Below are 112678 nucleotides of genomic sequence, written 5' to 3' on the forward strand. Positions count from 1 at the left end.
GTGCCGCGAGTGTCGAGGTTGTTGCCGATACGCAACTCTCCCTGCAGGTTGCCGGTCACACCGAACCCCTCGAAAGAGACTTTGTCCTCGCCTTCCGCCTGGCCCACTACGACGGTCACGTCCATGGCCAGCGCCTCCACCGCCGGCGACGCCTTTTCTTCGCCAACGATCACTTCATCATCCGAGACCGACACCGCCGAAGCCGGCAGTTCGCGTACCTCGATGTCGCCCTTGGGAACGGCGACACGCCCGCTCACACTGACTTTGTTGTCCTTGAGCGCCAACCGCAGATCCGGCGATAGCTCCAGTGTGGCGTAAGGTTCATAGACCAGCGACAGGCGGTCGCCGGAGAGACTGAGGTCGACGTCTGGCTGAGCTCCACTCCAGTCCACCTGGCCTTCCAGACGACCTTCACCACGCTCACCACTGAGCCATCGACCGTTCAGGGTGGCGCGATTGCCCTGGAAGGCCAGCTCGAGATTGACATCCCGGAAGGGCATGGGCACCAGCGGATCAAGCAACTCCCCCTGGGAAAGCGTCAGGTTGCCGTTAACCTGCGGGTCTGTCAGCGGTCCGGACAGCCGTCCATCGCCACTGATGTCACCGTTCAGGGACTCCAGGCCGGCGAACGGTTCCACCACCGCCAACTGCAGCCCGGACAGTGAATAGGTGCCGTCCATAGGCCGGTCTTCCTGGGTCGGATCAATCTGCAGGTCCACGTCGAGCTGGCCCAGTTGATCACCGCTGAAGTCCAGGGCCAGCGTCACGTCATCCGGTTGCAACGCCACATCAGCCTTGAGCGTGTCGTATTGAATGGACTGCCAGTCCTCGTGCTGCAGGATCTCAAACGCCCCCGGGCCAAGATCGAGATTGATGGTGCCTCGCGGCCCCTGGTCATCCAGGGTCAGGTCCACGTTGCCGTTTAGCGAGGCCTTCCAACGGAACCCGTCCGGCCATAAGGCCGCCAGGCTCTGCATGGGGAAATCGGTCAGGGCGTAACGGATTCGCTGCGTCGGCAACAGCTGTTGGTCCTCGGCGCACAGACTCGATGACTGCCAGCGCCAGCAGTGCGATCCCAGGGTCAGCCGGCCCGCATCGGTGTATTCAATGGCGGCCGGTTGCTCCAGGTTCCAGACCTGGCCGGCGCTCTCGACACGCCCTTCGCTCAGGGCCCCGGACCAGATGTTGCCGAGCCCGCCGGCAAACACGGTTCGCACGTTTGCGTCGGGGTTATCCAGCTGCAGCGTCAAGCGATGCTGCGCCATGCTGCCATTTAGCGTCGCGGACAAATCACCGATCAGTTGGTCGTCGTTGCGGACACCGCTCAGGTCCAGGTTTGACTGCAGTTGCTCGCCGTCGCTCACCTGCGCCCGCAAGGCCAGGGCGCTTACCTGCAGCGTCTGGAACGCCAGTTTGCGAGCGTCAAGCTGCGCCTGACCGGATGGTTTCTCGAGGGTACCTCCCAACGAGACCTGACCACTCAGCTGACCCGACAGGTCCGGCCAGAACTGGGACAGACGCTGGGCGTCCAGCGACAGGGAGGCCTCGATACGGTCCGCCAGACGCCCTTGCCCCTGCACGGTGTTGTCGCCCACATCAAGCTCGAAGGATTCCAGGCGCCAGTCGCCTTCGCGCCCATCGAGGAGGCCCTGGCTGTCCAGGTCATTGTCGCGCCACTGCCCGTCCAGCACCCAGTCGACCTGAGCCTGCAGGCCGCTTGACGGCACACCGCCCTCAGAGGTGATTTCACCGTTAAGTGCCCCTTTCAGCTCGGGCACCCAGTAGCCGGGGTTAAAGGCATCCAGCTGCACCCGCGCTTTCCAGCTCAGGTCGCCGGCAAACGCCACATCCGCCTGGGCATCCAGTCCACCGGCACCGGTATCCAGTCGCACGTTCTCGACCGCCACCCGCTCGCTGTCGCCCTTAGCCCGAGCGCTGAATCGCGAGGGGCCGGCTGGGCCACCCGCTTCACCTTTGACCTCGACGCTGTAACGTTCGTCGCGATAGTCAAACGCCACATTGGCCGTCTCCAGGCGCACCGGCGGTTCCGCCATACCCGGCAGCAGCGTGTACCAGGGAAAACGGTCGAACTGCAAGGAGCCGCTGGCCGCCAATTCATCGAGCCATTGGACCCGACCGCGCACGATGGCCCGCCCCGACTCTCCCTCCGGTACCGGTGCGCCATCCAGTTGCACCACCAGATCCTCGACCCGGTCGGTCAGCACCTGGCCGCTGACCGCAAGCGCCACCGGACCGGCACTGCCCGGCAGGCTGGCGTCGGTCTGCAGGGCGTAGCCCCGGTCCATGTCGCCATCCAGGGTCAGGGTCCAGTTTTCCAGCACCAGGGTATCGGGCAGGTCGGGAGACGGCCGGAAACGCTTGCTTTCCAACTCGACGCGAGCCGGGATACCCGGCTCGAACGGGGCCGCACGGGCGCTTAGCCGCGCCTCCAGGTAACCCTGGCTGCGCCCGGTCAGGCGCAGGTCCCGGGCGCTGCCGGCCGCGTTGAGATCAAGATGCCACTCGCTGTCAGGCTGTGGCGACGGCAGGGCGACCTTGACGTCCAGGTCCAGCGGCCAGTCATCGCGGGTATTGAGGCGGCCACCGGCACTGACTTCCACGGCATCGGTCACCAGCTGAAAGTCGTTCAGGTTCCAGGCGGTACCGGATGCCTCCACCGCCAGGGTGAAGGAGCGCCAGATCCGGCCGCCATCCACTGACAGCGGCCCCAGGCGCACATCGCCGACGGAGACGCCCAGCGGCAGCTCGATGCTGGGCAGCGTGAAGGGCTCAGGCGACGGCTCCGGCTCGGAAGGCGCGAGTTTCAGGTCGATACGTTCAGCCAGCAGGCGATCGACACAGAGCACGCCGGTGAACAGGCAGCCGGGCGACCACTCCAGGAATACCTGGTCGACGTCGGCCGTGACGCCGAAGCCCTGCCAGCGCACATGCTGTGCCTGCCAGCGCCCCAACACGGAGCCCCGGCCGCCCTCAACGGTGAGCCCCGGAACCTGCTCCAGCAACCAGGCGGTGCCCGCCTCCGAGCGCAGCACCAGGAACACGGTCAGCAGAATCAGCAACAGCAGGGCCAGAAGACTGCCCAGGCTCCACAGGATCACACGCTTCACAGTTCCGGCCCCATCGAGAAGTGCAGACGCCAGCCGCCGCCGAGATCCTCATCCAGGCCCCGGGCAATATCCAGCCGCAGCGGGCCCACGGGGCTGACCCAGCGGATGCCGAGACCGACACCGGTCGCCAGCGGGTCGGTCAGATTGTCGATGGCATTGCCCTTGTCGACGAAGGCCGCCAGACGCCATTGATTGGTCAGGGGGTACTGGTACTCGACACTGCCCACCAACAGGTAGCGCCCACCCACGCTGTCACCGTCGCTGTCCTCCGGCGAGAGGGTCTCGTATCCATAACCACGAACGCTCTGGTCGCCGCCGGCGAAGAAACGCAGCGACGGCGGCACGTCGTCGAAATCGTTGGTGGCCACGGCCCCCGCCTGCAGCCGGCCCAGAAAGCGATGGCCGTTGCCGACGGTGATCAGGCCCTTGGCAATGCCCAGCACGTGGGCGATATCGGCATCGGACAGCACGCTTCGGTGGGCGCCGGACACGTCCAGTTGCAGACGATACCCTCGCGCCGGGTCCAGGGGCGAGTCGGCCACCAGTTTGGAAAAGCTGATCCCCGGCAGCAGCAGTTCCACATCGCCCGGCTTGTCACCGATGGTGTAGCGTTCCTTTTCCCAGTTCAGCGACAGCACCCGCATCCAGCCGTTGTCCAGCTCGTGGCGCCATTGCTCGCCGAACGTCAGGCGCTCGGAGTTCACGTCTTCGATATCTTCTTTCTGGTAACCGGTGGTAAAGCGGATGGCATCGGTCATGGGTGGGTCCAGCGGCAACTCATAGTAGGCGCTGACGTTCTGGCGCGGTGCCGACAGCTCCATCTCGGCACCCCGGCGATGACCCATGGGATTGATCCAGTGTTCGGTCCAGGTGCCCCGCAGTCGCGGCCCCACGTCCGTGGAGAAACCGACACCGGCCGCAACGGAACGGGGATCGCGGGTGGTCAGACGCACCTGGACCGGCACGCGACGATCCTCGGCTTCTTCACTCTGGGCGCTGACAATCACGCTGGCGAAATAGCCACTGTTGGACAGATCGCTGTCCAGCTCGGCGATCCGGTCGGCGTCGTAGGGCTCACCCGGCCGGATCTGGACGAACCGGTTCAACAGGGGGCGCTCGAAGGTACCGTCGTCCTCGAACGTTACTTCCCCAAAGGCGTAGCGGGGCCCACTGGCGAACACCAGCTCGATGTCCGCCTCGCCGGCGTCGGGATCGACTTTCAGGGAGCGGGCAGTGAACTTCCCATCGAAATAGCCGAGTTTGCGTGCGCGGTTGAGGATGCGCTGGCGCACGGCGTCGTAGTCACCGTGATTGAGAATACTGCCCGGAGCAATCGCGGAGAGGTTGCCGATCTCGAAGGCCGGATCCGCGGACGCTTCGCCTTCAACCCGAACGTCACGGTTGGCAATGCGAACAGGGTCGCCGGGCACCACGTCAAGAATCAGTCGCGGAGGCTCATCACCCTCGACCCGCCAGCGGATACGAGGCTCATAGTAACCCAGCGCCCGCAGCGCCTCGCGCACCTGGGACTCGGCGTGGTTGGCGTAGCGACGCAGGTTCTCCGCCGTCCGGTCCTCCACCGTGCCGATGAAGTTGGTGGCGTTCTCCTGCAGGGCGGGGTAATCGCCTTCGACGCGCACCTCGACCTGCCCTTCGGCAAGGGAGGACGCCGACCAGACCATGCACGACATTAGAAGCCCTGCAACCCGTGCCGGACCTGTTGCTCTGACCGTCAAAAACTTCTCCGTCCCCAGGCGTCTTCGATCAGCCGTATGCTACCGAAATTCGGGCATCCCTGCCCGACCTCGCAGATTAATATTTGCCACTGCCGATCAGCGTTGGCCGACCCGTGTCCGCTTTGGACCGGGTCCGGTTAACAACGTTTCCTCTTTATAGAGGGTGTCTCCGATTAGAGAGTGCCCTGTAATACACCATAGTAGATGGCAAAGAAATGGCAGGCTCCGCCGCCGACGACAAACAGGTGCCAGATGGCGTGATTGTAGGGGATCCGCTTGATCAGGTAGAACACCACGCCCAGCGTATAGGTGATGCCCCCGGCCACCACCAGCCAGAGCCCGAGCTCGTTGACGCTGCTGGCCAGTTCCGACGAAGCAAACACAATCAGCCAGCCCATCAGCAGGTAGATGATGATCTGCAAGGGCTTGAAGCGATGGCCGAACACCAGCTTGAGCGTGATGCCGGCGGCGGCCAACCCCCAGATCACGGCGAACATCAGCCAGCCGGCCCCATCACGCATGTTCACCAGCAGGAAAGGAGTATAGGTGCCGGCGATCAGCAGGAAGATGGCGCAGTGGTCGAGCATCTTGAACAGCTGGCGCCGATCCGGGCATCGGGCGCGGTGGTAGAGTGTCGACGCCAGGAATAGCAGGATCATGCTGGCCCCGTAGATGCTGAAACTGACGATTTTCCAGGGGTCCGCTTCCAGGCTGGCCAGGACGATGAGCACCACCATGCCGGCCAGACTGAACAGGGCCGCCAGTCCGTGGGTCGTCCAGTTCAGCCACTCCTCGATCGGCGGGTAGTCCTGCACGCTGCCGTCAGCGTTGATGTGGGGTTCGGTCGACAAGAAGGCCTCCAAGGTGTCCGTGGTCCCGAATTTCAGCTTACAACTGTAAGCTTAATCAATCCGATTTCAAGAGGTGTGAAACAATCGTGGTTAAACACATAGCCTATGTCCGCCGCGGCAGAACCATGGTGCCACGTCCGGGATTTGGCTACAGTAGAATGAACGCAAGCGGCTGATTTCAGGCGTATGCCTGCCCGGCCAACCTTCGGCAGAAACGACGTCGCCGCTGGCCCGGCCGGTCGCGGACGTCCGGTTTCTCCCGCAGCGCCGGCCGATGGTAGGCTTTGCAGGCCCCGCGCTGTGGCGGGGTCCCGATTCACCGGCCAGGCGAGGCGCATGTTTACGATCAACCGAGAGAATCTCCGCAACAGCCACCAGCTGTTCTGGTTCGTTGTGGATTTTGTGATGCTGGGACTGCTGTTCCTCAACATCACCTGGATCATCTTCGATGCGCTCTATGCCGTGGACGCGGTGCGCGACCTGCTTTTCGAGTACGTCACGCCGTTCGCCGAGTTCTATCGGCCGATCCACCGCAACTTCATCTTCTATGACCTGATCTTTGTCTGGATCTTCCTGACCGAGTTTGTCATTCGCTGGCTCTACGCCATCCGTACGAAACTCTACGACCGCTGGTACTTCTATCCGTTCCTGCACTGGTACGACCTGCTGGGCTGCATCCCGGTCGGCTCTTACCGCTTCCTGCGGGTGCTGCGGGTCATCTCGATCATCTACCGCCTGCACAAGTACCAGATCATCGACTTCACCAAGACCCGGGTCTACCAATTCCTCAAGTTCTACTACGAGGCGTTCATGGAGGAGCTGTCGGACCGGATCGTGATCAAGGTTCTATCCGGCGCCCAGGCGGAGATGACCCACGGTTCGCCGCTGATCCACCGGATCCAGAACGAGATCCTGCTGCCCCGCCGCGATCTGCTGAGCCAGTGGCTGTCGGAGAAAGTGGCCGAGGCGGCCACCACCGGGTACATCCCCAACCGCGGCGCCCTGCGCCAGTACCTGGAATCCTGCGTGGACCAGGCCCTGAGCCAGAACCACGAGCTGTCCCGGCTGCGCCAGGTGCCCATGCTGGGCCCACAGATCACCGAAACACTGGAAGAAGCGGTGGGTGATATCGTCGCCCAGGTGATCCACCAGATCCTCGATGACCTGGCCTCGGCCCGCAACCATGACTTCATCGACGACATCGTCGGCACCTTCCTGCAGGAAACCGATGTCCGGGACGGCAAGGTGACCGAAAGCGAGCGCCAGATTATCCAGGTGGTCAACGAGATCATCGAAGCCCTCAAGAAACAGCTGGCCGTCAAGCGCTGGCGCGAGGAGCTGTAAGCCGGGCCCGCGATCGGGGCCCGATCAGCCTGACCGCCTTTAAAGCAGACGCTTTACTCTGGGCAGGCTCTTGTCTTTAATGAAGCATCTTCATGACTCTTTCATAACGCTTTTATAACTCTGGACAGGCTGGTGCCGAAACCGTGCCAGCGGCGGAAGAACCCGTACGAAAGGAGGCAATGCCGGGCATGACCGACCTTCACTATCGCAGTGCGCGTGACCTGATCGGGGAACTGCGTTCCGGCACCGTGAGCAGCGTGGTGCTAACGCGGGCATTGATCGACCGCATCCAGGCCCGCAACCCCGACGTCAACGCGGTGGTGACCCTTGATCCCGAAGCCGCGCTGGCCCGGGCCGCCGAAGCCGATGCCCGCCAGGCCCGTGGCGAATCGCTCGGCCCCCTGCACGGCCTGCCCATGACCCTCAAAGACACCTGGGAAGTGGCGGGCCTGACCTGCGTGGCGGGCTCGCCCACCCTGAAGGATTATGTCCCGCAACGGCATGCCGACCTGGTTCAGCGTCTGACCGACGCCGGCGCCATCATTCTGGGCAAGACCAACGTGCCGCTGTTCGGGATGGACATCCAGAGCTACAACAAGGTATTCGGCACCACCTACAATCCCTACAACCCCCTGCATACGCCGGGCGGTTCCTCCGGCGGCGCGGCGGCCTCACTGGCGGCCGGATTCACCCCACTGGAAGTGGGCAGCGACCTGGCCGGCTCGATCCGCACCCCGTGCCACTTCTGCGGCGTATTCGGCCACAAGCCCAGCCGCGACCTGGTCTCCATGCGCGGCCATATTCCGGGCCCGCCCGGCACCATGAGCCAACCGGACCTGGTGGAAGGCGGCCCCATGGCCCGCCATGCCGGAGATCTGCAGCTGTTGCTGGAGGTCATTGCCGGGCCCCGTGAACCGGATGCCCGCAGCTGGTCCCTGGCGATGAGCCCCGGCGCCCTTGAGAGCCTGCCGCAGGCGCGGGTCGGACTCTGGCTGGAGGACCCGGTGTGCCCGGTGGACAACGAGCTGACCCAGGCGTATCGGCAATTGGGAAGCGCACTGGCAGACCAGGGATGCCTGGTGAGTGACGCCAGGCACGAATTGCTGGACCTGCATCACCTCCTGCCGGTCTACTTCAACCTGCTCGGCAGCCTGGTCAGCGCCGCCCAGACCCAACGCCAGCGGCGCCAGCTCACCTGGATCGGACGCCTGGAAAAATGGCTGCGGCTGTTCATGCCCATGACCGAGCATGTCGGCGAGTTCAGCCGGGGCGTCGTCCAGCCCTATCACCAGTGGCTGCACTGGAACGAAACACGCGAGAAGATGCGGACGCGGATCGAGTCGCTGTTCGCCGACTACGACGTGCTGCTGACCCCGATCACCCCCACCACCGCCATCGCGCACGACCAGCAGGGTCAGAGCTATGGCCGTCGCATCCAGGTCAACGGCCAGCCCCGCCCCTACCTGGACCAGTTCTGCTGGATCGCCCTGGCCACCACCCTCGGCTTGCCGGCGACGTCGGTACCGGTCGGGCGCAGCCGCGATGGCCTGCCGTTCAACGTGCAGGTGATCGGCGCGCCGGGCATGGACCTGACCACCATCGGCTTCGCCGAGCTGATGGAACAGGCCGGGCTGGCCGGCTTCCGGCCGCCCGACACCTTCTGAACGCCGATCCTCAGCGCTCGAGAATCGCCGTCACCCCCTGACCGCCGGCGGCACAGATGGAAATCAGGCCGCGACCGCTTCCCTTCTCCGCCAGTTGCTTGGCCAGCGTGGCGATGATCCGTGCGCCGGTGGCGGCGAACGGATGCCCGGTCGCCAGACTGCTGCCCTTGGGGTTGAGCCGACCGCGATCGATCGAGCCCAGCGGCTGCGCCAGCCCCAGGCGGTCCTTGCAGAAGGCCGGATCCTCCCACGCCTTGAGCGTGGACAGCACCTGGGCGGCGAACGCCTCGTGGATTTCGTAGATGTCGAAGTCCTGCAGGGTGACGCCGGCCCGTTCCAGCAGCCTGGGCACGGCGTAGGCCGGGGCCATCAGCAGGCCCTCTTTCTTGTCGACGAAATCCACCGCCGCCACTTCGGAGAACGTCAGATAGGCCTGCACCTCCAGGTTATGGGACCTGGCCCATTCCTCACTGGCCAGCAACACGCTGGAGGCGCCGTCGGTCAGGGCCGTGCTGTTGGCGGCGGTCATGGTGCCATTCTCACGGTCAAAGCACGGCTTGAGACTCGCCAATTTCTCCAGCGACGTGTCCGGACGCAGGATGTTGTCCTGCTCGAGTCCCGCCAGCGGCGTCATCAGGCCGTCGAAAAAACCTTCCTGATAGGCAGCCGCCAGCTTCTGGTGACTCTCGTAGGCCAGCTGGTCCTGCTCGTCGCGGGGAATCTGCCACTCGTGGGCAGTGACCTGGCAGTGATCCCCCATCGACATACCGGTACGGGGTTCGCCATTTTCCGGTATTTCCGGAATCAGGTGGCCGGGCCGGAAACGACCCAGGATCTTCAGCCGCTCACCGTTGGTCCTGGCACGGTTAAGGTCGAGCAGGATCTTGCGCAGCCCTTCGCCGACACCAATGGGCGCGTCCGAGGTGGTGTCCGTACCGCCGGCGATACCGCACTCGATCTGCCCCAATGCGATCTTGTTGGCCACCAGGATGGCCGCTTCCAGCCCCGTACCGCAGGCCTGCTGCACATCGTAGGCCGGGGTTTCGGGGGCCAGACCGGAACTGAGCACCGATTCCCGCGTCAGGTTGAAGTCCCGGGAATGCTTGATCACCGCCCCGGCCGCCACTTCGCCCAGGCGCATGCCGTCCAGGCCGAAGCGATCCACCAGCCCCCGCAGCGTGGCGGTCAGCATGTCCTGGTTGCTGAGTTTGCTGTAAGCGGTGTTGGAGCGGGCAAACGGAATGCGATTGCCGCCAATGACCGCCACTCGCCGGACGCCCGGAGACGACGCCCTGGAACGCTTTTTCGTGGTCGCTGCGTTACTTGCCTGTGCCATGGGACTATCCTGTCTGTCGGTGTGTTGTGTGGCAGTCTAGCGGGACCGGCTCACCGCTCATTGGCAGGCCTGACAAGGGCCGGACCGCATTGAGTCAATCCATGGACCGCCAATTCCCCTACCATGATTTCCATCCGGGACGCGTCAGGACCATCGTACCCGGTCATGGCGCGACACCGCACCCGACACTCACAGACGATCAGACGTAAAAGAAAAAGGGAAATCGCTATGTCCGACCTCTACCTCAAATTCGTGAACACATCGGTGGGCAAATCCACCGTCTCGACGCTGGGATTACCCTCACCCGTGGTTCTCAAGCGCTGGCAGCGGACCGACCAGCCGTTCATCGAGGGCGACGTGCTGGTGGGCGCCGCGGCCAATCCTCGTGCAGCCGGGGTCGTTGGCAGCGTGCTGGCCACCAGCCCCGCCAATGTCTATCACGCCAGCGGCAACGACCGACTGGCCGATTCCGCCAAGGCTGGCAGCAAGGCCCGACCACTGGCGATCGATGGCAGCATCGACCAACGTTTCTCCGCGCTGGTGTTCGACGCCAGCGGTATCAAGGATACCGCCGACCTGCGGGCGCTGTACGACTTTTTTCATCCGGTAATTCGCAAGCTGGCCGGCAACGGCCGGGTGCTGGTCATCGGACAGGATCCGGATACGTGCCGCAAGCCGGCCCAGGCGGCCTCGCAACGGGCGCTGGAAGGTTTCGTGCGCAGCGTGGGCAAAGAAGTCGGCCGCAAGGGCGCCACCGCCAACCTGATCTGGATCGCCCCCAACGCCGAGGAGCGCATCGACTCCAGCCTGCGCTTCTTCCTGTCGCCGCGATCGGCCTACGTGGACGGCCAGGTGGTTAAAATCGGCAAGTCGGATATCGACACCAAGGCTCCGAAGAGCAGCGCGCCCCTCGCCGGCAAGACCGCCCTGGTGACCGGCGCGGCACGCGGGATTGGCGCCGCCATCGCCGAGACCCTGGCCCGGGATGGCGCCAACGTGGTTGTGCTGGATATCCCGGCCGCCGCAGACGACCTGAACGCCGTTGCCCAGCGCATCGGCGGCAAGCCGCTGACCTGCGACATCACCGACGCCGCCGCACCGGCCCAGATCGCGAACTTCATGGAAAAACAGGAAAACGGCATCGACATGGTGGTGCACAACGCGGGCATTACCCGGGACAAGACCCTGGGCAACATGCCGGAGCATTTCTGGGACATGGCCATCGCCGTCAACCTCACCGCCGAGGAGCTGATCGACGAGGAACTGCTCAAGCGCAAGCTGATTCGCGACAACGGCCGGATCGTCTGCGTCTCCTCCATCAGCGGTATCGCGGGGAATTTCGGCCAGACCAATTACGCGACCTCGAAGTCCGGCGTGATCGGCTATGTGGAGTCCATGGCCCGGAGCCTGAAGAACGGCATCACCATCAACGCCGTGGCACCCGGTTTTATTGAGACGCAAATGACGGCGGCCATGCCCTTCACCATGCGCGAGGCGGGCCGGCGCATGAACAGCCTGTCCCAGGGCGGGCACCCAGTGGATGTGGCCGAGACCATCGGCTGGTACTGCCACCCTCAGTCGTCCGGCGTGACCGGCAATGTGGTGCGGGTGTGCGGCCAGTCGCTGATCGGCAAATAGGACCGAATAATCCCTGGCTGCGGCCGGGGATTTTCCGACAGACACGAAAAACCGCCCAACAGGCGTTTTCACACGCTGTAGGCAGAGCTCGTACGAACAGGAAAATGGTGGGTGGTGCAGGGATCGAACCTGCGACCCTCGCCTTGTAAGGGCGATGCTCTCCCAGCTGAGCTAACCACCCGGGGAAAGAAAATGGCGGAGCGGACGGGACTCGAACCCGCGACCCCCGGCGTGACAGGCCGGTATTCTAACCAGCTGAACTACCGCTCCGCGTATCATCCATCAATCGGTGGGGTGCCGATCAAGCGCTGAATTGGTGGGTGGTGCAGGGATCGAACCTGCGACCCTCGCCTTGTAAGGGCGATGCTCTCCCAGCTGAGCTAACCACCCAGTCCAGCGTGGATGGAACAGCGTTTGCCTTGCGGCGTGTGCTGTGTCATCCAGATGAGACGCGCATTTTAAGCATTTCAGAGGGACTGTCAAATACTTTTTCGGGATTTTTTTGAATCAAACTCAACTGGTTAAATTGCGCTCAAGGGCGTCGAAAAAAAGCCCGTTGTCAGGAGGACTCGGCATCGTCCCCTGTCTGGCGGGTCTTGCCCGAAGAGCGCTTCCGTCCGGCGGAGGCCTTGCCGGCGACCCGCCGCCCCGCGCCAACCATCTGGCTGGCCCGCCGCGCCGCCGAGGCAGCCTTGCGCTCCAGGGCCAGCCGGCCCACGCTGCTCTTGCGCTCTTCCGGCACGGCCTCTTCGGCGAGACGCCGGTTCAAATCATCGAGTCGGGTTTGCAGGGACTGGACCTGCTCCCCCACCCGCTCCCTGAGAGACGGGGCCAATCGTTCGAGGCGACGTCGTGCCCACTCCACACGCGCGCCGAGTGCGTCCTTTAGTGCCATCGTTCCACCGTTGTTATTGTCAGCCGTGACCACCTGAAACCACTACGCCTTACCTCCCAGTCTAGACAGGCCGGAAAAGCGCGCCAAGGGTGTTTAAACGCTGTCATAGATTAGCGGCGGACAAAGACGCGTCATTGGCATGAATAAAACGCTCCGGCGTCAACACCGCGAGTCGATCGCCGTGCCGTTCTAGAACGGCCACCAGCTTCCGCCGTCGGCCTCCTCACGCTGCTCACGCTCCTCAAGGATGGCGGCGTAGTGGCTTTCGAGCGCCTCCAACTGACGGTCGCTCTCCAGCGGCCGGGTGGGACCGCCGCCGAATGGCCAGTACCAGGGCGCCTCATCGTAGGCGCCAGCGGCCTTCAGGCTTTCGATCTCTGCCTCCCGGGCGGCCTCCAGGGCCTCGCGGCGACGCTCGTAATCGATATCCTGGTTGGCTTCGACGATCGATACCGCGGCGTGGTTGGGTGCCAGCAGATCGCTCTCCAGGAACTGGGTGGTCATCAGCTCCTGCTCGCTCATGGCGAAATCCCGCGACACGCGCTGGAGCTGGCCGGACGCCAATGGATGATCCGCCTCCAGATCGGGAAACGACCGGTCGGGCGGTTCCAGCTCGTTGTAGCGCAGGTAGTAGACGCGCCCGGCCACAACATCCAGCTGCGCGTCGGCAATACGGCTCAGATCAAAGTCGTTGATGCCTTCCAGCCCCAGCAGCGGGCGCCGGATAATAATATGGCGCGTGCCCGGCGCCACCTCCAGCCAGGTGTAGCTGTCGTTGCGGATATTGAAGTAATGCTCGCCGTCCACATAGACACTGGGAGCCTCGATCTCATCCGCGGCCCATTGGGAATGGGTGCGGTAGAAATAGATCAGCGCGTGGTGCTGGCGATCCCAGTGATCATTGGCGATATGGACGAAATCGGGGCCAGAAACCGGATGCAGGAACGCCCCGGTACTCTTGCCGATGGACTGGTGAATGGAGCACCCGCCGAGCCCAATGGCGAGCAGTAACGCAAAGATGGCGGGTGCCGGTACGGCGTGGCGCATGATGAGTCATCCCCCTGAGACCCGGTAACGCCCGGATCGTAGCACCTGCCAGGCCCGGCAAACCGAGACCTGGCGCAAGGGATGACTACAAAAAGTTACATTGGACCAATAACGCCCTGCCGCATCAGCCGCCCTGGCGACGCAGACTGGTGACCGCCTCATCCAAGCGGATCAGACGCGAGTTGAGTTGCGCCCTGGCCGCGTCGATCGCATCGATGGCGTTCTCGATCTCGGACAGGCGCTGTTGGGTGGCCGACAACTGATTCTCCAGCGAGTCCATATTGCCGCTGCCGTTCTCCAGGCTATCGACGCGGGCCACCAACTCCTGCCGGGCCAGGTCCTGCTCGCGGCCGAAGCGTTCCAGGCGCCGGGTCACCGTGTCGCTCATGCCTTCGGCGGTTTTCTCAACCTCGGTCAGGCGCGGTTGCAGGTCATCCAGCCGGGATTGCAGGCCGGCCACCGTTTCGGCGCGCGCCTCGGCGGTGGACGCCAGTTCGTCGACGTTCCCCTGCATCGACTTCACCTGCTCACCCAGGTCATTTTTCAGATTGCTGGTGGTTTCCTCCAGATAGGCCAGCGCCGCCTTGTTGGCGTTGATCGCTTCCTTGTTACGCTCGTTGGCCACCGCCCACAGTTTGCGGATCTCGCTGTTGGCGGTTTTCACCTCCTTGCGCAGATCGTCCAGCGTGGAGTCCTTCTGCTCCAGATTCTCGCCGGTCTCACTGAGCTGCCCTTCGAAGCGCGCCAGCGCCAGCTTGCTCTGCCGCGCCCAATAATCGGCCTCCTGCAGGCGTTCGGAAAGCTGGTCGATCTGCTGTTTCTGGCTGTACCAGCCCCAACCACCGGCGGCGATCGCCAGGATCAGAAGAATCAGCAGCAGCGGCGCCATGCCGCCTTTGCCATTAGCGCGCGTAACGGCTATCTCGGGCGTCGAATTCGACGAGGGCGTCTTCTTTTCCTTTCGCTCCTGCTTCTGCGGCTTGCCCGCCCGTACTTCATCCCGTTCAGGACGTATTGGTTCCATACGTGTCCCCAATTGACTGTCTTGTAAACAGATTCTTGTCACTGGCTAACCAGGCTGCCAGGCATCCGTTAACCATCTTGCAATCTGGTCGTGATCTTATCGATTCAGCGCGCCGAGCGCCAAAGTTCCGGGCCCTGCGTCGATTTGCAAGGCCTGTAGGCAGTGCATACAATGCATCGCTTCTTTTTAACACACCGGGACCTTGCTTATGCAGCCGCAAGTTGGTCTTATCATGGGCTCCAAGTCGGACTGGCCGACCATGGAGCATGCCGCCAACATGCTTGAGAAGCTTGGCGTCACCTACGAAGCAAAGGTGGTTTCCGCCCACCGCACTCCGGACCTGCTGTTCGACTACGCCCGCACCGCCGCTGAACGCGGCATTCAGGTAATCATTGCCGGCGCTGGTGGCGCCGCGCACCTGCCGGGCATGGTCGCCTCCCAGACGCCATTACCGGTACTGGGCGTCCCCGTCCAGTCCAAGGCGCTCAACGGTCTGGATTCCCTGCTGTCCATCGCGCAGATGCCCGGCGGCGTGGCTGTCGGCACCCTGGCCATCGGCAAGGCGGGCGCGACCAATGCCGGCCTGCTTGCCGCCCAGATCCTGGGGCTCAATAATGCGGATATCCGCGATGCAGTGGAACAATTCCGGAGCACCCAGACCCAGGCTGTACTGGACAACCCGGACCCCCGGGCCGAGTAATACGGCCCGGCGCAGCGATTCAACCCGAAGCCGGGACGGCCTGCCCGTCCCGGCTCGACCATTACCGGAGTAACACATGCGTATTGGTGTACTTGGCGCCGGACAACTCGGGCGCATGCTCGCCCTTTCCGGTTACCCCCTGGCCAAAGAGTTTGTCTTCTACGACCTGTCCGGCAGTCCCAGTGCCGGTCTTGGCGAGGTCATCATCGACCGCAATCATGAATACCTCAAGGACTTCCTGTCCCGCGTCGACCGGGTAACGTACGAGTTCGAGCATCTGCCGGTGGAGGTCGCCGAAAGCATCGCCCGGGAGAAGCCGGTATACCCGTCACCGCGCGCCCTTCAGGTGTGCCAGAACCGGGAAGCGGAAAAGACCCTGTTCGGCAGCCTGGGCATCCCGACTCCGGAATGGCGCATCGCCGACAGCGCCGGGACCCTGAAGAAAGCGGCCGAGGAACTGGGCTGCCCGGTGGTCGCCAAGTCCAACACCGAAGGTTATGACGGCAAGGGCCAGGCGGTCCTGCGCAGCCCGGACGAGGCCGCCGCAGCCTGGGAAAGCATCGGCCACGAACGGCTGATCGTCGAGAAGTTCGTCGATTTCCAGCGTGAGGTGTCCATCATTGCCGCACGCGGCATCGACGGTGAACTGGCGTTCTACCCCATGGCGGAAAACGTCCATAGCGAGGGCATTCTCCGCTATTCCATCGCCCCGGCACCGCGCCTGAACCCCGACATCCGGGAAGACGCCGAACGCTACATCCGCACGCTGCTCAACGAGCTGGACTACGTCGGCGTGCTGGCCCTGGAACTGTTCGAAACCGCCGATGGCCTGGTGGCCAACGAGATGGCGCCACGCGTCCACAACTCCGGCCACTGGACCATGGAAGGCGCCTTCACCAGCCAGTTCGAGAACCATATCCGCGCCGTTTCCGGACTGCCCCTCGGCGACACCAGCCCCCGCGGTGTCAGCTGCATGGTCAACATCATCGGCGAGCACGGTTCGATCGCCGATATCCTCAAGCTGCCCTACACTCACCTGCACCTGTATAACAAGCAGGAACGCCCCGGCCGCAAACTGGGCCACGTCAACGTGTTGGCCGACAGCTACGAGGAACTGGTCTGGCGCGCCCGCAACTGCGCCACTTTCCTGCCCGGCACGCCAGAGCTGGACTGTTCACTGACCCGCTCCTGAGACATCCGATCACCCGGCCGGGGCGCATCCGCAACCCGGCCGGCGTGACCTTCGCCACCACCACCTTGCTCCCGATCATCCCCCCCTGCCCCGGGCATGCACATCGCCCCCTTGAAAAAAGTCGCGTGACCCCAATATGTTAGGACGTGGATTCGCCCCATCCAGGGTGTTAAGCTCTGCAAACCACGAAACGACCGGAACGCCAACGCCGCAGGCTGTATCGCGCGTTGCGTTCGAAATAAATCGTGAAATAACTGTTGAGAGAAACGAGGGAGACCTATTCATGGCATTTGAACTTCCGGCACTGCCGTATGAAAAGAACGCACTTGAGCCGCACATCTCTCAGGAAACCCTGGAATACCATTACGGTAAGCACCACCAGACCTACGTCACCAAGCTGAACGGGATGGTTGAAGGCACCGAGAACGCGGACAAGTCTCTGGAAGAGATCATCAAGAGCGCCGGTCCGGGTGGCCTGTTCAACAACGCCGCCCAGGTCTGGAACCACACGTTTTACTGGAACTGCCTGAGCCCGAACGGCGGTGGTGAGCCGACAGGCGCCGCAGCCGAAGCCATCAGCAAGGCTTTCGGTTCCTTCGACGCGTTCAAGAAGGAATTCAACGAAAAAGCCGCCGGCAACTTCGGCTCCGGCTGGACCTGGCTGGTCAAGAAGGCTGACGGCAGCGTTGCTATCGTCAACACCGACGACGCCGACACTCCGGTGGCCGGTGACGACAAGCCGGTGCTGACGGTCGACGTCTGGGAGCACGCGTACTACATCGACTACCGCAACTCCCGCCCGAACTACCTGGAAGCGTTCTGGAACCTGGTCAACTGGGATTTCGTCAACGAAAACCTGGCCGGCTAACCGGACCCTGTCTCAAGCCGGTCCTGCGGGACCGGCCTGTTGACACACAAGAACGCCCGCTCCCCTGGAGCGGGCGTTTTTTGTTGCAAACCTTTACCGGCCAACACTGGACTTTGGCCGCTTATACAGCTATTTAACAGGTTACAGATTGGTAATCGCCGGGAATGGAGCGTCGATCCAGCCCTTTCAATAACGGGGACCCAAGCCTGCCCCGAGCGTTGCAGGGAATGGCTGTTTCCGCCACGGATCCGCCCGCCCCAAACAGTCGGACGCGCCTGGCGCCATCGGCGTTGCGATGGCCATACGGCGCTTGTCGCTTCCTGCATAAAGAGCGTCCAACGGTGGGCATTGACGTAGGGACCGCAAGGAACAGCCCGATACACCATTAAGCGCTGGATAATGACCAAAAAGTTTCAGATAGAACACCGCCTCGGCTATCGCATTCTCCGCTGGGTTCTGCTGGTCGCGCTGCTCAGCGGCATCGTCCTGAGCACCGCGCAGATCATTGTCGACGCCAACCGTGTGTCCGATGACCTGGACCGGCAGGCCAACCAGACCCTGTCACTGATCCGCGATGCCGCCAGTCAGGCGGTTTACAGCATCGATGAGGACCTGGCCCAGCAGGTGGTCGACGGTCTCTTCGAACAGCCCGCCATCCGTTCCGCCAGCATCACACACCCCGACGGCGAAATCCTGGCCCAGAACAGCCGCATCCTCCTGCCGGCCGACTATCGATCGCTTACCGATCCCATCTTCGGACCGGAACGGCACTACCGCGTCGAGCTGACCCGGGGCACCGAATCACCGGTGGTGTACGGTTATCTGGAAGTCAGCGTGGATACCGTCTACAGCGCCGCCTCCTGGCTTGAGCGGGCCACCCTCACCTTCCTTTCCGGCATTGCCCGGGCCATCGTGCTGGGTCTGGTGCTGTTCTTCGTCTTCCACATCCTGCTGACCCGCCCCCTGTTCCGGATCATCAACTCCATTTCACGGGTGGACCCGGAGCATCCCGGAGACACCCTGCTGGAGATGCCCCACGGTCACCGCAACGACGAACTGGGGCTGTGGGTGAACGCCACCAACAACCTGCTGGTGACCATCACCGAGAACCAGGAGAAGCAGGCCGAGGCGGAAGCCCGGGTAAACCGGCTGTCCCGCTACGACAAACTGACCGGCCTCCCTAACCGGGAGCTGCTACTGGCCATGCTGGGCACTGCCCTGGAAGAGCACCGACGCAGCGGCGATACCCTGGCCACGTTCTGCTTCGGCGTCGACGACTTCAAGAGCATCAACGAGCAGAACGGCTACCACATGGGCGACCAACTGCTGCAGACGATAGCTGACCGGCTCAGCGGCGACGGCCCCAATGGCCCGCTGGTCGCGGCACGCCTGGGGGGCGACCAGTTCGTCGTGGTCGAGCAGCACCTCAAGGATGGCTACCAGTGCGCCGCCACCTCGGAGTGGCTGCAGCGTCAGGTGGCCCGCCCGGTGCGCCTTGCCGGTCGGGACATCGCGGTGACCGCTACTATCGGCATCGCCCTGTACCCCGACGACGCCGACCACAGCGAGCAGTTGCTGCAACGGGCCGAGCAAACCATGACCCTGGCCAAAACCAACGGCAGCAACCAGTTCCAGTTCTACGTCGCCAGCGTCGACCAGAAGATCCGCGACCGCAAGCAGTTGGAACGGGACCTGTATCGCGCCCTGGCCGAGGGTGAGTTCCACCTCGTCTACCAGCCCCAGATCAATCTCGACAGCCGGCGCATCATCGGCGCCGAGGCGTTGCTGCGCTGGGACCATCCCGAGCACGGCCCGATTCCACCCGACCAGTTCATTCCCCTGGCGGAACTGAGCGGCTCCATCGTCGACATCGGCCAGTGGGTGCTGGACGAAGCCTGTGCCCAGGCCGCCCGCTGGGCCAGCCAGGGGATGCCGATCCGCATCGCGGTCAACCTGTCGGCGGTACAGCTGCGCCAGGACGACCTGGTGGACTCGGTGCTCACCACCCTGCGCCGGCACGCCATCCCGCCGGGCCGGCTGGAGCTGGAAGTGACCGAAACCGGCTTCATGGAGGACCTGGACAGCGCCATCGAAAAACTGGTGCGCCTGCGCAACGAGGGCATCAACATTGCCGTGGACGACTTCGGCACCGGTTACTCGTCACTGACCTACCTCAAGCGCCTGCCGGTCCAGCATCTCAAGATCGACAAGCAATTCGTCTGCGACTTGCTGGTCAACGAAGAAGACACCCGGATCGCCAATACCATCATCGACCTCGGCAAGAGCCTCAACCTGGACGTCATCGCCGAAGGCGTGGAAACCGAGGAACAGGAGTTCTACCTGCACAACCGCGGCTGCCACCTCGCCCAGGGCTACTATTTCAGCAAACCTCTGAAACCCGACGACTTCGCCAGTTTCATCACCTCGTTTCACCGTAAAATCACAGCCAACTCAACCGAAAACTGACAGCAAGGAATTTCCATGACGACGACGCTCATCGGCTTGGCGGTCATTGCCGCCGTAGTCATCTTTGTTATCGCCATCTACAACCGGCTGGTGTCCCTGCGCAACCGCTTCAAGAACGGCTTCTCGCAGATCGACGTCCAGCTCCAGCGCCGCCACGACCTGATTCCCAACCTGGTGGAATCCACCAAGGCGTATATGGCTCATGAGCGCAACACCCTCACCGAAGTCATGGAAGCCCGCAACCAGGCGGTGTCGGCCCAGAAAGACGCCGCCGGCGACCCGGCCGACGGCCAGCGCATCCAGAAACTGTCGTCCGCCGAGAACATGCTGTCCCGTGCCCTGGCCAACTTCTACGCCGTGGCCGAGAACTATCCTGAGCTGAAGGCTAACGAGACGGTCCAGCAGATGATGGAAGAGCTCTCCAGCACCGAGAACCGCGTCGCCTTCGCCCGTCAGGCCTATAACGACGAGGTCATGGCGTACAACACCTACCGCGAGAAATTCCCCAACAACGTGATCGCGGGCTTTTTTGCCTTCAAGCCCAGCGAGCAGCTGCAACTGGAGAATCCGGAAGCCCGTCAGGCGCCGAAAGTCAGCTTCTGACCAAAGGTCTGATCGAGCATGCAGAAACTGGGATTCTTTGAACGGCAGGAGCGCGCCCGCCGTAACACGTCGCTGCTGGTCCTCCTGTTCACCGTTGCCGTGGTCCTGATCACCCTGGTGGTGGACCTGATTGGTTATCTGGCAACCCGCGATATCGAACCGGTGCCGCATTTCGGCGCCTGGCTGATTTCCAAGCAGGGCATCTATACGTCCATCGCCGTGGTGGCCGTCGTCGGCTTCGGCTCGCTGTTCCGCTGGATCGACCTCGCCGGCGGCGGCGATCGCGTGGCCCGCATGGTGGGGGCGCGCCAACTGGACCCGTCCAGCCAGGATCCGGACGAGCGGCGTTTGCGCAACGTGGTGGAAGAAATGGCCATCGCCAGTGGCGTGCCCGTGCCGGACCTGTACGTGATGGACAACGAAACCGCCATCAACGCCTTTGTCGCCGGTTACAGCGCCAGCGAGGCCGTCATGGTGGTAACCCACGGCACCCTCACCCAACTCTCGCGAGACGAGCTCCAGGGTGTCGTCGCCCACGAGTTTAGCCATATCCTCAACTCGGACATGCGCATCAACGTGCGGCTGATCGCGCTGCTCGCCGGCATCCTGATGATCGGGCAAATTGGCCAGTTCCTGCTGGGCAGTGCCGGCCGGCGCAGCTACACCAGTTCCCGGGACGACAAGGGACGTGGTGCCATGATCGCCATCGGCCTAGCGCTGATACTGGTGGGGTACATCGGCCTGTTTTTCGGGCGCCTGATCCAGTCGGCCATCTCGCGCCAGCGGGAAATGCTGGCCGACGCCTCTTCGGTGCAGTTCACCCGCAACCCGGAAGGCATCGCCAGCGCGCTGTACCGCATCGGCCAGACCAGCGGCTATTTCCAGACCACCAGCCACGCCAGCGACGTGAACCACATGTGCTTCAGCGAAACCGTGCGCATGCGCTTCGCAGGCTGGCTGGCGTCCCACCCGCCGCTGGAGGAACGCATCAACGCCATCGATCCGGCACTGCTGGCACGCTTTCGCAACCGCCGCCGCGACGACATCAAACCCACGCAGCCATCGCCGGGCGTATCCTCGACGGCAACAGGCGGAGCCAGTCTCCAGGCGGGTCTGAGCGCCCTGACCGAGCCAGTGATCGGCGCCCGCACCTCACCTCTCGCCTCCGGCACGCGCCTGTCGGAAAGCGCTGGCGCGGTGACTCCGGCCAACGAAGCCTACGCCCAGCGTCTGCTGACACAGCTGCCAGACAACGTCCGCACCCTGCTCTACACCCGCACCGGGGCGATCCAGTACTGCTACAGCCTGATCTTCCACGACATGTCGGACGCCGAGCGGACCGCTGCGCTGCAACACTCACCGGAGCAGGCGGCCCTGGCGCTCGACCAGGATATGATGGCCCGTTTCTATCCCACCCTGGAGGCACTGGGCGACGCCATCCGACTGCCTGCCCTGGAGCTGGCAATGCCGGCTCTGCGCAAGCTCGATCCGCAGGAACGGGAAACGCTGGAAGCGGTGATGGGACGTCTGGCCCGGGCCGATGGCCGGGTGACCTTGTTCGAGTTTGCGCTACTCAGCTTTATCCGGCGTCACCTGACCCCCGCCGGCCGCCGCCCGGACCGGGTGCGCTACCGCCGCTTCGCGGATGTATCAGCGAGTCTGGGCACACTGCTGAGCCTGGCAGCCCGCTCAGCCACCGAGACTGCGGAGGAGGCAGAAGCCTGCTACCAGGAGGCTATCGCCGGCTTCGAGAGTCACTCGGTGAGTCTGGGGCCGCTGCGACAGAAGGTCAGCTCGCGGGAACTGCTGGAGGCGCTGAATCAACTGCGGGGCCTGTCGCCGATGCTCAAACCGGCGATCATCGATGCCTGCGGGCACTGCATCCTGCGGGATGGTCAGGTGGTGGTTCGGGAGTATGAAATCCTGCGACTGGTCGCCGATCAGCTCGACTGCCCCATGCCACCGCTGCCGGTCAGCCAGGCAGGCTGATACCGGCTCAGCGGCGGGTCGCCCCTCAGTCCTGCTCGGGCGGACGCAGCCGGTTACGTTCAAACAGGCCGTCGATGGGCGGCCGTTCACGAGGGCCGATGTCTTCGGCGGTCCCTTTCTCGCGCATCCCCAGGTGCAGGTTCCACAGTCCCTGGTACTTGTCGTCGGTCACAGCCACAGTGTCGGCCTTTTCCAGCAGGATCTTGGGCCGCAGGAACACCAGCAGGTTGCGCTTGATCTTGGTTTCCGACTCGGACGAGAACAGGGCGCCCAGGTAGGGAATATCGCCCAGCAGCGGAACCTTGCTGCGTGAGACGCTGTAGTCTTCCCGGATCAACCCACCCAGGACGATGGTCTCGCCATCGTCCGCCAGCACGGTGGTCTTGATCTGGCGTTTGTTGGTCACCAGGTCGGAGGCGGACTCCACGCTGTCCGCAATGTTTTCGGTAGTCTGCTCGACAATCAGCTTGACCGAATCGTCCTCGCTGATGGTCGGCGTCACCTTCAGGGTCAGGCCGACGTCGCGCCGCTCAATGGTCTGGTACGGGTTCGACACCCCGTCGCTGGTGGTGGTGGTCGACCCGGTGACGAACGGTACGTTCTGGCCCACCACGATTTCCGATTCCTGGTTGTCCAGGGTGATGATGCTCGGTGTCGACAGCAGGTTGGCGGCCGTGGAGTTGGACAGCGCCTGGATCAGCACGCCCCAGGTGAAGCCGCCGTCGCTCTGGTCGCCAAACCCGATCGACGCGCCTCCGGTTGAGGGTGCCACGAACTCGTCCGATACCACGGAGCTGATGACCTCTCCCAGGCTCAGGCCGACATTGCCGAAGTTGGTGCCCAGCACCCCGGTATCCTCACTGCCGGCACCAAACTGAACCCCAACGTCCTTGCCTACCTCGTCGCTGATTTCGACGATGGCCGCTTCGATCATGACCTGGGCCCGGCGTACGTCGAGCGCGTCCACCACGGCATCCACTTCCTGCATGATCGACGGCTCACCGCGCACCACGATGGCGTTCAGACCCTCGTCAGCGAAGATGGCAAAGCCGGAGGTGTTACCCGAACCACCGCCGCTGGACGACTGGCCCTGCTGAGTTTCCTTGGCAACCTCTCCCATGACGCCCTTGAGCAGCTCGGCCAGGGACTCGGCGTCCGCATGCTTGAGACGGATCACCTTGGTGGTGCCGCCCGAGGCCGAAGGCTGATCCAGCTTGCGGATCAGCTCGCGCATTTTCTCACGGAAGTTCTCATCACCGCGCAGGATCAGCCGGTTGCTGCGCTCGTCGGCGGTGACGCTGTACTTGTTGGCGGATTCGTTGGCATTCTGGCCCAGCTCAGACGGTGCCAGTTCCTGCAGCAGGCGCACCATGTCGCCCACCCAGGCTTCCTCCAGCTGGATCACTTCCACTTCGTACTTGGATGGACTGTCCAACTCCTTGACGATGCCTTCAATGCGATCAACGTTGGCGCTGTGATCACTGACGATCAGGGCGTTGGCCGCCGCAACACCGGCCAGGTGACCGTACTTGGCTACCAGCGGGCGCAGAATCGGCACCAGTTCGAGAGCGTTGGCATTGTTGACCTGGATAACCTTGGTGATCAGCTGCTCGGAGGGTAGGGATTCGAAGCGTTTGAGGGATTCGGCCGACTGCTTGGCGTCCACCTGCTGGACGATCTTGATGACCTCCTCACCCGGGATGGCGGTGAACCCGTGGACCTGGAGCACCGCCAGGAACAGGTCGTAGATCTCGGCCTTGTTCATCGGCGCGGAGGACAACACCGTCACCTTGCCCTTGACCCGGGGGTCCACCACGAAGCTGTAACCGGTGATGTCCGCGATCTGGGTCACGAAAGCGCGGATATCGGCGTCCTTGAGGTTAAGCTTCCAGGTGCCTTCCTGGCTGTGTACCGCCGCGCTGAGCGGCAGCAGCAGGACCAGAACCAGAACCCGGATCAGTGGCGTCTTCAGATGTGTCATGCGGTGCTGTTTTCCTGTAACTGAGAATCTGTGGCGAGCGTCATGTTCGCCCTTTCTTATAATCGTTTTATACCGGCGCCGGATGTCATTATTGCGGCAGCGCATAATTCACGGTGAAGCTCGTGCCGTCGCGCATGACCTCCACCTGGATCTGCTCCTGCTCACGCCAGCCGCCGTCCAGCAGGGCCCGGTCCTGCTCAATGTCGCCTAACGGCTGGCCATTGATCGCCGTGATCACGTCGCCGGACTGCAGGTTCAGGGCCGACAACATGGGATTGGAGCCGTCGTACACGTACCCTTGGGCGGCACCGGACGTCACTGGCTGCAGACCGTAACGCGCCAGCGCCTGATCGCCGTCACGGGCCAGCTGCTCCCGCGCATCGTCAACGAACGCTTCCGGCGACTCGTAGTCGGCTTCGGTGGACTGCGACACCATACCGCCTGTCCCGTCCTCTTCAAAGGCCAGCGACTCGACCTGCCCGTTACGACGGATCAGGATCCTGTGGGATTCCACCTCCACCAGCTCGATGTCGCCGGGCATGATGTCACCGACGTGATAGTACGCCGTTGTACCGTCAGTTCCTGCAACTATAGCACCGGAGTCGGCGCCACGCGTTGCTACCACGACGCCTTCCAGCGTCATTCGCAGGTTCGTCTCCGGAGCGCTGCGCTTGACCACCGCAGCAACCGGGGTGCCGGTCTCCGGCCGCCCGAAAAGATCATAGGCGGCCAGCGGCGTACGCGAGCCGGGCGCGGCACTGGCCATCGCGGACGCCGTCGCACGAAGCCCCGGCGCCAGCGGATCGGACCAGACCGCCAGCCAGGTCAGACGGCCGGCAAACCACGCGGCGTAGACGACCAGGCCGATCAACAGCAGATTGGCCAGCCAGCGCGGCAGCCCATTGAACGATGCAATACCCTGAATGGATGCCATGAATCAGCCCTACCCTGCCGGCAGCACGCGCTGACGGACACTGAACACCACGTCCCCGGGCGACGCGCTGCCCGACCAGGGCTGGTTCACCATATCCAGCATGCGCTTGAACAGCTCAATGCGCATCATGCCGTCGGGCTGGAGCGTGGCGGCGATCACCGGGTCCGGACTGCTTGCGCTGGAAATCAGCAGATCCACCTGCCCCGCCCCCGGGTCCCGAACCAGCCGGGCCTGCATCGGCGGCAGCGTTGCCGACTGACGACCACCGCCTTGCGGCCATGACACCTCACCGCCGGGCCAGGTCGCCAGACCGGCGAGCTCGGTCAGTCGCCCATCTTTCAGGGCCGCGTTCAGACGATCGACGGAGATGTCACCGTCGATCATGGCCCCGCCGCTGCGCCGGATTTCCCGGCTGAATTCCGCCACATTGATACGGCCTCGCGCCGACACTTTCCCCGACTTCCGGCCGGTCACCAGAAGCGCCCCTTCCAGACGGGAGGCCGGCGTCTGTAGTTGCCAGGACAGGGGCAGGAAGCCACCGTCGGCAAACAGACCTTCGAGCTGCCAACCGGCCTGGACCGAATGCCCCATGACCTGCCCCTGGATCGCCCCGTTCCAGAGCTGGCCGGAGACCCGCTCCACCTGGACGCCCGGCGGCAGTTCAATCGCGCCCCGCCCCATATGCCAGGCCCAGCCGGCCGGCACCCACACCACCAGGGCCACGGCGTAGACCAGCAACGCCAGCACAAGCAGGGCAATCACCTTGCCGGGGCGGAGAAATCGGGATTCGGGATGTGCGGCCATAGGGTTCGTACAATCAGTCAACGCGTCCTCACGCAAGTGCTCTGGAGTCTATCAGACCCCTGATATAAGTGCATGACGCACGCAATAACCCCGTCCATGAGTCAGGACGACGATGCAATTCCGGCAATCGACGCCAGCAGGCCGGACCGGCGGTCAGCAAAGCGCCTGAAACATCGCCAATACTTTGTTATCAAAGCATATTGTCATGACCCTGAGATGAAACAAAACGGCAAAAAAAAGCCCCGCGTCGAAACGCGGGGCTTTGCGACCTTAAGCGGTCAGGCGTCAGGTGACGGCCGGCTTACATCATGCCGCCCATACCACCCATTCCGCCCATGCCACCCATGTCCGGCATGGCGCCGCCCGCTTTCTCGTCTTCCGGCTCGTCAGTCACCATCGCTTCGGTGGTGATCATCAGACCGGCAACGGAAGCGGCTGCCTGCAGCGCGGAGCGGGTCACCTTGGCCGGGTCGAGGATGCCCATCTCGAGCATGTCGCCGTAGCCTTCGGTTGCCGCGTTGTAGCCGTAGCTGCCTTCGCCCTGACGGACCTTGTCGACAACCACAGAGGCTTCACCGCCGGCATTGGTGACGATCTGGCGCAGAGGCGCTTCCATCGCACGACGCAGGATGTTGATGCCGGCTTTCTGCTCTTCGTTTTCAGCCGCAACACTGTCCAGAGCCGCCAGGGCACGGATCAGCGTCACGCCACCACCGGCCACGATGCCTTCTTCAACGGCGGCGCGGGTGGAGTGCAGCGCGTCTTCAACGCGAGCCTTCTTCTCTTTCATTTCCACTTCGGAACCGGCGCCAACCTTGATGACGGCAACACCGCCGGCCAGCTTGGCAACGCGCTCCTGCAGCTTTTCCTTGTCGTAGTCGGAAGAGCTGTCTTCGATCTGCTTGCGGATCTGCTCAACGCGCGCTTCGATATCCGCCTCGGCACCCGCGCCATCGATGATGGTGGTGTTTTCCTTGGAGATGTTGACGCGCTTGGCAGTACCCAGATCGTCCAGCGAAGCGTTTTCCAGGGTCAGACCCACTTCCTCGGAGATGACGGTACCGCCGGACAGGATGGCGATATCCTGCAGCATTTCCTTGCGACGATCACCGAAGCCTGGCGCCTTCACAGCAGCCACCTTGACGATACCGCGCATGTTGTTGACGACCAGGGTCGCCAGCGCTTCGCCTTCGATGTCTTCGGCGATGATCATCAGCGGCTTGCCTGCCTTCGCGACGCTTTCCAGCACCGGCAGCAGTTCGCGGATGTTGGAGATCTTCTTGTCCACCAGCAGGATGTACGGATCGTCCAGCTCGGCGGTCATGCTGTCCTGGTTGTTGACGAAGTACGGAGACAGGTAGCCGCGATCGAATTGCATGCCTTCAACCACGTCCAGCTCGTCTTCCAGGCCACGGCCTTCCTCGACGGTGATAACGCCTTCCTTGCCAACACGCTCCATGGCGTCAGCAATGATCTTGCCGATGGTCTCGTCGCCGTTGGCGGAGATGGTGCCGACCTGGGCGATGTTGCGGCTGTCGTCACAGGGCTTGGCCATGTCACGGATGGACTTGACCGCAACGGTGGTGGCCTTGTCGATGCCACGCTTGAGGTCCATCGGGTTCATGCCCGCGGCAACCGCTTTCAGACCTTCGTTAACGATGGACTGTGCCAGTACGGTCGCGGTCGTGGTGCCGTCGCCCGCCGTATCGTTGGTCTGGGAAGCGACTTCCTTGACCATCTGGGCGCCCATGTTCTCGAACTTGTCTTTCAGCTCGATTTCCTTGGCAACGGAAACGCCGTCCTTGGTGACGGTCGGTGCGCCGAAGGACTTGTCCAGAACCACGTTGCGGCCTTTCGGGCCCAGAGTCACTTTAACCGCGTCAGCCAGAATGTTGACGCCTGCAACCATACGCTTGCGGGCTGAATCGCCAAATTTAACGTCTTTAGCTGCCATAGTTGTCTTTCCTGTGATCGTTTATTCGTTAAACCAGTCGTCGAATATCGGGTTAAACGTGGGAACCGGACTTAGCTTTCCAGTACGCCGTAGATATCGCTCTCGTTCATGATGAGCAGATCTTCGCCGTCAACCTTCACGGTGTTACCAGCGAACTGACCAAACACCACCGTATCACCGACGTTGACCGCCAGGGCACGGGTTTCGCCGTTGTCCAGAACGCGACCGTTACCAACGGCGATCACCTCGCCCTGGGACGGCTTTTCCTTGGCGTTGCCGGGCAGGACGATACCGCCAGCGGTCTTCTCTTCCTCTTCCTTACGGCGTACGACAACACGATCGTGTAGCGGACGAATTTTCATTGCTCGGTTTCTCCAAATAGTCAGATTGTCATTGGCAATGAGGTTTGCTCAAAACGCTGGGGCTCGTAAGCGCCTGTTTTGTCAGGATCTTCGTGACCCTCAGCAAACTTGTGATCCTTATGTGGGGGTTTGCACCTACATTTCAACTCCCCGTGGCGAAAAATTTTTCACTTTTTTTCCAGCCAATCCCGCTCCTGCGAAGGCTTCCCGTCGTCCTCGTGGCGGTACTCCCCCTCGATGATATCGTCATCCTTTGAGCGCCCCTGGCCGAAGGGATTCTGGCCGCCCATGTGGAAATGGAACTGACTGCTCGACGACCCGGCCACCACCATCCGCTTGAGGGCCTTGGAAGCCAGCCACTGCCGGGTGAACGGCAGCAGGCACAGGAAGCCGACCGTGTCGGTGACGAAACCGGGAGTCAACAGCAGCGCGCCGCCTACCGCCAGGATCAGCCCTTCGGCCACCTCGCGGGCGGGCAGCTCGCCGCTGTTCAGTCGCTGGTTGGCCCGGAACAGGGTCGACAGCCCCTGCTGACGCAAAAGGGCGGCACCGATGACGGCAGTCAGCAGAACCAGCCCCACCGTATTCAACGCCCCGATAATGCCGCCCACTTTGATCAGGACCACCATCTCGACGATGGGCAGCACAATGAATCCCAAAAACAGGAAACCCATGTCAGGCTCCTCAATTGCTGTGTGTAAACGGGGCCATGCTCACCAAAGCCCCTCTGATATACTGCCGCTCGTCATGTGCCCGGTTAACGCGCACGCGCCGGCATAACCATCCCACAACAAACAATTAGGGCAGAGCATGAAACTTCAAGATTCCGTGATTGCAATCACCGGTGGCGGCCAGGGTCTGGGCCGTGCCATGGCCGAGTACCTGGCCGCCCGGGGCGCCCGACTGGCGCTGATCGACCTGCTGCCGGAAAAGCTGGATGAAGCCGTCGTCGCGTGCCAGGCGGCGGGTGGCGACGCCCGCGCCTACACCTGCAACGTGGCGAAGGAGGACGATGTTGAGACCACGTTTGCCGCCATCGTCGCCGATTTCGGACAGCTCAACGGGCTGATCAACAACGCCGGCATCCTGCGTGACGGGCTGATGATCAAGGCGAAGGACGGGGAGATCGCCAAACGCATGTCCCTGGCCGAATGGCAGGCGGTGATCGACGTGAACCTCACCGGCGTGTTCCTGTGCGGCCGGGAAGCGGCCAGCAAGATGATCGAGAACGGCGACCCGGGCGTGATCATCAACATCAGCAGCATTTCCCGCGCCGGCAACATGGGGCAGAGCAACTACTCCGCCGCCAAGGCCGCCGTCGCTGCGCTGGTGCCGGTCTGGGCCAAAGAACTGGCGCGTTACGGCATCCGCGCCATGGGCATCGCGCCCGGCTTTATCGAAACCGAGATGACCGCCTCCATGAAACCCGAGGCGCTGGAGAAAATGACGGCCGGCATTCCGCTCAAGCGCATGGGCTCACCGGACGAGATCGCCTCGGCGGCCGCTTTCATCTTCGAGAACGACTACCTGTCCGGACGCATGATCGAGGTGGACGGTGCCCTCCGGCTCTGATTCCGGCGACGCCGGCATGACCCGGGAGCAGATCATCTGGCAGGTGGTCTGCGCCATCCCGACCGGCCGCGTCGCAAGCTACAGCCAGGTGGCGGAGCTGGCCGGCTTCAAGGGGCTGGCGCGCTTCGTGGGGCGCACCATGGGACAGCTGCCGGAAGGGTCCGACGTGCCCTGGCACCGGGTGCTGAAGCAGGACGGCCGCATCGCCTTCCCGCCGGACTCCAACCGTTTCCATTTCCAGAGTCGGCGGCTGACCGAGGAAGGTGTGCTGGTGCGCAACGGCAAGGTCTCGATGCCCCGGTTCCGCTGGCAGCCCTGACGCCGCCCCTGACTCCGTCGGTCTAGGCTGGCCGCTGCTGGGCCGCCCCGTCCTGATCGCCCTCCGCCGCTTCCTTGGCGGGCGCCAGCGCGTCCAGCCGCTTGCCGTGCCGCATCATGTACAGGCACAGCAGAATGGCCGGCAGGCCGGTTGCCGCCGAGATCAGGAAGAACCCGCCGTAATCGAACCCCTCGACCACCAGACCGGAGAAGCCGCCGATGAACTTGCCCGGCAGGGTCATCAGCGAGCTGAACAGCGCGTACTGGGTGGCGGTAAACGAAGCGCTGGTCATACTGGAAAGCCAGGCAATCAGGGCTACGTTGGCGATACCGCCACTGAGGTTATCGGCGCTGACCACCAGCGCCAGGGTCCAGATATCCGGCGGATACTGGGCGATCAGCATGAACAGCAGGTTGCTGCCCGCGGTCAGGATCGCGCCGATCAGAAGAATCGGACGGATGCCGTAACGGGCCACCAGCAGTCCACCCACACCCGACCCCAGGATGGTCATGAAAAACCCGAACACCTTGGTGACATCCGCGACATCGGTCTTCGAGAAGCCCATGTAATTCAGATAGAACGGGTTGGCCATGACGCCCATGGCGATGTCACAAATGCGGTAGACCGCCACCAGCAGCAGGATCATCAGCGCCAGGTCGCGATAGCGCCGGAAAAAGTCCAGGAAGGGACCGCCCACAGCAGCGGAAAACCAGCCGGTCATCCGGGCCATTCGCGGCGACAGATGCCCACGGCGCATTACCTCTTCCTCCACCCGGTGCGCCAGATCCGCCGCAGCCGCATGGTGGTTGACCCTGGGCTCGCGCACCACAAGGACGGTAGCAATTCCGACGCCCACCAGCAGCGCCATCACATCGTAGGAGATCTGCCAGGACCAGAACTCCGCGAGATACAGGGCTCCAGCCCCCGCCACCAGAAGCGCCACGCGATAGCCAAAGATGTAGGCCGCCGCCAGGGCCGCCTGGATTCGGGGTTCGGCGATCTCGATGCGGTACGCGTCGATGGCAACGTCCTGGGTGGCGGAAGAGAACGCCACCAGCAACCCGCAGAGCGCCATCAGGGTGGGTGCGGCGACCGGATCGATCCGCGCCATCAGGAACAGCCCGACGGCGATCCCGCACTGGGCCAGCAGCATCCAGCTGCGGCGCTTGCCAAGCAGTCGATCGAGCACGGGCAGGGACACCCGGTCCACCACCGGCGCCCAGAACACCTTGACCGAATAGGTGATCCCCAGCCAGCTGAAGAAACCGATGGTGGCGGTTTCCACACCCACGTCCGCCAGACGGGCGTTCAGGGTGGAAAACACCAGCAGGAACGGCAGCCCGGCCGAGAACCCCAGAAACAGCATGGCCACCACCTGCCACTGGGTGAACGTCTTCAGGGCCTCGAGAAAGGCATCGCGCCGGGCGTGGGGAGTGATGGCAAAGGCTCCGTCAGTCGCGGAAATTGTTGAACTGCAGCGGCAGCTCCAGCTCCGATTCCTTGATCAGGGCAATCGCGCCCTGGAGGTCGTCGCGCTTCTTGCCGGTAACCCGCACCTTGTCGCCCTGAATGCTGGCCTGGACTTTCATCTTGGCGTCCTTGATCAGCTTGACGATCTTCTTGGCGTCCGGCGTTTCGATGCCCTGACGCAGGGTGAAGTGCTTGCGCATCAGCTTGCCGGAGTGGGAGTCCTCCCCTTCCACCAGAGATCGGGTATCGACGCCACGCTTGGCGAACGCCATCCGCAGCATGTCCATCAATTGCTCGAGCTGGAAATCCTGCTCGGCGCTGACGGTGATGCCGTTGTCGTCCAGCTCGAAGCCCGCCTCCACGTTCTTGAAATCCCAGCGATTGCCCAGGTCGCGCCTGGCCTGGTCCACCGCATTGGTGACTTCGTGCATGTCAATTTCGGAAACAATATCAAAGGACGGCATGATGTCAGCTCCAGATGTGCGAACCGACTGGTGTATCGGGTTCATCAGCCATGAATTCGCAGGTTTGCCAATCAGACCGCAGCACAGCCACAAATTGTGGCTATAATGGCCGCGAAATACTCGGACAGCGCCACGCCCATCGGACGGAGCGACGCTTTTCTACCGGCCGCTAGGATAGCAACTTGCTCTGGCGGTCGCACCATGGATCGGACCGTGACACGTAGTGAGTCAACATGCCCAATTTCGACCTGCCCATCCTCGTCGTCGACGACGCTAAATTCAGTAGCATGGTGGTCAGCCGCGCCCTTGCCAAAGCCGGTTACGACGATGTGCGCATCGCCCATAATGCGCCTCAGGCCCTGGAGCTGATGGAGCAGCGCCCCGTAGGCCTGCTGATTGCCGACTGGCTGATGCCCGAGATGGATGGCCTTGAGCTGACCGACCGGGTGCGGCAGATCGACGAACAGGAACACCACTACACCTACGTGATGCTGCTGACGGCGCGGGAGAGCGTCGAGGCCCTGGCCGAAGCCTTCGACCGCGGCGTCGACGACTTCGTCTACAAGTCCGAGATGAACCGCCAGCTCCTGCCGCGGGTATTCGCCGCCGACCGCATCACCGACCGCCAGAACTCCCTGCTCAGCAACAACGCGTTGCTGGAGCAGCGCAATCAGGAGCTGCAGGCCCGCAACATCGTGGACGTGGAAACCGGCCTGTATAACAACAACTACGCCGGCGACCGACTGGAGCGCTGCCTACGCCAGGCGGACAGTCGGGGCGGCGCCTGTGCCTACCTGCTGGTAGGAATCCGCAACTGGAACACCCTCAAGGCCCAGTACCTGCCGTCCACCATGAAGGAACTGGCCACCACCATCGGCCAGCGCCTGGAGCACCTGGTTCGGCCGATGGACAGCCTGTGCCGGATCGCCGACAACCAGTTCGCCATCGTGGCCTACTTCGACAACCCGGAACATTGCACCACCGCCACCTTCCGACGCATTCACGACGGCATCAACCACCAGGCCCTGAAGACCTCCGTGGGCTACATTTCGCTGGAGGCCGACATGGTCCTGTGCCGTTGCGACGGACAGATTCCCGGACCCGGCGTCAAATCCGTGCAGCAGGCCGCCAGCCAGGGCCTGGCCAACGCCCACGAAACCCGCCTGTTCACCGAAGTTCGCGCCCGGGTACCGGAGATAGCCTGAACATTTCGTTACAACGGTACACACTTCACACACAGACTTCAGAGCGGGCCAGCCTTACTATTTCAATCGTGGATGTAAGCAGTATCCCCCCACGACGGAGGAGTGAGCAGTCCTCCAAGGATGCAGTCTGGAGAGTCAGAAGTCCCTCCGTCGGTTAATGGGGTCACATCCAGCGGATTAACGAATGTTTCAGGCACTTTCGTTCTTTCCTTATGTTTCCAGGCGGACTGGGTATCCAGGCCGCTTTTTTATTGCCTGCTATTTGACCCGCCGGTAACGCTGCAACCTCCCCCGCCGTCAATCGTTCCCCTGATTTCAACACGCCAGCAGGCCTTTGCGTCTCCACACAGGTCATCAGCCGTTGATCCGAAAGCGCCGATCCGTTATCAATGCCGTATCGGAACAACGACAACAACCGGCATGACCACGATTTCTTCCCTGGGCACGGCGTCCATGGCCGCCGTACGACAATACCTGCGCGCCGCCGAAGCCAAAGGCGTTGCCACCGCGTCTCTTCTGGCCACCGCCGGCATCGGACTGACGGCACAGACGCCGGATGATCAACGCATCGACGGCGCCCGCTTCCAGCACTTCATCCGCCTGCTCGTGGAAGCCGCAGACACCCCCATTCTCGGACTGGAAACAGGCGACTTCGTGCAACCCGGCTCCTACAGCGTGCTGGGCTACATCACCATGAGCTGCGCCACCCTGGGCGAGGCCATCCAGGCGATCGTTCCCTATGAGAAACTGGTGGGCGACATGGGGCTCACTCGCTTCGACCTCCAGGGCGATACCATGCACCTGGTCTGGCAATGCGCCTACACCGATCCGCTGGTCCGCCCTCACCTGATCGACAACGTCATCGCTTCCTGGATCCAGTACGCACGCTGGCTCGGCGACGACACGGACACCGCGCCCATCGAAGTGCGCCTGGAGCGCCCTTCACCGGGCGCAGCGTTGGAGGCCGCGTACACCGGTCGCTGGGGCTGCCCGGTGATTTTTGGCGCGGACGACAATCGCGTCGTGGCCGCCCGGCGGTTGCTGGACATCCCGCTGCGCCAGCCGGACCCAAGCCTGCGACGCACCCTGGAAGCCCACGCCCGACACCAGATGGCGAGCATCCAGGACGATGCCGCCCTGCTCACCCGGGTGCGCGAGGCCATCCGCCATCAGCTGCTGCAGGGTGTCAGCCGCCAGGATCTGGTTGCCGCCGACCTGCACATGACCCGCCGCACCCTGCAACGCCGCCTCAACCGCGAGGGCGCCAGCTACCAGGCGTTACTCGACGAGGTGCGCCAGTCGCTGGCCGCCGACCTGCTGATCCATACCGACCTGGCCATTGCCGACATCGCCGACCGCCTGGGTTTCGCTGCAGCCACGTCGTTTCACCGGCTGTTCCGGCAGCGTACCGGCCAGACGCCGACCGATTTCCGGCGCCAGCATCAGGACTAGTGCCCCATTCGTTTTATAACGGACCGGACACTACCTCGCTCGCGCCAGTGATCCGAGCACGGCGTCGCTGTCGGCGCCCAGGGAGCGGCCGGTATGGTGTGCCTGACAGGGTGTGGCACTGAACTTGATGGGATGCCCCAGTTGCGGCTGCGTGCCGCCCTCAGGGCGCGGCACATCCAGTACCATGTCGCGGGCCCGCAGTTGCGGGTGCGCCGACGCTTCGGCCACAGTGAGCACCGGCTCCACGCAAGCGTCCAGCTCGGCGAACAGCGCTTGCCACTCATCCAGCGTGCGTTCGGCCAGGGCACTTTTCAGCGCCTGCTTGAGTTCGCGCTGGCGCTCCGGGTCCGGGCTCAACCCCTGATCTTTCAGCTCCGACAGGCCCAGCGCATCGCACAGCCGGGCCATGAACGCCGGTTCCAGACTGCCCACCGACAGCCAGCGCCCGTCGGCGGTCTCGTAATAGTCGTAAAACGAGCCGCCGTTAAGCAGTGAGCGCTCCGGCCCCGGAACCTCACCTCCCGCCAGGCAGGCCGCTCCGGCCATGCCGTTGAGCGCAAAGGCCGCGTCGGTCATGCTCACGTCGACCAATTGCCCCTCCCCCGTTTGCTGGCGGTGAATGACCGCCGCCAGGATGCCCATGACCGCATGGTGCGAGCCGCCGGCCACGTCCGCCACCTGAATGCCCAGCGGCGGCGGCCCGGACGCCTGCCGGCCACAATGACTGCTCACACCGGCCAGAGCGAGGTAATTGATGTCGTGCCCGGCGCGGTAGCGATAGGGGCCGGTCTGGCCGTAGCCGGTGATGGCGCAGTAGATCAGGGACGGATTGATGTCCCGCAGCGTGTCGTAGCCAATCCCGAGACGGTCCATGACGCCAGGGCGAAACTGCTCGATCACAATGTCGTAATCCGCCACCAATTGCTTGATCACCGCCACGCTGTCCGGCTGTTTCAGGTCAAGCGCCAGGGACGCCTTGCCCCGGTTCACGTAGGCGTGGGCGGTGCTCGTACCGCCCTCGTGCGGCGGCATGACGCGGGTCAGATCCAGCCGGTCCGGCGCCTCTACCCGCAGGACCTCCGCCCCCATATCGGCCAGCATCATGGTGGCGTAGGGCCCAGGCAACAAGGTGGTAAAATCGAGCACACGAAGTCCTTGCAGGGGTCCGGCCATACCACTCCTCCTCTTAACTTCAGACGCTTGAATTCCATAAAACGCGACGCCATCGACGAGCACGGCGAACTCGATCTTCAGACTGCCCGCCCGGCGCCGGACTGCCAACAGCCTCATCCGCCAAAGCGACTGGCCGGAACGATCAATTCACTGGCCCACCAGGCCGGCCAGGTTGGTTGCAAAGCCCCGGCACCCTCTTATGATGAGCGATGTTTCGTTGGAATACAGGTCACTGGATGGCAAAACTGACGGTCTCCGGACACTTCGTGCGCGCTGCCCTGGGCGGGGCCCAACAACACGCTCTTGATACCGATGCCCTGCTGCGTACCGCCGGCATCGCACCGGAGCGGCTGCGTGCGCCCGGCGCCCGGGTCAGCAGCGGCCAGTTTACCCGGCTGATGCAGGTCATCTGGGAGACCATGGCGGACGAATTCATGGGCCTGGGACCGCGACGCTGCCATCCGGGCACCTTCGCCACCCTGTGCACGCTGGTGATCGGACATTCGACACTGCGCGGCGGTCTGCAGCGGGCCCACCAGTTCTCGCGACTGTTCGACGGCACCGTCTGCATGCGCCTGGAAGAGCGGGAGGACAGTGGTCAGGTCGCACTGGTGCTGGAGGCCAGCGGCACGCTGGCCGATCCCCAGTACTTCCTGCGCGAGAGCATCCTGGTCATCTGGCACCGCTTGTTCAGCTGGCTCATCGGGCAGGCGATCACGCTGGATGGTGCCCGCTTCGATTACCCGCCACCGGCCCACGCCGACGAGTACCGCCACATCTTTCACTGTCCGCTCACCTTCAATGCGGAGCGCACCGAGTTGTTGTTCGACCGACGCTTCCTGGCCGCGCCGATCATCCGCGACCGGCCGGAGTTGCGCCGTTTCCTGAAAACCTCGCCGGCGGACCTTTTGGCCCGTCCGGACGAGGGGCACAGCTTCACCGGCCGCATCCGCGCCCTGATCGGACGGGATTTCTCCCGGGCCCTGCCGGATTTCGAGTGGATTGCCTCGGAACTGCACGTCAGCCCACAGACCCTGCGCCGACGCCTGAAGCAGGAGAACACCTCATTCCAGGAGATCAAGGACCTGCTGCGCCGGGATCTGGCGATCTACTACCTGAGCCGGGGCGACCGCCCCATCAACGACATCGCCCACGACGTCGGGTTTACCGAGCCATCGACCTTTCATCGCGCGTTCAAGAAATGGACCGGCATGACGCCGGGCGCCTGGCGGGACGGCGGCGGAGAGGAGAGCTGAGCCCGGCAGCGCATCGGCATGCCGGGCCCGACAAATCAGGTCGGTGACTGCAGACGGCGAATCAGATCACCCAGGGTGCGCGCCAGGGCCTGGGTGGTGTCCGGCTGACCACCCAACTTGAGCCAGCGCGAGCCGTCGCGCGGATCGTAGATCCAGCAGGTGCGACCGTCATCCGGGCAGTCCCAGCGCAGCAGCGGGTTAATACCGTACACAGACAGCCGGGTGGAAATGACTTCAGAGCGACCATCCCCCAGGCGGCGGGTTTCCTGCACCTGCAGCTCGCCGTTGCCCGCCTGAACGCGATATTGCACATCCGGCGATTCGTCGGCGCGAATCACCCGGCCGTTGTTGTTACGCCATGCATTCTGGGACAACAGACTGTTGGCATGACGCTCCAGGGCCTGTTGCGGGGTGTCGGCCAGATAGAGACGCTGCAGGTCCCGGATAGCATCACCAGCGGCCGGCTCAATGGTTGCCACCGGGTCACCCTGGGACTGGGCGGCTGCCGCCACATCGCCCTGCTCGTTGCGGGTCTGCTCGACGGCGGTAATCAGCTCCAGCGCCTCCGTGTAATGCTCGCCCTCGGCACCAACCTGGGTGACGTAGGTTTCCAGTGCGGACATGGCTTCGTTCAGGTGCCCCGCCTCGAACATCACCCGACCGCGATAGAAGGCGTATTCAGCGGGTTTGGGCGTTTCCAGTGATTGCAGGCGATTGAGGTATTCGCCGGCTTCGCCCCACTTCTCGTCGGCGACCGCCTTCTCCACCGCTATCATCAGGCGGCGGGTTTCATGCTCGGGCGGCAAGGCGTAAGCCAATTGGGCGAACAGCATTCCACTGACAACCACACCCATCCATATGCTTTTCATTCCTGAATTCTCCGCAGGTACATCACTGGATTGGAAACCACAGCCCACGCCGGACCATCGGGTCTTTCGGGGTGTCGAGGAACCGCGCCAGGGCGGGCTTCCTCCCGGTTTCCAAGTACATCGTCTCAATGCCTATTTTTACAAAAGTTTCTGCCATAAACCGCCAGGATTCAACCTGACGCCTGTGGTGCGCACGCCCTTCGTCCAACAATCGTTCATCTGGCAACAATCGCGCATCAGTCGACAATCACGGTGCCATCGGTGTGTTCGTCGTCTTCGCCGCCGCAGCGGCCGCTGGAAACGGGAAGCGATGGCTCACGAAAACCGGCTGGGGGGTGCGCCGCGTCGATCATCGGGTGGCTCCCGGCGATTGAAGGATGATCCCGCCATTCTAGAGAAGCGGCCAGACACCCTCTGTGAACTGCGGCCCACCGCAATCAATCATCCTTGCCGACGGCGCGCACCGGCGGCTCGTCCGGTCGCTCACCGATCTCGGCCTGGTCGCGCACCGCTTTGGGCAGTTCTTTCTTGACCCGTACACCCAGCTCGACGAAGCGGTTGGCCTGGGAAATCAGGTTGCCCTTGCCCCGGGTCAGCGTATTCATGGCCGAGTCGTAGGTGCCCTGGGCGGTCTGCAACTGGCCCCCCAGTTTTTCCATGGACTCCACGAACACGCGCAGCTTGTCGTAGACGGCGCCGGCCCGGTCGGCGATCAGGCGGGCGTTCTGGCTCTGGCGCTCGTAACGCCAGATGTTCTCGATGGTGCGCAGCGTGGCCAGCAAGGTGGTGGGGGTGACCACGATGATCTTGCGCTCGAAGGCTTCGGCGAACAGCTTTTCGTCGTACTGGAAAGCGGCCACGAACGCCGGTTCGATGGGCATGAACAGCAACACGAAATCCGGCGAATGCAAGCCGTGGAGCTGGCTGTAATCCTTCTCGCTGAGGCCGCGGATGTGCTGGCGCACGGCGTCCACATGGGCCTTGAGGGCGGCTTCCCGCTCGCTGTCCTCGTCGGCGGTGACCCACTCCTGGTAGGCCAGCAGCGACACTTTGGAATCCACGATCAGGTTGCGTTCGTCGGGCAGGTGGATCACCACGTCCGGACGCAGCAGCTGTCCGTCGGCATCGCGGTAGCTGCCCTGGGTCTCGTATTCGACGCCCTTGCGCAGCCCGGATTTTTCCAGCACCCGTTCCAGGATCAGCTCGCCCCAGTTGCCCTGCACCTTCTTGTCGCCTTTCAGCGCTTTGGTCAGGTTGGCCGCTTCCTCGGTGATCTGGCGGTTCAGCTTCTGCAGCGCGTCGATCTCGCTGCGCAGGGCCTGGCGGTCACGGGTCTCCGTGGTGTAGACGTCTTCCACCCGCTTGCGGAAATCCTGCAACTGGTCGCGGAAGGGGTTGAGCAGCGTGTCCAGGCTGGTGCGGGTCTGCTGGGAAAAGCGCTCGCTCTTCTGCTCGAAGATGCGGTTGGCCAGGTTCTCGAACTCCTGCTTGAGGGCGTCCCGGTTGCGCTCGAGCAGCTCCAGCTTCTCGGCGGTGGCACGTCGCTCCTCTTCCAGCGTGACCTCGTATTCGCGAATCGACACCCGGGCGTCGGAGAGTTCGCGACTGATCTTTTCGTGCTGTCCGTTCAGCTCGTTGACGCGCGTTTCCAGGGACGCCTCACGCCGGTGGGCGGCGGATTTCTCCGCCTCCAGCGAGGCCAGCCGGTTGTCCAGCTCGCTGGTCTTGTTGCGCCAGGATTCGCGGCTGGCCTCCAGTTCACTGGCCTGCTGCCGGGCCCGCTCTTCCTGCTGCCGCAACTGGTCCCGCTCCTGTTGCAGCAGGGCCACCTGACTGGTGGCCTCGTGGCTGGCCAGGGCCGCCGACTCCAGTTGTTCTTCCAGCGAGCCGATCTGCGCCCGGGCAGCCTCCCGTTCACGGCGCAGACGGCGCTGGCCGATCACGACACAGACCGCAGCGGTCAACACCAGTGTCGCCAGGGCAATGAGGGCGAGTTCGGGGATCATTTCCCGGGACAGGGACAAGGGCACAGTTTACTCCTGAAGTTGATTCGGGCCGAGGGACGCCGCGCCGCCAGGCGACGCGGGATGCGAGCACGCGGGGACATGCGCAACGCTTGTGATTATCGATGCCCATGCGGTGCCGCTGTTGCGTTCCCCACGCTACCCGGTTCGCAAAAAGGCGATCGCCGTGCTGTTGGTTGCATCCAGGGATGGAACCGGCTCGTAAACTGAGCTACAACACGGATATCACTATAACAAAAACGCGACTGCCCGGGCGCGACCCCGATCGGGCAATGCGCGCGAGCCGCCTCCGGACAGGGACTTTTCGAGACAAAACCATGCTGAAAGCATTCTGGCGCAGGACCACCGGGCAACACGACCGCCCGGAACCCCATGCCGAAGGCCCGGGCAACGTCAGCCTGACCGAACACCTCACCCACACCGGGCGCTATCACCTGGAGCGGCTGCACATGCTCGTCGGACTGCGTTATAGCGAGCCCGTCTGCCTCGACTCCGACGCGGCCATCCGCAGCCTCATCCACTACGCGTCGCGCATCCAGGACCAGGACATCCAGCGCGAACTCCTGTTGCTGTATCTCAATTGCCCGCCGGCGGTTCAGGACTACCTGCGCTCCAACGACATCCTGGATGTTGATCAGTACCTTCGCGCTCGCCGGCCGCCGGGTGTGACAGAATAATGACGGGTTTGTCCACTGGGGTTACATATCGGTAAATCCTTGTAATGTCGTATTCCTGTATACTCCGGGCTTTCGAAAATCCTCCGGACAGGCGGCGGATACAACTGACGACAGGCTTTCACGGACAGAGGTTTTTTCCATGCCCACGCGCGCACTTCGCACGCTCCCCCCGCTACTGATCACGCTGTTGACCGGCACCCTGCTCGCGGGCTGTTCCGGCTCGGTCCTGGTCAAGGAGCAGGATCTCGACCAACTGACGCGTTCCGAGGCTGACCAGTCCCAACAACTGAATGAACTGAGCGAAGACCTCAAGGCCCATCACCGCGGCATGGTCCGCAACAACAACGAGAACACTCGTGCGTTGATCGAAACCATCCGTGAACAGGTCAAACCGCCATCCTGCCCCAAGACGCCACAGCCGGTCTGCTCCGCGCCAAGTACGGGGATGACCGCCGATTCCCAGCGTCTTAACGGCATGCTGATCGTCGGCGAACTGGAGAGCATCCACTTCCTGGAGCCGGGGTTCACCTACGAAGCGCGGGTCGACAGCGGCGCGGAAACGTCCTCCATGGACGCCCGCAACGTCGCCTATTTCGAACGTAACGGCGAAGACTGGGTCCGCTTCGACGTGCCGGTACCGGGCACCGAGGATCAGTTCAAAACCCTGGAACGCCCGCTGTCCCGTAACGCCAGGATCATCCAGGCGTCCGCGGACGAAAGCGAGCGCCGGGCCGTCGTTGAGTTGCAGTTCGCCATTGGTGATCACGTGCAGAAGGCCGAATTTACCCTGTCGAATCGGGCCAACCTGTCTCACACCGTGCTGATTGGCCGCAACATCCTGCGCGATGTAATGCTGGTCGATGTCGGCAAGGAACACGCCACTACCCTGCCCGAGAAATTTACCCGCAATCACCCGGCCGAGGCCGGTAAGGCTGACGCCCAGTGAAATCCCGCTACCCTTTCTACACGGCGATCGCCCTGCTCATTTTCGCCGGCCTGGGCCTGTCCATGTTGCGTCACTTTGAGCTGGGGATCCCCTGGCTTTCCGGCGAAGAGCGCCCGGTCTGGCTGGTGGAAGCGCGGGTCGATTTCCAGGCACAGGGCGAACCGGTGCTGGCGAGCCTGAACCTGCCGGACGATCCGCCCGGATTCCACGTGCTGTCCGAGCAGGCCGCCTCGCCCGGTTACGGCTTCTCGATTGTCGACGACAACGGCGACCGCCGCGGCGAGTGGTCAATCCGCGAGGCCAACGGTCCGCAGACGCTGTATTTCAAGGCCCAGTTCGTGCCGGACACCAACGCCCGCGCCCAGTCACCGGATACGCCACCGGTACCGGAAAGCGTTTTCTGGGAGGAGCCCCAGGCCACAGCGGCGAACGAAGTGCTCGACCTGGCGGCGGCGAAATCCAGCACCCCGGAAAGCATGACCCGGGAAGTGATCAAGCTGGTCCGGTCCTCCGATCCGAACCAGAACACCGCACTGCTGCTGGCGGGCAACAACGACGTCGAGGTGGTGTCCAAGCTCCTCAACTACGCGGACATCCCGGCGCGTATCTCAGAAGGCATCAAGCTCGAGGACGCACGCCGCCGCCAGCCCCTGCGCCCGTTCCTGGAAATCTACGATGGCGAGAACTGGCTGACTTTCGACCCGCAAACGGGCGAACAGGGGTTGCCGGACAATGTCCTGATGTGGAGCCGCAACACCGACTCGCTGCTGGACGTCATGGGCGGCAATCAGTCGGTGGTCAGCTTTGCCATGCTGCGCCAGACCGTACCGGCCCTGCAGCTGGCCCGCGCCGAATCCATGCAGAACGGCCTGGGCTTCCTCAGCCTTTATCAGCTCCCCATCGAGGAGCAGAGCATGTTCCGCATGCTCCTGCTGCTGCCGCTGGGGGCCATGGTCGTGGCGTTCATGCGCGTGATCGTCGGCATCCGGACGTCCGGTACCTTCATGCCCGTGTTGATCGCCGTGGCCTTCCTGCAGACATCCCTCGGCCCCGGCCTGGTGACCTTCGTCAGCGTGGTGGCCATGGGGCTGCTGCTCAGGGGCTACCTGTCCAATCTCAATCTGTTACTGGTATCGAGAATTGCCACGCTGATCATACTGGTCATATTCATGAGTACGGCGATCAGTATTGTCGGCTACCAGATGGGCTTTAACACAGGCATGACGGTCACCTTCTTCCCCATGGTGATCCTGGCCTGGACCATCGAACGGATGTCGATCCTGTGGGAAGAGGAAGGCCCCCACGAGGTCTTCGTCCAGGGCGGCGGCAGCCTGCTGGTGGCCATACTGGCGTACCTGGTGATGAGCCTGCCGCTGGCCGGACACCTGACGTTCAACTTCCCGGAACTGCACCTGGTGGTGCTGGCGGTGATCCTGCTGATGGGACAGTACACCGGCTACAAGCTGAGTGAACTGCGGCGCTTCCACCCGATGAAGGAATACGACTGATGCGCTGGATCTCCCCTGGCGCTCTGGCGCGCCGCGGCATGCTTAACATGAACCGCCGCAACGTGGACTACATTGCGCGCTACAACGACCGTAGCGCGTACCCGCTGGTGGACAACAAGCTCAAGACCAAGCTGATTGCCGCCGAGTACGACGTGGCGACGCCGGAGCTGCGTCAGGTGGTCAGCCAGCAGCACGAGATCTCCCACTTCCGCGAGATGATCCCCAACCTGGACGGTTTCGCCATCAAACCGGCCAAAGGCTCCGGCGGCAAGGGCATCCTGGTGATCACCGGGCGCGAGGACGATCAGTTCGTCAAAGCGTCCGGCGCCAAAGTGTCCCTGCCACACCTGGAGCGGCATCTGTCCAACGTCCTGGCCGGGCTCTACTCCCTGGGCGGCTCCCCTGACGTGGCGATTGTCGAGGACCTGATCCAGTGCCGCACGTCGCTGACCGACTTTTCGTTCCAGGGCGTGCCGGACATCCGCATCATCGTGTTCCGGGGTTATCCGGTGATGGCTATGCTGCGCCTGGCCACCAAGGCATCGGACGGTAAAGCCAACCTGCACCAGGGCGCCATCGGCGTGGGGATCGACATCGCCACGGGGCAAAGCCTCAACGCGGTGCAGTTCAACCGCCCGGTCAAGACCCATCCGGATACCGGCCACGCGCTGGACAAGATCCACATTGAGGAGTGGCACACCATGCTGGTGATGGCCTCCCGCTGCTACGAGGCCACCGGCCTGGGCTACATGGGTGCCGACCTGGTGCTGGACCAGAAAACCGGCCCCACTCTGCTGGAACTCAACGCACGCCCCGGCCTGGCCATCCAGATGGCCAACGGCAAGGGGCTGCTGCCCCGCCTGCACTACATCGAGGGCCTCAAGCGCACCCACCTGACACCGGAAGCACGGGTGGAGTACGCCATGTCGGTCTTCAGCCACGCCGGCAATCTGTCGACGCCGGCCAAGCGAGACGTTCGCCCCGGAGCCTACGCCAGCGCCTGAGCGCGCCGCCTACCCTGGCCGGGTCACCCTGCCCGGATCACTACGAGCCGGAATGCGAACATAAAAAAACCCGCCTCATTCGAGGCGGGTTTTTTGTTTCAGCCGGGGTTCGGCTTACTTCATACCGGCGTCAATGAGCGCCCGCTCGTTGTTCAGCCCCTTGAACAGGCCATAACACATGACCAGCAAGACCAGCGTGAACGGCAAGCCGACACTGACTGCACCCGCCTGGAGCGTGGTCAGGGCCTCGGAGCCGCCACCGAAGATCAGGGCCGCTGCAATGGCGCCTTCCATAACCGCCCAGAAAACACGCTGCTGGGTCGGCGCATCCAGCTTACCGCCGGCGGTGATGGAGTCGATGACCAGCGAACCGGAGTCCGAAGACGTCACGAAGAACACCAGCACCAGGATGATACCGATGAAGGAGATCACCGCGGTCAGCGGGATATTCTCGAACATCTGGAACATGGCCAGGGAAACGTCGCTCAGGCCATCGGTCGCCAGGGTGCCCACGCCCGCCTGAATCTGCTCCAGCGCGCTGCCACCGAAGGCACTCATCCAGACAACCGTGATCACGGTCGGGATAATCAGTACCGCGGTGACGAACTCACGTACGGTGCGGCCTTTGGAAACACGGGCGATGAACATGCCGACGAACGGTGACCAGGAGATCCACCAGGCCCAGTAGAACACGGTCCAGCCGTGGAACCAGGTCTCGTCTTCGCGACCGAACGGGTTGCTCAGCGGCACGATGTTGGCGACGTAGGAGGAGGCGGTGGTCCACATGGCCTGGAACACGCCCAGCGTGTGGCCGGCGAAGATCACGAACGCCAACAGCAGGGCTGCGAGGACCATGTTGATGTTACTGAGAATCTTGACGCCACCGTCCAGGCCGCGCACCACGGATACCAGCGCCACGCAGGTGACACCGACAATGATGGCGATCTGGGTTGCCATGCCGCCGTCGACGCCGAACAGGTACTGCAGACCGGAAGCCGCCTGTTGTGCCCCCAGACCCAGAGATGTCGCCAGACCGAAGATGGTGGCCAGCACCGCCAGGATGTCGATGATGTCACCGATCCAGCCCCAGACGCGATCACCGAAGATCGGGAAGAACGCGGAACGCAGGGTCAGCGGCATGCCCTTGTTGAAGGCGAAGAACGACAGGGACAGCGCGACCACCGCGTAGATCGCCCACGGATGCAGGCCCCAGTGGTACATGGTGGCGCCCAGTGCCATGCTGGCACCTTCCGGCGTATTGGGCGCTGCATTCAGCGGCGTACCATACCAGTCGGTGTAGTAGGCCACCGGCTCAGCCACGCCCCAGAACATCAGGCCGATACCCATGCCGGCTGCGAACAGCATTGCGAACCACGACAGGGTGGAGAACTCCGGCACCGCATCCTTGCCGCCGATGCGGATTTTGCCCACCGGCATGAAGATCAGTGCCAGGCAGAAAATCACGAAGATATTACCGCTGATCAGGAACAGCCAGTCAAAGTTATTGATGGCCCCGGTCTTGGCGCCGTTAAGCATTGATTTCGAAACGTCCGGGAACAGCAGGGTTCCCACCACGAATACGATAATCAACGCAGCGGTAATGAAGAACACCGTCTTGTGCAGGTCGAGCCCCAGGGGGGTTACATTGTCCTGACCCGCTTGATAGTCGGTGGAGTACTCGTCTTTAAGGACTTCGCTCACGTCAAGTCTCCTCGAACGGATTTACTGGCCCAATAGTTTTGGACTCAAATTACAGGCGTGTAAGTTTATTGATTTGAGTACAAAATATCAAAATCGAATGACGGCCTGCCTCCATACACTCAACGTAGACCAGATTGGCCGCCGCTTCCCGGAAAATACGGAAAATCCCAATAATATGCCGGAACAGCCGGATAAAGCCGGCCCGAAAGACTTTTCGGCGTCTGAAGAGTGACATTCCCAAGCACCGACATGCCCGGCGTCACGTGAGACGCCCGACCCGCTATTTACTTACAGGTCTAAAGATGGTTGTCGCCGTCCGCAAATAACCCGCCACGCTTCCAGCGACTCGACTCTATGTCCAGCGACTCCATGACGGCGAAGGTCTCTGTTAGAATGAAAACCTCTCAACGGGGTGTCTGCTGGAAATGGCAGGCTGAGATCAAACCCGCAGAACCTGATCCGGATCATGCCGGCGCAGGGATTGAGTGGCATTGCGCCTATTCTGCGGCCCCCGTTTCCACCGACCGATAACGGGACCCTGACATGGCAATACCTTTCCGGGCACTGCTGGCGGCCCTGGTTTTCTGCAGCCAGTACGTCCTCGCCGCGCCCACACTGACCGTCTACACCTACCCGTCCTTCGTGTCCGAGTGGGGACCGGGACCCGCCATCAAGGAACGCTTCGAAGCCCGCTGCGACTGCACCCTCGATTTCGTAGCCCTCGACAGCAGCGTCGCTATCCTTCATCGGTTGCGCCTGGAGGGCGAGTCCACCCCCGCCGACGTGGTGCTCGGCCTGGACGCCAGCATCATGGCGGACGCCCGCAGGACCGGACTGCTGGCACCGCACGGCACCTCGCTGTCAGCTCTGGACCTGCCCATCGCCTGGAACGACGACACGTTCGTGCCCTACGACTGGGGCTACTTCGCCTTCGTCTACGACACCGAGCAGCTGGAGCATCCCCCAACCAGCCTCGATGCCCTGATCAACGCCCCCGATGACCTCAAGATTATCCTGCAGGATCCGCGAACCAGCACCCCGGGGCTGGGCTTCCTGCTGTGGATGAAGAAAGTCTACGGCGACCGGGCGGCCGAGAAATGGCAGGCCCTGCAGCCACACATCCTGACCATGACCAAGGGTTGGAGCGACGCCTACTTTTCCCTGTTCATGAACGGCGAGGCGCCGATGGTGCTGTCCTACAGCACTTCGCCGGCCTACCACATGGCGGTGGATAACACCGATCGCTACCAGGCGGTGGCGTTCGACGAGGGGCATTACCTGCAGGTGGAAGTTGGCGCCCGGGTGCGTACCAGCGACCAGCCCGAGCTGGCGCAACGGTTCCTGGCGTTCATGCTGTCACCGGCGTTCCAGAGCGAGATTCCGCTGAAGAACGTGATGTACCCGGCCACCGACCTGGGGGATGAGCTGCCGGACGTCTTTGAACGCCTGATCCGGCCGGAACAGACCCTCTACTTCGAACCGCAAACCGTGGCGGACAACCGCCGGACCTGGATCGACGAGTGGCTCAACGCGACCGCACAATGACACCGCCGCTGAGCCATCCCCGCTGGCAGATCTGGCCGGGTCGCCTGGTGGCGCTGCTCCTGCTGGGCATCGTCGCCGCCGGCTTTTTCGGGCTGATGCGCGAGTGGCGCGGGGCGGCGCTGACCGAGCTGTGGCAGTCCGCCTACCTGCGCCAGGTGATCTGGTTCAGCGTCTACCAGGCCGCCCTGTCCACACTGCTGAGCCTGCTGCTGGCCATTCCTGTCGCCCGCGCCCTGCACCGCCAACCACGACTGTTCGGCCGCGGACTGATCCTGCGCCTGAGCGAGCTCAGCCTGGTGCTGCCCAGCATCGTCGCGGCCTTCGGGCTGGTCGCGGTCTACGGCCGCAGCGGCTGGCTCAGCCCGGTGTTCGACGCCCTCGGAGGCTGGACCCTGTACGGCCTGCAGGGCATCCTGCTGGCCCACGTCTTCTTCAACGCCCCCCTGGCGGCGCGCATCCTGCTGCAGGGCCTGGAACGCATCCCCGCCAATCAGTGGCGCCTGGCCGCCCAGTACGGCCTGGGCAGCCGCGCATTGTGGCGCAGCCTGGAGTGGCCCGCGCTGAGACAGGTCCTGCCGGGGCTGGCGGTGTTCATCTTCATCCTCTGCTTCACCAGCTTCGCCATCGTCATGACCCTCGGCGGCGGCCCGCGCTCCACCACCATCGAGGTGGCCATCTACCAGTCCCTGCGCTATGACTTCGACTTTGCACGTGCCGCGGTGCTGGCACTGGTGCAACTGCTGATCTGCGGCAGCCTGTGGTGGCTGGCCACCCGCTATCGGGGCCCATCCGGACTGGTTCCGGGGCAGTTGGAAACGTCACCGGGTCTGCGCCGCGATGCCCGGGGCTTGGCGGGCTGGCGTGACCGCACGTTGCTGGCGCTGTTCCTGCTGTTCCTGCTGCTGCCGCTGGCGGCGGTGGTCTGGAAAGGGCTGCCCGAACTCTGGACCAGCGCCGGTAACACCCTGCTCTGGTCCAGTCTGTTGCGCAGCGTACTGGTCGCCACGGCCGCGGCCGGAATGAGCCTGGGGTTCGGGCTGGCCATCCTGGGGTGCAGCCGGCACGAACGTCAGGCCGGCCATGGTCGTCGCGCCCGGCTGACCGAAGCATGCGGCCACCTGACCCTGCTAGTGCCGGCCCTGGTGCTGGGCACGGGGCTTTTCATCCTGCTGCGGCCGCAGTTGGGCCAGGGCCCGCAAGGGCTGACGCTGGTGGCGCTGATTAACGCACTGATGGCGCTGCCCTTCGTCCTGCAGGTCCTGCGCGGGCCGCTGGCCACGTTGTCGCCCGCGACCTCCCGTCTGGCGGACCAACTGGACGTGCGGGGGCTTTACCGCCTGCGCTGGATCGTCCTGCCGCTGCTGCGGCGCCCGATTCTGCTGGCACTGGCCTACGCGGCCGGCCTGTCGCTGGGGGACTTCAGCGTGGTGGCCCTGTTCGGCAGCCCGGCCAACCCGACACTGCCGCTGCTGCTGTACCAGCAACTGGCCGGTTACCAGATGGCCAACGCCTCGGCCACGGCGCTGGTGATGCTGCTGCTATTGCTGCTGGTGTTTCATGCGCTCAACCGCCTATCGCGGGCCGCACATCGCAAGCCGCAACAACGTTCATTCCAATCACGCCGGTATCCGATCCATGCTTGACATCGACCGCCTGACCTTCCGTTACCCCGGCGCCGAGCGGGCGCTGACCTTCAGTGTCCGCGTTGACACCGGCACCTGCCTCGCCATCACCGGCCCAAGCGGCTGCGGCAAGAGCACGCTGCTCAATCTGGTAGCCGGCTTCCTGGAGCCGACATCCGGCCACGTCCGCTGGCAGGACCATGACATCGACGCTCTGCCGCCCTGGGAGCGGCCGGTCACCTCGGTGTTCCAGGAGGACAACCTGTTCGACCACCTCAGCGTCCGCGACAATCTGGCCATCGGCATCCACCCGGGGCTCAAGCTGAGCGACGCCGACGAGACAGCGCTGTCGTCGATGCTGGCGGATGTCGGCCTGGCGGGCATGGAACAGCGCTTGCCCACCGCGCTCTCCGGCGGCCAGCGCCAGCGAATCGCCATCGCCCGCGCCCTGCTGCGCCGCTCGCCCCTCTTGCTGCTGGACGAGCCCCTGACCGGCCTCGACCCGGACACCCGCGCCACCCTGCTGGCCCTGCTGGACCGTCACAAGGCCGCCGGAACCACCCTGCTGCTGGTCAGCCATGACACAGACGATGTGCAAACCCTGGCGGACGACGTACTGCGCCTGACAGCCTGAACCAGCTATGCTCCAATACGGGCCCCTGCCCCCGGCAGGCCCGTCACAGTCTATTCGCGAATACAGGGAGCCTTTCGTACATGCACAAGTCGTCGCCCATACCAGCCCGCTATACAGCCTATGTGATATCGCTGCTTGGACTGGTGCTGACGTTACCGCTGGCCTGGCTCTATCCGTCCACCTTTTTCCTGCCCCTGATCTTCGGTCTGCTGGCGATCCTGGGCACCTACGACCTGCTCCAGCACCGCCACACGGTCAGCCGCAACTACCCGATCCTGGCCCACTTCCGCTACTTCCTGGAGTCGATCGGTCCGGAAATCCGTCAGTACTTCATCCAGCGGGATACCGAGGAGGTACCCTTCTCCCGGGAACAGCGCGCTATCGTCTACCAGCGCGCCAAGAACGTACTCGACAAGCGCCCGTTCGGCACCCAGCACGACACCTACGCCGAAGGCTACGAATGGATGAGCCACTCCATGGCGCCGGTGGACCACAAGGACAACGATTTCCGTATCCTGATCGGCAAACACTGCAAGCAGCCCTACAGCGCCAGCATCTTCAACATTTCCGCCATGAGTTTCGGCTCCCTGTCGGCCAACGCCATCGAGTCCCTCAATCAGGGGGCGAAGCTGGGCAACTTCTATCACGACACCGGGGAAGGCTCGATTTCCCGCTACCACACCAAACACGGCGGCGACCTGGTCTGGGAGATCGGTTCCGGTTACTTCGGCTGCCGCAACAGGGACGGCTCCTTCAACGAGGAGCTGTTCGTGCGGAACGCCACCCGTGACCAGGTACGGATGATCGAGATCAAACTGTCCCAGGGCGCCAAGCCGGGCCATGGCGGCATCCTGCCCGGCCCCAAGGTCACCCCGGAAATCGCCGAGGCCCGGGGCGTCACGCCCTGGGAAGACGTGGAATCCCCGGCCCAGCACAGTGCCTTCAGCACCCCGCTGGAGCTGATGGATTTCATCGAGCGGCTGCGCGAGCTGTCCGGCGGCAAACCGGTGGGTTTCAAGCTGGCCCTGGGGCATCCGTGGGAGTGGTTCGGCCTGGTCAAGGCCATGCTGGAAAGCGGCAAACGTCCGGATTTCATCGTCGTGGACGGTGGCGAGGGCGGCACCGGCGCCGCGCCGCTGGAGTTCACCAACCGCCTGGGCATGCCGATGACCGAAGCGCTGCAACTGGTCCACAATGCGCTGGTCGGAGCGAATCTGCGCGAGGAAATCGCCATCGGGGCCGCCGGCAAGATCACCTCGGCCTTCAACATTGCGCGCACGCTTGCCCTGGGCGCCGATTGGTGCAACGCGGCCCGCGGTTTCATGTTTTCCCTGGGCTGTATTCAGGCGCAAAGCTGCCACAGCGACAAGTGCCCTTCCGGCGTCGCCACGCAGGACCCGCGCCGGGGCAGCAAGCTGGATGTGGCGGACAAGAGCCAGCGGGTCTATCACTTCCACCGCAATACCATGCAGGCACTGACCAACCTGCTGGGCGCCTCCGGGCTCAAGCACCCGCGGGAGCTGGGGCCGGAGCACATCATCCGACGCGTGGACGAGAACGAAGTGCGGACCTACATGGAGCTGTTCCGCTTCCTGGAGCCCGGCGAACTGCTCAAGGGCTCTTCCGAACACACCGTGTTCGCCAAGTACTGGGACGCCTCCCGGGCGGACAGCTTCGAGCCGCCGGAATTCATCCGCAAGTTACGCGAAACCAAGCTGCGCTAAACCGCCCCGTCCGGCGGGTATCGTCACTCGCCGGGCGAGGATTGTCCCTCGTCGGCCTGCAACTCCGCGGCGGGCAGGCGATCCTGCCCCCACGTGCGATGGACCTGGTCCATCACCGCCTGCAGTTCTTCCGGCCGCACATCCGCCAGCGCGCCGTGTTCCAGTGGATCGTAGTGGAAGATATAGAGCCGTGACGCGAACTCCCCGAACGGCAGCGACGACTCGCCGTGGCGTTCGTCGTGCCCGGAAGTACTCACCTTGATGCCATCGCCCCAGTCCTGGGCACTGTCGTTGTTGGGGTTGAAGAAGTACACCCGCATGGTCTGCTCGGGGTCGAGCCCCACACGCAGGATGGTGATGGCGTGCCAGCCAATGAACCGAGACGCACTATCGGTAACCGCGATACCTGCCGGCTGGGGATGGATCAGCGGCTGGTTGCCGTTGTAGAAGGGATGGTAGCTGGCGTAGAAATGTCGCAGGAAATTGTCCAGGTCGACCAACCGACCGGTGGCCACGTCCACATTGATGCTGAAACCGCGCCCGCACCACCAACCGTGAAATTCAGGGTTGATCCAACGATGCGGGTCGCCATCGCGATCCGCGCACAGGCGCCCCATTTCCCCGTAGAGGCGGTCGAGGTGCGGCACCAGAATCAGCGACACCGCGTCCAGGTCCAGGTGCAGCTCGCGGGCAACGCCACCGGCACTGGCCACCGAGGACACGGGTTTGCCCTCGAAATGCATGATGATCTCGTCGTCGCGGGCGGCCCAGACCAGCAGCTGCAACAGGAAATCCGGGTCCGTGTAGGCCCACATGGAAATAGCCCGCGCCGACTGACAGGTCGGGTTATTACCCTGCCCCACGCCCAGCGGGGCTCCCATCACACAGAGCACGCCTTCCAGCAGCCGCGTACGCGGTGAGGCCGAGCCCCCGAAAACCAGCGCCAGCTGTTCACGAGTCGGCCGAGACAGGGGCAGGTTGACCTGACGCCAGAGCGCCGGGCCCATGGCGGGGTTGTAAAGAATGCCCCGTTCCAGCATCAGCGCCAGTCCGTAGACCGACTGCGGCGTCTCGGGGGTGACTGCCTCCCGGATCAGCGCGTGCACCAGGTCGGTGTAACACAGCAAACAGTCCCGGCCGGTGCTCGACAGCCCCAAAGCCTCCGACAGCAGCTGCTCGCCCTGATCCACGAGGAAACGTAGCAGCTCGGCGTGGTAGGCGGACACCAGCCCGGTATCGTGCATGGCGCGGGCACAGCCCATGGCTTCCGCCTGCAAGCCGCGCTGGTCCATGGCCGCCAGCCGCTCGCGATAGACATTGAGCCCCGGGTCCTCGCGACTGGCCTCGGTCGGCCCGAACAGACTGCTGATCAACCGATAGGCGCCCTGCCCGCTGGCGCCCAGCTCGATATCGGGGTCACTGCTGCAGATGGCGATCTGGGTGATCATCTGTTTGACGGGCCCGGTCTGGATGGGGCGTTGATTGAGCAGGCGCCAGATCTCGGCGATAAGCTGGTCGATGACATGCTCGTAGCCGATCCGGTCCGCCAGATGCTGGACCAGCGCCCGCGAGACCCCGGCCAGACGCCCTTGGGTTTCACGCTCGGCCTCCCCGGCGGTGCCAAACAGCAACGCCAGGTTGATCGCCAGCACCTGGGCCAGAAAGTGGTGGGCCTGCTCCGAAGAGACGTAGGGATGGCAGTAGCGGCCGGTGGCGACCGCCAGCAACCGCAATTCACTGAGCGCTTCGAGCGCGACCGTGTCCGCCGACGGGCTACGCAGGGACTGGGAGGTCAGCGTCGGGATCAGGATATGGGGGTGAGCCCAGTCCGTTCCCTGGAAAACGCCGCTCTCCTCCAGTTCCTGGGCTCGCTCTTCAATCGCTTCGCACCCGCCCGTCTGCATCAGGACCCGGCGGGCCAGGTCAAAAACGAGATGCGCCTTACCCACCTTGGCAAAGGGTTTGGCCCGGGCCAGCTGGGCGACCGCATCATCCAGTTTGACCAGCAGCCCCTCAAGCTTCCCGGGGGCGGCCTGTTGGGCGTTGGAATAGTCCACGCGACATCCTCATGATCGTGCAATGCCGATAGGCTACACGTAAAAGTCGAGCTCTTCCTGGTGTTTCAGCAAATCGCGCAGCTTGTGGGGATCGTCGCCCTTGAAGTAGAGCAGCCCCCAGTGGGTTCCGAATGCGGTCCGTTTGGTCACGGTATCCTGCATCGGCGGTGCCAGGTCGTTGGACTCGTAATACGGATGGTCCTCGGTTTCTTCCGGGATCTCCAGCCGGCTCACTACGCGCAGGCGCGGATAGACGCCGAAACAGCCCGCATAGCCCGAGGCATCGACCACTTCGCGAGGGAAGAAACGGGTGATTTCCTCTTCCGTGGTCTTGGGGTCGAAGGCCAGGATCATGCCCTGGTAGGCGTTGAAGCCATAGACCCGCTCCAGCAGCTCGAATACCTTGAAGCCCGGCGGGCGATAGGCCACCTCGCCAAAGTACATCTCGCTGTCGTTGGTGACGAAATACTCCGGGTGAAGAAAGCCGAACTCGATATCGAAGGCCTTGATCAGCTTCTCAATCTGCTCCCGGATCTGGGGCCGGTATTTTTCCAGCTCCGGCGAAGCCGGAACGAACACCGAATAGCCCAGGGTCACGTACTCGGAAATATTCAGAAAGCGGATCTTGCCGTTGTGAATCCAGGCTTCCACCGCAAATTCCCAGCCATCCAGGTGGGATTCCATCAGGACCGGGAATTCCTCTTCGGGAATGGTATCCACCTCGTCCGGCGTGCGGATCACCCGGTGCCCCAGGCAGCCAGCCTTGTCGAAGGCTTTGAGGTGGATCGGGTCGTTGGGGTCGCCGTCGAGCTTGAGCAGCGTCTGGTTCACGCGCTTCAGGAAGCGGATGACGTCGTCCCGGTCGTGGGCTTCCTCGAAGATACCCACGCGAATCCCGCCCAGCTGGGCGCGACGCTTCATCAGGGCCTTGTCCCGCAGGAGCATGGCCTGACCGAACAGTTTCGGTTTGTCCAACAGGACAGCGTTGATGGCCCCGGCCCACTCCACGGTTTCCTCGAACAGCGGAATGGCCACATTCACTCCCATGTCCTTGAGGGTCTGGGCGATTTCCATGGAGCGATCGTTCAGGCGCTCAAAATTCCAGGGCACATAGGGAATGTTGTGCTCCTGGCAATAACTCTCCGCCCATTCCGGCGCCACCACGACATAGCGCCGGTCAAACTGATCCGCAGCCTCGACCGCATTCAGACTCCAACCGAGCAAGGCGACATAGCCCTTGTCCGGATCATAGGAAGTATTCGCATCAGCTGACATACCTCGTCCTCCTTTTCGGATCGTCGTCCTATAACCCTAGACCATGAGCGAGAGGATAAAAATCGACCAGCGGTTAAACATGCGAGAAAGGGAAAGCCGGACCGAAGAGCGCCTGCGGGCCTTCGGTCCGGAAAAGGCGGGGCTCAGACGTCGATGCGGGTCTCCTCGCCGGCCTCGAAATAGATGGCGCGGCTCAGGTCCACCATCAGTTCCGCGGGCTCGCCCGTTTCGATGGTGTGATCCGGGTCCAGCCGGCAGTGCACCTCGGTGTCGTTCATGCGGATCAACGCCATCACATCGGGCCCGGTGGGCTCGGTAACCTCGATCCGGAAACGGCCGGAGGTGGTCGCCGCCTGGTCCGCCTTGTGCGCCAGCGGCTGGGTGATGTGCTCCGGGCGAATCCCCAGATGGATCTCGCGGCCGGTGTATTCGGCCAGCTTCTCCGGCAGCGGGATACGCGTTTGGTCGCCGTCTACGCTGCGCAGGCTGGCCACCGGACGGCCGTTTTCGGTCTCTACCAGCAGCGGGATGAAGCTCATCGCCGGAGAGCCGATGAAGCTCGCCACATAGCGGCAGGAGGGCTGCTCGTAGATTTCCTTGGGCGTGCCCAGCTGCAGCAGTTCGCCGTCCTTGATCACCGCGATGCGATCGGCCAGGGTCATGGCCTCGATCTGGTCGTGGGTCACGTAGACGATGGTGGTGCCCAGACGCTGGTGCAGTCGCTTGATTTCGGTGCGCATTTCCACCCGCAGCTTGGCATCCAGGTTCGACAGGGGTTCGTCGAACAGATAGATCTTGGGCCGACGCGCCAGAGCCCGCCCCATCGCGACCCGCTGCTGCTGGCCGCCGGACAGTTGCGACGGTTTGCGATCCAGCAGGTTCTCGATCTGCAACAGCGTAGCGACCCGCTGGACTTCCGCGTCGATCTCGTCCTTGGGCATGCGACGGATTTTCAGACCGAAAGCAATGTTCTCACGCACCGACATGGTGGGATACAGCGCGTAGGACTGGAACACCATGGCGATGTCCCGGTCCTTGGGCTCGGCGTGGGTGACGTCCTTGCCATCGATCATGATGTGGCCCTGGGTGACGGTTTCCAGGCCGGCAATGCTGTTCATCAGCGTGGACTTACCGCAGCCGGACGGCCCCACCAGGATCAGGAATTCACCGGAATCGATGTCGATATCAATACCTTTCAGGGTTTCCTGGGCGGCGTTGCCGTAGGTCTTGCGGATACCCTTGAGTTGTAATTGTGCCATTGTGGACCTCTAACCTTTTACAGCGCCGGACGTCAGTCCGCGAATGAAATACTTGCCGGCCAGCACGTAGACGACGAGCGTGGGCAGCGCGGCGATCATGGCGGCGGCCATGTCCACGTTGTACTCCTTCACGCCAGTGCTGGTGTTGACCAGATTGTTCAGGCCGACCGTAATCGGCTGGCTGTCACCGCTGGCGAACACCACGCCGAACAGGAAGTCGTTCCAGATCTGGGTGAACTGCCAGATGAAACACACCATGAACGTCGGTACGGACATGGGCAGCAGGATCTTGACGAAAATGGTCACGAATCCGGCGCCATCCAGTCGCGCGGCTTTGATCAGAGCGTCCGGGACGGCCACATAGAAATTGCGGAAGAACAGTGTGGTAAAGGCAATGCCGTAGACCACATGGACCAGCACCAGCCCCGGGGTGGTGTTGGCCAGTCCCAGTTTGCCCAGAACGCCGGCCATCGGCAGCAGGATCACCTGGAACGGCAGAAAGCAGCCGAAAAGCAGCAAGCTGAAGAAGATGTCGGAGCCCCGAAAACGCCACTTGGAAAACACATAGCCGTTGATCGCCCCCAGGAAGGTGGAGATCATCACGGCCGGAACGGCCATCTTCAGGGAGTTCCAGAAGAAACCGTGGACGCCGTTACACTCGACGCCGGTACAGGCACTGGACCAGGCCTTGGCCCAGGCATCCAGCGTCCAGGTTTCCGGCAGGCTCATCAGATTGCCGGTGCGGATGTCGCCGGTGGTCTTGAAACTGGTCACCAGCATGATGAAAACCGGGATCAGGTAGGCGATACAGGCCAGCAACAGCGTACCGTAAACCAACAGACGCCCGGTGCTCAGGGAATTGCGTACTGAATTAGCCATTGCGCTGCCCCCTCAGTTCCGAATACAGGTACGGCACCAGGATGGCGAGCAGCATAGCCAGCATCATCATAGCACTGGCCGCCCCCAGGCCCATCTGACCGCGGGTGAAAGTGAAGGCATACATGAACAGGGCCGGCAGGTCGGACGAATAGCCCGGGCCGCCTGCGGTCATGGCCGTAACCAGGTCGAAGCTCTTGATGGCGATGTGCGCCAGCACCATCACCGAGCTGAAGAAAACCGGGCGCATGGCCGGCAGCACGATGCGCAGATAAATGCGCGGCAGGCTCGCGCCGTCCACCCGGGCGGCGTTGATGATGGATCCGTCGATGCCCCGCAGTCCCGCCAGGAACAGCGCCATCACGAAGCCGGAGGCCTGCCACACGGCGGCAATCACGATGGTGTAGATCACCATGTCGGGATCGGTCAGCCAATCGAACTTGAAGCTGGTCCAGCCCCAGTCGTGCATGAGTTTTTCCAGCCCCAGGCTGGGGTTGAGAATCCACTGCCAGACCGCACCGGTGACGATCATCGACAGGGCCATGGGATAGAGATAGATCGTGCGGATCACGCCTTCGTTGCGGATGCGCTGGTCCAGCAGGATCGCCAGGAAGCAGCCAATCGCCAGGCAGGACACGATGAACAGCACACCAAAAATGACCAGGTTGGTGCAGGCTGTCACCCAGCGATCGTTGGCGAACAGTTTGGCGTACTGTTCAAAGCCCACGAACTCGTAGCTGGGCAGAAAGGTGGATCCGGTCAGCGACAGCACGCCGGTCCAGATCATGAATCCGTAGATACCCACCAGCGCCATCACGGCCGTCGGCGCAAGCGCCAGTTTGGGAAGCCAGTGTTGCAAATGCTGGGTCAGACGGACACGGGGACGCTGTGGCGTCGCCTCGGACGCCGCACCGATGTGAGCCATCTTGAGAACTCCTAAACCGTTATCGGTTGGCGGGCGGGGCCAGGCCCCACCCGCTCAGACATGAAGTGACAGGATCAAAGAGCGGACTGGACCGCGGATGCCAGACGCTCGGCCGTTTCTTCCGGGTCCGCATCGGCGCGATTGAAGAAGTTGGTGACGACGTCGAAGATCTGGCCCTGTACGGCACTGGTGGTGGACATGCCATGCGCCATGCTGGGCACCAGACCACCGGTGTCGGAAGTCTTCTTGAACGCATCCATGGAGGCCTGCGCGCAGTCGTCGAAGCCGGACATGTCGATGTCGGTACGGACGGGGATGGAACCCTTGGCCTTGTTGAAGACGGTCTGGAACTCAGGCTCCAGAATGGTCCGGGCCAGGTCTTTCTGGGCCTTCTCGTTGTCCGCGTCACTCAGCTTGAACATCGCCAGGGAGTCGATATTGAAGGTGAAGGAGCCCTGGGTACCGGGTGCCGGAACGCACAGGTAGTCCTCGCCGGCCACCTTGTCGGCGGCGGTGAACTCGCCTTTGGCCCAGTCGCCCATGATCTGCATGGCGGCGTCGCCGTTGATGACCATCTGGGTAGCGACGTTCCAGTCACGACCAACCGCGTTCGGGTCGATGTAATCGCGAATCTTGTGGAACTTGGTCAGGGCTTCGACCATTTTGGGGCCGGACAGAACGTCCATATCGTGATTCACGAAAGCGGCCCGGTAGTCCTCGGGACCCAGCTCGGCCAGGGCGATGGCCTCGAACACGGTGGCGTCCTGCCAGGCCTGACCACCATGGGCCAGCGGGATCACACCGGCGGCCTTGAGCTTGTCGGCCACGGCGAAGAACTCATCCAGCGTGGTGGGCACTTCCACGCCGACCTTCTCGAACACGTCCGGATTGACCCAGAGCCAGTTGACGCGATGCACGTTGACCGGCACCGCCACATAGTCGCCCTCGTATTTCATCGTATCGGAGACCACCGGCGGCAGGACCTGGCCCCAGTTCGCTTTCTCAGCCACGTCGTCCAGGCTGGTCAGAAAACCAAGCTTGGCCCACTCCTGGATGTCCAGCCCCTTGATCTGGGCGGCTGCGGGTGGGTTGCCGGATACAGCGCGGGTCTTGAGGACCGTCATGGCCGCCTCGCCACCGCCGCCAGCCACAGCGAAATCTTTCCAGGTATGCCCCTGGTCTTCCATCATTTCCTTGAGGACACCCATGGCCTTGGCTTCGCCGCCGGAGGTCCACCAGTGCAAGACTTCGACCTCGCCGGCGTGGGCCGGGGTCAGTGCAACACTCAGGCCGAGAGCGGCCAGAAAATGCCTGATCGGTTTCATAGGTTGGCACCTTGTTGTTTTTGTGAGTGATTATCCATGTCATTTTTTTATGACATCACTGGAGTCTATGGCACTGTCGCAATCCTTGACGTATCAAAGTGCAAGGCCAATGTAACAGGATGGATACATTGGATGACGCCGGCGTCACTCGGGGTTGCGGGGCAGGAACAGGCTCAGTCGCAGACCGCGCCGCTCACGGTTGGACGCCTCGACGTCGCCGCCGTGGGCGTGGGCGATGGCCCGGGCGATCCCCAGGCCCAGGCCTTCCCCCGGGGCGCAGGGCGTGGCCCGGTAGTACGGCTCGAAGATCTTGTTGAGCAGCTCGGGGTCCAGGCCCGGCCCCTCGTCCTCGAAATGCAGGATCAGCTCCGACGGGGAGTCCTCGATACGGATGGTCACCCGCTCGCCGTACTTCAGGGCATTATCGAAAAGGTTGCCAATGCAGCGGCGCAGAGCCAGCGGTTTGCAGCGATATCGGCGCAGCGGGCGGCCGTTGATGGTGACTTTACCCGGCGTACCGGCGGCGGGCTCCGTGACCTGATCGATCAGCGCCATGACGTCGACCGATTCCATATTCTCGTAAATGTCGTTGTCCTTGACCGACTGCAACGCGCTTTTTACCAGCAGGTCGAGCTCCTGCAGATCCTTCTCGAACTTGGCCTGCAACGTCTCGTCTTCAAGCAGTTCGGCGCGCAGGCGCAGGCGGGTAATCGGCGTTTTCAGGTCGTGTGAGACGGAGGTGAACAGCTGCTCGCGGTCTTTCAGGTAGCGCCGGATCCGGTCGCGGAACGTGTTGAAGGCGCGGGTCACATCCACCACCTCGCTGCTGCCCCACTCCGGCACCGGCGGCCGGTCGTCGTCGAACGGCATCTCCCGCGCGGCCCGCGCCAGACGCCGCAGCGGGCGGGTCTGCCAGCGCACCATCAGGGCGATGAAGCTGAGCAGGAAGATGGTCAGCAGGACGATGAAAAACAGTTGCTGGCGCGGCAGTGCCGTGTCCTCCAGGGAGACGTAGGGGGCCGGCAGCGGCGACGCCAGGTAAAGCCATTCCTGCGGTGCGATCTCGATCTGGGTCACCAGCACCGGCGGGTTGATCGGGTCCAGGTTGAGCGCGTAGTTGGCCCAGGACGGCGGCAGGTCGGTGATCTTCATCTGGCTGTTGAGGATGCGCAGATCCTGCTGGGCCACGAACTCCACCCGGATCGGCAGGTTCTGGCCCAGCCGCTCGTGCAGCACGTCGCTGACAGCTTGGACCACCCGGGTCTTGCGATCGGTTTCCGGCAGCGCCTTGAGGGGGATTTCCATCTCGTTGAGGGACACGAAGAAGCGGGTCCCCCCCATGTTACGCAGCTGATCCAGCACGATGTGCCGGTATTCCAGCGGCAACGACTTGAAGAAGCGCACGGTCGCGGCCGCCGAGTACGCCAGGTTACGGCTGCTGTTCACCAGCCCCTGGTTCTCCTGGGCGCGAAACGTGGTGTACCAGAAGGTCGTCGAGATGCCCTGCGCCAACAGCACCGCCAGCAGTGTCAGCAGCAGCATCCGCGTGAGCAGCGAGCGGGGGCGATACCGGTCCAGCCAGGCGAGCGCTTTACTCGTTTTCATAACTGACGGTTGCGGTGAGCATGTAGCCCGCCCCGCGCACGGTCCGGATCAGCTTGGGATCGCGCCCCTTGTCCCCCAGGCGATGACGCAGGCGGCTGACCGCCACATCCACCACACGGTCCAACGGATCCGCCTCCCGCCCACGGGTTACGCCGGCAATGGTGTCCCGGTCAAGGATGCTGTTGGCGTGATCCACGAACAGCTTGAGCAGCGCGAAATCGGCCCCTGACAAGGCAATCCGCTCGCCGTGCTGGTCGTTGAGCTCGTGGGTCTGGCAATCCAGCCGCCACTGGCCAAAACGCACGTAACGCCGGAAGCCCTGCTGGCTGAGCTGGGAGCGCCGCAACAGGGCCTTGATCCGCGCCTGCAGTTCGCGCGCGCTGAAGGGTTTGGCGATGTAGTCGTCGGCGCCCAGCTCCAGGCCGATCACCTTGTCCGCCTCATCGGAGCTGGCGGTGAGCATGATGATGGGCAGCGCGAAGTGATCGCGCACCCAGCGGCACAGCGTGAACCCGTCGTCGCCGGGCAGCATGATGTCGAGGATCAGCACATCCGGCAGGCACTCATCCATCGCCGCACGCATGGCATCGCCGTCGGCCGCCATACGCACGTGATAGCCCGCCTTGCCAAGAAAGGTCTGCAGGAGTTCGCAGATGTCTTCGTCGTCGTCGACGACCAGAACCGAGTGGGTGACTGCTGTCATCGGGAAAAGCCAATCGTGTCGTTTCTTTTTGTGGGGATCACGGTATCCGGAACCGAATCCGAACGCAGTCCAACACTATGTCCGTTCAGGTTCGACCTGTCCAGACAGCAGACTGACTTGAAAAACGGGAAGGCTGAAGTGAGGGCCGCAGAAACAACAAAGCCCGGACCTTTCGGCTCCGGGCTTTGTTGTCGAATGATTTGGTCGGGACGGCAGGATTTGAACCTGATTTTTAGGGATGGCTCGACATACAGAGCCATGAAAATCAGCACTTTAGTGTCGTAGCGTGTCGTCGAATTGATACGTTTGGGACAAAAATTGGGACACAGGGGGAAATGCAGTGCTAGTCAAAACCAATGAACTGGTAGGGTTGCCGCTGGATTGGGCGGTGGCTCAGATTGACCCGACGTGTAATGGCTTGGAGTGGAAGGCAAAAGCTGAAAGTCGGATTTTTGTAGGCTTCGCCATGATAGATGGGGTGATGCAGCCTTGCGCCTATTTATCTAACGGCTCCTGTCTGTCAGAGAAACTAGGAATGCGCCGGAATGGCGTTCAAGAATATTCCCCCTCCACAAACTGGAGCCAGTGCGGTCCGCTGATCTTTGACGAGATGGTGTGCATAGAGCATTTCAGACCGGAATGGGGAGATTATTTTGCTGTAGCGTGGACACAAGACTGCAGGGTGCCGCGCAAGCTGGAAGGCGCCACTCCTCTAATCGCAGTATGCCGGGCCGTTGTAGCTGCCAAGCTTGGCGATGAAGTGGAGATCCCTGACGAGCTGGTTAACCAGCCCGCCTGACCCCTACCATGTCAAGGTAGGTGCGTAACAGCGTAAGGCATTGATAAGAAAGGGGTAGACAGGAAATACGAGCGCAATAAACGCAATAGGCGCAGACTAGCGCAATCAACGACTTGCATGCTGTATATCTGGAACGGGTGTAGCGAGGGATTCGAACCCTACACCGCCGCCGGACACCGACGGACAGGCCCGGAATGACGGGCCTTCCGGTTATACTGGCAGGACTGGAACGGACGCGCGCGGGCGGGATTCTGCCCCAATTTTGCCCCAAAACGTCGGCCTATGAGATTGGGATTCCAGCCAGGTCCGCCATCGCTCCGCTGAGGTTAGATATCTCGGTGGCAGTAAGCGCGCGGTTGACCTGCACCCACCCATAGAACCGGAAGTTTGCAAACCCCTCGTAACTCGAACCGTCCAGCTCTTTCGACCCGAGAGATGGGCTGACAGACGAAGTTTCTAGCGTTGCTGTACCGCTGGTGCTCTGGGGATCTTCAGCGCCGTCGAGGTAAAGAGCGGCGGTATCGAGCGTCGACCCAGAGGTCACTGCGCCGATGACATGTGGGTCACCATCGACAAAGTCGGTCGACCCGACAGCAGCGCTTCCCTGGATCTCCAGCCGGACAGCGCCATTGCCACTATCATGTCGGATACGCCAAGACTGGCGATCCGAAATATTGCTGTCACCGACAGCGAGGTAATAGACCGTGGATCCCTGGGCGTCCAACGGAGTAAGCGCCATAAACGTGGAGCGCGCGCCATTGCCTGTTTGAATGGTACCAGCAGGAAACGACATTCGATCGTTTGAGCCATCGAAAAGGAGCCAATGGTAGGTGCCGTCCGTTTTATAGAGCGGTCGGCGAGCTGATTCGGAGATCGTCAAGTTATTACCATTGCCACTTTTGTCGTCCACCCGTGCTACAGGATCCCCATCGGAGGAAACGGCCAGGGTTCCCGCTTCATCCTGCCATAGAGTGCTCAAGTCCGACGGGTCATACCAGCCCCCGGTTTCCGAATTGGCAAACAGGTCTGCTATAGAGAACTCCCCGGCCGTGATTTGAATTTCCTCGCTAACCACTTCCGTCGACGATCCAATGTATGCCGAAACCCGGTAGTAATAGGTCTCGCCCTCCATAACGCCGCCATCATCGTATAGCTCGACATTCGGCCCAATCTCATCGTATGGGGCCGGGAGAGATTCCGCGTCCATGGGCGAGGTTGATCTATAAATTCGGTGTCCATCTTCGCCGAAATTGTTGTCGGTCCAGGTCAGTCGGATTCCCATTGTGGCCTCAAGTATTAATGGCTGACAAATTGGTGGGCGCCGTGAACGGCTTGTATTGGGCGATAAGCTGAGTTGGTGCAACCAGCAGATCGATCGTCCATGTTGCTGGTTGCCAGGAATCGTAACCATCGCGGACTGCATAGATTCGGAAAGTCACCCTGACAGTACCAGCCGGCGCGGGAGTCGATGAATCCAGGGCAATGAACGAAGAAACTGAACCGACGTCTTCCGATATGAAGCTCTCATCCATGCTGCCATCAGTGAGCTCAGCGTCGGCCTCTACTCGGTATGTGACGTTGGCCTCCGGACCAATATCGCCAAACGTGTGATCAAACACCGTACCGCTGGTTTGCTGTGTCCGATCCCGGTGCGTCCAGGTCAGTTCAACAGCGCCGTTCGGGCTGTAAATCGCAGGATAGCTCAGCCCGTCTATTCTGAAGTCACCGGGCGGATACGGCCGGATCGCCCGGGAATCCATCGATACTGAGTCTATGGGTGCGTCCAAAGAGGAGAGCAAGGCACCCCCAGTGGCGGTCAGCATCTTGGCTTCTACACTTTCAGACGCAGCATATTCGATTTCGTCGGAGCCAAAGAAATCCCCCCAGAAGACCATAGCTTCTGGAGACGATCCGCCAGAGTGTAAAGCTGGCACCGTGTCGAGGACTCCCCGACCTACGGTGATCTCGTAGCCTGAGGAGGTGCTTTCAACGCTATCAACGCGCACAAGCTCGTCACCAATACTGGCGATACTCCCCTCTTCCACCTCATCGAGATCCTTATGGTCAATGAGAGAGAACGCCGTGTCGGTCGGGCCGATGTCATCGACGATATATCCGAACGGGCTGAAATCGAGAGTGTCCTGCTCTTGGTAGCCCGCACCGGAATCGGTGAACAGCAGCGCATTTATCTCGTTGCTTTGCCGTCCAGCAGCAGCCAGGGTGAATCCGGCATCCGGACTTTCCGCCAGCAAGGCATCCGCGGCAGCCTGGCCCTGGTCAACGACCAACTCATAGTATGGAAGCTCTTCAAAGATGCGGGGTTGGGCGGGTTCAGGCTCATTAGCTGCAGGATCAACCCACAGATCATCCTCTGGCGGCGACACAATGGCGGTGTCGGGAGTAGCGAAAACATCCTCTACCGCAGTGATCCTGACGGCGTTATCTCGACCATCCCCGAACTGGATACTCTGAACCCGCATGATTACAGAATCGATGTCCAGGTCTGGCCAATCCAGAATGAACGGCTCACCGATATTCAGGTCAGCCGCAATTCTGGTGGCTTCTATGTCGCATGACAGGAGGTCGGACGACAGAGATTTCAGATCCCGGAGAGCAATTCGAGACGCCAGGCCCTGGTTAGTGAACCCGCCATAGTCCAAGGTGGTGGATACGACCGCCCCCTGCATTTGAATCAGAGCTTGGTCCTGAGCTGTTACGCTCGAGGTTTCGCCAGTCGTATGATCCCAGAAATTGACGGTTACCGAATTGGTGAGTTCACCGATGGCTGGCCGGGAAGCGTTGGTTATCTGGGTAACACAGGATTCGTCGAGCACCAACAAATCCGATTCGGAATAGTCGTCGCGAACCAGCTTTAGATGAAATGTCCCGGTCTTCCGGTCAACATAGAGGCTGCCATCAATGTGGCGCAAAACCTCGGAAATGAAGTCCTGAATCTCGGACTCCCGACTCCACATCAAACTCATCCCCATCGACTCGTTGTATAGCCCGTCGGCCGCGGTAATGAATGATGCATCGTTGATGTCGGCATCCTGGTACCCCAGTCCCCAATCAGGGTCGGTCAGGCACTCGCGGATTATGTGGGCGGGATTCATATCAATCTGACCAGAGATGATCCCGCGAAGCGAATCGAGAAGGCTATCCGGGTCAGATCCGTCAAGAACAGGGACGCCGTCTTGCGGCGTGTTGTCCATGTACTCGGTGTACGTGATATCGGTGAGATCGATGTTGAACGCAAAGGCGTTCACGTTGGCAACTGAGAACAATATGTCGGCGCCATCCTGGGCGATAACGGCCTCTTCCCCCTCAGTTCCGTCTCGGTATGGCTCGCCGTCCGTTAGAAACAGAACTGTTCGGCGCGCCGTTGATGACGCGCCACCGAAAAAATCAGGGGCGTTCTCTACGCCGAGCTCAAAATCCGTCTTCGCAACAATGGTATTCAGGCTATCCACAAAGTTTTTCAGAAGCTGAATGCCTGATGAGTCAACCGAGCGACGAAGCATTGTTGACTTCGAACCGTCCCAGCCCACGATCATGATGTCGATCGACGCATAGGAAACAAACTGATTAAGATAATCGAGGAGCCGGTTTATGGCTGTCTTGGCATTATCGAGACGAGTCGTTGATCCGCTGACCACATCATTCATTGAGTCCGACGTATCGAGCGCGATGTAGATGGCATGGTTGCCGGTCAACGCGCCGATGGGCGCCTTTTCGTCATACCACTGGGCGATTCCGTTCTGTCTTGTATGGACCCGCTGTGCCCTGAAAGCCCACTTCTTGAGGTACGGGTTGTTCCCCAAATAACACTGTCGCAGAACCATGCCGACAACACCACGGTACCCGGGCAAGTCATATCCGGTGATCGACTCCAGGTAGTCGTTCGGCAGCTGGTCGGAGGCTCCCTGCTCGAAATCGATATTGCCACTGATACCGCCCTCTCGCGTACCTCCACCAAAAAGCTCAGGCTTGTCGACACTGATTCGACCGCCGGTTGAAACTCCCTCCCAGGCCTTCCTGTCATCCACCAGGATGCGGCGAACCAAATCGATCGGGCCGTAGCACAGGATCATGTGCACACCCAGGTAATACTTGTAGCCGACCGTCGTCTTCTTACTGCTGCCGCCCACGGGCTACCTCCACTACCTGCAGGGCCATCGCGTCCCCGGTGCGCTCGAACTCCGATGCCGGCAGGCCCTCGCGCAAGAACTTGTCCCAGTCCATATCGTGGCGCCGGAAGAACGCCCGGGTGCCGCGACTGCACATCTTGGCCGCGCGGATGTCGCGCATGGTCACCGTCAACTCGCTCACTTCTTACCGCCCTTCTTCTTGATGGCTACGGTCCGGAGGTCTCCATACCAGACGACGTTGGCGCTCTCGATGTCGCGGGTACCGAAGAGAACCGGGATTTCCTTTCCCTCTTCCGCCGTGGGTGCGCTGATGTCGTCCAGGCCAGAGGCAGATGCCTGGGAGTCAGCGCCAGGCGCGAGGAAGTAGGTTGCCGCCAGAGAGACGACCAGCAGTGCAATGACAGGCCACATAGCAAAGTCCTATACGATGGATGAACCGCCGAACGGGTTTTTACCGGGAATCCAGGGGAAGCCCCCGAAGTTGTTGAGGTTGTCGAACTTGTTCAGGCAGATGGCGCGGGTGTGGTCACAGCCCGGGTAGATGGTGATTGCTATCTCTCCGCTACTATCCGCCAGCGCGTTGGCCAATACCTTGGACGGGCGAATCAGGGTGAGAGCCGACCCGGCGTGCGCCGTAGCGAAGTAAAGCAGGCCCTCGGCCGTCTCGATCATGCCGCCAGCGAAATACCCGTCGGCAAATGCCGAAGCCTCGGGCACCGTCGCGGTCAGGCCCGCAAGCGAGGTCAGCGTGGCGGGCACTGCCCAGTCCGCTTTGTCGAGCCGGCAGCCTCGGCCGTACAGCGCATGCCGGCACGTCTTCTGGTATCGGGCCGTGAGCCCCGACCGGCGCATGGATGCGGACAGGGGCTCGCACTCCATGGACACGCTGTCTTCGGAAGGCTCGGTACCGGCAACTCGCCCCTTCCACCAGGTTATGAACTCGCCATCCGAGTCACCGAAGTGACCGCGGAAGATGGTCACCGACGTGACCTGTTCCGGGGAGTAGCCGAGAAACGTGGCGGCGAACTCGTTATCCCGGGGAAACTCCAGCGTCAGCGTCCCCTTATTGATGTCCTCGGTCTGCTCCACGTTGCCTGGGGTGATCGCGGCCGGCGCCCATGTCTCGCCCATCGCCGTGACCTCCCGGTCGACGTAGGTGTATCGCCACTGCTGGGTGCCGCGGACGAAAAGGAACAGCAGGAACGGGTCACCGTCCTGCACGGATTGGTCTTGGGCGGTATAGGTCACGGTATCTCGACTTCGATGCAGGGAACGGACAGGGTCACGCCGGCGGCGGCCTGGTGATTCATCTCGAACGTGTCGGAGTTAAATCGGGCACAGCGAAGGAAGCTGATTCGGTCGGTGTCTACCAGGAGCTGATTCGTGCCCAGGGCGGAATCAATGGTCAGGTCCAGGGTGGCGCGGCCGTTAATGGTCGGGCCGACGGCCAGGCCAGAGACCTGCCGGTAGTACCGGGTTCCGCCGGTGGCTTTGATCTCGATATCGAACGCAGAGGATCTGCCGACGCCGGTGATTCCCGGCAACGCATAGACGCGCACCGTGGTATCCAGACTGCCGATGTCCGCCGCCAGTTCCAGGTCCTTGCCCCAGCTCGACATCCAGAAAACCTTCTGCCGGCCCCGGCGACTGTGGAGCCACTGGCGAAGGGCCCAGGCGCCCGGCCGGGTGAACTCATGCCAACGCATGCGGAAAGCGTTGTCGGGACTCACCCGCTGCCGGATGTACCGGGGGATGCCGACGTCGTTATCAAAATCCGACAATGGCCAGGCCGTGCTTTCCGAGAAGCTGCCGGAAGCAATCACCGGGCACGTCGGCAGCACGTCATGACCGCGGTACTGATCGAAGGCGGTGTCTGCCAGGTCGCGGTTCTCGTAGACATTCATGTCCACCGAGGCACGGATAATTCCGCCAGCCTGGCGCTCCGCCGACAAGCCCTCTGGACACAGAGCGGCGCGCAGCGGAACAACCCGGGGCTGGCCGTAGTTTCCATCGACCTGATCGACTGTGATCTCGGTGTCGGTGAGCGACGTCACCGTAGCCGACTCGAACTGGTAAACGCCCTGCCAGATCATGACCTGGTCGTCCGCCAGCAGGTCGATGGTGGTGGTATCCATGGCAATAACCACCGAGGTGCCGGCGGAAATGGCCGCGGGCCTTGTGCTCTGAGGCCAGTCCGGTACCAGGAAAGATTCCGCCTCGCGCATCATCGCCCGGGCCGCCGCGTACTCCTGATCGTTCATCAGGTGATCCAGGCTGAACTCGCGCCGCGGCGCGGTGCGCAGCGCGATACGCTGTTCCCCAGCCTTGGCGCGGAAGACATCGGTGTTCCAGCGCAGGGTCTCGGCAACCTCGTCACGGGGTTTGAAAGGCCAGATCTGCATGCTATCGATTCGACAGGGTCTTGATGGTGCGCTGATTGCGCTTAACCACGTTCATGATCTCCTGCTCACCGGCAGATGACCCCATGAACTCCCGGATCTCGTCCGGATCAGTGGTGTTGAGGATGCGAAGCCGAACGCCGCCACCGTTGGCGCCGTCATTGGTTTGCATCCCCTGCTGGACACGCTCCAAAGTGTCGTCCAGCTTGGCACTGGTTTTTGCGGGAGTGACACGTTCACCTTCCTCAAGCAGCCACGTCCCAGTTTTAGGTATTGATTCAATGCCCTCGTGCGCCATACCCGTAAGTGCGAGAGTTTCGGAAAGAGCATACGCCCCCGTCATGCCGGCGATGGCCGGGGCTGAATTGGCGCCGAAGCTGGCTAGAGAAACCGCAGCAGCAGCAGGAGCATAGGCAGACGCGATACTGGCTCCTGTAGCTGCAGCACTTGCTACGGCAGCAGCCTGGCCACTCTCGCTGATCGCTGTACGGATGGACTCGTTCACCAACCACTGAGCCGCAACTTGGCCTAGCGCATTAACCAGCGACCTTGAAATTTCCTCAGCAATTCCATATACCGCATCGCCCAGAGACTCCGCATCGAATACCATGGACTCGAAAGCATCGCCGAAACGGGACGTTAGGCTTTCCAATACATCGCCGGCCAGCTCGTCGAAATCGTTAAGGCTCCTGTCCGCGGCCGCCAAATAGTTTTCCCAGAAACTGGCATTAAGCTCATTAATTTCCTGGTTCTTCTCTGCCTCAAGTTTCTTGAGAAGATCTGCTTTCTCCTGCTCAGTTTTGTTAGTGCTATCCAGAATGATCTCGCGCCGCCGCTCATACGAGTCCCGGATAGCCTCCTCCTGAGAACGAAGTGATTCTTCTATTTGGGTCGCTTGGTCATTGATTCTGGCTTGCTCTTCAGCGGCCTCTTTCTGGGCTTCCACCTGATCTTCATATGCGGAGATGGTTTTTAGAATAGCGGCGGCGTGTTCTAGCTGCGCCGGCGTGGCCCCTTCCAATTCGAGACGGTATAACTTCGCTTCATCCTCAGTCAGACCCAGCGTGTCCGCTTGAAGCTGAAGAGCGGAAATCTCTTTGTTGATTGCCTCCAAAGTCTGCCGATTCTTTAGATTTTCTTTACTCTTGGACAGTCGGTCCAACTCGTCTTGCCGGTCACCGAGAGCATCGAAATAGTCTGAGAGGGCGTCCCCTTCCGACTCCAACTGCTCGAGCCTGGCGCGCATAACCGAGGCTTGTGATGTCGATCCACCTGGCCGCCCCTGGTTGGTTATGTTCTGTAGGCGCTCTGTTTCCTCAAGTTTTTCAAGCTCCTTTCGAAGCTTGTATGCCTCTGTACGCCTTTCCACCAGTTGATTCGCAACATCGGTTCGCTTGCTCTCCAGCTCAGCCTTGGTGAAATCCGTGAGAGCCCGTGTCGAGGCATCAATATCTTTCTCCAACTCCGTTGCAGCCCGAGAGGTGGTGAATAACTCATCTCTGAATTCATAGATCGCGCCGGCAGCCAGTATCGCAATACCTGCAGGGCCGCCAAGAAGAGCCATAGACGCGCTCAAGCCTTTCGTGGCCGCAGACAGCGCTGCCGTGGAAACGGCTGCCGTCTTGCTAACCCCGGCCATCCGAGCAAGAGAAGATTGATACCGCAAGTTTTCAACACTTCCAGCAGCGAACGATGCCGTTAAAGTCGCTACTGGTGTGATGAGTCGTCCACCAATGGACGCGGCGGCAACCAATGCAGCCTCGTCGATATAAGAAAGGCCATCGATTACCGCGGAAATCGCCTGGTCGAATGCCGGATCGGAAAGAACATCGCGCAGCCCGCCAGCGCCTTCGGTCGACTCAATAAGGGTATCGGTGAGATCTTGCAGGTGAGGGGCTAATTCGGCGGCGAGAATGTCGCCCATGGATTTCGCAACTTCAGTCAGCTGGTCAAACTCGCCGGCAAAATCTTCGAGGCGCTGAATTTCGATATCGGACAGCACAATGCCGAGCTTGTCCGCCTCGTCCGAAATTTCGGCAAATCGACGCCCACCATTCTGGAGAAGTGGAATCAGCCGTGTTGCATCATCGGCCACGGCCTCCATGTAGAATGTCATTTCCTGCTGGGACAGCCCGGCTTCCTGCAAAGATTCGATGTACAGGCCCAGGGCTTGCGGCCCGGACAGGCGAGCGAACTGATCAGCGGTCACCCCTACTTTGGGCGCGATGTTCTCGAAGAAATCGGCCATCTCGCCGCCGCCGGTGCTGATAAAATCACCAACCCGGTCGTTTACGTCCTTTAGAATGTCCGCCAGCTTATCCTGCTCCACGCCAACTGAAAGCGCTGCATAGGAAAGCTTCTGAAACTCCTCGGTCGAGGTGTTAGCCAAGGTGGATAGGTTCTTTATCTCGCGCGCGTTCTGAGCAGCGTTAGAGGTGAATGCAACAACCCCGCCAGCGGCAGCCGTTGCCGCGGCGCTGATTCCCGCAAAAGCCTTTGATGTCTTGGCGACATCATCCCGGACTTGGCTCATGTCCTTTTTGGCTTGCCTGGCAGCTTTGTCCAGAGGCTCCGTGAACCCACCAATCTTAGCGACCAGATCGAGCGTAAGTACCCCTAAGCTCCTGTTTGCCATGACGTCTCCTAAACTAGCCGAGCAATACCAAAAAGAAGCGCGCCTACGAATAATCCAGACGCAGCAATAAGGGCGGCTACTGAAAGCATCAGTCCGGCCCGGTCAGCACCTTTTGGTGTCATGCTTCCTCCAATACGAAGTCGCGTTCGCGGACCTCTACCGTTATAATTCACGAATGATTCGCTCCTTGATTGTCCCAAGGGGTGGATACTAAAAACCCCGGGGAGCTGCCACTCACCGGGGTTTTGATTTTTTCCGGGTATAAAAAAACCCGGCCGTGGCCGGGTTCTCGGGTTCATTTCGGGCTGCAAAGTGGCGGCACCGTTATCGCGCCCCCACTCGTTGCAAGTAATTCGATTCAAGCCTCGAGCCGATAGTGCGTCGCAGATCTTTGTGGGCCGGCCGCGCTTCATTTAGGTGGTCCCAGACGCGAAGTAACGGCTTGGAATCCAGCGCCCTCGCCGCTGCATACAAACTTTGCAGTTCCTGGCAGGCCCGCTCGTAATGGATCATGAGCACGTAAAGGCGAGTCCCCGCAGAGCTATCCAACTCAACACCTTGAGACGAGGTTTCAGCTTGGATTAGCTCGCCCTCGATAGGCTCGCAATGCAGGAACTCGCAAAGTTCTTGATAGCGATCTGCCGGCACGTCTTTGTATGTGCCGACCTGAAACTGGTCCTTGATGGACCCGTAGACTGTACGGTAGCTATTGCCAGGAACATGAGCCAACTCGCTCACTCGTTTCTGAACATGCCGTTGCTGGGGCGGAGTCAGGCGAGCGGTTGGTGTGCCGTAAATCTTCTCCGCCATTTCATTGAAGGCGTTGATGTAGGCCTCTTTGATCTGGGCGGCCTTTTTCCCAGTGAAGCCCATCACCAGGAACATGAAGCCGTCCTTGGTCATCTCGTAAACTTTGGATTTTCGTTTGGCCCCCTTCCCAATGGCTATTTCTTGATCATGAACCGAAAAATTGGCTGATGAAAAATTTTCAGAACAATCAAGTCCTTGTATTTTCTCTAGAACATACGCGTGGCGCCTTCCAAATACCTCGGCAACCTTTACGGATGTGGTAAGTGGCTGATTATGATGAACGACGATAAGGTCGTTTGAAGTGAGTGCGATTGTCATGATTCCGTCCTACGTGTTTTTTGAGAGGTGTCGGGAGGCTCAAAACCCCACGTAGAGGGCGGACGGTATTTCCCCGAAGGGTTTTTTATTTCCATCCCCTCCCGACATAAACCGGAGGAATCAGACGCACTATGGGCGCAAAAAAACCGCCAGCTGTCGGGGGCAGTGTACCGCTACGTGAGGAGTTTTGAGGCTCCGCAAGGCGGATTATGTACCGACAGTTGGCGGTTAGCAAGATACAACAATCCGTTGGCGCTTCTACCCCGATTTTTACGGGCAAGAAATCTTTAGGATCTGGGCCTTCTGTGAGTCGCTAAGATTACCTGTCCGTATCAGACAGATTGTATTGCCTCACCGTTTTGTCTTCGTTAAAAACGACAGCTAAAACCTGCTGTTCCATTCCCGCGCCGAATGGACCGACGAAAATGTGCATCCAAGTTGCGGTAAGCATGCCGTTCTGGTTATAGCCCTGTGAAATAGGGTTTCCAAACATTGACTCCATTTCGGAATATGTCGTCACACCAGGGGTTATTTTATCGACCTCAGAGCGCTCGATCTTTGCTCCTGACGATGCGCAGCCAACCAAAAATAGCAGCGAGAATACCAATGAGAACGCGATCTTCATGTCAGCTCCTTCTGTTGTTGGAAGGCCTGAATGTAGCAACGCTATACCCACTTTTCCATGGCCTCGTCCAGTGAGATGGGCGGCTCATCCTGATGATCCATGAAATCGAATATCCTGAACGGCTCAGCTCCCTTCTTGCGGTTTCGATTTGAGTAAATCGTGGCAAGCAAAGCGGTTCCGCGTTCGATTCGCATGCCCAGATTAAGAGTCCCGCGCTTGCGCCGGTACTTCAGCCAAGCAAGGAACTCCGGATAGCTGATCCGATCCTGGGCTTGGGCGATGGTATGGCCGCCTATCCCGTTGAGAACGAGTTCGTGCCAAACCTCGTCCTCTTCGGTCAGCTCTCCGTCTTTCCCTCGCCGTTAACCTCTCCAATGGCTGTAAGCAACGCCATGGTTAGGTTTCCATCAAGCGGACCGCGGTTCGGGTCGGCGTCACCAGTAATGTCCTCAGGGGTGAGAACATCATTGCCGTGCTCATCGCAGATGCAACTGGCGATGCGCCCGGCCGTGATATCGCCTTTTTTATTCACCGCTTTTAGATCCGACATGGCCGACCTATAGGAGAGTCGGCGGACATAGACGGTCAGAGCATGCTCTTGGCCGCCCTGCTTCCAGGTGATCTCTTTCTCGACCGGGGCGCCGGTGAAGGCGCCCATTTCAGTGAGTGAATCGATGCTCAGGTTCATGTAGTTACCTTGGGAATCCACTGGGAGCCGCCGGAACGCTGGATAGTGGCCGACGTGGCGACGACTGCGTTTTGCTGGAAATCGAACGGGAAGTCCGACATGTAGCCCTCGAAAACGAACCAGGTGCGGTTGTCCGGCAGATCGAAGTCGTCGTCGCTGGACACGCCCGGGTAACCGGAAGGATCCGGCGCGCCGTCGGCATCCTTCGGGCCGTCGGACCAACCAATGGCCCATTTGAGGACCGGACTGGGGTTGGCGTTGGCCAGGTCATGGAGCGTGACGTGGCTGGCGTTTTCGGGGTCGGCATTCAGGCCCAGAGTGGCCTGGCCGGGCGTACGGAGACCCGCCTTGTAGCTGCGGTCGCTGTCCTCCAGACAGGTGTCCTCCACCTGATCCGCCGGGTTGCCGCCAGGGTTGAAACTGGTGGCGCACTCGACCCGGACCACGCCGACCGACGCGGCATCCGGATTCAGGAAGAACACTTGGGTGCCCTGTGTCAGCTTGCTCATTGCTCAGTCCTCTCGATGGGAACGTGCCGCCTCACGGCGGGATTGGGGATAAAGGTGTGCCCTATCGGAGCGTCATCGCGACGAGTCCAGGGCACAAAAAAGCCCGCACGCGGCGGGCTTAAAACCGGATTCTTTGACTAGAGCTTTTGCAAAGGCTCTACGACATATCTTCTGAAACCTGTTTGATCAGGGCTGTAGATGATTGCGTTATTTTGGCTCTTTCGCTTTGCATGATAATGCTTCCACTCAAGGCGTTCGGCTTCACGCTCAAGCCACTCTTCATCATCTGACCACCCGATCAGCTCGTACTGCCCCCAGTCGGGCAACGACTCCTTTAGCACATAAATCGTCTTCATCGCAGGGCTATCTCTGTACCCACCACTCGATATCGAACGAGTAGCGGTAATGGTTCGTGTCGTCGTCCCGGCTCTCCCCCCGCCAGGCGACGATGTGGGCATGGCCTTGGATCGCATCACGCAGCGCGCGGGCCACTTCCCGGGCACCGGCCACGTCATCGGCGTAGACGTCCACCTGCAGCATGACGCTGTCGATGTCCGGGGCCTGGCCGAGGAAGTTTTCAGGCTGACCGCCGACGATCTGCCACACGGCATAGGGCAACGCGACGTCCTGCGAGGCCTCGCCGAACGGGAACAGCCGGGTTGGGCCGGTGCCGAGCAGCGCTGTTACTGCGGCATTGGCGGCGCAGACTTGGAAAATGGGAGGTGTCATCCGGATGCCTTCCTGTTCGCCCGCCGGATCGCCCGGACCAGGGCCTTCTCATACTGATCGGCGAATTCGTTGATGATGGCGCCGGCCGCTTGGTCCATGGCGGGTCGCATGAACGGCTGTGCCCGCGCCCGCTCCGTCCCGAACTCCAGGTGGCGCCAGTGGCGGGTGTCGCCTCCCGGAAGGGTGGACAACGCGGATGCGCTCTTGCTGCCGCCGGCGCCGCCCATGATCCCTACCCGGAATGCCAGGTTACCGGTTCGCTTGAAGGTTCGGCCGGACCAGCGCTCGGCCACGTTCTCGGAGATGTCCGCAGCGCTCTGAGGATCATCCAGGCGCTTGGCGTTCTGCTGTACCTGGCGCTTCAGGACCTGGGCAGCCTTTCGCAGCGCGAACCGGCCGCCCCGGCGCTTCATGTCGTAGGTGGCGGCGTCCAGCTTGGATTGCAGGCTGTCGAGGCCGATCAGGCTGAATTCAACGCCGTCTGCCATAGCTTCGGTACCCACGGTAGATCTACGCCCCATGGCCGGGGCTTCCCATGAAAACAGACGATATCGGCGCGGGGCGGCACTCGCCGCCGGCAGTGCACCTTGTAGCTGACCACCCGATCAGGCAGCAGATCCTGCCACCGGGCCGGGCTCAGGACCTCGCCCAGGAACCCCTGGTCACCGATGCCGCCCCTTCCCCGCTTCCGGGCCATGTGCCCGGCCGGGTCCGCCAGCCATCGATCCCACACCGCGGCTTTGTCCGCCTCGGCGATGTACATCAGGCCGCTGGCCGGCCGGTCTGGCCAGTAGAAGTCGCTCAGCATGGTGGTCTGGCCCACAGCCTCGAACTCGGACAGGTCACCGATGACCACGGTGTCCAGGTCGATGTACAGCAGATCCCCCGGGATGGCCCCGGGCTCAAACAGCGCGAGCTTGGCCCACCACTTCGGCCAGGGGTGGTGCAGCGGGATCGTCTCCACCCCGGGCACCGCCACATCGCTCAGGCATTTCAGGCCGGGCACCTGCCGGGCCAGCCACTGGACATGCGCCGGCGTGTACTCGCCGCCGGAACGGAGTACGCAGATTCGTGTGACCATCAGCCCTTGTTCCAGAGTCCCGGGTCGACCCAACTGCGGGCCACGTTGTTGTCGAACTGAACGCCGAGCGCTTCGAAGGCCGGGATCACCCGGCGGAAGTCGCCGGCCACGAACTCATCCGGCCAGACCTCAATGGCGCTGGGGATCTCCGCCATCCGGCGCCAGGCGACGTCCACGGCCTGCGGGCGCATTGAGAAGTTGGCCCGCTCCCGGCTCTCGATGATCTTCTGTCGGTCCCGGTAGCAACAAACCACCACCGGGTCGAACTGGCTGAACAGCGGCCACCACTCGGGCCCGGCCTTCACCGCCCACTGCTCAGGGCTTCCGTGATCCGCCAGCCATTGCTCCCAGCCCGAGGCATCCCGCGGCGTGTGGTACCCGGCGCCCTTCTGCTTGATGAACTGCGTTTCGAAGAAGCCCTTGGGGTTGATCCGGCTGGCTTTCATGCAGGGGCCGAACCACAGGCCGTGCTGGGCGAACAGGCCGGCGGTCATGCTGGTGCCGGACCGGGACGCACCGGTGATGAACAATGGCCGCATGTCAGCGCCTCCCCGCGCGTGCCGGAATGAAATCAGGTTCGGAGACCAACTGCAGCGCTTCCTCAAGATCGAGCCGAGGCCAGAACTTCAGCGCCGTTTCCCGGCTGCAGTTGATGATGTGGCAGTGGCGCAGCTGCCGGGCCATCTTCTCGAAATGGCCGTTGAACTTGGGCAGGCTGACGCAATTGCCCAGGCCGCGCGGGTGATCGCCGTGCCAGTGGCGCCGGCCGCCGGTGTACTGGCAGTCGTAGCCCAGCAGGATGATCTGGCGGGCGCCGAAGTGCTCAGCCAGGGCCATGGCCCCGGCCCCGGAGTTCTGGCCGTGCTGGAAGTCCAACTTCACCGCTCCCGGGGCGGAACCGCGCGCGACGGTGAACTTGTCGCCCTTGAAGGCCTGCGCGGCCTCGCAGTGGTATTTGCGCCACCAGGCCGAATCCATGGCGTAGAGAACGTCCGCCCAGGGCGCCATCTTGAAGGTGGTGTTGGTGACGATGACACGCCGGTCGTCGCCGGCGGTCCGCCAGCGCTTTACCCGCTCGGCGTCGGCCGCATTCAGAGAGGGGCCGGAGGCCATGCAAACCACCGTGCATCCGTGCCAGTTATTCGCCGTCATTGACGCCCTCGGTGACCGGGATGGTGACGTATTCCAGGCCGCTGTCCGGATCCTGCAGGAAGCCCGCCGGGTTATAGACCCGCCCCTTGTGGACAAGACGCATGGTGGGCTTGAGGCCTTCCCGGTAGCGGATGGTTACCCGGGCCGAGATCTCGGATTGATTGGCCTGCGACTGAAGGAACTCGCGTACGCTCAGCGGCTCAATGGCCGCCGGCACGCTCGCCCACTCGGTGACCCAGGTGGTGGTCATCGCGCCGGTTACCGGATCCTGCACTTGCTCCCGCCTCTGGATGTCGATGCGGTGGCGAAGTCTTCCTGCTGACAGAGCCATTACGCGCAAGCCGGGTCGCGGAGTGGGTAAAGCAAGGAGACAACGGATCGAGGCAGGTACCCATACCCATAGGTAATCTGGGCGGCGCCGCCAATCGGGTCTTCCACTAGGCCTTCGGGGTTTTTGTACATCTCCGCCGTCAGGATCAGGGTAGCGGCCTTCACCTGGAACGGAACGTCAGGATCGCCACTGCTATCAGTGATCACAGCCCCGGACGAATCGAAATAGGCATCCGCGACCGACTTCAAGTAGCTCACCACGGCCCCGCTGGCCGCATGGATCTTCAGGGTAATGTCGGAATCATCGGCGTCGTGATCCATCTTAAGATGATCTTTGGCCTGTTCCAGGGTAACGAGCATGGCCATCAGTATTTGCTCCCGTCAGGCATCATCTTGGTCAAATCCCGGCCGTCGCGACCCGGTCGACCGTCCTTGCCGTTCTTGCCGGGCTCTCCCTGCTTGCCCTGCCGGCCGTGCTTGACTGCCAGCCGCCAGCCATCGCTGGCGCCGGGCTTGCCGGCCGGATCATCGTCCTGGGCAATCCAGAACGACCCGCCGAACGACACGCCGTCGCCTTTCTCGTACCCGTGATCCGGCCGGTAGACGCCTCGGTCGATGACAATCGGCATAGAGAAAAGCTCGCCTGCCGCGCCGCCGCTGGAGCGCTGGACGTTAACCTTGAAGGTGCGATCGTCAACAGATGTGATATCAATTTCCTTAACGCCATCAACGATGCACTCCCAGCCGCGCATGCCGTGTGTTGTCGCGTGAGAGCGCCACAGACCACCTGCGTGGGTGGCGTAGGTGCCGCGGGGATAGGATTTATCCGGGTCGATCTCGGGCAAGATGTCGATATCCGTCGCATCGCGGCCTGGCTCGCCGTCTTTCGGCTTTTCGGCCTGTTCCATGGCTCGAGCCACAGCCTCGTCGACCATGCGCTGCACCTCCTCCACAGGGACGCTTTCCCCGGGCGGGCCTTGTTCACCTGGTTCGCCCTTTTCCCCGGGCTGCCCATCCTTGCCGGGTTCACCGTCGGCCCCGTCCTTGGGGGCGGGGTTTTCAGCCATGGCATCGGCGACCAGTTGTCGGATGACCTCCGGGTCAGCGTCTTTGCCGTCGGCGGGTTTGTCGATCAGCTCCGAGGCTTCGCGAGCGATGTCGTCCAGGGCCGGAACCTCGATCTGACTGAAAATCGACCGCAGCTCCTGGTCTCGATCGTCCAGCATCTGCTTGAACTCTTCGCGGAGGTCAGAGACAGCCTTCGACACGAAGTCCCTCAGAACCGGTGCCAGCGCTTTGGCCTGGGCCTGCAGATCACTGAGCTTCACTGGACAGCTCCTTTTCCAAGATCATGGCGAACATGCGAGCCTCATTATCTGGGTCATCGTCTGCGGGCGACTCAACAGGCGCTGGGGAACCGTTAGAACCTGTGCTGAATGGATCGTCCTGGGCATCACGGCGGGAAAGCGCCTCAAGGCTGTAGTTCTGCTGCTGCAGGTAAACCGTGTCGCCGCCGGTCAACGGCTTGAGGTTCATCCGGCGGCGCGCTTCATTCGGCGCATAGATGCCCCCTTCGACACCATCCCGAAGCGTTTTGATTTTGGTCGCCGAGTCCATCCGGAACAGGCCGTCCAGATCCATCTCGATGCGCGTTCTGTCATCGATCCCCAGGCCATCTTTCAGGGCCAATTCCATGGACTCGATATGCACCTGCAGACACTGGCTGTAATAGCCCTGGGTCAGCGCCTCGATGTTGTTGTAGGTCGGCATGTCACCGACGCCGACTTTATAGGCCGGCACGTCGAATGCGGTGCAAACCGCTTCGGCCGTCCACTTCAACTGCTCGATCAGCTGCGCATCGGTGGAATCCATGCGCATGGACTCGAATTCCAGCCCGTCACCCAGAACGGCGACACGGCCGGCATTCTCGCCGGTGTAGTTAGTTTCCCAGTGAGCCTTCAGGCGCTTGGCAGTATCGTCAGAAATCGCACCGGGCGCGGTGAGGACCCCGCTCGGTCGGGCCCCGTTGTCGAAGAAGCGCTTCGAGTCGTTCTGGATCTTGATGCCTTGGGTTGCCGCCAGGCCGGAGGCGAACAGCGGCGAGATGCCGACCAGAGGGTGGAACAGGCAGTTCATCCGGTCGTGGATGATCTCGCTGGCCGGGACGGTGACACTGGTCTCCTCCTGGCCGTTCAAGGTGTCCTGGCCGAGCTGGTAGAACACGGAACCATCCGGGGATACCAACACCTGGACACGCTCGGGGTCCAGAACGTAGAGCGCCCGCACTGTGCCGCCGGTATCCCGCTCCTTCAGGGCGTACGTGTTGCCGCGTACCAGCTTCGACGTCATCCACCATTCTTTGAACTGGATGTGGTTCTGGTATCGGTTGGGGCGAGACAGCAGCGAGGTCACGTCCTGGACGATGGTTTCCTGCCAGATGCCGTCGCTGTTCAGGCGTTGGATCGTGGGGCGCAGTTTGCCGATGTCACTGGAGATCAGGCTGATGCATGAATAGACGGCCGGATAGGCCAGCACCGAGTCGATGGTCCATTCGTCGTTGTTCTGCCAGGCGCCGGCGTAGGGCTCACGCACCCAGGGCCACCAGCCGCCACGATTGTCCACGGGCGCCATGTAGGACTTGGCGCTGAAGGCGCTGGTCAGGGCTGACAGTACGGACTTATCCGCCACGGGATACCCCACGCATGATCAGGAATGAGAATAGAAAGCAGCAGCCAGCAGCCGACAAAAGCGCCCAGGCCACTCCATAAAGCATCAGCACACCGGCGATCAGCAGGCCCGCGCCGGTCATGCCGAATAGCAGTATCCAGGTGATCGCGGCCTGCAGTACGGTGATGATCGCTTGGGAGAATCGCCGGTTCTGGGTCATTCGCTCGGCTCGGGTTTGATAAGGGCTTCGATATCGGCTTTGACGATGCGGCCGTTCTTGCCGGTACCGGTGATGGTGTTCAGGTCGACCTCATGCTTCGCCGCCAGCTCTTTCACGGCGTCGGACGCCAACGGCTCAGGCGGTTGTATCGGCGCCTGTTGCTTGGTCTGGGCCGGCGCGATTTCTCGCGTGAGGTAACGGCCAGTCGGGTCTTCGATGACTTCAGCGTGGCCGATCGCCACGAGCGCCTTGGTTTCAACATGGTTGGCCAGGAACTCTCGGCCAGCCTTGGACGGCCCGGCCTTGGCCAGGTACCGCAGTCGGATATTCTTCATGCTGCCTCCGGGTCGAGGGAGGGCCCGCCGAAGCAGGCCCTCACCGGTTCAGGGGTAAGATCAACCGATCAGGAGGCGGGCTCACCCCAGTTCACACCGGAAATCAGGGCAACCGCGGATTCGCGGCGCTTCTTCCAGTTGATCCAGCGCTCGGCACGGATCGCCACGCTGTTGGTCTGGAACATGGAAACCATGCTGGTGGCCGTGCCGCTGGAGCTGTTGTTGGTGGGGTTATCCAGCATCTGCAGGGAAGCTTCCCGGGAGGCGTCGATCACAACGTTACCGTCGTCCGCCAGCCAGACGTCGCTGGCGTTCATCAGGATCACGTAGTGACCGCTGGAGCTGGTCGGCACGTACTCGGAGACGATCACCGGCAGGCCTTCGAAACTGCCACCCATCATGGTGATTTCCGGGAACTCTTTCTGGCCCAGGGCATTGCGCATCAGGGACAGGTTCAGTGCCGTGGTGGCGGACATGATCCAGACACCGGATGCCGGCGTGATGTTGGCGGCGATGAACTTCTGCATCGCGCCACCCACGTCCACGCGGATGGCGTCAGCGTCGTTGCCGCTGGAAACCACCGGGGTAACACCGTTGGTCACGGATGCCGGGGATACGTTAGAAACCTCGACTTTGTCGGGGTCGATGAAGTCGGTATCCATACGCTCAATCAGCGCACCGGCCAGAGAGTCACGCACCAGGGCTTCAGCGGACGGGTTACTGAACCGCATCAACTCCTCGGTCAGGACCGCAATGTTCGCGACCTTGGCGTAGCCCAGATAGGCGTCGTTGAAGTCGAACTTGGTCAGCGGCTTCGGCGCACCCTGGCCAACCCAGTAACCGCTGCCGCCAGAGGTCTGACCGCGGATATGGACGTTGAACGGGATGGAGCGCAGCGCCGGAACACCTTCCGCGCCGAATTTGCCCAGGATGGTCTGCGGGCGGAGGTATTCCACGAAGTCGCCGGCAAACTGGTTGTACTCAACCAGCGGCAGCGCCCACTGGGCATCGGTGGTGGTGCCAGCCTCGACAGCAGCCTTCAGCGTGGTGTTGATGCGCTCGTTCTGCGGGAAGCGTTTCTCGGCGATTGATTTGGCCGTGGCCAGGTCGCCCTTGGCAGCACCGAGGCACATCACGTAGCGGGCGAACTCAATACCCGGTGACAGCTTCTCGGTGACCTTCGGGGTTGCCGGGCTGCGCTTCTGCATGCCGGTACGGTCGTCCACCGGCTCCGCTTTCTGCTTGTTGGTCTCCTGCAGGTCGCGGAGTCGCTTCAGGTGGTCGTCGGTGGCCTTTACCTCGTCCTGGAGCGTGTCGTACTCCTCGGTTTCGGCCGAGTCCAGGGTCCGGCCTTCATCGCCGGCCGCTTCCATGATTTCCGCCATACGGGCCGCCTTGGCCTGGCGAGTGGCTTCAAAGCCCTTGATCTGCTCTTCGATGTTCATATCACGGCCCTCCTGGGGCTTCGGTTTTGAATTCTTGCAGTCATGGAGTTTTCGGGTGAACGTGTCGTACCCGTCACCATCCACGTGTTTTAAGCCGCATTTGGTGCAGCCAACTTTTGCCGAAGCGCCGGCAGGGTTTTCCAGTCGAACAACGCTACGCTTAGTTCGGCCAGGCGCGGCCCATTGCTTGGCGTCGTAGGACTTGATGGAACTGATGGTGGCTTCCGCGTTGGCGGGGATGGTGACGGCAGAAAGCTCCAGCCAATCCCACTTCGTGAAGTGAATGCCGCCGTTGTCCATGAACATGTATTCGATGGGGCGGAAGCCGATGGAGAGGCCGCGGACCAGCTCGTGCTTGAGTGATTGCCATGCCTCATCGAGCCGGGCGGATAGCCCAGGCGGTGAATCTACCTTGGCGATCGTCCCGGTAACCTCGATGCCCTTGTCGGTCATCTTGGCCGTCAGGATCTTGCCGATGGGCGCCATCCGATCGTGCTGCCAGAGCAGCGGAATCGGCAGGTCAAACTGGGCACCGTCGGGCTCGACAATGTCATCCATCCGGTCGGTGGAAGGCGTGGTGGCGATGCCTGTGAACTCCCGCTTCTCGTCATCCAGCGCTTTGATGGTCAGGGCGCTGTAGACGCGGTCGGTCTGCTCCGCCAGCTTTTCGAGTTGCTTCGCTGGATCCATTTCGGTTCTCCATAAACGAGAAAACCCGCGCAGTGGCGGGCTTTCGGTGAGCGGTCGTCGTCAGACGAACAGCATCGTGTAATCGGGCTCTTTCTCCGGCGCTTCGGACATCGACACGCCATAGGCCATCAGCAGCGCGGCCATGTCATCGATTTTGTCCGCCGACCGCTTCTTGTCGGGCGCCATGTTCAGGTTCTGGTCCCGGCGGGCGACGATGTTGGAAGCGCACCAGTTGAGCAGCGCGTCGCCGCCGTGCGCCAGGTTGCCGCCGATGTAGTCGCGCTCCAGCGCCTGCATAGCCGGGTGGTATGACTTTGGGCCCTGGATGAACTCAATCATGGGAATTTCGGCTTCAACCAGACGGTTAACGAGGTCTGAGGCGTTCCATTTGTCATAGGCCACTTGCTGGATGTTGAAGTCCTCGAAGATCGCCTTGATGTCGTCCTCGATGACGCCGTAGTCAGTGATGTTGCCTTCCGTCTGCTTCAGCAGCCCGGTCTCTACCCAGGACTGGTATGGCACGGTCCCGCGCTCAGTGCGGTAGGCCACAGCGCTTTCAGGGGCCCAGCGCCAGCCAAACGTGTACTTCGTGCCCTCGACATCCCAGACCAGCCGGAACGAGCAGATGTCGGTAGTGGACGCCAGGTCCAGACCGCCATGGCATGGGTACTGCCGGAGCCATTCCAGATCCACGTCGGCATCGCAGGCCTGCCACTTGGTCAGGTCGATCCAGCCTTCCGCGGTCGAGGCCGGCCGGTTCAGGCGCTTGATCCGGAATTCCGCCAGCTTCGACGGCATCTGCCGCGCTTCAACCGCTTCCTTGCGGATGGCCGCCATCAAGTGCGGGTTCACATCCATCAGCGGATTGGCTTTGATCCAGGCCGACTCGTCGAACTCGTCGTCAGCCTCAATGCCGGCGGTCTTGTCTTCCTCGTCGACCGCGTAGAACACCACCAGGAAGTGGTCGGCCGTGTGCTCGAAGACGCCGGAGAGCAGCCGTTTGGCGAACATCCGGATTTCGGCCCAGGGCCCGGGGTTGGTGTAACCCTCGGTGGTCGTGTACAGCCAGAGCGGGTTGTAGCGGGCGCCGGCCGCCGAGGTCAGGACGTTCAGCAGGTCGGCGGTCTTGTGAGCGTGGATCTCGTCCAGGCCAACGTGGGACGGATTCAGACCGTCCTGAGTGCTGGCCTTGGCGTGCAGGGCCTTGAAACTGGAGTTGGTCTCGAACCGGGTGATGGACTTCGCCCAGGTCTCAAGCCCGAACGCCTCGCGCAGGTCCGGCGTCTTGTCGACCATGGCCTTGGCGACCTTGAAGATGATCGACGCCTGGTCGAACGTCGTGGCCGCGCTGATCACCTGGGCGCCCTCTTCCGGCTCGCAGCACAGACAGTAATTCAGGATTCCGGCGCTCAGCGTCGACTTGGCGTTCTTCCGTGCCACGGCGAACAGCGCTGAGGTGTACCGCCGGGGATAGAACAGCCCGTCGTCACTCCACCCCGCCACGTGGATCGGCTCGCGTTTCCGGAATCCGAAAAGCTGCACAATGAAGAAGACGTGCGATGGGTGCAGGACAATCGTGGGCGTCTCCCACTTTCCCTCGACGTGCGGCATCTTCTCGAGGAAGTCGCACGGGTCGTTCGCGTGCCAGACATCGAAGTAGAACGGGCAGCTCTTCTTCTTGGCCCGCTTCAGATCGTCGAGGAACCGCTGAGCCGCCTCCCGGATCAACCGGCCGTGCCGCTTCCGCTTTTTATCGCGAACCGCCTTGCGGGCGTAGTCCTTCGCGATCTTGACGTAGTCACGCTCCACGCTTGCCGTTGTTCCCGAATTTGTTGCCCTTCGATTTCTCCTGGCCGGCGCTGACCTTCGCCCGGCTGGCCGGTGTCATGCCGAATTCGGAGAAAAGCGCTTTCAGCGCGGTGGTTTCAGCGGCGGTCGGCTCCATTTCGGCCTTGGCCTTCCGGCGGAAGCACTGCCACTGGAAGCAGAGCTGCTCGAGGGAAAACAGGTCGACTACCTGGAGGACGCGGGCGGCGACCAGCTGGCGGCCCATGCTGTTCCACATCTCGGCGCCGTCGGCGTTCAGGTACTGTGGCGGGTCAGGGAACTGCTCGACCAGGTCATAATCTGGGGCGTCCGGTACCTCGCGATCCGGCCGATCCGTCCCAGCCAACACCTTGAGGTTCGGAGCCGTCGGCTTCCGTCCTCTTGCCACTTTTCAAACCCTCAAATTTTCAAATCTCAATTTTGACTGCGCAAAAAAAAAGCTGGGGGCGCGGTGTCAGTCGCGACCGGCCCCAAGTTTCGGACCACCCCCCGCCCTTTGTGATTCCTGCCCCGTCTTGATGCGGTCGCAGTCCTGACAGATCGTCTGCAGGTTCTCGTCGGCATCCGTTCCACCCTCGGCAGTCGGGATGCGGTGATCACACACGCCATGGCGCGGCCCATGAAGCTCGACCGGCGTCAGTCGGCCAGCATCCAGGCATATCTGGCACAGATACTTGTCACGCTCAAAGATGCGCCGGCGGCGCGTGCGCCACTTGCTGCCACCACGGCCTCGGCCCCAGCGAGTAGCACCAGGGACCTGATGCCTTGCCGTCTCCGGCGACCTCGGCTTGTGAGTGCCTGGGCGAACGGGCATCAGCGACCTCGACGCATCGAAACCTCAGCGGTCACGGTGCCGGGAACGTACTTGTGTGGATCGCGCATATCGCCGGCGCACATCCAATCGATACGGATTTCGGGAGTAAACTTGTAATCGGTGGCTGACTGGAACCGGTCCAGAGAACCGCGCACTTCCTCTACCAGCTTGTCCAAATTCTCGTTCAGATCCTTGCTCATTTGGGTGTCCCATCCATATAAGTGGCGGGTTCCCTCTCTTCGTCATCGACATGGTCGACCTCAGCCATCGCCTCAACCAGCTCCATGTTGCTGGCGGCCAGGGCGTTGATGGCCTCGGTCTGTTTCTCGATGGCGGCAACCAGAGGCCCGACGTCGGTGTGGATTTCGCAGTCGATGCCGTGCTCAGTTACGATCACCTGACAACCGGTCTCCTGCTCGAACTTCTCCGCCTGATCCATCAGCATCTTCGTGTGGCGCTCGCTCAGGATCCGCTGAGGCTTGAGCACGATGAAGGGATTTCCTGACTCGCTCACTCGCTACCTTCCTCCATTTCCGTATCCAGGCCCGGCGGCGCTCACACCCAGCGCAGGCCATTACTTCAGCAACTCGTTCCAGGCGTCCACCAATCCATGCTGGCGGATCCTGCATTCCTGGTACTGGCTGGCCCAGAGGCGCATGGTGGCGCCCACCGTCTTTCCCCTCCCGTCACTCATCTGCGGCAGTTGAGTCGGCACCTTCACCAGCAGGTTCTCTTGGGGCCTCACCGCGGGCTGCTGAATTGAGCAGGCGCACAAGCTCAGGCTCAAAGCAAACGCGCTGATAAATCGGCTTCTGAATTTCACGGATCACTCCACGGTCGATGATGCGCTCGTTGGCCTTGAGGTTCGCCAGGCGCTTCTCGACCTCGGCAGAAATCTGCCTCTGGCCTTCTCGGACCTCGGCCACCAAAGCCTGCTGCGCCTCCATGGCCGCCAGGTCCTTGCTGTCCTCGAACCAGCCGCGAGCCATCCAGCCGGCGTAGCCGATAGCAGCCACGACCACGGCAATGATGGCCAGCTTGATCTTGGGTCCGAACGGAATCATCGGTTCACCTTCCCGGCCCAGGCCTCGGCGATGTTGTTGCCGAAGTAGCTGATGATGAGCGTTGCGCTGATGCCATAGGACCAGCCCACAACGACGGCGAGACTGGCGACGATGCCAGGCTTGCAGAATTCAAGGATGACCCAGCCCAGGGTCTGGATGGCAGCCCACCACATGCCGGCGTAGTAGCCGCGGCGGCGGTGCTTCCACCACCGGGAGGGACAGGGGTGCTCAGTATCCACGGGACTCACCCGCCCTCGATGATGCGGTCCAGCTTGGCGTTGATCGTGCGCAGGTCGGTCTTCAGCTCATCGAACTTGCGGACAGTGCGGTCCTGGTCTTCCAGGCGGGACTGCTGCAGGTGCTGTACGTTCAGCTCAAGATTGCTGATCCGCTTGTCCTGCCCAGCCAAGTACCATAGCGCACTGACCATCAGAGCGACTGTGGTCAGGATGTGGGCGATGCTTACGCCCTTGTCCAGGTGCCAGCCTCGGCGATCCATATCAGACACCGCTCACCTCGCCAGACCGCATGATCTCTGAAAGCTCAACTGCGCGGTTGCCGACTTGTCGTGCCCAGCGGCTATCCATCATCTCCGCCGCGGCGCGCGCCCAATCCATCGAATCGATCGCTGCCCACATTTTCCTGAACTGCAATAGTGTCGGAACGCCCATGTTGAACGCCATGTTCGCAATCACCGTCTGGCGGCTGGCACACAGGGCGTTATACGCCGGCAGGCGCCGCAACTCCGATTCGATGCTGTCGATGTCATTGTCCAGCATGAAGTCGGCTTCATCGCGGCTGATGCCGTTGTCCTCAATATTTCGGCCGTAGCCAATGGTCAGCTTTCCGACAGTATCCTTGTAGGGCTCCAGGCGTAGGCCTTCGTGCCGTTCAAGTTGTGAGCGCAGAAGCTGGCGATTCATGGGGGCCTTTAAACAAAAAAACCCGCGCGAGGCGGGCAACAGGGTGACTTTTTCCAGGCAATAAAAAAGCCGCGAGGCCAAGGGCCTGCGGCTTTGAGGGATCTTTCCCTAATAGCTGAAAGGATACCTATTAATGCGGTTTCGTCAAGCCGCTTGCTTGCCAGATTCCTCAACAAGCTCCGCCAGCCGCTGGTAACCCTCCTGTATGCGCTTCCTGAACGCATTCACACTGCACCCCAACTGCTCCGCACATTGATGATCGCCCCAGTAGATCTCGACCTGTTTCAATGGAACAAACGGATCCACCGCCACCTTGGTACGGCCCCGGTAGGCGCGGTCGAAGCACACCGCTTCCCGCTGGCGGTCACTCAGTCGACGCATGAGGATCATGGACGCCTTGTGCGCCGCGGACCAGTTCCGCATCTTATCCACTCGCCGCCAAAGCGTGTCCACCTGCGAATACCCAGACGCCTGCGGCATGTGGCCCTTAAAATCCACCAGCCGACCAACCAGCCCCATATTCTCCCACGCCAGGCCCTCTTCGTTGGTCAGCAGCACATCGAGGAAAAGGTCCGTCACCTTCTCCGCCATCGCTCGCCCAGCCTGCTCTGCATTGCTTCTCGTCGTCTTCATCACTCACCCTGCCCAGTCGCCTACTTCAATCGCCGTGATACCGCTTTCCCATCGGTCCGTGACCGCGGTCGTCGTCCCTCTCCGGGGGCTTCTTCTCGTCTTCCAGTTCACGGATCCGCCTATTCGCCCAATTCAGCCGAATCCGTAGCTGCATAATCGTCTCGTGGTCCGCCAGCGGCTCGCCGCTTTCGCCGCACACGATCCCCGAACCACCACAGTGGAAACAGGCCATCTCATGGAAAACGCCGATCACCGTGCCCTTCCCATTGCACTGACCACACGTCCCCAACTTCCTCGCCTGCTGGCGGAGGGACGGTCCCGAACGCTTCCTCATTCACCGCCCTCACGCAGGGCAATCTCCCGATCCAAGTACCAGCGAGCTTTTCGAAGATCCTCGATGGCGTCGTTCTTCAGGCCGGCCCGCCAGATATATTTCACGGCGTTGCCCAGGCAGAAGTTCATGTGCTCCGTGACTTGAATGCACTCGACGCCACTCGGGTGAGCCGTGTAATGCACAGGATGGTTGATCGAATCTGGCTGTATGATTCGCCCTGCAGGAAATCTCGTCTTTCTACCCACCACTCTTTCTCCTATTCCCTATGCCGCACCTTTCACTTCGATAAACCCCTTCTCCACCAGGATCGCCTGAGTCCGCAGCACGGCATTCAAGTGCAGCAGGTCGCGCTCATCCCGGGTTACCCCATAGCGGACATAGCCGCCATCCAGAAACTCATGACACGCGCTGCAGGCATAGGCGGCCTGCCAATCCTCGCGCTTCCGGCCCATACCGCCACCGTTCAGGTGCGCCAGGACCACGGTTTCCGGATTGCCGTTGCAGATGTGCGGGACACCCACCATGCATTGAGCGCCCCGGGCGCTACGCCGGATCGGCGTCATCTTAGGCTTGCTGGTGCGCTTCATGCTCGAGCGTTTCATGGGCGCCTTGGCCTTGAGTGGTGTTTTGCGTTTCAGCGGCGTCCGCTTCATGAATCCCCCACCATCAGCCCGGCCATCTCCTCGATCTTCTCCGGTTCCAGTGTCGGCCAGTAGTTCTTCGCGATGTGCCGGCAGAAACCGGCTATGACCTCGTGGAACTCCCCGTCGTCCATGGACTCGAAGCCCAGGCTTCGGGGAATCAGGTGCAGGCACTTGCCCACTCCGGGAACCACAATGGCCATCTCCTCGCAGCCGATCTGGGCTTCGATCTGCAGGCGCTTCAAAACCTGGTGCGGATCCATACCGGTGAAGGCGTCGATATTCTCGGAACAAAGCCGACCGAGCGCGTGCGCCAAGCGGTGGAACCGCGGGTTGCGGGGCTTGCGGAACTCGACAAACACCAGGTCGCCCGTTCTGAAGCCCTTGTCCCGAAGGCGGGCCCGGGCGCTCACGTCGGCCGGCACGAAGCCGCCCTTTTTGACTCGCAGCGGGAAACGCTCAGGGCGCCGGTGTCGACCCGTCATCTAAGCCTCTCCCTCACCGGTACCCATGCGCTCCGCATACCCTTTGACGCTGCCTTGGCGCCAAGTCGGGCGATAGTCGCTCTTAACCCTGACACCCTCCAGCCGGGTGATAGTCCCACCGCCAGCCAGGAAACGGTCGACATCGGCCGAAATCCGCTCGCGCTGTTGCTGCTTCACCTCGCTCATCGTCGGACCAATCATGCCGCGCACCGGCGTTCCCGATAGGACATCCAGTCAAACTCAAGCGCCCGGCCGCCGTTCTCCCGCATCCGGTCCACGGCCCGCTCGCCAATCCCCTTCTTCAGGTTGTTCGCCGGCATGTTTGTGCCCAAAACGGTCGGCAGGTTCTGCAGGTACCGGGCGTTGATGACCTTGTAGGCCACCGTCAACTCGAAGTCGCTGAAACTCTGCATCCCAACCTCATCGATGACCAAAAGCCGGTACTTCGAAAATCGCTGGAGTAGATCACGCTCTTTGACGCCGGAATCTCGGTCAAAGGTCTCGCGGAACGACGTGATCAGCTCGTCGAAGTTGATGTAGAAACACGGCTGGGCCGTCTCATTGATCACCATCCGCAGCAGCGCGCAGCACAGGTGTGTTTTCCCGGCGCCGACGTTGCCGGTCAGGATCAGACACCGGCCGCCGTGGTCACGCCCCGAGATAATCCGGCCGTATTCCTGGATGGTCGCCAAGTGGCGTGCGGCCTTCTCGTTGACAGGCCGGTAGTTCTCGAAACGGGCATGCTCGAACTTCGGCCAGATGCCGGCATGGCCCTGGTAGTGATTGATTCGATCACGAGCCACTTCCGCCAGCCGGTTCTGCTCATCGTCCTCGCGGCGTTCCTCAAGCCGAGATTTCGCGCATTCAGGACAACCGCCCCAGCCGTGGCTTTCGGAATTGCCGTCAGCACTCCGCCGGCGGTACAGCACGTCCACGAAATCGCCGTGAAGTTCGCAGTGCCCCGGCCGCGTATCGATGCCACCGCACAGGCGCTCGATCACGCCCAGGTCGCCTCCCGCATCAGAAATTGGCTTCGCCATCTCGCACCTCCCGCTTCAGTCCTGCGCTGTAGTCGATATTCCCAAACCCGTTGTGCGGCGAGTTCGGCCCGGGATCCTCCGGCGGCGTCCACTCGTTCTCGTACTCGCACGACGTCCCGAAGAACCGCACCGCCTGCATGATGAATTCGGTGTTCTGCCGATTGGTCTGCCGGATGTAATTCGCGTAGCGGACCGTGCCGGCCAGGATGTCAGCCGGAGCGGCACCGTCCTTGACCCTGGCCCGCCAGGCGCGGAAGGCCTTGTTCTTGGGGTTGCTGCCCGGGCGCTTCGGGTATTTGCGCCAGACCAGCTCGAAGGCCTCCGGGTAGGTGTTCTTCCCTGACGGCTCCGGTGGCTCGGCTTCGAGCTCGGCCTGAGTGGGCGCATCGCTTGCCGATGTGCCAATAGTCTTTTCCAAGGAATCAGGATTCGGAGAATCAGGAATCAGAGAATCAGGGCGATTTCTACGCCCGCTGTTTTGTGGGTCTACGGTAGGTTCACCGTGATCTTTCGGTAGGTCTACCGTAGGTTCACGGTTACCGCCCTCGCCTTCCTCGTTCTTCTCACCGGAGCTATCAGGTTTATCCCCGGTATCCTCTCGCCCTCGCTTCGGTGAGCCCGAGGACTTCTCCGGTTCCTTCACGGCCGCGAAACCGTCCTTACCCGGTAGATCACTCTTCTTCTCCGAATGGTGCGGCGATTGATGCTCAGCAAACTTGCTGATCATCAGGACCTTTACGCCCTCACTTTCGTAACGCTCGAGAAACCCTCGGTCGATCAGCTCGTTCAGCCCGTCGTCGACGTCCACCGGATCCGCCGGGAAAAGCTCCATTTTGATCCGCTTCGGCCGGTCCTCCAGGCGCCCTTCCCGGTCCGCCAGCATGGGCAGGCCGATGAACAGCAGTCGGTATTCGTAAGGAAGGTCGACCAGGTCCTCATTCTTCCAGAACCCTGGTTTGATGTTGCGCGCTCGCATGGTGCCCTCTCCTACTGCTCAGCGATCGCCGAACGATCTTCGCCACCCAGCGCTTCCAGAAGAGCTGGAATCAGACGGGCCAGCTCCAATGTCATCAGGCTGAAGGAGGCATCGAACTTGGCGGCCATGTCGTCAGCGTCCACGGCGTCCAGCTTCTCCTGGAAGCTGTCGCCGAACTTGAGCTGGCGGAGGGCCATTTCGTCGTCGAGGATGAAGGACACGTTGTCCTCCCAGGTAAGCGCGACGCGATGGGCCAGCATGCCGGCAGACAGGTGGTTCCGTACTTCGTAGCTGAGCAGATCCAGACCGGCGCAGTTAACGCGGCCTGCATCCTCGCCAGTGTCCTGCAGGTTGCAGCGGCTGCCCAGGTTGAACGCCGCCGGCAGATCCACGGTCTCGCTGAGCCAGCCGGAGAAGGTGAATGTCGGCGCCTGCTCCAGCGCGGGCGGACGCACCGGCAGGGAGCCAATGGCCTTGCGCAGGGTGATGGCGATCTCTTCGGCCTGCTTGTCCGAGCCGGCGTCCACCACCATGAAACCGTCCTTCGGCGCCAGGTAGGCAAAGGTGCGCTTGGACTTGGTGAAAGCACGGGGCAGCAGCTCCTGGGTCAGCTGCTCCTTGATCTCGTCCTTCTCCTTGCGCGGCACCTTGCGCATCTGTTCGGCCTCGATCATCTCGACACGCTCGGTGACCGCCTCCTTGATCACAGCCGCCGGCAGCACGCGCTCTTCCTTGCGCAGGGCAATCAGGTGATAGCCGTTGGCGCTGTGCACCAGCTGCTGGCCATGACGACCCAGTGGCGCCACCCAGCCCTGCCGGAAAGACTCCTGCGGGCCGCACGGCTTGAAAGCGTCGTCCGCCAGCTTCGATTCCAGCTCTTCGACGTCGACGTTGAAGGGTTTGGTAAATCGGTAAATTCGTGCGTTGCGAAAAAGCATCATTTCCACCCTGTTCAGGTTGTTGGTGACTGGGCCGACCCGGCCCGCCTGGCGGCTATTTGCCGCTCTTGTTGAATAGACGTTTGGATATGCGTTTTTCAGGGAAAACCGGTTATCGCGACTCCAGCGCGATGCCTACGGTGACCCTCCCGCCATCTACCGGAGATTCACGGTGAACGACGGGGTGGATACGGAAGTGCTTGTCGTCGATATTCAACGCGTCCGCGATCCCATCTCGGCCGCTCTTGAAACTGGCGATGATGTTGTCGTCGTCCCGGCCTCGGCGGTCCGGCGGGAACACATCAATCATCAGGTGGACCAGGTGCCCTTCTGCCGCCAGCTTCCGCAGAGCAAACAGGTTCCAGTCACCGTCCTGGATGGCGTTCAGCGTCAGCGCCCAGCACTGACGGCGGTATTGCTTGGCCTTCCGGGACTTCGGCGCCCAGTGCAGCCGGGCGTTCGGGCTCAGCTGGCGGGGCGGATATGGCAGGTCAATGGTCCAGGGCTCGTTGCGGTTCATTCAGGCACCCGTACTGTTTATTTCCACACCCGGGGAAATCCCGGTATCTCCGCCAGCGAAAGAAGGTTCAATAGACCCATGTTCAAGCGGCAGCATCTGGTTTCTCGGGAGACGCTGTTTCGATCGAAGAGATGGTTTCGCGCAGAGCAGCCCAGTCGATGTCCGGGCGTAGTGACTCACAAGTCACCTCGCCACCGGACTCCTTCTGGATTCTCGCCGACAGCACGACTCCAAATTTCTGCCCCGTCGAAATCGCCTTCCGGAGATACCCGATAGTCGTGCCGCAGCGCCGGGCGAAAAACTCTCGCTCCCCGGTACTGTCCAGTGTTTCGTTGAGGTATCTGCGCAATGTATCCATGCACGCAATGTTTACCCACGGGTAACCATTTTGTCAACCCGGAGGACATTTACCAAGAAGTAACCGGCGCTTACCCTTCGAACATGGATATTCACGAAATCAGAAGGGCCAATTTGGCCAGACTCATCGACGAACGGTTCGGCGGTAAGCAAAGTGGTCTGGCGGATACCATCGACCGCCAGCGGGGCTATGTGTCTCGACTCCTGAAAGGCAGCAAGAACATAGGAGAGGGCTTTGCGCGGCACATAGAGAAGAGCGTCGGAATTCCACGCGGCTCACTGGACCAAGAGCGAAGCTTGCGCTTTGATAACGCACGCGTCGCGGAGTCACGTCCGAGCTATGGTGCTGCTGAGCTGACGAAATCGGGCGAAGACGAGCTGGAGTTCTTCGGGCGCATGGACGCCTGGGACAGTGATACACCGCTGGATGAGGACGAGGTCGAATTGCCGTTGTTCAGGGAGGTCGAGCTGGCTGCAGGCGCGGGCCAGACTCAGGTAATCGAGAACCACGGCGCCAAGCTACGGTTTGCCAAGTCCACCCTGGCCCGGGCCGGGGTACTCCAGGAGAACGCAGCGTGCGCCTTTGTCAGGGGCAACAGCATGGTGCCGGTAATGCCTGACGGGACGTGCATCGGGGTAAACACGGCGGACACCGCGGTCCGGGATGGCGAGATCTACGCGATAGACCACGATGGGATGCTGCGAGTGAAGTTCCTGCACCGCCGGCCAGGTGGCGGAATCAAGATCGTGAGCCAGAATGCTATGGAGCACCCCGCTGAGGAATACTCGGCTGACGACGTACAGGACAACAACATCCGAATCATCGGGCGAGTATTTTGGTGGTCAGTTTTGAGGTAACAATAAGGAGCGCTGTGTGTCTACGGAAGAAAGCGAAAAACAGGTAGAGCTTGGGGTTACAGATTACATAGTTTACGCCGGCGAGATTAGCAGAAATGGATACGACCAGATTTGCGACGTCCACAACGGAGAATTGCCGGAGACAGGTAATCAAAAGGCCGTTTTGATACTTTCAACGCTTGGCGGTGACCCAGACGCTGCCTTTCGGATATGTCGTTCTCTTCACCATCACTACCCTGACGGAATCACGGTGTTTATTCCTGGACTGTGCAAATCCGCCGGCACCCTTATCGCTATCGGCGCAAGTCAGGTTTGGATGTGTGATCGTGGTGAGCTCGGTCCTCTTGACGTGCAACTCGCAAAACCAGATGAACTTTTCGGTCGCAGCTCTGGTCTTGACCTTCCGCAGGCCATTGAGAACCTGCAAACTCAGGCCATACGCACTTTCCGAGAAAGTCTTCTCGATATTCGAATGGGCGGGAAACTTTCAACGAGTATGGCTGCCAAAATATCAACGGAGCTGACAACCGGACTTTTTCAGCCAATTTTTGGGCAGATTGACCCTACCAAGGTCGGAGAGACCCAAAGAGCGATGCTGATAGGCTATGATTATGGAGAACGCTTGAACAACAAGTTCAAGAATCTCAAGGGTGGAGCACTTCAGAAGCTCACCACTGGATACCCGTCACACAGTTTCGTCATTGACAGAAAGGAGGCTCGGGAACTCTTCCAAAAAGTTAATCGGCCTCCAGCTTGGTTACAAAATGCAGTGGATAGGGCCGCTAAGGCCATTGAGAATGCTACGCTTAGTATGGATAATCCGCTGGTCGTTAAATTACCTGCTTCCGAGATTGAACCCAGCGAAGAAGATGGCAAGGATGAGGAAGCTCAACAAGGGGTGGACAATGGCAAACCTTCAGGATCTTCAGGAGACAAAGAGTCAAGAAGCTCGTCGAAGCGATCGTCTTCAGGAAGAAAAACTGGCGCACGAACGACTAAAAGTGACGAAAAGCCTGATTGAGGGCATGTCCCGTATGCCAGCAAGCTCGTTGAAGAACAAATTTGCTTAAGTTGTTGCCCTCAAAGAAAGCCCGCCATCGTGCGGGCTTTTTTTTACCCGCAGTATCCGCTCACCTGCTCTCTGTAGCCAGCCGCTTCAGCATTGGAAAGCTTTAGACTGTACCCTTTCACTACACGCAAAAACCTGCTCACATACTGGCATTGCCCCGCCGGCGGCAGCCATTGATCCGGCCCTTTGGCGCCCTTCTGCCGGTTCAGGGATAGCTCCACGCTCCACAGGTTCACCAGGTCATTCGCGAACTGCTCGCGCCTCTCCCTGGACCACTGATCTGCGCCATGATCCCAGGCCCACTTGAGTGGCACGACGTGGTCGATATCGATCGCGGACGCGTCGTGGATCACCTTTCCGGTGAACGGCGAGATCCAGCGGCCGGCCACGACCCGACACTGCTTGTCGCTGGCATACCGCACCGGTGCGGTCGACTGCGCCGCCAGCGCCTCCATCCTGCTGTTCTGGCAATCCCCGTCTGCATCATCCCAACCATGACCGAACTGACTGCGTGAGTAGCCGCCCTGGCCTGTCTCGGCCCTGGCAACCTGCAGATTCTTCGGCAGGCGCCCGCCCGTGGCGACGCACGAGTCCAGAGAACTGAACGGCTCAAAGTTCTGGATGCGGTCGTAGTAGCTGCTGGCTGGTGGGTGGCAGATTCCTGATGACGTCTTTTTGACCACGTCAGCCTGGACTAAGCCCGCCTGCAAAAGACCAAAAACAGCGGCCAGTACCGCGAAAATCCTTACTTTCATATACCTCTCCCCAGTTGGCTCACCGCTTTATATCAGAACTTCTTTCGATATATCAGCCGGTTCCGTGTGTTTATTTGATGCTGAAGGTAAACAAAAACAAAAAGTTTACCTTTAGGTATTGACCCGAATGTTTACCTATGGGTAATCTTTACTCGTGTTTTGACGGACTGCAAACGCGGAGTGAAGGACATGGCACGGAAAACATACCAACGGCTGGAAGTTGAACTGGCGATGAAGGACGCGATGCCGAAGCGGCGCGCCGAGGTGTTCGTCAGGGCCGCCAGCGGGATGAGCGCGGCTGAAATCGCTGCGCAGATGGGCATCTCCGAGCGGACCGTCGAGTGGCACATGGACGAGATCAAGGGCCAGCTCTGCGCACTCAATGTGAAGGACGCCATCAGCCAGGGCTGGATGCACGGCCTGCTGAAAGCCAAAACCGCTATCCGTGCCTGTGCCCTCGTCCTGGCGCTGTTCAGCACTTACCAGATTGGACCGGCCAGAACGGTGCGCCCAGTCCGAACCACCGCCCGGACAGCCGTCTACATGCGGCTCGTTCGATCAGAAGCAGCCGCCTGACCGACCTCAAGGAGATAAACATGGCCCAGGTAACCCTGAATCTTCCGGATTCCACCAAGTACATGGACATCGCCGAGACGGTCCAGGCGCTGGCGGAAAAGCTGGACTGCGACATCCGGTACCGCGCCAGCCGGGAGTTCGTGCTGGTGCCGAAAGAGAAGCGCGCCGACGTCGTGCGGCTGCCGACTCGCCTGCGGGCAGTATCCAGCCCGGGGCCAAACGGGGCCGCGTGAGGACAGTGGGCCACCAGGTGCTGATGGCAAGGATCTACAACCACTCAGCAGTTCGGTGCCAGAGGCAAGGACGGATTCACAAGGCGAGCCGCCAGCGTCAACTGCGAACCGAGCGGATGGCGGCAGCCAGAGACATCAAGAACCGCGGGAGGGATGCGGCGTGAGTGTTCAATCAGAAATCAATCAGCTCATGGCCCAGGCCATCGATATGCACGACACCCGGCGGGCCAGCGTGTTCGTCAACTACTTCGGATTCGTGAATTGGCTCGAGGTCTACGTGCATCCGGCCGACCAGGTATACGGCGCCCAGCAGGAACGAGAAACGCTCTTGAGCGAGCGGGTCGACCTGGACGAAGAAGGCGCTGAGTCCGCAATCGAGAAGATCCGCCAGCGGATTGAGCAACTGGCCTTGCCGTTCCCTGACGTCAGCGAGGTCGGCCCGGAATGAAACACCTGGACCTCACCTGCCCCACCAGCTTCGCCGAGGCCTTCAACGGCCTCCCGGACTCCCCGGAGAAGCCAGCGGTTTATCGGCTGGCCAATGGCAAGCACGTCGATATCGCCTACGTCCGCAGGGACGGCAGCGCGGTCACTGTGACGGGCGACTGGCTGGGTTCTGAAACTATGCGGAAAGCGGAGAAGTTGGGATGAGCTTTACGCCGTCATACAGCGTTCTGATCGGCGACTGCACTGAGACGTTGCAGCAGCTTGGCGATCAGTCCGTGCACTGCTGCGTGACCAGCCCGCCCTATTTCGGCCTGCGCGACTACGGCCATGAAGGGCAAATCGGGCTTGAGGATACGCCGGATGAGTACGTGGCACGGCTGGTTGAGGTGTTCCGGGAGGTGCGGCGGGTGCTGCGCGACGACGGAACGTTGTGGCTGAATCTGGGGGATAGCTATGCGCGCAGCCCCGCCAAGGGGCAGCACAAGTCGGGCCAGAGCGGCGATAAGAACGCCTATGTTTATGATCGAGGCAATGGTCGAGCGTCAGCGACCTTTCTGGGCGATGGGCTGAAAGAGAAGGATATCATTGGCGTCCCCTGGCGTGTCGCCTTCGCGCTCCAAGCGGACGGATGGTATCTGCGCCAGGACATCATCTGGCACAAGCCTAACCCCATGCCAGAGAGCGTTCGGGACCGCTGCACCAAGTCCCATGAATATTTGTTCCTGCTGTCCAAGTCGCCCCGTTACAGCTACGACGCTAACGCCATTAAGGAACCCGCCATTTACGGCGCCAAGGGCTCCGAGTTCCACACGGGAAAGACTGGAGAGCACCAACTGGGACGGGCGCAGAAGGTTCGTCCATCCATTTCTAAAGGTGGTTTCGCCGGCAAGACCGAAGCGCTGGCTTCCACTGGGCAGAACGCCTTTCGAGCGATCACAGATATGCGCAACAGACGGAGCGTCTGGACCGTGAGCTCTAAACCATACGCCGGCGCCCACTTCGCAACTTTCCCGCCTGGCCTCGTAGAGCCCTGCATTCTTGCTGGCTGCCCGAAAGGCGGAACCGTGCTCGATCCGTTCGGAGGTAGCGGGACCACCGCGGGCGTCGCAATGAGCCTGCACCGCAATTCGATTCTATGTGAAATCAATCCGGAATACGCAGACCTGGTGCATGAGCGCGTTTTGGAACTCTCAGGCGTTCAGCACGACATGTTCGGCAAGTTCGTGGAGGTAGCTGGCTAATGTTCGTCGTCACCGAGAAAACCGTCGAGGTGCTGCGCTGGTGCAAGGCTCAAGGCATGCGCCTCAACGCCGCCTGCGACTACCTGGACTGGAGCCGTGCCCATCTCCGCAACTGCGCCATCCGGGACGGCTACTGGGACGAGATCAGCGCGATGTTCCCGGCCGGTGGCAGCGAGCCAGGGCGCGATCAGGGCGGGATGCGAAAGGCAACGGTACTGAACTTTGAGCAGCCGGCCGCTAGCCGGTGGCTGACTACGGCATGGAGGAAGACGGCATGAACGCAGATGAACTACAGAAATTCTGCGCCAAGCAGGATATCCGTGAATGGCTCCTGCGACCTTTCCGGGTGGGCAGCGACCTGTGCGCATCAAATGGCCACGCTTTCTGCCTTCTCCGGGACCAAGCAAGGGAGGACTACGAAGAGGCTGACAACCGGCACCTTCTAGCGCTCATCGGAAAAGTGCGCTCTTCAAGAATGGCACCCATAACCGCCACGGAAATAAGCGCTCCAGAGCACTGCAAAGCTTGTAAGGGATCTGGGAAAGCGGTGTTCGAGAAATGCCGCGAGTGCGAAGGCGAAGGCGAGGTGGACGCCGAGACGGATTACAACACCTATTTCGGCCTTGAGTGTAAAAGCTGCGGGGGCGATTGCGGGACATGGAACAGAAACGCCGAGGGCGAATGTCCGGAATGCGACGGCTCGGGAAACAAGCCAGAGACGGAGGTGGTTTGGCTCAATGATCACGAGCTCGGAATCCAGAAGAGGTACTTCGCCCTCATCAAAGATCTTCCCGGTCTGAATGTCGGCTCCGAGGTAACCGGTACGGGCCACGCCGTCACTTTCCGTTTTGACCACGGAGAAGGCGCAATCATGACCATCAACAAACCTCGGGCGGTAGTCGCATGACAACGATCCAGCAAATGAACATGTCGTTCATCGACATTCCGCCAGCGCCAAAGAGCGAGCGGACGGATGACGTCGATCTGCCAGACGTGGACCGCGTGGTCCACCGGATCGGCGGCATTCATGCCCACCAGAGCCTGACCTGGCTGGAGATCTCCACCTGCTGGCGACCGTTCAAGGAAACGGGGCACCGGGAGCGGGCGTTCTGGTCGCTCAAGAGGCTGGGCAAAGCGATCGACCAGGCGGTTGCTGATGGCCTGATCGAAGACGCAGACGGCAGTGACTGTGAGTGGCGCCTGACTGCGGACGGTGTTCGCCACTTCCGGGAGATTCGGACATGACCCGCCATCGCCGCAAAGGCCACAACCGCCAGAAGCGGTCCCAGCGATTCATGGCCGGGGCCCGGGTCTGGACCTGGGAAGCGGGCGTCGATCGAAACGGCGACCAGATTGCCCACGCCTACGCCCGGACACCGTTCGGATACGCGCCCATGCCCCGGGATCTGGCGCAGAAGCTGATGGAGGGCATTCACAACTGGCGCGTCTGCGTCCGGGCCGTGTGCCTGTCGCCGGATGACGAAACCTATTTCGAGACGGCCTATTTCACCGTCCGCCAGCAGCGCCTGAGCGCGTTTAGCGGCACTTACATGGATCTCCGACTCCAGGTGCTGGACGCCGTGAACATTCGCCACGTCGTGGACCTGGGCTGGATCTGCCAGCCCTTCTACGGCGAGGACACCGCAGACAGTGACGAACGCTGGTACCGGTACGGCACCGGTGATCTGACCGAAGAGCGTCGCCAGCTCTGGCGCCAGCGCAACGAGGACATTCTGAAGGAGGTACGGGCAGCATGAACCAGGTAAAGGAACGGCCCATTCTGATGAATGGCGAAATGGTGCGAGCAGTTCTTGAGGGCCGGAAGACGCAGACGCGCCGAATACTGAAGCCACAGCCTTGGGAAGAATACGGTTCGCTTCTCGGACCGTCCATGTACGCGCCTACGGTTATTGATCAACACGGATGCGAGCATCCCGGCCTGGAGGTCTATGGAGCGTACACCGAGGACGGAGAGTTTGCGGTGAAATGCCCCTACGGCAAACCCGGCGATCGGCTGTGGGTGCGGGAGGCGTTTCGCAGCCGCCGAGTAGATAACCTGCCGGGCGACGTCGCATATCGGGCAGATCACCCGGGCGCGAAGACGGTACCTAACAGCTACGGCCACTCTTGGAAGCCTTCCATCCACATGCCCCGCTGGGCCAGCCGGATCACCCTGGAGATTACCGATGTGCGGGTGGAGCGGCTGCAAGACATCACTGAATCAGATTGCGACGCCGAAGGCTTGGCTCCTTTTGAGATGGAGATGATTCCACATTTCAAGTTGCTCTGGGAATCCATAAACGGTGCTGGCTCATGGGACGCCAACCCCTGGGTCTGGGTAATCGAGTTCCGCCGCGTTGAGCAGGAGGTGAAGGCAGCATGATTCCGAAACACAGCGAGATCCGGCCAGCCGTCCGCGGCAAAAGCGACTTCTACAGCTGGCAGCTGTTCCGGTGGATGCGTGAAAAGCCGTGGCTTGGCCAGGTCTACGCCGGAACCTGGAACACCTTCAATGGCGTGGACCGAGAGAACCCGGTTCTCTACATCGGCCTGATGGACGACGAAGGCTGGTTCCACGGGAAGCGGCTGCGCGCCCTCTGCACTCACCGAGAGAGCCTGCAGAGCTGGGCGTTCGGCCCGGCACACGACACTGCGCACTGGAAAGACGTCACCGCCGACTTCTGGGCCGACTACCTGCAGCGTGGTGTGTGTGCCATCCACGGCGACTTTGCGCACAACTGGCAGTACCTGTCCGCCGACCACCGCCGGTGCCACTACTGCGGCAAGGAAGAGATCGAGCAGACCGTTTACACGTCGCTGAAGGTTTGGGAGGCCAAAGCAGCATGACCCCGACCTACGAAATCAGCACAGACCCCGTGGCCAACTACGAAACCATGGCCGAGGACCAGCGGGCCGAAGACGAACAGCGCGACCGGTACAGCAACAAGCTGACTGTGCGCAATGGGGAGATTGTGGAGGTGGATTGTGAGTGATTTGAGAGATCTGATCGGTGAATACTGGGATCTTGCATATCGCGAAGGAGAGAAGGGTCTGAATTACGATTTTTGCGGGCTGGCTCAGGATAAGTGGGCGGAAATAGACGGGGCGATCTGTGAACTTGAATCCCGCGCCCAGTCCGAGGCGGTGCGAGTGCCGGATGAGACGACCGAGCTTCTGGACAAAGCCGCCGCCCTGTTGGGGATGCTTCGCGCTGTATACCTGGGCTCCGATGATTCCTGTTGCGACGAAGACGACGTCGAGTTTTACCGGGATATAAAAGGCACCGAACATCGCCTTCGTGACGCCGCTGAAAATATCCAACACCCCGAGCAAGGGCGGGAGGCGCGTGACCGCCCCGGGCTTCTCGATAGTTCTGCCGCGAAAGACGCGTTCGAGGAATTCGTATCCGCCTGGTTCAGAGAGAACCCAACTGACGCGAGAGACCGCGCTGTTTTGGCCACTGAGGATGACGGCGCGTATCTCGACGAGAGGGTTGATTTCGCGTGGGAGGCTGTCTGGCATTTCACGTTTAACGCCCCACCCACAGACGCCGACTGAAGCAGGAGTTCATAAATGATTGACTTGACTGGATGTATCGATCTGGATGACGTGCCTCTCTGCCCGCTGTGCGATCAGCCAATATTCAATTACGAAGACTCCATAGATATCACTGCTGGTGGGGTTAAAGCTATGGCGCATCTGGGTTGCACTCAGGAAGAACTCAATAGCGCCGACTGAAGCCACCAGATGGAGGATGGAGTGATGCAAGAAGCACCGGAAATTCTGTACCTGGTCCCGGGTGAAACGTGGGACAGCAAAGAAGGGCTGTGCTGGTGTGATTGCCCCGCCCCGAGCGAAGGGATGGACCCGGCCGATGCGACGAAGTACGTGCGGGAGGACGTGTATCAGGCTCTCGAATCCCATCTTGTGGCGATGAGGGAGGCGCTAAATGATCAGCTGAACGACTGCATAAATTTTGATGGCTGGAAGCTAACAAATTCGATAATGAGATCCTCACGGGAGGCGCTGGACTCCACTCAATTGACTGCTGACCGCGCGGTTGCCGAGATTAAATTATCGCTGTTAAGAGCAATACAGATTGAGATTGGCATTAAGTGCGATACCGATCCATCAGAAGTCATACGCGAAAGGATCCAACAACTGCGCGGAGGTGGGGAGTGATGTACGAAAAGATGGCGCAAAGCCACCCCAGCCTACAGCGCGGAATGGTCTGGTGCACAGTTTGCGGCCGGTCTGAAAGCGTTCGATCAGCCGGTGCTTTGCAGCATGGCTGGCCGAAGTGCTGCGGCTACACGATGACCATTGATTCGCCGGAAGAGCGGGCAGAGTTTCAGAAGCGGAGGAAGTGATGGTCGATATCTACCGGCTGTGCCCTGCATGCAAGATTAAATGGGATCGAGAGCAAGGACAGGATTGCCCGAAGTGCAGAAACCATGCGTTCTTCACGATGAACCACAACGATATCGGGTGCTGCATGTATCTAAAAGAGCAAGGCCTCAAGCTGAGCGACTTTGAAGACTGGAATCCGGAGGTGGCCAATGGGTGATGCAGTGAAGGCGTTCAGAACCCAGATTCCGAGCCTGGGCGGTGATGGCGGCATCGTCATGGAAAGCGGTGCAGGTAAGGCCCGATATGCGGCCTACCTCAGCGCCAGCGATGTCTATGACGGGATCAGCTTGACCGAGATTCGGGTGAAGCGGGCGCCTGAGTTTGATGGCGCGGTCACGGTTGACGGGTCTCCGATGGCTCAGGGCCAGTGTTACTGCCCCGAATACCTGCGGCAGAAGTGAGAGCGGAGTGGTGATATGGCAGATCAAGTGATGGCGCTGTCAGCGCTGCAACCGAAGATTCCAAACAACCCGGCTTGGCGCCCGATGGCTTACGAATCCAACACCGGATATCCGGCCGTGGCTTTTTACCACAAGGCGCTGGGCTTGTATGTGATCAGCGGGCTGGAGGTGCCAGAGGCAGAGATCGGGCCGGAGTACCACATATCGATCAGCAAGAGCGGGCGTAACGGTCCGCGCCGGTGCTCTGCCGCCGAGGCGGCCATGGTGCTGAAGCAGTTCGACGCCGAGGGCGCCACCGAGGACAACCACAGCAGCGTGATTCGCAGCTTCTGGCTGCCGGTCAATGAATCGCTGATCGGTCACGAGTGCGACTGTAAGGACGAAGAGGCAGCCATCAAGGAAGGCGATTTCGAATGGCGACCGCTGACCCAGGGCAATGCAGATCGGGCGAAGCGGATGCGGGAGCAGAGCGAGGCCGACAATGGGTGACGCAGCAAAAGACCTGGACCGGATCGTCATCGACCCTGAGAGCCTGGACTGGTGGCCGCACAAGGAGTTCTGCAAGCTCTACAACAAGGGCGAGCAGTGGGCGTGGGGCAAAATCAAGGAAGGCAAGTGGATCGAGGGCGAGCAGTACGTCTATGATCCTGACGGTCAAATTTGGGTTTCAATCGTAGGGTTCAAAAAATGGCTACTAAGCAGTTCCCAACAGGGGTCCGTCCGCATGGTCAAGGCATCAAAATCCGATTTAGCTGGGACGGAGAGCGACACGAACCGCTCTGGCAAAGAAAGCCGACGCAAGCGAACCTCGCGGCGGCCGGTCGTCTTCGATCTGAAATAGTCGCCAAGGCCAGGCACGGCACCCTCACCTGGACGGAACTGGCCGAGCACTTCCCCCAGTACGTCAAGGGTGAGATGGTCGCCAGCAAGGTGCCGCTGTTCGGCGAGATGGCGCAGGCCTACCTGAACACCGTGGAGGTCTCGAAGAACACCCGGGAAGAGTACCGCAAGATCCTGATGAAGCGATGGCAGCCGCTATTTGCCAACCGCCCGATTGACTCATTCAGCGCCTCTGAGCTGAAGGTCGAGGTGTCGAAAATCGAATGGTCGTCAGCCAAGACGCGGAACAACGCCCTCATCCCGTTGCGCGGTGTGTTCGAGCTGGCTGTGGATGACGAGGTGATCGACCGGAACCCCGCCGACAGGCTGAAGAACCTGAAGCACCAGAAGCCACCGGTTGACCCGTTTGACGAGGCAGAGGCCGACGAGATCATTGATTACCTGTATCGCCGCTACCCGGGCGCTGATGCCGTCTACGCCGCGTATTTCGAATTTGCATTCTGGACCGGCATGCGAACATCCGAAATGCTGGCATTGACCTGGGGCGACCTGGACTTGAGGAAAGGAGTGGCACTGGTTTCAAAGGCGCAATCCAAGGGTTTGCTCAATGCCCGGACCAAGACCGGCGCGGCCCGCGAGGTGCTGTTGAGCCCGCGAGCCAAGGCGGCCCTGAAAAAGGTGAAGCCCCTCACCTATCTGGCTGGTGGCCACGTCTTCCGCAGTCCGCGCACCAATGAGTCATGGAAGACGGACAGGGGCCCCAGGATTGTGTTCACCGCGGCGCTGAAGAAGCTGGGCATCCGGCACAGGAAGGCGTACAACACGCGCCACACCTACGCCACCATCTGCCTGATGGCGGGCATGAACCCGGCTTTCGTGGCGTCTCAGCTCGGGCACAGCATTACGATGCTGCTGACCACCTACGCCAAGTGGATTCACGGCGAGGCCAGCCAGCGCGAATTGGACAAATTGGGACAAAACAGGGACAAACAGAAATCAGCGGATAGCAAATAGCTGATTTTAAAGAAGGGAAATGGTCGGGACGGCAGGATTTGAACCTGCGACCACCTGCACCCCATACAGGTGCGCTACCAGGCTGCGCTACGCCCCGACACAGCAAGCTTTTGAACTGTGAGTTCAATAGCTTAGCGGGAGCGAATTCTACACAAGCTCCCGGGAAAAATAAACACAAAATTCGGGAATTTTCAGGGCCCGCAAAAGGGCCCCAAATATTAAGCGGTTGGGCTGTTGAGAACGTCGAGGACGTCCTCGAGTTCCGCGATCATCTGGCGGATGAGTTGCTTGTACTGAGACGTGTCGTCCTTGATTTCGTGACTGCTGAGCTTCTGCTTGGCGCCACCGATGGTGTAGCCCTGATCGTACAGCAGGCTGCGAATCTGGCGGATCGTCAACACGTCGGCGCGCTGGTAGTAGCGCCGGTTGCCGCGTCGTTTGACCGGCGACAGTTGCGGGAACTCCTGCTCCCAGTAGCGCAGCACATGGGCCTTGACGCTACAGAGATCGGCCACTTCACCAATCGTGAAGTAGCGCTTGCCAGGAATCGGCGGCAGCTCGTTGTTATGACTGGGTTCCAGCATAGGCCTCTACTTTCTGTTTTAGTTTTTGTCCTGGCCGGAAAGTAACCACTCGCCGCGCGCTGATCGGAATCTCTTCTCCGGTCTTCGGGTTGCGCCCGGGACGTTCTTTCTTGTCCCGCAGGTCGAAGTTACCGAATCCCGACAACTTCACCTGCTCATTGTGACTGAGTGCGTCTCTGATCTCGCCGAAAAAGGCTTCCACCATTTCCTTGGCTTCGCGTTTGTTGAGCCCGAGCTCTTCGTAAAGACGCTCTGCCATCTCCGCTTTCGTCAAAGCCGACATCCGTTAACTCCTCAGTGTTGCTCCCAGCTCAGTCTTGAGGGATTCAATCACCGCGTTGAACCAGCCCTGGATTTCCTCTTCGTTCAGCGTCCGTTCCGGATGCTGCCAGAACAGACTCAGAGCCAGACTCTTCTGCCCACGACCGATCGACTCGCCCTCAAACACATCGAACACGCGAACCCCGGTCAGGTGCTCCCCGGCCTGGTCACGGGCGATGCGCTGAACCTCAGCGTAAGTCAATTCGTTCCTGATAATGATAGCCAAATCCCGGCGAACTTCCGGGAATTTTGAAAATTCTTTGAAATTAGGCACATAACCGGAAACGATCGAATTCAAGAATAGCTCAAACACGAAAGTCGTGCCATCCAGGTCGAGTTTTTTCTGAACCTGTGGGTGCAACGCTCCCAGCCAGCCGACGAACTCGCCGTCCCGACGCAGCTCTGCGGTCTGCCCCGGGTGCAGCGCGGGATGCTCGCCGGCGACGAATTCGACCTCAATGCCCAGCAGCTCAAACAGCGCTTCCAGATCGCCTTTAACGTCGTAGAAATCCACCTTGCGACGGCCATTCACCCAGCTTTCCGGGTCCTGAGGACCGTTCACCACGCCCGCCAGCATGGGAACCTGTTCAATGGACTGATCGCTCCGGCGCACAAAGCGCAGGCCGGTTTCGAACAGCCGAATGCGCGACTGCTGGCGGTTCTGGTTGTAGTCGACAGTCTGCAGCAGGCCCGGCCACAGGGAGGTGCGCATCACCGCCATATCGCTGGAAATCGGATTCGCTAGGGCGATGCCTTCGTGTCCGGGATCGATCAGCTTCTGCACTTTCTCGTCAACGAAGCTGTAGGTCACCGCCTCCTGGTAGCCGCGATCGACCAGCAGCGACTGGATGCTGGACAGCGGACGCACCGCCTCGGCTTCCTCGCGCAGGGCCAGGCTACCTACCGGTTCAGTCACCGGCAGGTTGTTGTAGCCGTAGATGCGGCCGACTTCCTCGATCAGGTCTTCTTCAATGGCAATGTCCGGGCGGTAGCTGGGCACGCCGATCATCCACCCCTCGCGGGTCAGCTTGTCTACGTGCAGCCCCAGACGGGTCAGGATTTCCTCGATCTCGGTGCGGTCGATGGCCAGCCCCAGTACGTCGTCAACGCGCTGTTGACGCAGCTCGATCACCGGCATCGACGGCAGGTGAATCTCGCTACGGACTTCCACGATCTCGCCCGCTTCCCCACCAACGATTTCCAGCAGCAGGGCCGTCGCGCGTTCCATGGCATCGCGGGTCAGTTGCGGGTCGACGCCGCGTTCGAAGCGGTGGGACGCATCGGTATGCAGGCCGAACTGACGGGCCTTGCCGGCAATGGAGATCGAATCAAAGTAGGCGGCTTCCAGAACGATGTCCCGGGTGCTTTCGGCAACGCCGGAGTGTTCGCCGCCCATCACGCCGGCGATGGCCACCGGCTTCTCGTGATCGGCGATCACCAGTGTCTGCGGCGTCAACTCGACTTCCTGGCCATCCAGCAGGACCAGCTTCTCGCCCTGCTCCGCCCAGCGCACCACGATACCACCCTTGAGCTCCTCGCGATCGAAGGCGTGCAGCGGCTGGCCCAGCTCCAGCATCACGTAGTTGGTGACGTCCACCGCCGCGTCGATGCTGCGGATGCCGGAACGGCGCAGACGTTCGCGCATCCACAGCGGCGTCTCGACGCTCAGGTCGACGTTGCGGATGATCCGGCCCAGGTAACGCGGACAGCCGTCGGGCGCCTCGACGCGGATGTCCATGACATCGGAGTGCACCGGCTCGACCGGGTCGATGGCCGGGCCTTCAACAAGCTGGCGATTGAGCACGCCCACTTCCCGGGCCAGGCCCCGAATCGACAGACAATCGCTGCGGTTCGGGGTCAGATCGACGTCGATCATGGCATCGTCCAGCCCCAGGTAGGCGCGAATGTCCTCACCCACGGTGGCGGATTCGGGCAGCTCCATCAGGCCTTCGTGGCTGTCGGACAATTGCAGTTCGGACTCGGAACACAGCATGCCGTTGGACGGCTGGCCACGCAGCTTGGCCTTCTTGATCTTGAAGTTGCCCGGCAGCACCGCACCCACGGTGGCGAACGGCACTTTCAGCCCCGGACGCACGTTGGGCGCGCCACACACCACCTGGACGGTTTCCTCGCCACCGGCGACCTGACACACGCGTAGCTTGTCCGCATCCGGGTGCGGCTCAACCGATTCCACGAGGCCCACGATCACACCGCTGAATTCTCCGGCCACCGGTTCAAATTCGTCGACTTCCAGCCCCGCCATGGTGATCTGATCCACCAGAGCCTGGGTGTCGATTTCCGGGTTGACCCACTCACGCAGCCACTGTTCGCTAAATTTCATGCTCTTCGCCTTGTCCTGATGCCGTTAATCCTGAAACCCAATTGACCTGCCGATCAGCGGAACTGACGCAGGAAGCGCAGATCGTTCTCGAAGAACATGCGCAGGTCGTTCACGCCGTAGCGCAGCATGGCCAGCCGCTCGACGCCCATGCCGAAGGCAAACCCCCGGTAGGTTTCCGGATCGATATCGCAATACTCAAAGACTTTGGGATGCACCATGCCGCAGCCCATGACTTCCAGCCACTTGATGGAGCCATCCGGATTGCGGCCCCACTCGATGTCCACTTCGGCGGACGGCTCGGTGAACGGGAAATAGGACGGACGGAAGCGCACCGCCAGATCCTTTTCAAAGAACACCCGCAGGAACTCCTCCACCGTGCTCTTCAGGTCCGCAAAGCTGACGTTGGTGTCAACCAGCAGCCCTTCGATCTGGTGAAACATGGGCGTGTGGGTCATGTCCGAGTCGCAGCGATAGACCCGCCCCGGACAGATCATACGGAACGGCGGCTTGTCGTTCTCCATGGTACGGATCTGCACCGGCGAGGTGTGGGTCCGCAGAAGGGTGCCCGGGTTGAAGTAGAAGGTGTCGTGCATCGCCCGCGCCGGGTGGTGGCCGGGAATGTTGAGCGCCTCGAAGTTGTGGTAGTCGTCCTCGATCTCCGGCCCCTGCTCGACGCTGTAGCCAGCCTGGGCGAAGAACTGCTCGATGCGCTGCATGGTGCGGGTCACCGGATGCAGACCGCCCCGGGACTGGCCCCGGCCAGGCAGGGTCACGTCAATGGACTCTTCCGCCAGACGCGCGTCCATGGCGGCGGTTTCCAGGGATTCGCGACGGGCGTTGATGGCATCCTGAACCTGGACCTTGGCCTGGTTGATCTTCTGGCCCGCCGCCGGACGCTCTTCCGCCGACAGCTGACCAAGGGATTTGAGCTGCTGCGTCAAGACGCCTTTCTTGCCCAGATAATCAACACGCACCTGATCCAGCGCCTGCAGGTCCTGCGCCTGCTCGACCGCCTTCAGGCCGTCCTGTACGAGTTGCTCCAGGTTTTCCATTGACCCTGCTCCAAATGTGACTGCTTTCTTTGCCTGGGATGAGACACCCCTGAAAAATGACCGGGTCCGATGACCGGGCCCTTTTTCAGGCGCTCTCGTGAATACGCTGCCGCAAGCCGGGTGACAAACAGGCGGCGCCTTGGCAGCGGGGCCTATTCTACAGGCCCTGAAATAAAAAAGGGGGAAGAGCATGCTCTTCCCCCTTTCGGAATACCTTTCGGTATCCCAACCGATATGCAATCGATGAAAGAGCTTACGCGAGCGCAGCCTTGGCTTTTTCAACGACGGCACTGAACGCTTGTTGCTCGTTCATCGCCAGGTCCGCCAGGACCTTACGATCGATCTCAACGTTGGCCTTCTTCAGGCCAGCGATCAGACGGCTGTAAGACAGGCCGTTGGCGCGGGCACCGGCGTTGATACGCGCGATCCACAGCGCACGGAACTGGCGCTTACGGTTACGACGGTCACGGTAGGCGTACTGACCCGCCTTGATGACTGCCTGTTTGGCAACACGATAGACGCGGCTACGGGCACCGTAGTAACCCTTGGCCTGCTTCATGATCTTCTTGTGACGACGACGAGCGACGACACCACGCTTTACACGAGCCATTCTCTAATCCTTCCTTCTGAACCTGAATTAAAGCGCGATCATACGCTTGATGGATGCAACGTCAGCCTTGGCTACCTGCTTGGTAGCGCGCAGTTGACGCTTACGCTTCGGGCTCTTCTTGGTCAGGATGTGACTCGTGAAGGACTGCTTGTGCTTGAAGCCGTTGGCGGTACGCTTGAACCGCTTGGTGGCCCCGCTCTTGGTTTTCATCTTGGGCATTTTCTAAAACTCCGCATTTTATGATTGCAATAAACAGTGTGCCCTGAACGACAAATCCCCCGCACTGTGACGGGGGACAGGCGACTCAATGGAGCATCACTTTTTCTTTCGGGGCGCAACGACCATCGTCATTTGCCGGCCTTCCATTTTCGGCCGTTGCTCAACCTGGGCAAGTTCCTCGATATCCGTTTCCACACGATTCATGAGCTTCATACCAATTTCCTGGTGTGCCATCTCACGACCGCGGAAGCGGATGGTGATCTTGCCCCGGTCCCCGTTCTCAAGGAAACGTATCAGGTTGCGTAGCTTGACCTGATAATCCCCTTCTTCCGTGCCGGGTCGGAATTTCACTTCTTTCACCTGGACCTGTTTCTGCTTTTTCTTCGCAGCGGCCTTGGCCTTCTTCTCTTCGAAGACCTTCTTGCCGTAGTCCATGATCTTACAGACGACCGGATCGGAATTCGTAACCTGAACCAGATCCAGAGAAGCTTCTTCTGCCGCTTTCAGGGCGTCTTCGATGGACACGATGCCCACCTGTTCACCGTCCGCAGCAATCAGACGTACTTCTGTGGCTTCTATATTCCCGTTGATGGGCGCCTTGGGAGCCCGTCCCCGATTCGTTCGCTGTTTAATAATCAGTTCTCCGTTTGATTTCTGCCTTTGCGGGACACGTCCTCGGCCAGCAGGGCCCGGAACTCGTCCAGCGACATCGTACCCAGGTCGTCGCCCTTGCGATTACGCACGGCAACGGCCCCGGCTTCAACCTCTTTATCACCGATAACCGCGAGGTAGGGTACTTTATTGAGAGTGTGCTCGCGAATTTTAAAGCCGATTTTTTCGTTTCTCAAGTCGGCATGCGCCCGATACCCGGAATTTTCAAGGGTTTTTGCGACTTCCTCGCAATAATCCCGCTGATTGTCCGTGATATTCATGATCGCCACCTGGGTCGGTGCCAGCCAGGTGGGGAAGGAACCTTCGTATTCCTCGATCAGGATGCCGATGAAACGCTCGAAGGAACCCAATACCGCCCGGTGCAGCATCACCGGCGTACGGCGCTCGGAATTGTCCGCGACATACTGTGCGCCCAGACGACCCGGCATGGAGAAATCCACCTGCACGGTGCCGCACTGCCAGACCCGGCCGATACAGTCCTTCAGGGAGAACTCGATCTTCGGCCCGTAGAAGGCGCCCTCGCCCGGCAACAGTTCCCAGTCCACGCCTTCGCGGTTGAGCGCTTCTTCCAGGGCGGCCTCGGCCTTGTCCCAGATTTCGTCGGAACCGACGCGTTTCTCCGGACGGGTGGACAGTTTATACAGAATCTCGGTGAAGCCGAAATCGGTATAAACCTCATGCAGCAGATCCATGAACTTGGAGACTTCCTCCTGGATCGCCTCTTCCTCGCAGAAGATGTGGGCGTCGTCCTGGGTGAAGCCGCGCACCCGCATCAGCCCGTGCAGCGCGCCGGAAGCCTCGTTGCGGTGGCAGGAGCCGAACTCGGCCAGCCGCAGCGGCAGGTCCTTGTAGCTCTTCAGCCCCTGGTTAAAGACCTGGATGTGGCACGGGCAGTTCATCGGCTTGATGGCAAAATCGTGCTTCTCGGACTCGGTGGTGAACATGTCATCGCCGAACTTGTCCCAGTGGCCCGACTGCTCCCACAGGGTGCGTGACACCACCTGCGGGGTCTTGATTTCCTGATAGCCGTGGCGACGCAGTTTGTCGCGCATGTACTGCTCGATTTCCTGGTAGATCGACCAGCCGTCGGCGTGCCAGAACACCATGCCCGGCGCTTCTTCCTGCATGTGGAACAGATCCAGCTTCTTGCCGATCTTGCGGTGATCGCGTTTCTCGGCCTCTTCCAGCCGGTGCAGG

The 112678-nt window shown here is 61.4% G+C and carries 122 protein-coding genes, 4 tRNA genes and 1 riboswitch (2 of these 127 cut by a window edge); of the genes, 45 read left to right on the forward strand and 81 right to left on the reverse strand.

Translation table 11 applies throughout. The features are described from left to right. The 3 genes from GQB00_RS13260 to trhA all read right to left on the reverse strand — a co-directional run. On the reverse strand, positions 1-3128 hold the 5' portion of the coding sequence (locus tag GQB00_RS13260) for a translocation/assembly module TamB domain-containing protein (protein WP_165856693.1). The gene continues 565 nt to the left of window position 1, outside the view; 3128 of the gene's 3693 nt are visible here — the first part of the coding sequence; the start codon lies at positions 3126-3128; the stop codon falls past the left edge of the window. Further along, positions 3125-4819 (reverse strand): autotransporter assembly complex protein TamA, encoded by a 1695-nt coding sequence (locus GQB00_RS13265; RefSeq protein WP_165856694.1) that lies wholly within the window; start codon positions 4817-4819, stop codon positions 3125-3127. The genes GQB00_RS13260 and GQB00_RS13265 overlap by 4 nt, the downstream gene beginning before the upstream one ends. A gap of 218 nt (positions 4820-5037) precedes the next feature. Next, positions 5038-5715, reverse strand: coding sequence for a PAQR family membrane homeostasis protein TrhA (trhA, locus tag GQB00_RS13270; RefSeq protein WP_165856695.1), 678 nt, complete (start codon positions 5713-5715; stop codon positions 5038-5040). Between the two features lie 336 nt (positions 5716-6051). On the opposite strand from trhA, the gene GQB00_RS13275 reads away from it, so the two are divergent. Next, positions 6052-7059 (forward strand): hypothetical protein, encoded by a 1008-nt coding sequence (locus GQB00_RS13275; RefSeq protein ID WP_111497750.1) that lies wholly within the window; start codon positions 6052-6054, stop codon positions 7057-7059. Between the two features lie 188 nt (positions 7060-7247). Continuing rightward, entirely contained in the window at positions 7248-8723 is a 1476-nt protein-coding gene (locus GQB00_RS13280; protein ID WP_165856696.1) for an amidase, read from the forward strand. Positions 8724-8733: 10 nt separating this feature from the next. On the opposite strand, the gene GQB00_RS13285 is transcribed toward GQB00_RS13280, so the two are convergent. Next, positions 8734-10059 carry an acetyl-CoA C-acetyltransferase gene (locus tag GQB00_RS13285; protein WP_165856697.1) on the reverse strand — a complete coding sequence of 442 codons (1326 nt, stop codon included), beginning with the start codon at positions 10057-10059 and terminating at the stop codon, positions 8734-8736. 228 nt (positions 10060-10287) lie between these two features. Between GQB00_RS13285 and GQB00_RS13290 the strand changes: the two genes are divergently transcribed. Continuing rightward, positions 10288-11697 (forward strand): 3-oxoacyl-ACP reductase, encoded by a 1410-nt coding sequence (locus tag GQB00_RS13290; protein WP_165856698.1) that lies wholly within the window; start codon positions 10288-10290, stop codon positions 11695-11697. Between the two features lie 105 nt (positions 11698-11802). Here GQB00_RS13290 and GQB00_RS13295 read toward each other — a convergent pair. From GQB00_RS13295 to GQB00_RS13320, 6 genes are all read right to left on the reverse strand, one after another. Beyond that, positions 11803-11878, reverse strand: a tRNA-Val gene (locus GQB00_RS13295). Positions 11879-11890: 12 nt separating this feature from the next. After that, positions 11891-11967 (reverse strand) — tRNA-Asp (locus tag GQB00_RS13300). Positions 11968-12011: 44 nt separating this feature from the next. Further along, positions 12012-12087: transfer RNA gene (locus tag GQB00_RS13305), tRNA-Val, on the reverse strand. Positions 12088-12256: 169 nt separating this feature from the next. Further along, positions 12257-12592 (reverse strand): hypothetical protein, encoded by a 336-nt coding sequence (locus tag GQB00_RS13310; RefSeq protein WP_162628864.1) that lies wholly within the window; start codon positions 12590-12592, stop codon positions 12257-12259. A gap of 189 nt (positions 12593-12781) precedes the next feature. Then, positions 12782-13639 carry a DUF2846 domain-containing protein gene (locus GQB00_RS13315; protein ID WP_165856699.1) on the reverse strand — a complete coding sequence of 286 codons (858 nt, stop codon included), beginning with the start codon at positions 13637-13639 and terminating at the stop codon, positions 12782-12784. 124 nt (positions 13640-13763) lie between these two features. Then, a complete protein-coding gene (locus GQB00_RS13320) occupies positions 13764-14663 on the reverse strand; it encodes a hypothetical protein (protein WP_165856700.1) in 900 nt (299 codons plus the stop codon). A gap of 208 nt (positions 14664-14871) precedes the next feature. Between GQB00_RS13320 and purE the strand changes: the two genes are divergently transcribed. The 6 genes from purE (at position 14872) to GQB00_RS13350 (ending at position 22481) form a co-directional block, all read left to right on the forward strand. Beyond that, on the forward strand, positions 14872-15363 hold the full coding sequence (purE, locus tag GQB00_RS13325; RefSeq protein ID WP_111497756.1) for a 5-(carboxyamino)imidazole ribonucleotide mutase: 492 nt from the start codon (positions 14872-14874) through the stop codon (positions 15361-15363). Positions 15364-15439: 76 nt separating this feature from the next. Beyond that, on the forward strand, positions 15440-16555 hold the full coding sequence (locus GQB00_RS13330; protein WP_165856701.1) for a 5-(carboxyamino)imidazole ribonucleotide synthase: 1116 nt from the start codon (positions 15440-15442) through the stop codon (positions 16553-16555). Positions 16556-16838: 283 nt separating this feature from the next. Further along, positions 16839-17423, forward strand: coding sequence for a superoxide dismutase (locus GQB00_RS13335; protein ID WP_165856702.1), 585 nt, complete (start codon positions 16839-16841; stop codon positions 17421-17423). A gap of 399 nt (positions 17424-17822) precedes the next feature. After that, positions 17823-19889 carry a putative bifunctional diguanylate cyclase/phosphodiesterase gene (locus GQB00_RS13340; RefSeq protein WP_165856703.1) on the forward strand — a complete coding sequence of 689 codons (2067 nt, stop codon included), beginning with the start codon at positions 17823-17825 and terminating at the stop codon, positions 19887-19889. A 15-nt stretch (positions 19890-19904) separates the two neighbouring features. Continuing rightward, a complete protein-coding gene (locus GQB00_RS13345) occupies positions 19905-20492 on the forward strand; it encodes a LemA family protein (protein WP_165856704.1) in 588 nt (195 codons plus the stop codon). Between the two features lie 18 nt (positions 20493-20510). Beyond that, entirely contained in the window at positions 20511-22481 is a 1971-nt protein-coding gene (locus tag GQB00_RS13350) for a M48 family metallopeptidase (RefSeq protein WP_165856705.1), read from the forward strand. A 25-nt stretch (positions 22482-22506) separates the two neighbouring features. Here the strand turns inward: GQB00_RS13350 and gspD are convergent, their stop codons facing one another. The 6 genes from gspD to GQB00_RS13380 all read right to left on the reverse strand — a co-directional run bounded on the left by gspD (position 22507) and on the right by GQB00_RS13380 (position 29190). Then, on the reverse strand, positions 22507-24462 hold the full coding sequence (gene gspD / locus GQB00_RS13355) for a type II secretion system secretin GspD (RefSeq protein ID WP_111497762.1): 1956 nt from the start codon (positions 24460-24462) through the stop codon (positions 22507-22509). Between the two features lie 88 nt (positions 24463-24550). After that, positions 24551-25396 (reverse strand): type II secretion system protein N, encoded by an 846-nt coding sequence (locus tag GQB00_RS13360; RefSeq protein WP_165856706.1) that lies wholly within the window; start codon positions 25394-25396, stop codon positions 24551-24553. A gap of 9 nt (positions 25397-25405) precedes the next feature. Further along, positions 25406-26200, reverse strand: coding sequence for a type II secretion system protein N (locus tag GQB00_RS13365; protein WP_165856707.1), 795 nt, complete (start codon positions 26198-26200; stop codon positions 25406-25408). A gap of 301 nt (positions 26201-26501) precedes the next feature. After that, the gene (gene groL, locus GQB00_RS13370) at positions 26502-28154 is read right to left on the reverse strand and encodes a chaperonin GroEL (protein ID WP_111497765.1); all 1653 of its coding nucleotides are present in this window, start codon (positions 28152-28154) and stop codon (positions 26502-26504) included. Positions 28155-28225: 71 nt separating this feature from the next. Continuing rightward, a complete protein-coding gene (groES, locus tag GQB00_RS13375) occupies positions 28226-28516 on the reverse strand; it encodes a co-chaperone GroES (protein WP_111497766.1) in 291 nt (96 codons plus the stop codon). Positions 28517-28683: 167 nt separating this feature from the next. Then, positions 28684-29190: an FxsA family protein gene (locus tag GQB00_RS13380; protein WP_165856708.1), complete on the reverse strand. Its 507-nt coding sequence runs from the start codon at positions 29188-29190 to the stop codon at positions 28684-28686. A gap of 136 nt (positions 29191-29326) precedes the next feature. Between GQB00_RS13380 and GQB00_RS13385 the strand changes: the two genes are divergently transcribed. Further along, positions 29327-30088: an SDR family oxidoreductase gene (locus GQB00_RS13385; RefSeq protein ID WP_165856709.1), complete on the forward strand. Its 762-nt coding sequence runs from the start codon at positions 29327-29329 to the stop codon at positions 30086-30088. Positions 30089-30104: 16 nt separating this feature from the next. Continuing rightward, a complete protein-coding gene (locus GQB00_RS13390; RefSeq protein ID WP_111497933.1) occupies positions 30105-30407 on the forward strand; it encodes an MGMT family protein in 303 nt (100 codons plus the stop codon). 22 nt (positions 30408-30429) lie between these two features. Here the strand turns inward: GQB00_RS13390 and GQB00_RS13395 are convergent, their stop codons facing one another. After that, the gene (locus GQB00_RS13395; protein ID WP_228160687.1) at positions 30430-31782 is read right to left on the reverse strand and encodes an AmpG family muropeptide MFS transporter; all 1353 of its coding nucleotides are present in this window, start codon (positions 31780-31782) and stop codon (positions 30430-30432) included. 76 nt (positions 31783-31858) lie between these two features. Next, positions 31859-32341: a YajQ family cyclic di-GMP-binding protein gene (locus tag GQB00_RS13400; RefSeq protein ID WP_111497770.1), complete on the reverse strand. Its 483-nt coding sequence runs from the start codon at positions 32339-32341 to the stop codon at positions 31859-31861. A gap of 233 nt (positions 32342-32574) precedes the next feature. On the opposite strand from GQB00_RS13400, the gene GQB00_RS13405 reads away from it, so the two are divergent. Both GQB00_RS13405 and GQB00_RS13410 read left to right on the forward strand, forming a co-directional pair. Further along, positions 32575-33546: a response regulator gene (locus GQB00_RS13405; protein WP_165856710.1), complete on the forward strand. Its 972-nt coding sequence runs from the start codon at positions 32575-32577 to the stop codon at positions 33544-33546. 420 nt (positions 33547-33966) lie between these two features. Continuing rightward, positions 33967-34998 carry an AraC family transcriptional regulator gene (locus GQB00_RS13410; protein WP_207950787.1) on the forward strand — a complete coding sequence of 344 codons (1032 nt, stop codon included), beginning with the start codon at positions 33967-33969 and terminating at the stop codon, positions 34996-34998. A 30-nt stretch (positions 34999-35028) separates the two neighbouring features. Here the strand turns inward: GQB00_RS13410 and GQB00_RS13415 are convergent, their stop codons facing one another. Then, positions 35029-36171 carry a CaiB/BaiF CoA transferase family protein gene (locus GQB00_RS13415; protein WP_165856711.1) on the reverse strand — a complete coding sequence of 381 codons (1143 nt, stop codon included), beginning with the start codon at positions 36169-36171 and terminating at the stop codon, positions 35029-35031. A gap of 236 nt (positions 36172-36407) precedes the next feature. Here GQB00_RS13415 and GQB00_RS13420 point away from each other — a divergent pair, with 236 nt between their 5' ends. Next, positions 36408-37427 (forward strand): AraC family transcriptional regulator, encoded by a 1020-nt coding sequence (locus tag GQB00_RS13420; protein WP_165856712.1) that lies wholly within the window; start codon positions 36408-36410, stop codon positions 37425-37427. Between the two features lie 35 nt (positions 37428-37462). Here GQB00_RS13420 and GQB00_RS13425 read toward each other — a convergent pair whose 3' ends face one another. Both GQB00_RS13425 and rmuC read right to left on the reverse strand, forming a co-directional pair. Then, positions 37463-38296, reverse strand: coding sequence for a hypothetical protein (locus tag GQB00_RS13425; protein WP_165856713.1), 834 nt, complete (start codon positions 38294-38296; stop codon positions 37463-37465). Positions 38297-38733: 437 nt separating this feature from the next. Continuing rightward, the gene (gene rmuC, locus GQB00_RS13430; RefSeq protein WP_228276836.1) at positions 38734-40302 is read right to left on the reverse strand and encodes a DNA recombination protein RmuC; all 1569 of its coding nucleotides are present in this window, start codon (positions 40300-40302) and stop codon (positions 38734-38736) included. Between the two features lie 335 nt (positions 40303-40637). Here rmuC and GQB00_RS13435 point away from each other — a divergent pair, with 335 nt between their 5' ends. The 4 genes from GQB00_RS13435 to GQB00_RS13450 all read left to right on the forward strand — a co-directional run bounded on the left by GQB00_RS13435 (position 40638) and on the right by GQB00_RS13450 (position 44455). Then, on the forward strand, positions 40638-40997 hold the full coding sequence (locus tag GQB00_RS13435) for a hypothetical protein (RefSeq protein ID WP_165856714.1): 360 nt from the start codon (positions 40638-40640) through the stop codon (positions 40995-40997). 139 nt (positions 40998-41136) lie between these two features. After that, positions 41137-41943 carry an ATP-dependent zinc protease gene (locus GQB00_RS13440; protein ID WP_165856715.1) on the forward strand — a complete coding sequence of 269 codons (807 nt, stop codon included), beginning with the start codon at positions 41137-41139 and terminating at the stop codon, positions 41941-41943. Further along, a complete protein-coding gene (locus GQB00_RS13445) occupies positions 41940-43451 on the forward strand; it encodes an inactive transglutaminase family protein (RefSeq protein ID WP_111497777.1) in 1512 nt (503 codons plus the stop codon). Before GQB00_RS13440 ends, GQB00_RS13445 begins: the two co-directional genes overlap by 4 nt. After that, on the forward strand, positions 43451-44455 hold the full coding sequence (locus tag GQB00_RS13450) for an alpha-L-glutamate ligase-like protein (RefSeq protein ID WP_111497778.1): 1005 nt from the start codon (positions 43451-43453) through the stop codon (positions 44453-44455). The genes GQB00_RS13445 and GQB00_RS13450 overlap by 1 nt, the downstream gene beginning before the upstream one ends. A 114-nt stretch (positions 44456-44569) precedes the next feature. Here GQB00_RS13450 and GQB00_RS13455 read toward each other — a convergent pair whose 3' ends face one another. Then, entirely contained in the window at positions 44570-46156 is a 1587-nt protein-coding gene (locus tag GQB00_RS13455) for a BCCT family transporter (protein ID WP_111497779.1), read from the reverse strand. 398 nt (positions 46157-46554) lie between these two features. After that, a riboswitch (TPP riboswitch) is annotated at positions 46555-46654 on the forward strand. Between the two features lie 45 nt (positions 46655-46699). Between GQB00_RS13455 and thiB the strand changes: the two genes are divergently transcribed. The 4 genes from thiB (at position 46700) to GQB00_RS13475 (ending at position 51681) form a co-directional block, all read left to right on the forward strand. Further along, positions 46700-47701, forward strand: coding sequence for a thiamine ABC transporter substrate binding subunit (gene thiB, locus GQB00_RS13460; RefSeq protein ID WP_165856716.1), 1002 nt, complete (start codon positions 46700-46702; stop codon positions 47699-47701). Then, the gene (gene thiP, locus GQB00_RS13465; RefSeq protein WP_323127287.1) at positions 47677-49344 is read left to right on the forward strand and encodes a thiamine/thiamine pyrophosphate ABC transporter permease; all 1668 of its coding nucleotides are present in this window, start codon (positions 47677-47679) and stop codon (positions 49342-49344) included. The genes thiB and thiP overlap by 25 nt, the downstream gene beginning before the upstream one ends. Continuing rightward, positions 49337-49957, forward strand: a complete 621-nt coding sequence (locus GQB00_RS13470) for an ATP-binding cassette domain-containing protein (protein ID WP_165856717.1) — start codon at positions 49337-49339, stop codon at positions 49955-49957. The genes thiP and GQB00_RS13470 overlap by 8 nt, the downstream gene beginning before the upstream one ends. Positions 49958-50037: 80 nt before the next feature. After that, complete coding sequence (locus tag GQB00_RS13475) at positions 50038-51681, forward strand: FMN-binding glutamate synthase family protein (RefSeq protein WP_111497783.1); 1644 nt, start codon at positions 50038-50040, stop codon at positions 51679-51681. A 23-nt stretch (positions 51682-51704) separates the two neighbouring features. On the opposite strand, the gene GQB00_RS13480 is transcribed toward GQB00_RS13475, so the two are convergent. From GQB00_RS13480 to GQB00_RS13515, 8 genes are all read right to left on the reverse strand, one after another. After that, positions 51705-53738: a hypothetical protein gene (locus tag GQB00_RS13480; protein WP_165856718.1), complete on the reverse strand. Its 2034-nt coding sequence runs from the start codon at positions 53736-53738 to the stop codon at positions 51705-51707. Between the two features lie 33 nt (positions 53739-53771). Next, positions 53772-55013 (reverse strand): ATP-grasp domain-containing protein, encoded by a 1242-nt coding sequence (locus GQB00_RS13485; protein WP_111497785.1) that lies wholly within the window; start codon positions 55011-55013, stop codon positions 53772-53774. 143 nt (positions 55014-55156) lie between these two features. Beyond that, entirely contained in the window at positions 55157-56272 is a 1116-nt protein-coding gene (locus tag GQB00_RS13490) for an ABC transporter ATP-binding protein (RefSeq protein WP_165856719.1), read from the reverse strand. Positions 56273-56281: 9 nt separating this feature from the next. Beyond that, positions 56282-57151: a carbohydrate ABC transporter permease gene (locus GQB00_RS13495; RefSeq protein ID WP_111497787.1), complete on the reverse strand. Its 870-nt coding sequence runs from the start codon at positions 57149-57151 to the stop codon at positions 56282-56284. Then, positions 57144-58073, reverse strand: coding sequence for a carbohydrate ABC transporter permease (locus GQB00_RS13500; protein WP_111497788.1), 930 nt, complete (start codon positions 58071-58073; stop codon positions 57144-57146). Before GQB00_RS13500 ends, GQB00_RS13495 begins: the two co-directional genes overlap by 8 nt. A gap of 74 nt (positions 58074-58147) precedes the next feature. Continuing rightward, positions 58148-59398: an ABC transporter substrate-binding protein gene (locus GQB00_RS13505; RefSeq protein ID WP_111497789.1), complete on the reverse strand. Its 1251-nt coding sequence runs from the start codon at positions 59396-59398 to the stop codon at positions 58148-58150. Between the two features lie 144 nt (positions 59399-59542). Beyond that, the gene (locus tag GQB00_RS13510) at positions 59543-61003 is read right to left on the reverse strand and encodes an ATP-binding protein (RefSeq protein ID WP_165856720.1); all 1461 of its coding nucleotides are present in this window, start codon (positions 61001-61003) and stop codon (positions 59543-59545) included. Then, complete coding sequence (locus tag GQB00_RS13515) at positions 60990-61706, reverse strand: response regulator (protein ID WP_165856721.1); 717 nt, start codon at positions 61704-61706, stop codon at positions 60990-60992. The genes GQB00_RS13510 and GQB00_RS13515 overlap by 14 nt, the downstream gene beginning before the upstream one ends. 340 nt (positions 61707-62046) lie before the next feature. Between GQB00_RS13515 and GQB00_RS13520 the strand changes: the two genes are divergently transcribed. Further along, a complete protein-coding gene (locus GQB00_RS13520; protein ID WP_165856722.1) occupies positions 62047-62505 on the forward strand; it encodes a phage protein NinX family protein in 459 nt (152 codons plus the stop codon). Positions 62506-62785: 280 nt separating this feature from the next. Here GQB00_RS13520 and GQB00_RS13525 read toward each other — a convergent pair whose 3' ends face one another. From GQB00_RS13525 to GQB00_RS13725, 41 genes are all read right to left on the reverse strand, one after another. Then, positions 62786-63787 (reverse strand): LamG domain-containing protein, encoded by a 1002-nt coding sequence (locus GQB00_RS13525; protein ID WP_165856723.1) that lies wholly within the window; start codon positions 63785-63787, stop codon positions 62786-62788. 7 nt (positions 63788-63794) lie between these two features. After that, a complete protein-coding gene (locus tag GQB00_RS13530) occupies positions 63795-66653 on the reverse strand; it encodes a phage tail protein (RefSeq protein ID WP_165856724.1) in 2859 nt (952 codons plus the stop codon). Continuing rightward, on the reverse strand, positions 66637-66834 hold the full coding sequence (locus GQB00_RS13535) for a hypothetical protein (RefSeq protein ID WP_207950788.1): 198 nt from the start codon (positions 66832-66834) through the stop codon (positions 66637-66639). The genes GQB00_RS13530 and GQB00_RS13535 overlap by 17 nt, the downstream gene beginning before the upstream one ends. Next, a complete protein-coding gene (locus GQB00_RS13540) occupies positions 66831-67064 on the reverse strand; it encodes a hypothetical protein (RefSeq protein ID WP_165856725.1) in 234 nt (77 codons plus the stop codon). The genes GQB00_RS13535 and GQB00_RS13540 overlap by 4 nt, the downstream gene beginning before the upstream one ends. A gap of 9 nt (positions 67065-67073) precedes the next feature. Beyond that, positions 67074-67901 (reverse strand): phage BR0599 family protein, encoded by an 828-nt coding sequence (locus GQB00_RS13545; protein ID WP_165856726.1) that lies wholly within the window; start codon positions 67899-67901, stop codon positions 67074-67076. Continuing rightward, complete coding sequence (locus GQB00_RS13550; protein ID WP_165856727.1) at positions 67898-69055, reverse strand: hypothetical protein; 1158 nt, start codon at positions 69053-69055, stop codon at positions 67898-67900. The genes GQB00_RS13545 and GQB00_RS13550 overlap by 4 nt, the downstream gene beginning before the upstream one ends. Before the next feature lies 1 nt (position 69056). Then, positions 69057-71687, reverse strand: a complete 2631-nt coding sequence (locus GQB00_RS13555) for a hypothetical protein (RefSeq protein WP_165856728.1) — start codon at positions 71685-71687, stop codon at positions 69057-69059. Between the two features lie 324 nt (positions 71688-72011). Then, on the reverse strand, positions 72012-72815 hold the full coding sequence (locus GQB00_RS13560; RefSeq protein ID WP_165856729.1) for a Rha family transcriptional regulator: 804 nt from the start codon (positions 72813-72815) through the stop codon (positions 72012-72014). A 319-nt stretch (positions 72816-73134) separates the two neighbouring features. After that, on the reverse strand, positions 73135-73440 hold the full coding sequence (gene bamE, locus GQB00_RS13565; protein ID WP_165856730.1) for an outer membrane protein assembly factor BamE domain-containing protein: 306 nt from the start codon (positions 73438-73440) through the stop codon (positions 73135-73137). A 337-nt stretch (positions 73441-73777) separates the two neighbouring features. Then, positions 73778-74128, reverse strand: a complete 351-nt coding sequence (locus GQB00_RS13570) for a phage tail assembly chaperone family protein, TAC (RefSeq protein WP_165856731.1) — start codon at positions 74126-74128, stop codon at positions 73778-73780. Beyond that, positions 74125-74637 (reverse strand): phage tail tube protein, encoded by a 513-nt coding sequence (locus GQB00_RS13575; RefSeq protein ID WP_165856732.1) that lies wholly within the window; start codon positions 74635-74637, stop codon positions 74125-74127. The genes GQB00_RS13570 and GQB00_RS13575 overlap by 4 nt, the downstream gene beginning before the upstream one ends. 137 nt (positions 74638-74774) lie before the next feature. Further along, complete coding sequence (locus tag GQB00_RS13580) at positions 74775-74993, reverse strand: hypothetical protein (RefSeq protein WP_165856733.1); 219 nt, start codon at positions 74991-74993, stop codon at positions 74775-74777. 7 nt (positions 74994-75000) lie between these two features. Then, a complete protein-coding gene (locus GQB00_RS13585; protein ID WP_165856734.1) occupies positions 75001-75366 on the reverse strand; it encodes a DUF3168 domain-containing protein in 366 nt (121 codons plus the stop codon). Continuing rightward, complete coding sequence (locus GQB00_RS13590; protein WP_165856735.1) at positions 75363-75854, reverse strand: HK97-gp10 family putative phage morphogenesis protein; 492 nt, start codon at positions 75852-75854, stop codon at positions 75363-75365. The genes GQB00_RS13585 and GQB00_RS13590 overlap by 4 nt, the downstream gene beginning before the upstream one ends. After that, positions 75827-76447, reverse strand: a complete 621-nt coding sequence (locus tag GQB00_RS13595) for a hypothetical protein (protein WP_165856736.1) — start codon at positions 76445-76447, stop codon at positions 75827-75829. Before GQB00_RS13595 ends, GQB00_RS13590 begins: the two co-directional genes overlap by 28 nt. Continuing rightward, the gene (locus GQB00_RS13600) at positions 76447-76986 is read right to left on the reverse strand and encodes a hypothetical protein (protein ID WP_165856737.1); all 540 of its coding nucleotides are present in this window, start codon (positions 76984-76986) and stop codon (positions 76447-76449) included. The genes GQB00_RS13595 and GQB00_RS13600 overlap by 1 nt, the downstream gene beginning before the upstream one ends. 1 nt (position 76987) lies before the next feature. Beyond that, positions 76988-77560, reverse strand: a complete 573-nt coding sequence (locus GQB00_RS21730; RefSeq protein WP_207950789.1) for a hypothetical protein — start codon at positions 77558-77560, stop codon at positions 76988-76990. A 25-nt stretch (positions 77561-77585) separates the two neighbouring features. Next, entirely contained in the window at positions 77586-77930 is a 345-nt protein-coding gene (locus GQB00_RS13610) for a phage head closure protein (protein ID WP_323127288.1), read from the reverse strand. Next, positions 77930-78295 carry a head-tail connector protein gene (locus GQB00_RS13615; protein WP_207950790.1) on the reverse strand — a complete coding sequence of 122 codons (366 nt, stop codon included), beginning with the start codon at positions 78293-78295 and terminating at the stop codon, positions 77930-77932. Before GQB00_RS13615 ends, GQB00_RS13610 begins: the two co-directional genes overlap by 1 nt. Further along, a complete protein-coding gene (locus tag GQB00_RS13620; RefSeq protein ID WP_207950791.1) occupies positions 78295-79257 on the reverse strand; it encodes a hypothetical protein in 963 nt (320 codons plus the stop codon). Before GQB00_RS13620 ends, GQB00_RS13615 begins: the two co-directional genes overlap by 1 nt. After that, entirely contained in the window at positions 79244-80521 is a 1278-nt protein-coding gene (locus GQB00_RS13625; RefSeq protein ID WP_207950792.1) for a phage portal protein, read from the reverse strand. Before GQB00_RS13625 ends, GQB00_RS13620 begins: the two co-directional genes overlap by 14 nt. 85 nt (positions 80522-80606) lie before the next feature. Beyond that, positions 80607-80816, reverse strand: a complete 210-nt coding sequence (locus GQB00_RS13630) for a hypothetical protein (RefSeq protein ID WP_165856620.1) — start codon at positions 80814-80816, stop codon at positions 80607-80609. Continuing rightward, positions 80813-81151, reverse strand: coding sequence for an E3 binding domain-containing protein (locus tag GQB00_RS13635; protein WP_165856738.1), 339 nt, complete (start codon positions 81149-81151; stop codon positions 80813-80815). Before GQB00_RS13635 ends, GQB00_RS13630 begins: the two co-directional genes overlap by 4 nt. A gap of 68 nt (positions 81152-81219) precedes the next feature. After that, complete coding sequence (locus GQB00_RS13640) at positions 81220-83286, reverse strand: phage major capsid protein (RefSeq protein WP_165856739.1); 2067 nt, start codon at positions 83284-83286, stop codon at positions 81220-81222. 60 nt (positions 83287-83346) lie between these two features. After that, the gene (locus tag GQB00_RS13645; RefSeq protein ID WP_165856740.1) at positions 83347-85095 is read right to left on the reverse strand and encodes a terminase large subunit; all 1749 of its coding nucleotides are present in this window, start codon (positions 85093-85095) and stop codon (positions 83347-83349) included. Then, the gene (locus GQB00_RS21735; RefSeq protein ID WP_207950793.1) at positions 85085-85339 is read right to left on the reverse strand and encodes a hypothetical protein; all 255 of its coding nucleotides are present in this window, start codon (positions 85337-85339) and stop codon (positions 85085-85087) included. The genes GQB00_RS13645 and GQB00_RS21735 overlap by 11 nt, the downstream gene beginning before the upstream one ends. A 228-nt stretch (positions 85340-85567) precedes the next feature. Next, entirely contained in the window at positions 85568-85927 is a 360-nt protein-coding gene (locus tag GQB00_RS22155; protein WP_165856742.1) for an HNH endonuclease, read from the reverse strand. Further along, positions 85927-86127: a hypothetical protein gene (locus GQB00_RS13660; protein ID WP_165856743.1), complete on the reverse strand. Its 201-nt coding sequence runs from the start codon at positions 86125-86127 to the stop codon at positions 85927-85929. Before GQB00_RS13660 ends, GQB00_RS22155 begins: the two co-directional genes overlap by 1 nt. Continuing rightward, positions 86124-86441, reverse strand: a complete 318-nt coding sequence (locus GQB00_RS13665) for a hypothetical protein (RefSeq protein WP_165856744.1) — start codon at positions 86439-86441, stop codon at positions 86124-86126. Before GQB00_RS13665 ends, GQB00_RS13660 begins: the two co-directional genes overlap by 4 nt. 172 nt (positions 86442-86613) lie before the next feature. Beyond that, on the reverse strand, positions 86614-86991 hold the full coding sequence (locus tag GQB00_RS13670; RefSeq protein ID WP_165856745.1) for a hypothetical protein: 378 nt from the start codon (positions 86989-86991) through the stop codon (positions 86614-86616). Then, a complete protein-coding gene (locus GQB00_RS13675) occupies positions 86988-87230 on the reverse strand; it encodes a hypothetical protein (RefSeq protein ID WP_165856746.1) in 243 nt (80 codons plus the stop codon). The genes GQB00_RS13670 and GQB00_RS13675 overlap by 4 nt, the downstream gene beginning before the upstream one ends. 5 nt (positions 87231-87235) lie before the next feature. Continuing rightward, a complete protein-coding gene (locus GQB00_RS13680) occupies positions 87236-87490 on the reverse strand; it encodes a hypothetical protein (RefSeq protein WP_165856747.1) in 255 nt (84 codons plus the stop codon). Between the two features lies 1 nt (position 87491). After that, complete coding sequence (locus GQB00_RS13685; protein ID WP_165856748.1) at positions 87492-87914, reverse strand: glycoside hydrolase family protein; 423 nt, start codon at positions 87912-87914, stop codon at positions 87492-87494. Positions 87915-88058: 144 nt separating this feature from the next. Further along, positions 88059-88547 (reverse strand): hypothetical protein, encoded by a 489-nt coding sequence (locus tag GQB00_RS13690; RefSeq protein ID WP_165856749.1) that lies wholly within the window; start codon positions 88545-88547, stop codon positions 88059-88061. Between the two features lie 330 nt (positions 88548-88877). Further along, positions 88878-89129, reverse strand: a complete 252-nt coding sequence (locus GQB00_RS21860; protein ID WP_323127289.1) for a DUF3310 domain-containing protein — start codon at positions 89127-89129, stop codon at positions 88878-88880. Between the two features lie 15 nt (positions 89130-89144). Further along, the gene (locus GQB00_RS13700; protein ID WP_207950794.1) at positions 89145-89534 is read right to left on the reverse strand and encodes a nuclease domain-containing protein; all 390 of its coding nucleotides are present in this window, start codon (positions 89532-89534) and stop codon (positions 89145-89147) included. Next, positions 89531-90007, reverse strand: a complete 477-nt coding sequence (locus GQB00_RS13705) for a DUF1367 family protein (protein ID WP_165856750.1) — start codon at positions 90005-90007, stop codon at positions 89531-89533. The genes GQB00_RS13700 and GQB00_RS13705 overlap by 4 nt, the downstream gene beginning before the upstream one ends. A gap of 197 nt (positions 90008-90204) precedes the next feature. Next, positions 90205-91047, reverse strand: coding sequence for an ATP-binding protein (locus tag GQB00_RS13710; protein WP_165856751.1), 843 nt, complete (start codon positions 91045-91047; stop codon positions 90205-90207). Then, positions 91028-92023, reverse strand: a complete 996-nt coding sequence (locus GQB00_RS13715) for a hypothetical protein (RefSeq protein ID WP_165856752.1) — start codon at positions 92021-92023, stop codon at positions 91028-91030. Before GQB00_RS13715 ends, GQB00_RS13710 begins: the two co-directional genes overlap by 20 nt. A gap of 11 nt (positions 92024-92034) precedes the next feature. Then, positions 92035-92961 carry a recombination-associated protein RdgC gene (rdgC, locus tag GQB00_RS13720; protein ID WP_165856753.1) on the reverse strand — a complete coding sequence of 309 codons (927 nt, stop codon included), beginning with the start codon at positions 92959-92961 and terminating at the stop codon, positions 92035-92037. A 112-nt stretch (positions 92962-93073) separates the two neighbouring features. Continuing rightward, positions 93074-93481 carry an endodeoxyribonuclease RusA gene (locus GQB00_RS13725; protein ID WP_165856754.1) on the reverse strand — a complete coding sequence of 136 codons (408 nt, stop codon included), beginning with the start codon at positions 93479-93481 and terminating at the stop codon, positions 93074-93076. 441 nt (positions 93482-93922) lie between these two features. On the opposite strand from GQB00_RS13725, the gene GQB00_RS13735 reads away from it, so the two are divergent. Together GQB00_RS13735 and GQB00_RS13740 are read left to right on the forward strand one after the other, a co-directional pair. Continuing rightward, positions 93923-94696, forward strand: coding sequence for a S24 family peptidase (locus tag GQB00_RS13735; protein WP_165856756.1), 774 nt, complete (start codon positions 93923-93925; stop codon positions 94694-94696). A gap of 16 nt (positions 94697-94712) precedes the next feature. Then, positions 94713-95717 (forward strand): SDH family Clp fold serine proteinase, encoded by a 1005-nt coding sequence (locus tag GQB00_RS13740; protein WP_165856757.1) that lies wholly within the window; start codon positions 94713-94715, stop codon positions 95715-95717. A 92-nt stretch (positions 95718-95809) separates the two neighbouring features. Here the strand turns inward: GQB00_RS13740 and GQB00_RS13745 are convergent, their stop codons facing one another. Further along, on the reverse strand, positions 95810-96520 hold the full coding sequence (locus GQB00_RS13745; RefSeq protein ID WP_165856758.1) for an HNH endonuclease family protein: 711 nt from the start codon (positions 96518-96520) through the stop codon (positions 95810-95812). A 189-nt stretch (positions 96521-96709) separates the two neighbouring features. Here GQB00_RS13745 and GQB00_RS13750 point away from each other — a divergent pair, with 189 nt between their 5' ends. The 20 genes from GQB00_RS13750 to GQB00_RS13840 all read left to right on the forward strand — a co-directional run bounded on the left by GQB00_RS13750 (position 96710) and on the right by GQB00_RS13840 (position 105682). Then, the gene (locus GQB00_RS13750) at positions 96710-97096 is read left to right on the forward strand and encodes a LuxR C-terminal-related transcriptional regulator (protein WP_165856759.1); all 387 of its coding nucleotides are present in this window, start codon (positions 96710-96712) and stop codon (positions 97094-97096) included. 20 nt (positions 97097-97116) lie between these two features. After that, positions 97117-97329: a hypothetical protein gene (locus tag GQB00_RS13755; protein WP_165856760.1), complete on the forward strand. Its 213-nt coding sequence runs from the start codon at positions 97117-97119 to the stop codon at positions 97327-97329. Positions 97330-97489: 160 nt separating this feature from the next. After that, positions 97490-97777 carry a hypothetical protein gene (locus GQB00_RS13760; RefSeq protein ID WP_165856761.1) on the forward strand — a complete coding sequence of 96 codons (288 nt, stop codon included), beginning with the start codon at positions 97490-97492 and terminating at the stop codon, positions 97775-97777. Next, entirely contained in the window at positions 97774-97980 is a 207-nt protein-coding gene (locus tag GQB00_RS13765) for a hypothetical protein (RefSeq protein WP_165856762.1), read from the forward strand. The genes GQB00_RS13760 and GQB00_RS13765 overlap by 4 nt, the downstream gene beginning before the upstream one ends. Continuing rightward, positions 97977-99017: a DNA-methyltransferase gene (locus GQB00_RS13770; RefSeq protein WP_165856763.1), complete on the forward strand. Its 1041-nt coding sequence runs from the start codon at positions 97977-97979 to the stop codon at positions 99015-99017. Before GQB00_RS13765 ends, GQB00_RS13770 begins: the two co-directional genes overlap by 4 nt. Further along, the gene (locus GQB00_RS13775; RefSeq protein WP_165856764.1) at positions 99017-99295 is read left to right on the forward strand and encodes a hypothetical protein; all 279 of its coding nucleotides are present in this window, start codon (positions 99017-99019) and stop codon (positions 99293-99295) included. The genes GQB00_RS13770 and GQB00_RS13775 overlap by 1 nt, the downstream gene beginning before the upstream one ends. Further along, positions 99292-99924, forward strand: a complete 633-nt coding sequence (locus GQB00_RS13780; RefSeq protein ID WP_165856765.1) for a hypothetical protein — start codon at positions 99292-99294, stop codon at positions 99922-99924. Before GQB00_RS13775 ends, GQB00_RS13780 begins: the two co-directional genes overlap by 4 nt. Further along, entirely contained in the window at positions 99921-100262 is a 342-nt protein-coding gene (locus tag GQB00_RS13785) for a hypothetical protein (protein WP_165856766.1), read from the forward strand. The genes GQB00_RS13780 and GQB00_RS13785 overlap by 4 nt, the downstream gene beginning before the upstream one ends. Continuing rightward, positions 100259-100774 (forward strand): hypothetical protein, encoded by a 516-nt coding sequence (locus GQB00_RS13790; protein ID WP_165856767.1) that lies wholly within the window; start codon positions 100259-100261, stop codon positions 100772-100774. The genes GQB00_RS13785 and GQB00_RS13790 overlap by 4 nt, the downstream gene beginning before the upstream one ends. Continuing rightward, complete coding sequence (locus GQB00_RS13795) at positions 100771-101400, forward strand: hypothetical protein (RefSeq protein ID WP_165856768.1); 630 nt, start codon at positions 100771-100773, stop codon at positions 101398-101400. The genes GQB00_RS13790 and GQB00_RS13795 overlap by 4 nt, the downstream gene beginning before the upstream one ends. Then, positions 101397-101864 (forward strand): hypothetical protein, encoded by a 468-nt coding sequence (locus tag GQB00_RS13800; RefSeq protein ID WP_165856769.1) that lies wholly within the window; start codon positions 101397-101399, stop codon positions 101862-101864. Before GQB00_RS13795 ends, GQB00_RS13800 begins: the two co-directional genes overlap by 4 nt. Beyond that, entirely contained in the window at positions 101861-102010 is a 150-nt protein-coding gene (locus GQB00_RS13805) for a hypothetical protein (RefSeq protein WP_165856770.1), read from the forward strand. The genes GQB00_RS13800 and GQB00_RS13805 overlap by 4 nt, the downstream gene beginning before the upstream one ends. Next, the gene (locus GQB00_RS13810) at positions 102003-102575 is read left to right on the forward strand and encodes a hypothetical protein (protein ID WP_165856771.1); all 573 of its coding nucleotides are present in this window, start codon (positions 102003-102005) and stop codon (positions 102573-102575) included. The genes GQB00_RS13805 and GQB00_RS13810 overlap by 8 nt, the downstream gene beginning before the upstream one ends. A 15-nt stretch (positions 102576-102590) precedes the next feature. Beyond that, positions 102591-102755, forward strand: a complete 165-nt coding sequence (locus GQB00_RS13815; protein WP_165856772.1) for a hypothetical protein — start codon at positions 102591-102593, stop codon at positions 102753-102755. 24 nt (positions 102756-102779) lie between these two features. Then, complete coding sequence (locus GQB00_RS13820) at positions 102780-103199, forward strand: hypothetical protein (RefSeq protein ID WP_165856773.1); 420 nt, start codon at positions 102780-102782, stop codon at positions 103197-103199. A 187-nt stretch (positions 103200-103386) separates the two neighbouring features. Then, positions 103387-103584, forward strand: a complete 198-nt coding sequence (locus GQB00_RS13825; protein ID WP_165856774.1) for a hypothetical protein — start codon at positions 103387-103389, stop codon at positions 103582-103584. Further along, positions 103577-103828, forward strand: a complete 252-nt coding sequence (locus GQB00_RS13830) for a hypothetical protein (protein ID WP_165856775.1) — start codon at positions 103577-103579, stop codon at positions 103826-103828. The genes GQB00_RS13825 and GQB00_RS13830 overlap by 8 nt, the downstream gene beginning before the upstream one ends. A 15-nt stretch (positions 103829-103843) precedes the next feature. After that, positions 103844-104317 (forward strand): hypothetical protein, encoded by a 474-nt coding sequence (locus GQB00_RS13835; protein ID WP_207950795.1) that lies wholly within the window; start codon positions 103844-103846, stop codon positions 104315-104317. Then, entirely contained in the window at positions 104310-104669 is a 360-nt protein-coding gene (locus tag GQB00_RS21865; RefSeq protein WP_228276811.1) for a hypothetical protein, read from the forward strand. Before GQB00_RS13835 ends, GQB00_RS21865 begins: the two co-directional genes overlap by 8 nt. Beyond that, positions 104570-105682, forward strand: a complete 1113-nt coding sequence (locus GQB00_RS13840; protein ID WP_416234163.1) for a tyrosine-type recombinase/integrase — start codon at positions 104570-104572, stop codon at positions 105680-105682. Before GQB00_RS21865 ends, GQB00_RS13840 begins: the two co-directional genes overlap by 100 nt. Before the next feature lie 20 nt (positions 105683-105702). Here the strand turns inward: GQB00_RS13840 and GQB00_RS13845 are convergent. The 9 genes from GQB00_RS13845 to thrS form a co-directional block, all read right to left on the reverse strand. Then, positions 105703-105779, reverse strand: a tRNA-Pro gene (locus tag GQB00_RS13845). Between the two features lie 121 nt (positions 105780-105900). Then, the gene (locus GQB00_RS13850) at positions 105901-106266 is read right to left on the reverse strand and encodes a MerR family transcriptional regulator (RefSeq protein ID WP_165856777.1); all 366 of its coding nucleotides are present in this window, start codon (positions 106264-106266) and stop codon (positions 105901-105903) included. Beyond that, positions 106247-106549: an integration host factor subunit alpha gene (gene ihfA / locus GQB00_RS13855; protein ID WP_111497793.1), complete on the reverse strand. Its 303-nt coding sequence runs from the start codon at positions 106547-106549 to the stop codon at positions 106247-106249. Before ihfA ends, GQB00_RS13850 begins: the two co-directional genes overlap by 20 nt. Positions 106550-106552: 3 nt before the next feature. After that, positions 106553-108928 carry a phenylalanine--tRNA ligase subunit beta gene (gene pheT / locus GQB00_RS13860; protein WP_165856778.1) on the reverse strand — a complete coding sequence of 792 codons (2376 nt, stop codon included), beginning with the start codon at positions 108926-108928 and terminating at the stop codon, positions 106553-106555. A 53-nt stretch (positions 108929-108981) separates the two neighbouring features. Further along, entirely contained in the window at positions 108982-109980 is a 999-nt protein-coding gene (gene pheS, locus GQB00_RS13865; RefSeq protein WP_165856779.1) for a phenylalanine--tRNA ligase subunit alpha, read from the reverse strand. A 253-nt stretch (positions 109981-110233) separates the two neighbouring features. Further along, a complete protein-coding gene (rplT, locus tag GQB00_RS13870; RefSeq protein ID WP_111497796.1) occupies positions 110234-110590 on the reverse strand; it encodes a 50S ribosomal protein L20 in 357 nt (118 codons plus the stop codon). Between the two features lie 27 nt (positions 110591-110617). Then, entirely contained in the window at positions 110618-110809 is a 192-nt protein-coding gene (gene rpmI, locus GQB00_RS13875; protein ID WP_111497797.1) for a 50S ribosomal protein L35, read from the reverse strand. Positions 110810-110905: 96 nt separating this feature from the next. Continuing rightward, complete coding sequence (gene infC / locus GQB00_RS13880) at positions 110906-111448, reverse strand: translation initiation factor IF-3 (protein ID WP_165857097.1); 543 nt, start codon at positions 111446-111448, stop codon at positions 110906-110908. Next, positions 111445-112678, reverse strand: partial view of a threonine--tRNA ligase gene (gene thrS / locus GQB00_RS13885; RefSeq protein WP_111497799.1) — the 3' portion only. Its footprint extends 692 nt past the window's final position; 1234 of the gene's 1926 nt are visible here — the last part of the coding sequence; its start codon lies beyond the right edge, outside the window; it ends in the stop codon at positions 111445-111447. The genes infC and thrS overlap by 4 nt, the downstream gene beginning before the upstream one ends.

The organism is Marinobacter sp. JSM 1782161 (assembly GCF_011421605.1).
GTDB classification, from domain to species: Bacteria; Pseudomonadota; Gammaproteobacteria; order Pseudomonadales; family Oleiphilaceae; genus Marinobacter_A; species Marinobacter_A bohaiensis.

Excerpts from the sequence above, each read along its gene's own strand:
- GQB00_RS13265 (WP_165856694.1), bottom strand. The coding sequence starts at position 4,819 with ATGTCGTGCATGGTCTGGTCGGCGTCCTCCCTTGCCGAAGGGCAGGTC.
- GQB00_RS13275 (WP_111497750.1), top strand. The coding sequence starts at position 6,052 with ATGTTTACGATCAACCGAGAGAATCTCCGCAACAGCCACCAGCTGTTC.
- GQB00_RS13280 (WP_165856696.1), top strand. The coding sequence starts at position 7,248 with ATGACCGACCTTCACTATCGCAGTGCGCGTGACCTGATCGGGGAACTG.
- GQB00_RS13285 (WP_165856697.1), bottom strand. The coding sequence starts at position 10,059 with ATGGCACAGGCAAGTAACGCAGCGACCACGAAAAAGCGTTCCAGGGCG.
- GQB00_RS13290 (WP_165856698.1), top strand. The coding sequence starts at position 10,288 with ATGTCCGACCTCTACCTCAAATTCGTGAACACATCGGTGGGCAAATCC.
- GQB00_RS13310 (WP_162628864.1), bottom strand. The coding sequence starts at position 12,592 with ATGGCACTAAAGGACGCACTCGGCGCGCGTGTGGAGTGGGCACGACGT.
- GQB00_RS13315 (WP_165856699.1), bottom strand. The coding sequence starts at position 13,639 with ATGCGCCACGCCGTACCGGCACCCGCCATCTTTGCGTTACTGCTCGCC.
- GQB00_RS13320 (WP_165856700.1), bottom strand. The coding sequence starts at position 14,663 with ATGGAACCAATACGTCCTGAACGGGATGAAGTACGGGCGGGCAAGCCG.
- purE (WP_111497756.1), top strand. The coding sequence starts at position 14,872 with ATGCAGCCGCAAGTTGGTCTTATCATGGGCTCCAAGTCGGACTGGCCG.
- GQB00_RS13330 (WP_165856701.1), top strand. The coding sequence starts at position 15,440 with ATGCGTATTGGTGTACTTGGCGCCGGACAACTCGGGCGCATGCTCGCC.
- GQB00_RS13335 (WP_165856702.1), top strand. The coding sequence starts at position 16,839 with ATGGCATTTGAACTTCCGGCACTGCCGTATGAAAAGAACGCACTTGAG.
- GQB00_RS13340 (WP_165856703.1), top strand. The coding sequence starts at position 17,823 with ATGACCAAAAAGTTTCAGATAGAACACCGCCTCGGCTATCGCATTCTC.
- GQB00_RS13345 (WP_165856704.1), top strand. The coding sequence starts at position 19,905 with ATGACGACGACGCTCATCGGCTTGGCGGTCATTGCCGCCGTAGTCATC.
- GQB00_RS13350 (WP_165856705.1), top strand. The coding sequence starts at position 20,511 with ATGCAGAAACTGGGATTCTTTGAACGGCAGGAGCGCGCCCGCCGTAAC.
- gspD (WP_111497762.1), bottom strand. The coding sequence starts at position 24,462 with ATGACACATCTGAAGACGCCACTGATCCGGGTTCTGGTTCTGGTCCTG.
- GQB00_RS13360 (WP_165856706.1), bottom strand. The coding sequence starts at position 25,396 with ATGGCATCCATTCAGGGTATTGCATCGTTCAATGGGCTGCCGCGCTGG.
- GQB00_RS13365 (WP_165856707.1), bottom strand. The coding sequence starts at position 26,200 with ATGGCCGCACATCCCGAATCCCGATTTCTCCGCCCCGGCAAGGTGATT.
- groL (WP_111497765.1), bottom strand. The coding sequence starts at position 28,154 with ATGGCAGCTAAAGACGTTAAATTTGGCGATTCAGCCCGCAAGCGTATG.
- groES (WP_111497766.1), bottom strand. The coding sequence starts at position 28,516 with ATGAAAATTCGTCCGCTACACGATCGTGTTGTCGTACGCCGTAAGGAA.
- GQB00_RS13380 (WP_165856708.1), bottom strand. The coding sequence starts at position 29,190 with ATGGGTTTCCTGTTTTTGGGATTCATTGTGCTGCCCATCGTCGAGATG.
- GQB00_RS13385 (WP_165856709.1), top strand. The coding sequence starts at position 29,327 with ATGAAACTTCAAGATTCCGTGATTGCAATCACCGGTGGCGGCCAGGGT.
- GQB00_RS13390 (WP_111497933.1), top strand. The coding sequence starts at position 30,105 with ATGACCCGGGAGCAGATCATCTGGCAGGTGGTCTGCGCCATCCCGACC.
- GQB00_RS13400 (WP_111497770.1), bottom strand. The coding sequence starts at position 32,341 with ATGCCGTCCTTTGATATTGTTTCCGAAATTGACATGCACGAAGTCACC.
- GQB00_RS13405 (WP_165856710.1), top strand. The coding sequence starts at position 32,575 with ATGCCCAATTTCGACCTGCCCATCCTCGTCGTCGACGACGCTAAATTC.
- GQB00_RS13410 (WP_207950787.1), top strand. The coding sequence starts at position 33,967 with ATGACCACGATTTCTTCCCTGGGCACGGCGTCCATGGCCGCCGTACGA.
- GQB00_RS13415 (WP_165856711.1), bottom strand. The coding sequence starts at position 36,171 with ATGGCCGGACCCCTGCAAGGACTTCGTGTGCTCGATTTTACCACCTTG.
- GQB00_RS13420 (WP_165856712.1), top strand. The coding sequence starts at position 36,408 with ATGGCAAAACTGACGGTCTCCGGACACTTCGTGCGCGCTGCCCTGGGC.
- GQB00_RS13425 (WP_165856713.1), bottom strand. The coding sequence starts at position 38,296 with ATGAAAAGCATATGGATGGGTGTGGTTGTCAGTGGAATGCTGTTCGCC.
- rmuC (WP_228276836.1), bottom strand. The coding sequence starts at position 40,302 with ATGATCCCCGAACTCGCCCTCATTGCCCTGGCGACACTGGTGTTGACC.
- GQB00_RS13435 (WP_165856714.1), top strand. The coding sequence starts at position 40,638 with ATGCTGAAAGCATTCTGGCGCAGGACCACCGGGCAACACGACCGCCCG.
- GQB00_RS13440 (WP_165856715.1), top strand. The coding sequence starts at position 41,137 with ATGCCCACGCGCGCACTTCGCACGCTCCCCCCGCTACTGATCACGCTG.
- GQB00_RS13450 (WP_111497778.1), top strand. The coding sequence starts at position 43,451 with ATGCGCTGGATCTCCCCTGGCGCTCTGGCGCGCCGCGGCATGCTTAAC.
- thiB (WP_165856716.1), top strand. The coding sequence starts at position 46,700 with ATGGCAATACCTTTCCGGGCACTGCTGGCGGCCCTGGTTTTCTGCAGC.
- GQB00_RS13470 (WP_165856717.1), top strand. The coding sequence starts at position 49,337 with ATGCTTGACATCGACCGCCTGACCTTCCGTTACCCCGGCGCCGAGCGG.
- GQB00_RS13475 (WP_111497783.1), top strand. The coding sequence starts at position 50,038 with ATGCACAAGTCGTCGCCCATACCAGCCCGCTATACAGCCTATGTGATA.
- GQB00_RS13485 (WP_111497785.1), bottom strand. The coding sequence starts at position 55,013 with ATGTCAGCTGATGCGAATACTTCCTATGATCCGGACAAGGGCTATGTC.
- GQB00_RS13490 (WP_165856719.1), bottom strand. The coding sequence starts at position 56,272 with ATGGCACAATTACAACTCAAGGGTATCCGCAAGACCTACGGCAACGCC.
- GQB00_RS13495 (WP_111497787.1), bottom strand. The coding sequence starts at position 57,151 with ATGGCTAATTCAGTACGCAATTCCCTGAGCACCGGGCGTCTGTTGGTT.
- GQB00_RS13500 (WP_111497788.1), bottom strand. The coding sequence starts at position 58,073 with ATGGCTCACATCGGTGCGGCGTCCGAGGCGACGCCACAGCGTCCCCGT.
- GQB00_RS13505 (WP_111497789.1), bottom strand. The coding sequence starts at position 59,398 with ATGAAACCGATCAGGCATTTTCTGGCCGCTCTCGGCCTGAGTGTTGCA.
- GQB00_RS13510 (WP_165856720.1), bottom strand. The coding sequence starts at position 61,003 with ATGAAAACGAGTAAAGCGCTCGCCTGGCTGGACCGGTATCGCCCCCGC.
- GQB00_RS13515 (WP_165856721.1), bottom strand. The coding sequence starts at position 61,706 with ATGACAGCAGTCACCCACTCGGTTCTGGTCGTCGACGACGACGAAGAC.
- GQB00_RS13525 (WP_165856723.1), bottom strand. The coding sequence starts at position 63,787 with ATGGGAATCCGACTGACCTGGACCGACAACAATTTCGGCGAAGATGGA.
- GQB00_RS13540 (WP_165856725.1), bottom strand. The coding sequence starts at position 67,064 with ATGTGGCCTGTCATTGCACTGCTGGTCGTCTCTCTGGCGGCAACCTAC.
- GQB00_RS13550 (WP_165856727.1), bottom strand. The coding sequence starts at position 69,055 with ATGCAGATCTGGCCTTTCAAACCCCGTGACGAGGTTGCCGAGACCCTG.
- GQB00_RS13555 (WP_165856728.1), bottom strand. The coding sequence starts at position 71,687 with ATGGCAAACAGGAGCTTAGGGGTACTTACGCTCGATCTGGTCGCTAAG.
- GQB00_RS13560 (WP_165856729.1), bottom strand. The coding sequence starts at position 72,815 with ATGACAATCGCACTCACTTCAAACGACCTTATCGTCGTTCATCATAAT.
- bamE (WP_165856730.1), bottom strand. The coding sequence starts at position 73,440 with ATGAAGATCGCGTTCTCATTGGTATTCTCGCTGCTATTTTTGGTTGGC.
- GQB00_RS13570 (WP_165856731.1), bottom strand. The coding sequence starts at position 74,128 with ATGAACCTGAGCATCGATTCACTCACTGAAATGGGCGCCTTCACCGGC.
- GQB00_RS13575 (WP_165856732.1), bottom strand. The coding sequence starts at position 74,637 with ATGAGCAAGCTGACACAGGGCACCCAAGTGTTCTTCCTGAATCCGGAT.
- GQB00_RS13580 (WP_165856733.1), bottom strand. The coding sequence starts at position 74,993 with ATGAAGACGATTTATGTGCTAAAGGAGTCGTTGCCCGACTGGGGGCAG.
- GQB00_RS13585 (WP_165856734.1), bottom strand. The coding sequence starts at position 75,366 with ATGACACCTCCCATTTTCCAAGTCTGCGCCGCCAATGCCGCAGTAACA.
- GQB00_RS13590 (WP_165856735.1), bottom strand. The coding sequence starts at position 75,854 with ATGGCAGACGGCGTTGAATTCAGCCTGATCGGCCTCGACAGCCTGCAA.
- GQB00_RS13595 (WP_165856736.1), bottom strand. The coding sequence starts at position 76,447 with ATGGTCACACGAATCTGCGTACTCCGTTCCGGCGGCGAGTACACGCCG.
- GQB00_RS13600 (WP_165856737.1), bottom strand. The coding sequence starts at position 76,986 with ATGCGGCCATTGTTCATCACCGGTGCGTCCCGGTCCGGCACCAGCATG.
- GQB00_RS21730 (WP_207950789.1), bottom strand. The coding sequence starts at position 77,560 with ATGGCCTCCGGCCCCTCTCTGAATGCGGCCGACGCCGAGCGGGTAAAG.
- GQB00_RS13610 (WP_323127288.1), bottom strand. The coding sequence starts at position 77,930 with ATGGCTCTGTCAGCAGGAAGACTTCGCCACCGCATCGACATCCAGAGG.
- GQB00_RS13615 (WP_207950790.1), bottom strand. The coding sequence starts at position 78,295 with ATGGCCATGCTCGTTACCCTGGAACAGGCCAAAGATCATCTTAAGATG.
- GQB00_RS13630 (WP_165856620.1), bottom strand. The coding sequence starts at position 80,816 with ATGACCCAGAACCGGCGATTCTCCCAAGCGATCATCACCGTACTGCAG.
- GQB00_RS13635 (WP_165856738.1), bottom strand. The coding sequence starts at position 81,151 with ATGAAGAATATCCGACTGCGGTACCTGGCCAAGGCCGGGCCGTCCAAG.
- GQB00_RS13640 (WP_165856739.1), bottom strand. The coding sequence starts at position 83,286 with ATGGATCCAGCGAAGCAACTCGAAAAGCTGGCGGAGCAGACCGACCGC.
- GQB00_RS21735 (WP_207950793.1), bottom strand. The coding sequence starts at position 85,339 with ATGGGCCGCCAGCTGGTCGCCGCCCGCGTCCTCCAGGTAGTCGACCTG.
- GQB00_RS22155 (WP_165856742.1), bottom strand. The coding sequence starts at position 85,927 with ATGCCCGTTCGCCCAGGCACTCACAAGCCGAGGTCGCCGGAGACGGCA.
- GQB00_RS13660 (WP_165856743.1), bottom strand. The coding sequence starts at position 86,127 with ATGAGCAAGGATCTGAACGAGAATTTGGACAAGCTGGTAGAGGAAGTG.
- GQB00_RS13670 (WP_165856745.1), bottom strand. The coding sequence starts at position 86,991 with ATGATTCCGTTCGGACCCAAGATCAAGCTGGCCATCATTGCCGTGGTC.
- GQB00_RS13680 (WP_165856747.1), bottom strand. The coding sequence starts at position 87,490 with ATGGATCGCCGAGGCTGGCACCTGGACAAGGGCGTAAGCATCGCCCAC.
- GQB00_RS13685 (WP_165856748.1), bottom strand. The coding sequence starts at position 87,914 with ATGAATCGCCAGCTTCTGCGCTCACAACTTGAACGGCACGAAGGCCTA.
- GQB00_RS13690 (WP_165856749.1), bottom strand. The coding sequence starts at position 88,547 with ATGAAGACGACGAGAAGCAATGCAGAGCAGGCTGGGCGAGCGATGGCG.
- GQB00_RS13700 (WP_207950794.1), bottom strand. The coding sequence starts at position 89,534 with ATGAAGCGGACGCCGCTGAAACGCAAAACACCACTCAAGGCCAAGGCG.
- GQB00_RS13705 (WP_165856750.1), bottom strand. The coding sequence starts at position 90,007 with ATGACGGGTCGACACCGGCGCCCTGAGCGTTTCCCGCTGCGAGTCAAA.
- GQB00_RS13710 (WP_165856751.1), bottom strand. The coding sequence starts at position 91,047 with ATGGCGAAGCCAATTTCTGATGCGGGAGGCGACCTGGGCGTGATCGAG.
- GQB00_RS13715 (WP_165856752.1), bottom strand. The coding sequence starts at position 92,023 with ATGCGAGCGCGCAACATCAAACCAGGGTTCTGGAAGAATGAGGACCTG.
- rdgC (WP_165856753.1), bottom strand. The coding sequence starts at position 92,961 with ATGCTTTTTCGCAACGCACGAATTTACCGATTTACCAAACCCTTCAAC.
- GQB00_RS13725 (WP_165856754.1), bottom strand. The coding sequence starts at position 93,481 with ATGAACCGCAACGAGCCCTGGACCATTGACCTGCCATATCCGCCCCGC.
- GQB00_RS13735 (WP_165856756.1), top strand. The coding sequence starts at position 93,923 with ATGGATATTCACGAAATCAGAAGGGCCAATTTGGCCAGACTCATCGAC.
- GQB00_RS13745 (WP_165856758.1), bottom strand. The coding sequence starts at position 96,520 with ATGAAAGTAAGGATTTTCGCGGTACTGGCCGCTGTTTTTGGTCTTTTG.
- GQB00_RS13750 (WP_165856759.1), top strand. The coding sequence starts at position 96,710 with ATGGCACGGAAAACATACCAACGGCTGGAAGTTGAACTGGCGATGAAG.
- GQB00_RS13755 (WP_165856760.1), top strand. The coding sequence starts at position 97,117 with ATGGCCCAGGTAACCCTGAATCTTCCGGATTCCACCAAGTACATGGAC.
- GQB00_RS13765 (WP_165856762.1), top strand. The coding sequence starts at position 97,774 with ATGAAACACCTGGACCTCACCTGCCCCACCAGCTTCGCCGAGGCCTTC.
- GQB00_RS13770 (WP_165856763.1), top strand. The coding sequence starts at position 97,977 with ATGAGCTTTACGCCGTCATACAGCGTTCTGATCGGCGACTGCACTGAG.
- GQB00_RS13775 (WP_165856764.1), top strand. The coding sequence starts at position 99,017 with ATGTTCGTCGTCACCGAGAAAACCGTCGAGGTGCTGCGCTGGTGCAAG.
- GQB00_RS13780 (WP_165856765.1), top strand. The coding sequence starts at position 99,292 with ATGAACGCAGATGAACTACAGAAATTCTGCGCCAAGCAGGATATCCGT.
- GQB00_RS13785 (WP_165856766.1), top strand. The coding sequence starts at position 99,921 with ATGACAACGATCCAGCAAATGAACATGTCGTTCATCGACATTCCGCCA.
- GQB00_RS13790 (WP_165856767.1), top strand. The coding sequence starts at position 100,259 with ATGACCCGCCATCGCCGCAAAGGCCACAACCGCCAGAAGCGGTCCCAG.
- GQB00_RS13795 (WP_165856768.1), top strand. The coding sequence starts at position 100,771 with ATGAACCAGGTAAAGGAACGGCCCATTCTGATGAATGGCGAAATGGTG.
- GQB00_RS13800 (WP_165856769.1), top strand. The coding sequence starts at position 101,397 with ATGATTCCGAAACACAGCGAGATCCGGCCAGCCGTCCGCGGCAAAAGC.
- GQB00_RS13805 (WP_165856770.1), top strand. The coding sequence starts at position 101,861 with ATGACCCCGACCTACGAAATCAGCACAGACCCCGTGGCCAACTACGAA.
- GQB00_RS13815 (WP_165856772.1), top strand. The coding sequence starts at position 102,591 with ATGATTGACTTGACTGGATGTATCGATCTGGATGACGTGCCTCTCTGC.
- GQB00_RS13820 (WP_165856773.1), top strand. The coding sequence starts at position 102,780 with ATGCAAGAAGCACCGGAAATTCTGTACCTGGTCCCGGGTGAAACGTGG.
- GQB00_RS13825 (WP_165856774.1), top strand. The coding sequence starts at position 103,387 with ATGGTCGATATCTACCGGCTGTGCCCTGCATGCAAGATTAAATGGGAT.
- GQB00_RS13830 (WP_165856775.1), top strand. The coding sequence starts at position 103,577 with ATGGGTGATGCAGTGAAGGCGTTCAGAACCCAGATTCCGAGCCTGGGC.
- GQB00_RS13835 (WP_207950795.1), top strand. The coding sequence starts at position 103,844 with ATGGCAGATCAAGTGATGGCGCTGTCAGCGCTGCAACCGAAGATTCCA.
- GQB00_RS21865 (WP_228276811.1), top strand. The coding sequence starts at position 104,310 with ATGGGTGACGCAGCAAAAGACCTGGACCGGATCGTCATCGACCCTGAG.
- GQB00_RS13850 (WP_165856777.1), bottom strand. The coding sequence starts at position 106,266 with ATGCTGGAACCCAGTCATAACAACGAGCTGCCGCCGATTCCTGGCAAG.
- ihfA (WP_111497793.1), bottom strand. The coding sequence starts at position 106,549 with ATGTCGGCTTTGACGAAAGCGGAGATGGCAGAGCGTCTTTACGAAGAG.
- pheT (WP_165856778.1), bottom strand. The coding sequence starts at position 108,928 with ATGAAATTTAGCGAACAGTGGCTGCGTGAGTGGGTCAACCCGGAAATC.
- pheS (WP_165856779.1), bottom strand. The coding sequence starts at position 109,980 with ATGGAAAACCTGGAGCAACTCGTACAGGACGGCCTGAAGGCGGTCGAG.
- rplT (WP_111497796.1), bottom strand. The coding sequence starts at position 110,590 with ATGGCTCGTGTAAAGCGTGGTGTCGTCGCTCGTCGTCGTCACAAGAAG.
- rpmI (WP_111497797.1), bottom strand. The coding sequence starts at position 110,809 with ATGCCCAAGATGAAAACCAAGAGCGGGGCCACCAAGCGGTTCAAGCGT.